We start from the raw sequence: 115,343 nt of genomic DNA on the forward strand, positions 1-115,343 counted from the left end.
CGCTAATCCGCGCGTAATAAGCGCAGCTTTGGCATTATCACCATAACCAAGTCCATCAGAAATACCGGCTGCCAATGCAATTACATTTTTAAGCGCAGCTCCGATTTCCACACCAACTATATCCGGATTTGTATAGACACGGAAATAATGGTTCATAAATAGGTCCTGAATCTTTTCTGCCGCTTCCAAATCGAATGATGCAGCCGTTACTGTCGTCGGATGACGCAGAACAACTTCTTCAGCATGACTTGGACCCGAGAGAACAACAATAGCCTTTGTTTTCGAGGAATCTAGCTCTTCTGAAATCATTTCTGAGATTCGTTTTAACGAATCTGGTTCAATACCTTTTGAAACATGGACAATTAATTTAGGGCTAATCGCCATTGCATTCAGTTCAGAACAGACATCACGAATCGCCTTGGTCGGAACAGCGATGATGACAGTATCACTATGCATCGCCGCCGCTTCCAAATCTGATGTTGCTTTCAAATTAATAGGTAAAGAAATACTTGGTAAATATGACTTATTTGTATGATTTTCGTTAATTTCAGCGGACTGGTCAGAACGCCTCGCCCAAAGTAAGCAATCATGACCATTTTCAGCAAGAACAAAAGCAATCGCCGTTCCCCAGCTTCCGGCTCCGATAACAGTTACTTTTTCCATTTCATACAGACATCCTTTCTCCCGTAACGTCGATCAGCTTCTTGCTCGAGTAATAATCCTGATCGGAGTTCCTTCGAAGCCAAATGACTCCCGAAGACGGTTTTGTAAAAAGCGTTCATAAGAGAAGTGCATGATTTCTACATCGTTCACAAAGACGACGAAAGTTGGCGGTTTAACAGCTACTTGCGTAGCATAATAAATACGCAATCTGCGTCCTTTATTATTAGGTGCAGGGTTTCTTGCAACAGCGTCTTCAATCACTTCGTTCAAGACACTTGACTGAATACGTAGTGCATGGTTCTCATTAATTAATTTAACTTTTTCAAACAACGTATTAACACGCTGTTTTGTTTTTGCTGAAACAAAAGCAATCGGTGCATAATCGAGGAATAGGAAATTATCACGGATATCCGCAATAAACTTGTTCATCGTCTTATCATCTTTTTCGACAGCATCCCACTTATTAACAACAAACATGACGCCTTTTCCAGCATCTTCTGCGTAGCCGGCGATGCGCTTGTCCATCTCACGTATGCCTTCTTCACCATTGATAACGATAAGAACGACATCAGAGCGATCAATCGCTTTTAGTGCACGAAGAACAGCATATTTCTCTACATTTTCATACACTTTCCCTTTTTTACGCATACCAGCAGTATCAATAATTTTATACTTCTGTCCATCATATTCATAAGCCGTATCGATAGCATCTATTGTTGTTCCAGGTATGTCACTAACTATGACCCGTTCCTCACCTAAAAATGCATTGACAAGTGATGATTTACCAACGTTAGGTCTCCCAATTAACGAAAACCGGATGACATCATCTTCAATTTCTTCAGCACCTGGTTCTGGGAAATCATTCGCTACTGCATCAAGCAAATCCCCTAAACCCAGTCCATGCGCACCAGAAATCGGATACGGTTCTCCGAATCCAAGGGAATAGAAATCATAAATCATGTCCCGCATGTCTGGATTATCAACTTTGTTTACAGCAAGTACAATAGGTTTTTTCGTTTTGTACAAGATCTTGGCAACTTGCTCATCAGCATCTGTTACCCCTTCACGACCATTCACAAGGAAAATGATAACGTCCGCTTCGTCTATTGCAATTTCCGCTTGTAATCGGATTTGCTCAAGAAAAGGCTCATCTCCAATATCGATTCCTCCTGTGTCAATAAGGTTGAACTCATGTGCGAGCCAATCTGCGGAGCTGTAAATACGGTCACGTGTAACACCCGCAACGTCTTCTACGATTGAAATTCGTTCACCAACGATTCGGTTAAATATTGTCGATTTCCCGACGTTCGGCCTACCGACGATCGCTACTGTTGGTTTATTCATAATCTAACATCCTTCCAGCTTATCTTCTGCATATTATACACAATAATCATTAACACGTCTAAACAGGCACATTTATAACTGTAAACACTGTCTTTGTCACACTACGACAGTATATCATTTTTACGTGAATTTAACTTACGCAAGGCTAAACTATTTGTATGTGGGGCTTTTTGAGAACTTTGAAAATGAAGTAAGTCCTACAATTCGTATTGATAATCGAAAGAGCGACTATCCCATTTCTGAGAAGTCGCTCTTTCTTATTATTACCAATTAATTTTCCGCATATCCACTTTCACTGCTACTGATTTTCGCACAGCGTAAATGAAACCTGCCGCGCTATACTTTGCGAATTTTAAATTTATTTCTTCTATTAATAGCGCAACACTTCATACTACAATCTGTAAACGTCTAACTGTTAGATCACGGATCTTTCTTTTATAATGATGGGAACAAGCGCCAACACGTTGTCGTTTGTAAACGTACGATTCGACTTACGCAGAAAACAGTATGCTCTGAACGATACCTCACCGACATCCAGCACCCTTATTCGCCTCTTACTAATTTGACCGTCATTTGCCTGGTACATCATATCTAATGACTCATTATACTTCATCGACTTGACCAATTGATTACGCACACTCATTCCCTCCCTTTCCACCAACATATGGAGCGAACGTTCTTATTATGACAAATAAGAAAAGCACAAGCGCTTGGTAGACCGGAAAAGCACTAGAGAGCCTTAAGATAAAGGAAGGCTAGGTGCTGGAATCTAGACACCGCTCCGCTGAAATCTTATACGTTCTTTTCTTTTGAAAATGACGACTGTCCTTGATGGATTTACCGCCTTTTGATCTTCCCTACCTTAATTACCTCATCTGCGCTGGTCAATAAAGACTTTTAGTGCGAGTGCATCATCTAGTGACAACTTACCTGCCCTAAAGTCCGTTAACCATTTGTCGGAAATTAAACCTTCTTTTACGGCATCCGACAAGTATTGTTCATAAGCAACTTTTAACGTTGCTGAGCTTGGATTAAACATGCGTGCATCCTCCTTTGGTAGCGTTGGGATATTCAATTCTGCCAGACGTTTAACTATGGCATTGCGAACGGTCGTCATACGCCCCTCATCTATGATACGGTGCGGACATTCTTTACCACTCCAATCCCGATGCCATTTAACACGATCTATACCCCAGCTGTATTGCTTAAGTATGCGTGCTATATAGTCGACGGCATTCGCTTCCGCATTAACATACTTTGGACCGCCTGATTGTGAGTAACAGATTTCAATCCCTATGGATTTCCGATTACCTGCCCCTTGACCATCCCCAGCGTGCCAACCGTTGCGTGTAAACGGGATAGCTTGCACTGCATGTTTATCATCGATTGCCACATGATACGACGTCGCAGTTGTGTTCCGCGTCATGAAAGCAATCTCGTTGATTGCCGTCGCATCATTGGCTGTATTGTGGATGGTGATGTATTCCGGCGTCATCGGATATGTTGCTTTCAGTGGATAAAGAGACGTCGGAATGTAGTTGTTGATTATTGTATATGGCATATTATTCACCTTCTTTTTTTACTAAAGCCCTGTCGGCGGAATAAAGGCCTCTTACTAATCCCCCACTTATCACGCCGACAAGAAAATACCTTGCTTACTATTATATGCAACTATTTAGACAACCCCTATGACAATTCCTACGTTATTAATTATCCCGGGATCGGGAATAGTATCATTTCCTATGCAACAAAAAAGATGATGATGCCCCTTATGGGCATCATCATCTTTTCAAATTCTCGTTCATTAAGTTCACAAATTAGTCACATCAAGTAAATTAAACAACATTTCTTAGTCAATCTTTAGTTGAAAAGTTCTTCAGCTGATCTCCGATGACATCACTCAATGAAAAACCTGATGCTTCTTCTGGCATCTCATAATTTCCATAAGAGTTATTGTCTTCTTTTTCAATAAGATCCTTAATGCTTAAAGATAGACGTTTATCGTCCGTATTGACTTCTAGTACTTTGACATTGATTTTTTGACCTTCTTTCAACACTTCATGCGGAGTACCGATGTGTTGGTGGGAAATACGCGAAATATGGACAAGGCCCTCGACGCCAGGGAACACTTCTACAAATGCACCATATGAGACGAGACGTTTCACAGTCCCCTCAAACTTAGATCCTTTAGGAGCCTTCTCTTCAATTCCTTCCCACGGACCAGCCAATGTATCCTTGATGGATAGTGAAATTCGTTCTGAATCACGGTCGATTGAAAGGATTTTCACATTCACTTTGTCGCCCTCTTTTAGAACGTCTGAAACTTTCTCGATATGATCATGAGAAAGTTGAGATATATGAACAAGTCCATCAATGCCACCGATATCAATAAAAGCACCGAATGTTGCAAGACGTTGAACAGTCCCCTCCAGTACTTCACCTTCTTTGAGATTATCCAAAACTTCACCTTTTTGTGATGCTTTTTCTTCTTGGATAACTGCACGATGAGAAAGGATTAAACGATTTTTTTCCTTATCCATTTCAACAATTTTAAATGTCATCATACGACCTTTATACTCTTCAAAAGTCTCGACGAAATAATCTTCGACAAGTGATGCCGGAATGAAACCACGTACACCAAGGTCAACAACTAGTCCGCCTTTAACAACGTCTTTTACTTCCGTTTCGATTGTTTCTTTATTATTGAATTTCTCTTCAAGAGAACCCCATGCATCTTCTGCATCGACTTTACGTTTTGAAAGGACATAATTATCTTCTTCCACTTTAGTGATAATCAGTTCAATTTCATCGCCTTCTGCAACTGCATCCTCAGCTTTTTCAATGTGAAGGCTCGATAGTTCGCTGATTGGAATAACACCATCAAAAGGTGCTCCCGCAATTTCAACTGTCACAGACTTTTCTTCGATTTTAGTCACTTTCCCAGTAACACGGTCACCTTCATTGTAGATGTTCGCTGCTTCTAAGTTCATGTCTTCAGTCATTATGTAGTCCTCCTTCATAAAGAATCCTACTTCTATATTATTCGAATCTATTCAAAATAACAAAAAATTACCCTTATCTTATTTATTTTGTTCGATAAGTTTTTGAATTTCACTCATGATGATCTCTGTCATGTCTTCAGCTGAAGTCCGACTTTCACGATAAGTTGTCAGATCTAACGGTTTACCATAGACAACTTTCAATCTTCTAAACACTTTGTAAGGCCCTATAATTGCACAAGGCATAACGACCGCATCGCCACCCTTCAGCGCGAAGAATCCTGCGCCTGCAAGCCCTTTACCAAGTTCCCCCGTCTTACTTCTCGTTCCTTCTGGAAACATCCCGACAACTTTTCCCGATTTAAGGATTTTCAATGTATTCCGGAATGCTTCCCTGTCACTCATACCCCGTTTCACAGGATATGCATTCACTTGCGGAAGAATACTTTTTAGCAATGGCATTTTGAATAACTCTTCTTTTGCCATGAAGTGAACAGGCCTAGGACAAGTACTACCGACAACCGGAGGATCGACATTATCGATGTGATTCGTGCAAAGCAGAACACCCCCTTCTTTCGGGAAGTTCTCCGCACCAATTACTTTAATGCGATATAACGGATAAAATATTGCACTGCAGAGCATTTTACCAAGTGGATATAAGTTCATAAGTTCATCCTCTTTTCTGCAAGTTCACTGATTTTTTCCGCCACATCTGTAATTGACATCGAAGTCGTATCGATAAGAACAGCATCTTCCGCTTGTCTGAGTGGAGACACTTCTCTTTCACTATCCGCGCGATCACGTTCAGCAATTTCAGCTTTCAATTGTTCAAGAGACGTTGTGAAGCCACGTTTTTCGTTTTCAATATGACGTCTCATCGCTCTCTCCTCAACAGAGGCTGTCATGAAAATCTTTAGTTCCGCATCCGGCAGGACAGCCGTCCCGATATCGCGCCCGTCCATTACAACACCTGCACCTATAGCTAGAATCCGCTGTTTATCAACCATCAGCTGACGGACACCCATATGAGTAGCGACAGAGGATACAGAAGCCGTCACTAATTGTGAACGGATGTCTTCTGTTACGTCTTTACCATCTACAATGACCGCTTGGCCGTTTATTGATGGCCTAAGAACTATCTCCGTCTCTTCCAATAACTTTTCAAGTTCTTGTCCATTCCTAGTATTTATGTTGTGAACTAACGCTTTATGCGTTAGTGCGCGGTACATAGCACCTGTGTCGATATACGTATAGCCCAATTTTTCAGCTGTGATTTTAGCAATTGTACTTTTTCCAGCCGCAGCCGGACCATCAATCGCGATTTTTATCTCTAATGCCATTTCATCTACCCCCGTAGTCAATTAGACAATATTGTATCATAAGAAGAGCGTAAGCGCCTTGGTAGACCCGAAAAGCGCTGGAGGGCCTTAAGATAAAGGCGCTTTTTGCCTTTAACTTAAGGACTGAAGCGACTCGAGGGTCTAGGCGCCTGGAGTCTAGACACCAAGAAGAGCGTAAGCGCCTTGGTTAACTGGCTGGAGTTTGGGCAATTAAAAAGGGAAAAGTCTCATTCACACAGACTCTCCCCAACTAAATTCTATTTTTCATTTCTCATTTGCAACTGCCGTTCAAAACAGAATCGGATAACGTATTGACGCTCAACTTGATTGATTGTCTCAAATTGTAATGAGGCAATTAGTCTGCCATCTTTCTCAAAAACCCTTATAACCCGTGCATCAGCTTTGACATATTTAATTTCACGGTTCATGAAAGGTAGCACGATGGTCAGCGATAACAGCTCGTCTTCTTTGAAAGTGTCGGGGTTAAGGAGAGTTAGCGCGACTCCGCCTGCGCTAAGGTCTGCCGCCACAAACTGGCTGAAGCGTCCATCTTTCTCAACAGCAATATCAATTGCTGATTCTACCCGTACAAATTCACGTCGTTGAATCTTGATAAGCTGTTCATCACCAGGATAGGATAATTTAATCATTGGAATTCCCTTATTAAGGCGGCCGCTCACTTCAGTCCGGAAAGCATAAGACATTTTCATACTATCTATGAATGTAACGTGCAACTGCGTGCCATCCATAAAAAATGCTGTCCGTCCCGTCTCAATATGGCTTGGGTAGTCAATCATTACGAAACCGTCTCCTATATCAACCACTTTACTTTTGAACTTTTCGCTATCTTTTGTAAAGTCTTTATCGATAACAATAATCGTCCCAACCGAAAGTAGCATATTAAAGCACCCGCCATCCCTATGTCATATGGTCTAGCTTCAGGCGCTATCGGCGCGTGTCGCTATTCATAGATACTATTATGTCATGACGGGATGGAAATTCCAATGACTATTTACACTTCATTTTACTGTAATTTCTCGGTTTTAATCACTTCAGAGGTCTCCGTATCGACGATTACTGCATATGTGCCTATTTGCCCATTCTCATTTATCGTAACTGTCAAATAGTGCGTTAGCCTTTGTTCTAACCGATCATTTTCAACATATGCATATTCTTCTTTGACAATTTCGACGCCCGAATGGAAAAATGTCTTCCAATTCTTCTTCGTGATCGGCTGTCGTTCAGTCTTCTCTTTCCGAATATACTCGGACGCATCCAGACCAACGATGCCCGCATTATCTTTTGCAATCTTTAAATGGATTACATCTGAAAATACTTTCGCTCCATATTCCGGTTCTACTCTGACAAATACCATATGCCAAGCCGTATTATTTTCCCTTGCTTCCTCGTAAACAAGGTCCTTATAACCTGCATCTTTTAAAAACGTCTCTGCTTTCTTTTTAAGTTCGTCAAACGGCTGAATCTCCTTGCCAAATGGCCTTTCTGTAAGGAATGAAAGGACATGCCCCCCTTTTTCCGTGATATCAATATAACCGACTGACTCAGCTTCGGCAAAACGAATGTGATAAAACGGATAAGGTGAGCCTGGTTGACTCATTTCTACACCGATAGTCTCATTAGATAGGTGTGGAAAAAGTTTTTTGAACTCAGCTATGGCCTCTTCACGAGTCACTTCAGGATCCGCAATATTTTTCAAATCTTTTTTCTTCATAGAATCCGACTCACTTGCTGTCAGTGGGAAATCACTCTCCGTATACTGTTTAACACTAGTACCCATAGCGGTCCAATCATGGCCTGAATCAGCAACATCCAATCTCTTTTTCCAACCGTCTATCGATAAATTCCCACTTACCATGCCCGCAGTTGCCACTTGCCACTCATCCGCCATTGAGCGAAGGTTCTTAGAAGCCAGCTCCATAACCCGGTGATATTCGACGTTATCGGCTACACGAGTTGCTTCCTTGGCATAATTACCAAGACGTCCAAGATAATTCAACCACGATGTTGAAAAGCTTGGATCCATCGGTAATGAAGAAACAGAGTTTTTAATATCGGATGACAGACGCCAAATGTCATCTCGCGCTTTTGAGGATCCATCCGCCTCATTAAATAATAAAGTCTTTTTCACCGCATTATCCAATTCTTCCAGTTTCTCCGATGCATCTGTCATTTTACTGGCGTATTGTCCACTTAGTGCGATAGATAATTGTTCATTTTCAGCTGCTTTACCGTAAGAAAAGATTGAAAGTGCTGCTATTGAGTACACTAATACAAAAATCATTTTTTTCATATTTCGGCAAAATATCGCCGGAAACTTTCGTTGTTTCCGGAAAATTCCGCCTCCCCTCCTTTATCACTAGTTTTCAATACTTTTCCGTATTGATTAATTGGCAAATATATGCAAACCAATTTTTTTAATTTGAGGTCGTGACCAAATCCACTTGCTCGTCGCTGTAATTGGATTGAAGTAGTAAATTGCATTTTCGGAAGGATCCCATCCATTAATAGCATCGAGAACGGCTTCTTTTGCCCGTTCGTTCGGTGTTAGCCAAATTTGCCCGTCAGCGACCGCTGTGAAAGCAAGCGGTTGAAAGATGACACCGCCAACTGTATCTGGAAAATCTGGATGTTCAACCCGGTTCAATATGACTGCAGCTACTGCAACTTGCCCTTCGTACGGTTCTCCTCTTGCCTCACCATAGACAGCATTCGCCATCAGCTTAAGATCCTGATCCGAATATTTTGCTGGCAATTGGATATTTTCCGTTTTACCCGCTCCTTGACCTACCTGAGATGCAAGCGGTTTACTTCCGTAATACGTGAACTTATTCCCTTTATTCAAATTATCTTTTACGAACTTCTCATCATACTGTGATGCATCCACCAATTTTTTCCGAGTCTTCAATCCTGCAATTCCGTCTACCGGAAGTCCATACTTCTCTTGGAAATTGCGCAATGCCCAATAGGTTCCATAGCCAAATGTTCCATCAATCGTCCCAGTGTAATAACCAATATACTGAAGTCTCGACTGCAGCTCGATTACATCATCTCCAAATGCGCCGCGTGCGACATTTTGGGAACTGAATGCTTTTATTTGGACAGGTGAGGTTGCATAAGCACATCCAAGGAGCAAGATGATTGTTATCATACGGATGACCAGTTTTTTCACTTTCATTCCTCCTTTTTCTATAGTTTGTCCAAAATCAGCAATATTATTAACAAATAAAAAATGATCCAGCAAAAGCTGAATCACTTTGTGTTTGTTCGTGCTTTGCGTCTGAATTGCTGCATTGCGAACGTATGTGCATATTTAACTCTAGTTAAGCCAAACCACCAAAGAAACAGCATGAAAGGTATAATCAGATAGAGCCAGAGATTATCTACAGCGAGGATGCCATTATAGATGAAGTGAAGACTATATGGGGCAAGGAATGCTAGAAACAAATACATATTGATGTTTGATTCTACTGCAAATTTTGCTCGGCCAAAATAATAGCCCATTACTACACCGAATAGTGCATGACTGGAAACCGGCAATAAAGCCCGAAGAAATGCGGTGTCCGCTCCAAATGTAAGTAGATAAATAATATTTTCAACCGTCGCAAAACCTAATGACACGCTGGCACCATATAAGATCCCATCGTATGCATCTTCAAATTCAACATGCCTATAAATGGCAAGCAACAGGATGAGCCATTTAAAGAACTCCTCAAGTCCACTTGTAAAAATAACATTCCGAATGAAAAAGTGGGAGAAGATGTTTTCCTCTTCAAATACGTGTTGGATAAACATTATCGGAAAAGTCATGATAGCGCCGTATATGAATGTATGAAATAATGTAAGTGATGGTTCTTTCGCAATCTGTTTTCTCAAATAAAAATAGCTAAAGAGCGCCAATCCCGGCGCAATCGCTACAGTGAACAATATGAACATCGGCCGGCCCCCATTTTGCTTTATTATACCATGATTTCCCTTAAACAGGAGGAACTACTATGAAGAAAAACATTCTGCTTGTTCATACAGGCGGTACGATCTCAATGGAACTGGATACCAAAACCGGCGGAGTAATGTTAAGTGCTGCAAATCCTCTCGCATTAGAAATAGACAACATCCAGCAATTCGCCAACATAACAGAAGTGGAAGCTTTTAATTTACCTTCTCCACATATTACACCAGCACGAATGCTTGAACTCGAAGAGCTGATCTCCCGTCTGACGGAGAATAATTCCTTTGATGGTATTGTCATTACACATGGCACAGACACGCTTGAAGAGACAGCGTATTTCCTTGAACTCTCAACAAATTTCAATATCCCAATTGTATTGACGGGTGCAATGCGTTCTTCCAATGAAATTGGATCGGACGGCGTCTATAACCTGATGTCAGCTGTCAGAGTTGCCGCAGCAGACGACGCAAACGATAAAGGGGTACTCGTCGTACTTAATGATGAAATCCACACAGCGACGAATGTGACGAAAACACATAGCAGCAGTGTCTCTACTTTTCAAAGTCCGCAATATGGACCCATCGGCATTGTAACGAAGTCAGCCATTCATTTCCACCATGCACCATTATCAAGAACCTATCTCCCTGTCGTGTCCATCAACAAAAAAGTAGCCATGTTTAAAATCTATGCGGGAATGGAATCCGACTTGCTTGTTTCGATATCTTCTCTTGGCTATGACGGTGTCGTACTTGAAGGACTAGGACAAGGGAACGTCCCACCTGATGTGGTCGGCGGAATCAGACGTCTACTTTCTGAAGGTCTTCCAGTCATCCTAGTTTCCCGATGCTTCAATGGGATTGCACAGGATATTTATGCGTATGAAGGCGGAGGTAAGATGCTGAAAGATATGGGTGTGCGCTTTGAACACGGGCTCAGTGGCCAGAAAGCACGCTTAAAACTATTACTCGAACTTTGTACGAAGTAAAATTGTTGTAGATGTAAATGTCAAAAAGCTGCCCTTCAACCTGTTTTCCTAGATTGAAGGGTAGCTTTTATTTTATACTATTTTGTTTTGCATCAATCGTACGCGCAATTATTTCACCATGAAACTTACCATTTTCGATGAAAATCTCATTGGCATTATTCCCCGCAGCAATAACACCTGCAATAAAGAGCCCTTCGACATTCGTTTCCATTGTTTCTTCGTCAAAAGAAGGGCGACCGCTTTCTTCTTCAATCGAAATACCAACCTTTTTTAGGAAAGTGTGATCGGGATGATAGCCAATCATTGCGAAGACATAATCATTTTCAATGTCAAACAATTCCCCTGCGATATCAATCGTGACGGAAACATCCGTGATTTTGACAACATCCGCATTAAAATGCATGGCAATTTCACCACTACGAACAAGGCTATCGAAACCAGGTAAAATCCAGGGCTTAACACTTGGTGAATAATCGGAACCGCGGTAAACAACTGAAACCAGTGCCCCAGCACGTTCCAATTCGAGAGCAGCATCGATGGAAGAGTTCTTTCCTCCAATTACAACCACTTTTTTTCTGAAGTAAGGATGTGCCTCTTCAAAATAGTGGAAGACATTCGGGAGGTCCTCCCCTTCAATACCGAGATGATTTGGATTGTCGTAGTAGCCAGTCGCGATTACCACATTAGTTGCTAAATACTCGTCTTTATCCGTCAAAACATGGAATCCCGTACTTATTTTCGCAACATCAACTACCTTTTCAAAACTATTGATAGGAATTTCTTTCAGTTCCGCAACTTTCCGGTAATAAACAAGTGCGTCATTCCGCTTTGGTCTATCTATAGCCGTTATAAATGGAATATCCCCTATAGACAACTTCATACTTGAACTGAAAAACGTCTGATGCGTCGGATAATGATAAATCGAATTGACTATATTGCCCTTTTCGATAACAAGAACATCCAGTCCCTGTTTTTGCAGTTCTATTGCTGCTGACAGGCCACATGGACCTCCCCCTACCACTATTACATCTTTTTGTATCATTTTATTTAATACACTCCTTTAGTACACTTCTCCATAATTTATGACGATGACGTGACATTCAGGCGCCGCACCAAGCCTCAGTGGCAACGTAGACGTGCCGTATCCATTACTGATTAGCTTCGCTCTACCCTTCTTCAATCGGAACGATCCTTTTTCCTGTAGACCGTATTTCCCGATTCGAATTTGTCCGCCATGTGTGTGCCCCGCAAGCATCAATCGAGGCTCATATAACTGCTCCACTTTCCTAAAAAGCGAAGGCGTATGCGTGACCAAAATAACATTGTCATACTGACTGACAACACGGAGGGTCGAGTCAATATCGACATTACGACTTGACGGATCGTCCGTTCCAGCTATACCCCAACGCGGATGTCCAGGAATAACACTACTTTCGTTGTCAAGGATTTTCCCGCCATAACGAGTAATAATCTCTCGCATTTCTTCTTCTCCAACTTCACGGTCATTATTACCCCAAACATAAAATAACGGTCCCAATTGCGCTAACTTACGGATATTTTCAGCTATCCGTACTAGTGGTACTCCTCTTTCAGCTAGATCACCGCCAATGATAACAATATCGATATCATGGGCAGATTGAACTTTCGCTAGCAATTTATCATCGATTTTACGCCGATGGATATCTGAAATGAAAAATACCGACATTTTTTTGTCAGCCTGACTATCAGACGCGACATTCATATTATGGTAAATAACATTCCGTCTTCTAGCACTCATAAACATATATATTAAAAATCCAATCATCAGCGAAACAGATGACCATATCATTTTATTAACCGTAATCATGCCCACCTTTCATATGATAAGCGCAAAGTGCCGTGTAGATGCGACAGGCACAGGGCGGACCGGCGAAGCGGCATTCTTTTGCCGATTTGCCGGGTTCACTTATGACCCGAACGTCTGGCGCTTGGAGCTTGACACAGTTCCGTGTCAAAAAACCCAGATTTCCCTATTATCATAAGAAAAAGGCAAAGAATCTATACTTCGCCTTTTTCATACTGCTATTCCTCAAGGAATGACAAGTCTCTGTCCAACCCCAATTTCATTCGATGTTAAGCCGTTTGCGCTTTTGATTTTTTCGACGCCTCCACCGTTACCATAATATTTCAAAGAAATACGATAAAGGTTTTCATTACTACCAACCGTATGCGTTTTTGCTACTGGTTTAGACTCCGGTTTTACTTCCGGTTTCTTCTCCGGCTTCGTTTCTACTTTTACTTCTGGTTTCTTTTCTGGTGTTGGATTGACATTCACTACTGGTTTAGATACTGGCTTCTCCTCAACTTTTGCTTCAGCTTCAGTTTTCACAGCACTCTTTTCGTCCTCATTACTAGTTGCTTTTTTTTCATCGTCTTTATCAGCATCAGCAGTTTTTTCAACTGGCTTTTCACTGTTCATTTCAAAGAGCGTGCCGGTTTCCCCACCTTTTGCTGACGTACGATCACCCGGAGTATAAAAATCGGAAATAATATACACTAAAATGAGTACCGGAATAAGTGTGAATAACCCAAGAATAACATTAATCATCGTATGGCTGGATTTCTTTTTAGGTTTACGACCTTTCCTATGCAATTCGCTACGCGATGGAAGCTTGCTAACCTCATGACCATCGTCTAGACCGATTTCCTTCCTGTGCTCTTCAAAGTCAGTCTTATAATCATCATTTTTCATCGCTACATTCTCCTATCACATCGTGCTATTCTTTCATTATGACGAATTTTGTCGTAAAAATCAAATACACCTTGCTGTATTTGCACCAACAGGATATTGGTTACTCAGAGGGGCGATTGAACTGCAACTTTCCTTGTTCCACGAGTCATCAGGCATAGTTCTTCAGAATGAAGTTAAATGGACAACGGATCTGTTATCCAAGAAGCCCCGTCAACCTTTCCTCCCAATCCACCATTCGTTTATCCAACACGATTGTTTTTTGTACATCAAGCTTTAGACCATCCGCTGTTCCACAAACCGAACAGCAAAACTTCGGTTTCATTCCACATGCCTCGCCGAAAAAACCTAAAATCTCTTCCCGAATACATCTTTCAGAATGAACTAATCGAAGCATCGTCTGTAGTTGCGCTTCTTTTTCACGTATCAATTCAGACATACGAATAATGACATCTTCAATCGGCATCCGTTCGATGTAGTAGTCTATGACACGTTTTCCTGTTTCGCTAATCCGTGCCAGTTCAGCTGCTTCAGCAGGCGGATAGTTCTCTACGAGAAGACTTTTATAGTGCTTGATTTCCCATTCTTGAGGGAGATCGTCTTGGATAATGAAACGCGTTCTTCCTTCGTCATCGGACGAAAAAAGTAACGTCGCTGCCGCTAAATCACCATCACGTCCCGCACGCCCCACTTCCTGAATGTAACTTGCGATAGCTTGAGGTACATGTTCATGGATCACTTGACGGATATCGTCTTTATGTATACCCATTCCAAACGCATTTGTAGCACATATCCAGCTAATTTCACCAGTGATAAATTGTTCCTGAATGAACGCTCGATCTTCTTGCTCTTTGCCGGCGTGATAAGATGCCACAGAAACACCCTCCAGCTGAAGAAGCTGAGATAGTTCATCAGCCCGCTTTCGCGATGCCACATAAATGATTCCAGGACCCGCCGTCGTTACTATACGATTCTTAATCCACTCCGTTTTCATCATCCCATTATCAACTTTGACAATTGAATAAGAAATATTAGGGCGGTCCAACGAATGTTGATGAATTGCAGGCATTTGAAGTTGCAGATACCTGCAAATATCAGCCTTTACTTTATCATCGGCCGTTGCGGTAAGAGCCAAAATACCTGGTCGATTCAATCCTTCAAAAAATTCTCCTAGCCGCAAATATTCTGGTCTAAAATCAAATCCCCATTGAGAAATACAATGAGCCTCATCAACAACAATTAACGACAACTGAATGTTACGAAAATGAGCAGTCACATTTTTTTGCAACAACATTTCAGGTGATATAAAAATGAATTTATAGCTGCCTAATTCCCCCATTATTCTGTTTTTCTCCGAATAAGAAAGAAATGAGTTTAACGCAACAACCCTTTTTTCACCGTTCCTTTTCATGATTGCCACCTGGTCTTCCATCAACGCAACGAGTGGTGAAACGATTAAGACAGTACCTTCAAGTACATAGGCAGGTAATTGGTAGCAAAGTGACTTCCCTATACCTGTAGGTAAAATTGCAATCGTGTCCTTGCCCGCAATCACATCTCGAATGACATCTTCTTGTCCTGCCCTGAATTGATCAAAACCGAATCTCTCTTTTAATAATTTGTGAATAGCCATTAGTTGCCCCCTCCCGTCCGCGCACCTAAGATGAGACGAAGTTGAAAATAGGAAAGCGTTTCGAATTCAGATTTCAGCAAGCGAAGTCTACGGGTTCCAATTTCCTTCACTTTTCCAGCTACTGCTTCTGCATCTTCCTCAGAAACAAACTGTGTTAGCGGAAATTCTGTATCATTAATAGACATTTCTACAAAATGATCTTCAATTGTACTCTGTTTCAAGTTGCGCGCCATCGCAATTTCTTCAAGAGAAAAGCCACGATCAAAAAGTTGCTTCGTTTTTACAGAGGAATCCGTCAAATATGTCGAAACCTTGACGCTTTCAGCTATTTTTCGCAAAAAAGGCAAATCAGGAGACAGAATAATGACAGCAAGCATCATATGTAGACCTTCTATAAATAGTAGACGGATATCGAATGGATTTAGTTTCAAATTATCTGCTAACTGATCCCATGTCCAGCCTGTCAGTCCGAAACCACTTAAGCGATGAGTGATAATTGTTTTTTGTCTTTCATCCATTTCACTTCGAGTAATACATAGCCGAATTTCTTCGCTGACGCCTTTAGCAAATACTGGATCACTGATTCGCTGATTATGTAGTAGCATTTTAACAAAAGTTTGAATATCACGGTCTTTTTGAGCGGGCATAAACGATTTTTCCTTTGCTTTGAAATTCGAAACCGTCTGCACAACAAGCGATAACCTTCCGAAAAAAATCATTTCCCTTCCTCTATAATCCCAGCCGTTAAATCGGTAGGACGGTAATTTGCCAACTTCCACGCGACCTTGCTCCGTCAGTTTGACGAAAGAATCATCCATTGTTGAGATGAAACCCCTATCACTTAACTGTTTAGCCGCCTCATCGAATCGTTCAGCTGTCAGTTTTGGTACAATACCAAAGAATTCCTTCAAACCATAATATTCAACATCTTGCAGTGTTTGTCCCGATCTTTTGCCGCGTAATAGGTGAAGTCCCGCATAGATTGTTCGTTCACCGTCTATTCTGCCTATGATGGTTAATAGTATTGAAGATAGTTTCATTTTGAATTCCTCCGATTAACAAATGTTTTTTGTTGAAAACTCTTGTCAACATCATTAGAATGAAAGGTGAAGTAAATTGTTTGTACGGAGAAAAGAGGAGAGAAAGACTATGCCTAAATATACAATCGTTGATCAGGATACATGTATAGCGTGTGGTGCGTGTGGAGCTGCTGCCCCGGATATATACGATTATGATGATGAAGGAATTGCTTATGTTATCCTCGATGATAACATGGGAACAGCTGAAGTTCCAGAAGAACTGATGGAAGACCTAGAAGACGCTTTCGATGGCTGCCCAACCGATTCTATCAAAACCGCCGACGCACCATTTGATGGCGATGCACTTAAATACGAAGATTAACTAGGCAATCGCTGTCGATAACAGAAGTCGCTTTAAAACTACGACAACTTGTCGTGCGGGCTTCCAGACAGACGTTACTCTACAATAGTGTTAAAGACTCGTGAGTGGCTCTACCAATTGGCTGAGAGACCACTGTCACGAAGCTAGATAAATCGAACGTGGAAAGGTCGTCCTGGAAAATCCCGGGACGACCTTTTTTTATATTATGAAGTTAATTGGGTACGCTGTTGTGCAATCCATTTTTTCATACTCTTGAAAAGCAGCATGGAAATAATCATTAGCATAATTCCCTTGATCAAGTTAAATGGTAGAACTCCTAAAACAATAAAAGTAGCTAACTCATTCCCTGCCATGGCTGGGAAATTCATGAAATACGTATACATTGGTAAAAACAGTAGGTAATTCAAGACACTCATGCCAATAGCCATCGAGACAGTTCCAGCAATGAGGCCTCCAGCTAGACCAATAGATGTTTTAAATTTATTAAAGATAAAATAAATCGGCATTATGAAAAGCACGCCTGTTGCAAAGTTTGCAATTTCACCAACAGGAACACCTGTCGGGCTACCTGACATGAACCAGTGCATTATATTTTTAAGCAGTTCGACCGTAATACCTGCTACAGGTCCCATCGTCATTATTGCCAAAACCGCTGGAATCTCACTGAAATCAATTTTCAGGAATCCAGGTAGTGCAGGTAATGGGAAGTTAAACTGCATCAAAACAGTTGCAATACTCCCTAACATCGCGATGAGAATCATCTTTCGCAACTTTTTGTTATTCATTTGTTCCTCTCTCCTTTTGCGATTCACTTCAAAAGAGGAAAGGCCGTTCCACCTTGTTTATGTCGACAAAAAATCCCAAAAGCAAATAAGCTCGAGGGATTTGAAAGGTATACTCAAATAGAGAGTAGAAAAGAGACTATTTCTTTCTCTTTTAACCCACATTTAAATAAGCACCTCTTTTTGTAGACAACACAAAAAGATGGCCGCACCTTCACCTTCTCCCATCCAGACTATACTGTCGGCTCCGGAATTACACCGGTATCAGCTGTTAAGCTCGCGGGCTTGGAAAGTGACTTTCCTTTACCGCCGGTCGGGAATTACACCCTGCCCCGAAGATGAATCAATATTTTGTTACAACCTTATTGTATACAAAAAAAAGACCTTTGTAAACAAGGCTGTTTACAAAGGTCTTTCTATTTACTTCAATATAAGTGGAAGTGGATTAGATCCAACCGGTACCGGTAAAGGCTGGCTGAAGTTAAAACCGTTCCATTCTTCTTGAACGACATTTTCGAATTGAAGCTGTTCACCAAAATCAGCTGCTGTCAGGAGCATGCCCTCAATCATTTGCATCGCTTTTTCCGGCTCCATCGCGTCCAAATCCAGTGGTTGTGTGAATTTGATGGTCGTCAATTTGTCATCTGCCTTTACTTCAAAATTTAAAGTACTTGGAATGACTGGCTTGAAAACATCATTCGGCTTCACTTTCATTTGCTGTAATGCCTCGTTCAACGATGGCTGCGGTTGGGAAAAGTTCGATGTAAGAAACTGCTGTCCATCTTGTTGTTCAAACATATAGTAATTCAAATGATTACGACCACTTTTCAAAATCAACGGTGTGCTCGGTTGACCTACTTCAGAGAACATGGTCGCAGTTCCATCCTCGTTCTCAAATCGGACCTCCTGATAACCGTAAAACGTATCTTGTAAAGAGTCGAGATAGACTTCCATCGATCCCGAACCTATGTCATAACCATGACCTTGCGGTAGCTGGTGGATAATTACATGATCCTCTGCGGCTATATTGCCTTTATAAGGATGGTACTCTTGAAAACCCAGTGCACTTTCATCGAGACGACTCGCATACTTTTTGTACAAATCATAACTCGTTGGCTCCAAGAAACCAATATCCTCATTGATTTGACTGTTCGGAATGATAAATGTAACGGCAATGCTTAAAGCTTGATCACCTGCAAGACCTAAATGGAATAGTGTACTATCGGTAACGTCTTCGGAGTAGACAGCAAAATGGTGTGTCCTCCCTGTTTCAGATGCCATCTTAGTAGAAAATCCATCCATTGTGCCCATTTCCGCTTCTTCATCCGTACTCGATTCATTTTCCAAACTCGCACCTCTTGCAGAAGGCTCGGCGTCCTCACTTTGCATCATTTTATTGTCGGTACTTTGATCCTTCATTGACAATTCATTTTCACCAAACATAGAAGGAACCAACAGGCCGATAACAAGCAAAGCAGCAACAGCGACAAGTGCTGGCATCCATTTCTTTGATTTTTTACGGTGAGGCGTATTCAGCCGTTCATCTTGCTTCAGCCGCGCCAGTATTTCCGACATTGGACGATTATCTGATATGTCAGGCACATCACCGAGGAGTTTTTCAATCTTGTTGTCGTTCCAATCTTTGTGGGTCATCTAGTTTCCCCCCTTCTGTCGGAAGAGCATTCAATTTCTTTTGTAATGCTTTGATCGCCCTATGTTGTGTTGTCTTCACTTTGCCTTCTGTCCAGCTAAGAATTTCGGCTGTTTCAGCTATGGAAAGATCTTGGAAATAGCGCATGATGATAACCATTTTCTGATCACCAGTACATGTATTAAGTGCTTGCAGCAGCTCTTGCATCTCTTCACTGAGTGTTACGATTTCTTCCGGCAGGATACCTGTCGATACGAGTTCGCTCTTTTCCCAGTCGAATTTATCGAACAGATGCTTTTTACGAACTGTAATTTTCCTGAAATGGTCGATTGCTACATTTTTAGCAATTGAAAAGAGCCATGTCTTCTCGGAACTTTTCCCCTCAAAACCGGCGTAGGCACGCAGTACCCTCACATAGACTTCATGCATGAGGTCCTCAGCATGGTCACGGTCTCTCGTCAAATAGATAAGAAACTTGAACACATCCTGATGGTACTGTTCGTAAAGCCGATGGAAAACGGAGTCGTCCATGAAATACCCCCGTTCTATCAATTAGTCGTATTTCAAGCTATTAAGTTACATCTTTTTTAAGGGCAATATGCAACTGAAAATCGTTCCTTCAGTGTCGCCTTTTGTTGCAGCGATCTTGCCACCATGTGAGTCGATAATGCTTTTCGCGATGGCGAGTCCAAGACCTGTTCCACCTTTTCCTCTAGTTCTCGCTTTATCTGCTTTGTAAAAACGTTCGAAGATATACGGTAAGTCCTCTTGCGGAATTCCAACACCTGTATCTGTCACTGTTATTTCAATCATATCAACTTGTTTTTGTATTCCAAGTCTAACACTTCCCCCATCAGGTGTATGGCGGATTGCATTGTCTATTAAATTCGTCAATACTTGCTCCATACGGTCTTCATCTACATTTGAAATGAGTACTGTATCTTCCAAGAATTCGAAAGTCAAATCGACATTTGCTTCACGCGCAACTTGCATGAATTTATTGACTATCCGGTCGAGAAAAGGAATCATCGATAGATCGTCTTTGTAAAGTCGCATATGTCCTGATTCCATCCTTGCAAGATCGAGAAGATCCGTCACAAGTCGGCCCATCCTTTTCGATTCATCGTGTATGATCTGTACCATTTCGTCGCGCTCTTCATCACTTGTTATAACTCCATCAATAATGGCTTCACTATACCCCTGCAACATAGATATCGGTGTCCGAAGTTCATGAGATACATTTGCTATGAAGTCGGATCTAAGTTTCTCAAGCTTATGCTGATCTGTCATATCACGTAAGACAGCAACTGCCCCACGAATACTATTTCCGCTATACAACGGGCTAATAGAGATTCCATAAAACTGTCCACCTAATTCTAATTCATCTTCAACTTCCTCAGCGAACGTAATAACATGTTCAAGCATATGAAAAATCGCCGGTGGGATATGATGGTTACCCTCTTGTGCGCCATTTTTAAAATACCAATTCTGCAATAACTGTTCAGCTTGTGGATTACTTAGCAGGATTGTATAATCTCGATTAAATGTAATGACAGCATCAGTCATCGATGTAAGGATGCTTGAAAGCTGCTCTTTATCCTGATTAATAAGTTCAACGTGATATTTAAGCTGTCTACCCATCTGATTGAATGCAGTTGCAAGCTGGCCAATTTCATCATTTTGCATTACAGGCAATCTTGTATCGAAATTCCCTTTCGATAATTCAAATGCCGCCTGCCTCAATCCACGTAAAGGGGAAGTAATTCTTGTTGACAGGAAAAAGGCGAAAAATGTTGTTAAAATAAAGGCAATAAATGCTGATAAGAATACGATACGTGTAGTACTTTCTGTTGTCCTATGGACGGCTTCAAGGCTTTGATAAATGATAACTGAGCTACCGAGTTGCTCTCCTTTTTCAAGTGGATAGGATAGAACAAGGTATTGTTCCATGACATTCTCTTCATTAATCGAAGGTAAGATCATCTCTTTTACAACTTGTTTATTATTCTTTTCAGCTGCATAAAACATGGATTCATAGAGCACTTTATTTTCTATTCTATCCTTGTTCAATCCTTTATGGAATGAATGCGTAACTTCCCCATTGGTATCGACAATCATCGCATTCGTTTCGTCGTCAAGAATGTCATCAATAATCAAGTTCATCGAAGTTTGACTTTCGTGATCATTAACAATTTTCCCGATCGTTGTTGCTTCCCTTCGCAATGATTCCTCAGCCTGTTGTGTATGGAAGTCATCTAGGAATTCAAGGAGCAAGGCCGTAACAATAAATAATACAAAAGAAACGAGAAGCAATATGGTTGCCCATAGCTTCCCGACAATTGAATTCCATATTCTATTCATTAGGAATCTCGAACTTGTAACCGACTCCCCAAACAGTAACAATCATTTTTGCTGCTTGTTCAGAAACGCGGCTTAGCTTTTCACGTAGCCGTTTGACATGCGTATCTACTGTACGGAGATCTCCGAAAAATTCATAATGCCACACTTCTTTTAACAGCTGCTCTCTGTCGAATACTTTGTCAGGCGACTTCGCAAGAAAATAGAGCAATTCGTACTCTTTCGGCGTCAGCCCAACTTCTTCTCCTTCAGCTGTAACCCGGTGTGCATCGTGATCTATCGTTAATTGAGGGAAGACGACCAAGTCCTTCGATGTAGAAGATGAAGCGGCACCTGGAAACGTAACAGACCTTCTAAGAATTGCTTTAACCCGCAGAACAACTTCACGCGGACTAAAAGGCTTCACTATGTAATCATCAGCACCAGACTCAAAACCAGTTACTCTGTCTGACTCTTCGCCTTTTGCCGTCAGCATCATGACAGGCGTCATAATTTTCTTTTCTCTTAGTTCTTCTAGCACTTCTAATCCATCTTTTTCAGGCATCATCAAATCGAGTAAAATACAATCATAGTTATTCACAAGCGCTTTTTCGAGTGCATCCGCGCCATCGACAGCCTCTTCGACTTCATACCCTTCACGAGTAAGATACATATTTAACAGACGACGGATTCTTTCCTCGTCGTCTACTACTAACAACGTCACTTTTTCTTCCATAAATGATTACCCCTTTCAACTAGCTACTATCCTCATTGTACAAGTCGTTGTGCAAAAAAGAAACAGAAAAGCCGTAGCGACGTTCTTAAGCGCAACTTCAAAATGGCGAACCGGTGTCTAGTAAGATCAAAAGTGAACACACAACCAAGCATATACTTTCGCCAACCGATCATAAACCCCACATGAACGAGCATATACCCTTGCAACCAATCATAAACGACACACAAACGAGCATAACCTTGCAACCGATCATAATCGGCGTACGAACGAGCATATAACCTTGCCAACCGATCATAATCGACACACACCCACCATATACCCTTACCAACCGATCATAAACGGCCCCAACCACTTGACTTGAAACCTCGAAGTTACAACACATTGACATTACCGAATCTTATAATCCCCCTTTATATATGTTGAGCCAATGTATAGCATAAACTAAGCACCGAAGTAGATTTGAAGGGGATTTTTATTTTCACTTATAAAACAAAAAAACTGCCTAGTAGTTAGATAACTACTAGGCAGTTCTCGCTTAAGCGTATGAATGCAACCCTGCGATGATCAAATTCACGGCAATCAGGTTAAACATAATGATGACGAAACCGATAACCGCAAGCCATGCCGATTTTTCGCCATCCCAACCGCGTGATAAACGCACGTGAAGGAATGCAGCATAGAATAACCATGTGATAAGGGCCCATACTTCTTTTGGATCCCATCCCCAGAACCTTGACCACGCTTCGTGAGCCCAGATCATTGCGAAAATGAGAGCACCTAGTGTAAAGATAGGGAAACCAATCATAACCGCACGGTATCCAATTTCATCCATTAGTTGCGAATTCGCTTTTTTAGCGAATGGCTGCAACAATGCCGCAATTGGACGACGGAAAATGAGTCTAAGAATCAAGTAGAGAATGATTCCGCTTGCGATTGACCAGACGAACGTCGTCAGCGTCTTCGCATTGACGATTGGTGGCATTTCAGCCCAAGGCGTCATCGCGTCCGGTGTTAGCGATTCATAGCCAGACATACCGAAAAGTGGTGGATAATTGTACTCAATTTTAGCAGCTTGTTCATTTTTATCAATATAAGTGAAATGTGCTTCATAGCCAGTCAATTTAAACGTTGACGAAGATAAAACGAAACCGACTACTAAGATAAGCGTGAAAATAACCGCCTCTAGCCAGAACCGCTGTTTCGACTTTTTCGTCAAATCGATATTCTTCAATAAATAGATTAACCCAGCTACGGCACTAATCGCGAGGATCGATTCACCAAGTGCAGCTGTAATTACATGAACTGTCAACCAGTAACTTTTCAGTGCTGGAATAAGTGGTGTAATTTCCTTCGGGAACATACTTGCATAGCCGATAATAATAATCGCAATCGGCAAAGCAAACAAGCCGAGTGATGGTGTTCTATATAAGTAATACAGAAGAATGAATGCCCCAACGAGCATCATCCCAAAGGCAGTCGTAAATTCGAACATATTACTTACTGGTGCGTGACCTGATGCAATCCAGCGTGTGATGAAGTAACCTACATGGGTAATGAATCCGATGACCGTGATGGTAATCGCAATTTTTCCCCAACGGTTATTTTTATAAGATGCTTCAGATTTAGCGCCTTTCACCGCGCCGCCAAAAAATAGCGTCGCGACGAGGTAAGCGATAAATGAAACTAACAGCAAGTTAGCGCTTAACGATGCAAGTCCCATTATACTTTGTCCACTTCCTTATCTCGCAAGATAGATTCCTTGTCCTGTCTGTCTTCATAGGACGGTAAATTAGCAACGTCTTTCACTTGATCTAACTCTTTTTTCAAGGAGAACCAGTTTTTATTCGTATGTCCTGCAACTAGTAGCTCTCCATTAGGTCCTTTTTGAATCCAGATTCGTCGATGATTCCAATAAGATCCTTGCGAAACACCAATCATAAAGATAATTCCTCCTAGTAAAAGGAGATATAATGTTTTATCTTTGCGTACTGTCAGCCCAGATATATCACGGGTTTCTGCACTAACGAATTTCACCTTATAATCGTTGACTTCCGTTTCAAGCGTTTGTTTGATGGCGACGAAACTCATCTCGCCGTCCGGCTTGGCTGGGGTCACCATTTTAAAGATGAATGCTGGATTATTCGGTACTGGAGATTTCGATTTCGGTTCTCCGTCTTCAATCCCGTCATAATCCGGATAATAATCGCTCAAAATAACGCGCGCGCCATTATCAAGTTCATATTCACGTTCCGGATTAGTAAGATCGACTGTAAACTCCCCAAGTGAAGATTCCGTAGCTTTTTCAGTTAATTGGAATGTCATCGATTTTAATTCATCTAAACGAAAATCCATTTGGAAAACGTTGAATCCATCAAATTTCAATGGCTTATTAACAATGATAGAGTATTCTTTAACGAAGTCCATTTCATCAGATCCTGGAAGACCGCCTTCAGGTGTCTGATATAGAGCGACATCCGTCTGATAGTTTTTCGCAATCATGCCGACACGTTCAAGCGCATCGCCGAATACCTCATCAGCTTCCTCTTTCGTGTAGTTTTCCATAATGAAATTTTTGCTTTCCAAATAATAACCTTCTGCACCTGGAATAGAGCGTGTTTCCCCTTCGCGAATCCACATTGTTTCATCAACATAAAACCCAGGGATACCGCGCAGTAGAATACCAAACAGAAAAATGATAAGTCCTAAATGATTGACGTACGGACCCCATCTTGAAAAACGGTTTTTCTCTGCAAGCAAAGCTCCGTCTTCGATTTTCACATTGTAACGAAGTTCCTTCAGTTTCCCCTCAGCTTTTATAAGTGCAGCTTCTGGGTCTTCCGACGGTCCTTCACCATAGACTCGTTGTTTTTTCATGAATGAAGGATGGCGTTTTGTGCGTTGCCTTTTCAATGATTTATAAAGCGGTATAACTCGGTCGACACTGGCAATAATGATGGAAGTTCCAAGCATCCCGACCAACGTGATGAACCACCAGCTATTATACATGTCATGAAAACCAAGTTTGTAATAAATCGTGCCTGCCAATCCATAAAGCCGTTCGTAGTAAGCTGCATACTCCGCCTCAGTTGACGCGGCTACATACAGTTTCTGTGGAAAAATAGTACCTATCGCAGCAGTTGCGAGAACGGCAACGATAATACTAATTCCAATTTTTACACTCGAAAAGAAATTCCATATTTTATCGATGATCGACCGTTTATATGTCTGCGATCTTCTTGCCGCACCTTCGTAACGCATGTCGACAAGTTTGCTTTCTTTCGCTTCTTCAGTCTGCGGTCTACCACATCGCTCACAAAGCACTGTGCCAAATGGATTATCATGACCGCACTGGCATTTGATTTTGCTCATTTTGGATTTACTCCTTATTAGGGTTGAATGCTTTCCATGAGTGAAATTATCTCATTTTCAGACATTTCCCTTGTTATAATTTGTTCGATTTTACCGTCTTTATTGATAAGGAAGGTCGTAGGAAGTGGCACTATATTATAGACTTCCTTAACGCTCTTATCTTTATCAATAGCGATTGGGAAAGACAGGCCATACTGGTCTCTGAACGTTTCAACCTTCAAATTAGACTCTGCGATATTGATGGCAAGAATATTGACACCTTTTTCTTCGAATGCTTTATGTTGATTTTCCATGTATGGCATTTCTTTTTTACATGGTCCGCACCAAGTTCCCCAAAAATTCAAGAAAACTCCCTCACCTTTATAATCAGAAAGTCGTTGTTTGTTACCTTCCAAATCGACAAGCTCAAAATCGGGTGCTTTATCTCCAACTGCTAATACCTTCACTTTATCTTTTGAAGCGATTGTATAGACAACTGCCGAGACGAGAAGTAACAGGACGATTGTCCTTATAATAAGACGTGTTTTCTTTTGATCCGCCTTAGCCATACGTAATGCCTCCTTACAATAAATAAGTTCTGCCTTTAATTATAACAAATAGACCTTTGTATAAACGCATCATAATTGAAGGGATTGTGAACAATTGCCGTAATCAGTAGAAGTCTCCTACTAGTTACGGCAAGCCCCAGGCGGATGTCACAAATTTTGACAGGAGTTTGGGAAGGCAACCTGAGTTCGCCGCGTCCTGCGGCTACAAGCGCAATTAAATCGAGGCGCAATTGACTCACAATCAGCCTATTTTACCTGTTTCCGCGAGTACACGTAGCTGTTTCACTTCATGTTTTGTTAATTCCCGAGCTTCTCCAGCATTCATTCCGTGAGTTGTTACGTTACCAAATGATTCCCTGCGAAGTTTTTGGACCGGACATCCAATTGCATCGAACATACGGCGTACTTGACGATTTCTTCCTTCATGTATTGTAATCTCAATAAGCGCAGTTTCAGTTTTTTTATCTACTGACTGCATTTTTATATGTGCAGGGGCAGTTTTACCGTCTTCTAGGTCAATTCCAGTCTCAAGTTTGCGCAACGCTTCACGACTAGGGATTCCTTTTACTTTTGCAATATACTTTTTCTTAATACCGAATTTCGGATGCGTCATTAAGTAAGAGAAATCGCCATCATTCGTCATGATAATAACACCGGATGTATCATAGTCTAGACGTCCAACCGGAAAAATCCGTTGTTCGATTTGCGGGAATAGGTCTAACACCGTCTTCCTGCCTTTCTCGTCATCCACTGTCGAAATGATTCCTCTTGGTTTATATAATAAGAAATAGACGTAAGTCTCTTTAACAAGCTGAACTCCTTCAACTTCTACACGATCCGAACTAGATACCTTTGTTCCAAGCTCTGTTACGACGACACCGTTCACTTTCACTTTTCCTGCAACAATTAGTGTTTCTGATTTTCTACGTGATGCCACGCCTGCTTGTGCCAACACTTTCTGTAATCTTTCCATTAAGTCACCCCATCTTCATTCTGTAAGAAAAGCGGAAGGCGCCCGCTAGACGCGATGGTCATAAGTCAATCCAGCGACGTGGCGCTCTTTGCCACATAGCTGGATTGCTTATGAGCCAAGCGGCTGGCGCCTGAAGTCTAGACACTGTTCCATGTCAAGAAACTTATACTTTCTTACCTTTGAAAAAATTATGTCACACTTTGTAGCAAATGAAAAGAAGACTGACCTATATGGCGTCAGTCTTCCCCAAACCGTCACAATTGCATATTTTCGATTAATATTCGCTTGAAGTTTGCTGTGTTTTTTGCCATTGGTAACAAGTTCATTGTTTTATAAGTACTTCCGTCGTAATAAGTGGCTCATTACTGAGTGACACGGTCCAATGCCCTGTACTTTTTTCATTTTTTCCACGAGGGATAATAATAACATTTGATAGTTTCGATTTCTCTCCTTTTTTCAATAACAAACGGATTGGCTTGGACAGTTCTGCTTCTACACCGGGTAGAATATCATATACCCCTTTTTTAGCGACAGTCACCAACTTGAATGAGGAAAACACGTTATTGGCCAAACTTTTATGTGTATTCCAGTCGTCACCATCGTTCAGAGTGACAACGATGATGTTTTTGCCATCTTTCTCGAAATAAGTTGCAAGCGTTCTGCCCGCGGCTTTTGTAAAACCAGTCTTTCCTGCAATCGCAGTCGATTCGGAATGTAGGAGGCGGTGTTTGTTACGCCAGCTATAGGCTTGATCCTTCCCCTGATAACTAAAATTCTTTGTGGTAGCAATAGTACGAAACTGGTCATTTTCCATAGCATAATGTAGCATGAGCGCTGTTTCGTATGCAGTAGACAAGTGACGTTCATCATGCAGACCTGACGGATTCGAAAAGACAGTATCATTCAATCCATACAACAGTGCCTTGTCGTTCATCAGGTCCACGAAGCCGTCCATTGAACCGCCCGCGTGTTCTGCTAACGCACGCGCTGCATCGTTGCCTGACCGTAGCATTAGACCAGTTAGCAGGGCATCTGCTTCAATCTTCATCCCTTGCGGTAAATAAAGGGACGAACCTTCGGCCGAAGCAGCTTGTGGCGAAATTATGACGTCTCCGGGCTCTGTAACACTTTCAAGGAACGTAAAAGCCGTCCAGATTTTTGTTAGACTGGCTATCGGCAGTCTAACGTTTTCATTATGACCTTCCAACAATCTGCCTGTATCAGCGTCAATAACGGCCCATGCTTGGCCGGACGCAGCGACTTCTTTCAAACCTCCGCCAACTAGTAACGTGAAAAATAGGACAACGATTATCGCCCGTTTCAAGAAATGCTTCCTCCTCCGTCATTTTCCATCGCAAACGCTTCTTGGAACTTTGTCATGAACAAGTCTGTTTCAACTGTCTCGCCTTCTTCTTCCTGCGAAAGGGGTGGCAATCCATTTAGTGATGCCAAACCGAAACGGTCCAGGAACAAGTCTGTTGTGCCAAAGAGAATCGCTCGTCCACTTCCTTCCGATCGACCTTTTTCCATTATGAGTCCCTTGGCAATTAGCGTATTGATAGGTCCCTCGGATTTAACACCCCGAAGATCGTCAATTTCAACACGTGTCACAGGTTGCCTATATGCGATAATTGCCAATACTTCAAGTGATGCCTGGGTCATGGATTTCGGAGATGGATTTTCCAACAACCGTTTTATATCTTCCGCGAAGTCAGCTTTCGTCACAAGACGATATGCCCCTCCAAACTGCTTCAGCATAATGCCGCTCTCTTTGCGCTCTTCATAACTCATACGTAGCCAGTCAATTGCCTCAGTAACCTCTGATTCTTTACGCTCAGCTAGAGATGTTAACTGTTTAATCGTTAACCCTTCATCCCCTACTATGAATAAAAAACTTTCGATCATCCCAGGCAAACGGTCTTTAAATTCCATTTCACTCATCCTCCCGTCGGTACGATACTGTCAAATCGTCAAAATTATCTTCCTGATTGACAATGATGTCCCGCCGTTTCATCAATTCAAGCAACGATAAAAAAGTTACGACAAGATCTGTTGTTTCGCCTTTGTCGAATAAGGAGTAGAAATCACATTTCCCGCCGCCCTTTTCTAGTATTGCCATAATTTCATCCATCTTTTCACTGATAGAAACTTCCGTCTTAGATATACTTGCTATCATAGGTGCCTTCAAACGTTTTCTGTTAAGCATCTTTTGAAACGCGCCAATTAAATCGAAAACGTTCAAACTTTCATCTGATTCATTCGCCACAATTTCACCAAACTCCGTAAGATCTTCGGGTGGTTTGGTAAAATGACCGGATCGCTCATCTGCAGACTCTTTCAGACTAATTGCTGCCTCTTTATATTTTTTGTATTCAATCAGGCGCGCAACTAACTCGTCACGTGGATCGTCTTCCATGTCAAAATCAAAGTCGTCATCAAACTCATCTCCTTCGTGGACTGGTAGAAGCATTTTGCTCTTAATTTCAATCAGCGTCGCAGCGAGGACGAGGTATTCACTTAACTCATCTAATTGCAGTACTCGCATCGCTTGGAGGTGTTCTATGTACTGCGCTGTCAGTTCCGCCATCGGGATATCATATATATCAATTTCAAGTCGGTTGATTAAATGCAATAATAGATCTAGTGGCCCTTCGAAAGCCTCTAATTTTACTTGATATGTCATTCGTGACACCTACCTATCTTTCAGACTATGGAAAGGGCTGATTACATGCATCCGTATCATCATCCGCTATTCGTAAATTTTATTGTTTATTTCAATGGCAATCAAGACTATTTTGAATGCCACGAAGTACTGGAGGAGTATTGGAAGTCTATTCCTGACAGCGATAAAGATCACCCGTTGACAGCCTATATCCTCCTTGCGACAGGAATGTATCATTGGCGTAGAGGCAATAAACCAGGAGCATCCCGTACACTTAACAAAGCAATGACAAAGTTTCCGACTTTCCTTGCTAACTATCCTAAATACACGGAAGAAATTGATTTTGACCAATTAGTTTACGATGTTACAAAAGCAGTCAACCGTTTGGAGCAAGATCTGCCATTCGAATCGTTCCCCATCACTATCCTATCAGCTAACGTTACTGACCTGGCTAGTAAGTTGGAACAATCTATGACACTTCTACCATTCGGCAGTGATGCTGTCATTCATAAACATATGCTCAGAGACCGTAGTGATATTCTTCGGGAACGCGAAGAAAAGAAGAAGGGCAGACGTTAATTAGTCTGAACCTTCTTCTTTAGGCTTACATTTCTGTATGAATAAATCAGTTTCTTCAGTTCCAATACATGTTTTATCAGGGAAGAGCGCTTGCAGCTTCATGACCATTTCTTGACCAATTCCTTCACCACGGAAAGATGGATTGACAGAGAGATGCTGTAAAGTGTAGTCTTCTTCCCCTAATTCGATGCCTATCAAACCGATGAAGTCCTCATCTTTTTTCAAAAGATATAGTTGCCAACTATCATCTGTTTCATATCGTTGAATCCATTCCTGCAATTTCTTGACGGTTTTATCGCCGGGCATATAAGAAAGCAGCCCCATCGCAATTTTTTCGTACGTTTTCTTATAACGCAAAAGTATCAATTGAATCCCTTCTTTTCTGAAAACACTTTGGTCATTGGATAGAACTAACTACGTTTTCCAATGATAAGCAGTTTCCTTTATCGCGCAGTAATGAGCAGTAAGAGCCCATTTAAGGCCTATATATATTGACATACAGAAATCCCATCGAATTCGCTGCGGCGCTAGGGGATTCCTTCCGCAATCAGTCAGGCAGCTGCGCAGCCATTCTTTTGGCTTCTGCTACCCCTTGAAAGGCCGCCTTCGCTCAGTTTATATAGGTATTCATTTGTTCAATATATATAGTGATTTAACACATTAAGTGGAGGACCCACTTCCGGAAAAGCCAGATCAATCGGAACATAATCCCTGTGGCCGCAACTAACAATCAGTGGAAGAAAAGCCCCCTACTGATTGAAGTTTCACTTTATCGCGGATCAATAATTGGCATGACGAACTTCCAGTATACCGCTCCCCACATAATAGCTGCAACTACAATGAAGATGAAAAGGAGGATGTTGCGTTTTCTCAAATCCTCTCCTCCCGTCTTACTAGTTGCAACGGAATGTCTAATCTGACAATGTCTTCATAAGTTTCCCTGCGGACGACAAGCTGATGTTGTCCATTTTCACTGAATACAACTGCCGGTTTTGGAAGACGGTTGTAATTACTAGCCATCGAATAGCCATAAGCACCTGTGCAGAAAACAGCGATGATGTCTCCTTCAGTTGGATCAGCGAGTTGAGCCTCTTCAATAAGCTTATCACCGGATTCACAACATTTCCCCGCTATCGTCACTTTATCGACGTGAGGTTCGTTCATACGATTTGCCGAAACGGCAGTATATTTTGCACCGTACAACGCCGGTCGAATATTATCCGACATTCCACCGTCAACTGCGACATATTTCCGAATACCAGGCACTTCTTTTGAGCTACCAGCAGTATACAAAGTTGTACCTGCATCTCCGACTAGCGATCTGCCGGGTTCAATCCAAATTTCTGGCAATGGGTAGTTATGGCTCCGCGTCATTGAAAGAACAACCGTCGCCATTTCTTCGACATATACTGACGGTTCAAGCGGTTTGTCTTCTTCAGTATAACGAATACCAAATCCGCCACCTAAGTTCAGAACTGTGCAGATGAATTCATAATTATCGCGCCAGGCAACCATCTTATTCATAAGCGCCTCTGCCGCTAAACGAAACGCATCTGTTTCGAATATTTGAGAACCAATATGGCAATGCATACCTAACAAATTGATGTAAGGATGATTGTACAACTGAAGGAAAGCCTCATCTGTCTGGCCATTTTTCAAATCAAAACCAAACTTCGAATCTTCCTGGCCAGTCGTAATATAATCATGTGTAGAAGCTTCCACTCCCGGTGTTACACGGATAAGTACGTTCATAGACTCTTTACGAGATTCCGCGATTTCCTTAACCAGTTCGATTTCAGAAAAATTGTCAATAACGATACATCCTATTTTTTCATCAAAAGCATATTGTAATTCGGTAAAGCTTTTATTGTTACCGTGGAAATGAATTCGATTACGCGGGAAGTTTGCAGACACCGCTGTAAACAATTCCCCTCCAGAAACAACATCTAGAGAAAGTCCTTGCTGTTCGGCGATTTCGTAGATAGCAATAGACGAAAATGCCTTACTCGCATAAGCGACTTGCGCACGGATGCCCATCGCTTCAAATGTTTTCTTAAAGGCGCTTGCCCGTTCACGGAACAAGGCAATATCATAGACGTTAAGTGGTGTTCCATAAGTATGTGCGAGATCAACCGTATCTGTGCCACCAATTGTCAGATGGCCACGTTCGTTGACTGATTGTGTTCCATATAAATGCATGTTGCCTGCCCCTCTCGAATTAGATAACTAAAATTTTATCATATAAAGAAGGGTTGAGGCAATGATCTAAGAGACACGGTCTCGATCAGGAGAATCCGTTATAAACGGTCTAGGTGCATCGGCAGTCATTGGAAACCTAATAAGAACACGTAACATTGCCTTTGGAAAAAATGGTACAGCGGGCCACAAATACGGTACCCCCATTGGCTTCAATGCACATAAGTAATAGAAAAGTACGGTTATGGACAAGAAAAATCCGGGTGCTCCTAATAATGCAGTCGACAACAGAATACAAATCCTAAAGATTTTTGTCGTAAGACTTAATTCGTAAGAAGGTATTGAGAATGTGAAAATTGCACTTACCGCCACATATAAAACAACTTCTGGGGTGAAAAGACCAACGTCTATCGCTACTTGTCCAATGACAATCGCTGCAACAAGCCCCATCGCGGTCGACATCGGTGTCGGTGTATGAATAGCCGCCATTCGAAGTATTTCGATTCCGCCATCTGCGATAAGAAGCTGAACAAGTAATGGGATTTCCCCGATATCTTTCGGTCCTATATAACTGAGGAAATCGGGTAAGTAGTGTTGGTTCGTTGCGAGCAAGTACCAAAATGGTAAAAGAACAAGACTCATGGTAGCTGCAAACAAACGCATAATCCTGACAAATGTTCCAATAAGCGGGGCTTGACGGTATTCTTCAGCATGTTGTAAATGATGAAATAGTGGAGCCGGAACAAGTATAACAGAAGGTGATGTATCCACGATGATAGCGACATGCCCTTCCAATAAATGCGCCGCGCATATATCAGGACGCTCTGTAAAACGAACGAAAGGCATTGGATGAAACCGCTGTTTGAACAAAAATTCTTCAAGCGACTTATCCGTCATTGTCAGCCCATCATGGTGAATAGCATCCAGCCTTTCACGAATATAATCAAGATGTTCTTTACTTGCTGCCCCTTGCATGTAGGTGATTGTAACATCTGTTTTCCCATTCATCGTCACTTTATGCATTTCAAATCGTAAATCCTCAGTACGAAGCCGCCTTCTAATTAGCGCGGTATTTTGAATAAGATTCTCCGTAAATCCGTCTCTCGATCCTCTGACGACTTTTTCATTGTCAGGCTCTTCAGGTTGCCTGCCTGGATAAGACCGAATATCAATGGTAAACACATAGCCATCAGGCGTGATGAAGGCTGCCTGTCCACTTAATATTGAAGTAAGTAATTCGTCCCTATCTTTCACATTGGAAACGGCGTGATACGGGAAAAAGGAGAGGAATCGTTCCCCTCCATCCTCCTGGTTTTCGTCCTCTTTTCCTCTAGCCCCTTGCATTTCAGTCAATAAAGTCGTGATTGTTTCACTGTCTATGAGTCCATTAATATAAAGCAACAGAGCAGGCATATCCCAAAGATGCAATGATCTGGCAGTAGCATCGAACGTCTTGTCTTTACCGAAACAGGTATAGAACCACTCTTCCCCTTCATTCACCGATTGGAATAGCTTTTCCATTAGTTCAATCCGTCCTCACATTTAGTATAATTTCTTCCGAATCAACGCCCATCCATAATTTCAATTGGGCTAAAATTTTCTTTTCAAGCCGTGACACCTGGACTTGTGATATGCCAATTCTTTCTGCAATATCACTTTGCGTGCAATCCAAATAGTAACGCATATAAATGATTGTTTGATCTCGTTTATTTAATTTAGAAATGACATCCCGAAGTGGGATATGGTCGAACACTCTTTCAGACCGATCATCTCGCAACTGATCCATCAGCGTTAAGCTATCCCCTTCGCTTTCATATAGCTGTTCATGAAGTGATGCAGGATCACGTAAAGCATCAGATGCGAGAACAATATCGTCGACGGATACCTCCAAGACTGCTGCAACCTCTGAAATCGATGGCGATTTTCCATGCAATTTAATATAATCATCAGTTGCATGCCGGATTTTGAAACTAAGTTCACGGATGGATCGACTCACTTTTACCATTCCATCATCCCTTAGAAAACGCTGAATTTCTCCGACAATCATAGGAACCGCATAAGTAGAAAATTTCACTTCATACGACAAATCGAATTTATCAATTGATTTCATAAGCCCAATACAACCAATTTGGAACAAATCCTCGGGATCTGCGCCACGGGAAGCAAACCGCTGGACAATAGACCAGACAAGCCGCGTATTTCCCTCCACCATCATTCTTCTCGCTTCTTTATCACCTTCTTGAGAAACTTTAATGAGTTCTCTCATCTTTTCTTGGGTCAACAATGCAGGTTTCACTTCAACGGATGCGTCCATGGGTCACCTCATTCTGCTTGCTTCCGGGACCGGAGAAAACGTTTTCTCGAACTTGACGATTGTTCCATTTCCCAATACTGATTCGACGGACAAACTGTCGGCAAAGCTTTCCATTATCGTAAATCCCATTCCTGAACGCTCCATGAAGGGGCGTGTCGTAAACATCGGTTCCATCGCCTGTTCTACGTCAAAAATACCCATTCCTTCATCGCGGACCGTCATTGTAACTTTGTTTTCTTCAATCACAGCGCGGACTGTGACAAGACTCTTCCCATCACATTCGTAGCCATGAATAATTGCATTCGTCACGGCTTCCGACACAATGGTCTTAAATTCTGAAATTTCTTCAATAGTCGGGTCCAACGGCGTTATAAAACAAGTCATTGCCATCCTTGCCAGTGCTTCGTTTTCCTCAATTGCGACGAATGATAACGTCATTTCATTGTTCATGTAATACCCCTCCGATTTCACCGATCGCTAAATCGACCGTACTATGTCTTATATTTGGTCCAAGACCGGAAAATGTGAATATCTTCTCCATTGTCGTGGACGGATTCAAAATGAGCGTTTCCCCTTCCACAGGTGCTAAATCGCGCATCCTTCCAAGAATGAGCCCGATTCCTGCGCTATCCATGAAACCAAGCCTCGACAAATCCCAAATAATCGCTCGGACTTGTCCGCTATAAATAGATGAAGAAATGTGGGACCGGATTCGATTTGCCTCATGATTGTCCAATTCCCCTTGCAGTGTTGCAATTAAAATCCCATTGTCAATAATTTCGATGTCAGCCATGCTGAACCCCCTCCTTCCTGCGAAATATTCCACATTTGGAGGCCGAAACCCTTTCGCCTGACAGAACTAGTCACAGTCAGCGTAAAGTTCTTATGTTTCGACATTGCCCACTACTGATGAAAGTATGTACGTCTTCCATACGATTTACACATCCGATAAAAAAAGAAATGTTTGGGGGCAGATATGCTCGGTTTGGCTGTGTGTATGATTGGGTGGGCTCGGATATGCTCGGTTGGTTGCGGGTGTGATCGGGTGGGGACGGATATGCTCGGTTGGCTGCAGGTATGATTGCGTGGGGACGGATATGCTCGGTTTGGCTGCGGGTATGACCGGGTGGGGACGGATATGATCGGTCGGCTGAGGGTATGATCGGGTGGGCTCGGATATGATCGGTTGGCTGTGTGTATGATTGGGTGGGCTCGAATATGCTCGGTTGGCTGCGGGTATGATTGGTTTGGGCTGGATATGCTCGGTTGGGTTGCGGGTATGATCGGATGGGGACGGATATGCTCGGTTGGCTGCAGGTTTGATCGGTTTGGGACGATTATGATCGGTTGGGCTGTGGGTATGATCGGTTGGCTCGGATATGCTCGGTTGGCTGCGGGTATGATCGGGTGGGGACGGATATGCTCGGTCGGGCTGAAGGTATGATCGGGTGGGCTCGGATATGCTCGGTTGGCTGCGGATATGATTGGTTTGGGCCGGATATGTTCGGTTGGGTTGCGGGTATGATCGGTCGGGCAGAGGGTATGATTGATTTAGCTCGAAAATGCTCGGTTGGCTGGGGGTATGATTGGGTGGGCCGGATATGATCGGTTGGCTCCGGGTATGATTAATTTCAAAAAGCTACCCTATCAACCAAACTCGGTTGATAGGGTAGCTTTTATTTTCAACTACTATTTAGCCTGTAATCATGTCGCCTATAAGGCGCGGGCTTTCCACAGCTTCTTTTCCAATCGTAATATGTTTCTGGATCAGTGTCATGGATTGTTCTACAGCTTCAGTATTCGAATGGATAATGGCAAGTGGTTCTCCCTTTTGCACAGCATCTCCGATTTTTTTAGTAAGCACAATACCTACCGCAAGATCGATTTCATCATCTTTTGTTGCTCTACCCGCGCCAAGAAGCATTGCGGCAACACCGATGTCATCCGCTTCCATCTTCGTTACATAACCCGATGAAAGTGCAGGTACTTCAATCTGATATTTCGCTGTCGGTAATAGAGATGTATCATGAATGATTGCCCCATTTCCGCCTTGCGCTTCAATCAGTTTACCAAACAGTTCAAGTGCTGAACCGTCAGTAATGACCGCTTTTAACATTTCCCTAGCTTCCTCAACTGAAGTAGCTTTTTCGCCTGCAACAATCATCTTGCTACCAAGAACTAGACATAGTTCCGTCAAGTCTTCAGGACCATTCCCTTTTAGCGTTTCAACCGCTTCAATCACTTCAAGCGAGTTCCCAATTGCAAACCCAAGCGGCTGGCTCATATCCGAAATAACCGCCATCGTATTTCTACCGACTTGTTTACCAATCGCCACCATCGAATGAGCCAGAGCTCTTGCGTCTGCCTCAGTCTTCATGAATGCACCGTCACCCGTTTTAACATCGAGGACAATCGCATCTGCACCTGCAGCAATTTTCTTACTCATAATTGAGCTGGCAATTAGCGGGATACTGTCAACAGTTGCTGTCACATCGCGCAATGAATAGAGTTTTTTATCAGCAGGTGTCAAGTTGCCACTTTGGCCGATGACCGCTAATTTTAAATCATTCACTTGCTTGACGAACTGCTCTTCTGTCAATTCGATATGGAACCCTTCTATGGCCTCTAGCTTGTCGAGTGTCCCGCCTGTATGACCAAGACCCCTACCACTCATTTTCGCGACAGGAACGCCACACGCCGCGACAAGAGGGACAAGGATTAACGTAGTCGTATCGCCAACTCCGCCCGTAGAATGCTTATCGACTTTAATCCCTTCGATTGCGGATAAGTCAATCTGATCTCCAGATTCGACCATCGCCATCGTCAAATATCCCTGTTCTTCTGCAGTCATCCCTTTAAAGTAAATTGCCATAAGGAATGCACTCGCTTGATAGTCCGGAATCGAACCAACTGTATAGCCGTTCACAAAAAAGGTGATTTCTTCTTTTGTAAGGACTTCACCGTTTCGTTTTTTCTCAATTACATCTACCATTCTGAACAATTTCATCACACCTTTTCTTTTAATAAACGCAAGAAACTCTTACCAAACTCAGGCATTTCCACCTCAAAGTTTTCCGCAATCGTAGCACCAATATCTGAGAAAGTCTCGTTCAGTGGCATTTCCTCACCAGTTTTTAATGAAGGCGAGTAGACCACGAGTGGGACATATTCACGGGTATGATCCGTTCCAGGATAAGTTGGATCATTACCGTGATCCGCTGTAATAATAAGTAGATCGTCATCACGCAGTGATTCTAAAATTTCTGGCAACCTGACATCAAATTCTTGTAGTGCATTGCCGTAACCAAGCGGATCTCTCCGATGTCCAAATAACGCATCAAAATCAACGAGATTCGTGAAACTGAGGCCCTTGAAATCTTTTTTCATAACATCAAGTAATTTGTCGACGCCGTCCATATTACTCACAGTGCGAACGGATTCGGTAATGCCTTCACCGTTAAAGATATCAGCAATTTTGCCAATCGCCATAACATCATAATCCGCAGACACCAATTCATTCATCACTGTACGATTAAATGGTTTAAGTGCATAATCATGTCGATTTGTTGTTCGTGTAAAGTTGCCCGGTTCTCCAATAAATGGACGTGCAATGACGCGACCAACTAAATATTCTGGTTCCAATGTCAACTCACGTGCGATTTCACAAATCCGGTATTGTTCTTCAATTGGAATAATCCCCTCGTGCGCCGCAATTTGTAGCACAGGATCTGCAGACGTATAGACAATAATTGCGCCCGTCTCCATATGTTCCTGGCCAAATTCATCAATGACTGCGGTGCCACTAGCCGGTTTATTGCCGATTACTTTACGTCCTATTCTTTGTTCAAGTTCCGCGATCAATTCCTGCGGAAAGCCGTTTGGATATACTTTAAATGGCGTGTCAATGTTAAGACCCATGATCTCCCAATGCCCCGTCATCGTATCTTTCCCTACAGATGCTTCCTGCATTTTACCGTAAAAAGCAAGTGGTTCTTCCGCAACGGAAATACCTTGAATTTCCCTAATATTAGAAAGACCTAGTTTGCCCATGTTCGGCATATGCAGGCCTCCCATTGCTTCCCCGATGTGTCCCAGCGTATCAGCACCTTCATCGCCGAATGCAGAAGCATCCGGTGATTCTCCGATGCCCACAGAGTCGAGCACGATTAGATGGATACGTTTGAATTGTTGTTTCCCCATAAGTTAGTCCTCCTTAAAAATAATCTTTCCTGTAGAATTCTATGCTCTTGGATGGAATTTCACATAGACCTCTTTCAACCTCGAACGGCTGACATGTGTATAAATTTGCGTAGTGGAAATATCGGCGTGTCCGAGCATTTCTTGTACTGCCCGCAGATCCGCCCCGTTTTCGATGAGGTGAGTAGCAAAAGTATGACGCAATATATGTGGCGTCAACTCTTTCTGTATACCCGCTTTTAGGGCATGTCCATTCAACAGTTTCCAACACCCCTGTCTAGTAAGTCTTGTTCCCCTCATGTTGACAAATAATGCATCGGCACCTTTTTGTTTTTCTATAAAAATTGGACGTGCTTCTTCGATATAACGCTTACACGCCGTAATTGATTTCCCCCCGAGAGGGATAATTCTTTCTTTCCCACCTTTACCGAATACACGGACAAACCCCATCGTGAGATGAATATCATCCATATTAAGTCCAATCAGTTCACTTACACGCATACCTGTCCCATACAAAATTTCGAGCAACGCAGTATCTCTGACACCCTGTGGCTTTGAACGATCTGGCGCCTTGATTAGTCTGTCTACTTCGTCCATTGACAAAACACGTGGTAATTTCTGCTCAAGTTTCGGCAGTTCCAAATGGACTGTTGGATCCTGGGTCGTGACCTTTTCCCGAAGAAGGAATTGATGAAATGAACGGATTGATGAAATATGTCTAGATATGGTCCTAGCCGATTTCCCGCCTTCTTTCAATCGATGTAAATGCCCCACTATAACAGGACGATCTACGTCATCCAATGATTCGTAACCTGCCTGTTCCATATAGTCTAGATATTCGGCAAGGTCACGCTTATATGAAATAATTGTATTTCCTGACAACTGCCGCTCCACTTGTAAAAAGTGCATGTAATCTTCAAGCGCAAAACGGATGTCTTTCATAACAAGCGGGAAACAGAAAAACCGTTTCCATTTGCCTTTAATTTGAACAAATCCCTTCCCCCCTTCGATTGTTACAGGTTTGAGTCCAAGACAAAAGTGCTGGAATCTGAACGTGGAATAGCTTTTCCTCAAGTTTTCTACAGACCTAAATTTTATAATTTCCTACCCAACGACAAAAGGGACAGCATTATGCCATCCCTCTTCTTACTTCTCACCTTCATCTACATCCGATTTACATCTTTTGCAAATACCGTGAAACGTTAACCAATGGTCCTTAATAGCGAATTCAAAGCGACTTTCAACAATCTTTTCGACATCTCCGAGAAGATCTTCTTGAATTTCATCCACTGTTCCACATTCGATACAAATAAGATGATGATGGAAATGGGCAGCACCTTCCTGCCGCAGATCATACCTCGATACACCGTCACCAAAATTGATTTTATCGACTACCTTAAGATCTGTCAGCAATTCCAACGTACGATACACGGTAGCAAGCCCGATTTCCGGTGCTTTCTCTTTGACTAGCAAAAATACATCTTCAGCACTCAGATGATCTTCCTCATGCTCAAGGAGGACCAAAACCGTCGCTTCGCGCTGAGGTGTCAGCTTGTAGCTGGCCCCATGCAATTGTTTTTTTATCCGATCGATTCGGCTCTCCATACGACGCCCCCCTCAAACTGTATCCATTATAACAAATGGGCTTTCCTTATGACAACAGAAAGGGAGCAGACAGATAATTAAAGACGAAAATATTCTACTTTAAAATGAATTGAAAGACGATAATTTCGATAGCAAGTATGGCAATCGACATGCCGACAATCATCGGTAATGCGCGTGTATTAGGGCCTTTCCCCATCGTTGAACGCATAAAGTAAGGTGGACTTAGGATTGCGCAATACACTAAAAACAGAAAACAAATAAGAAACTGAAACGGAAACCACCAAATTGAATAAGCCATTATTTTCGTGCCTGAAGCTAGTAAATAGGATGAAGACAATCCGAAAAGAACACATTTCACTGCTCCGAAAAGTAATACGGTGAATCTTGTTTTCCTAAACATCGCCAGTATAAACGCAATGATAAAAAATAGTGCTGCCATACCCACGGGTTTTATATAACCTGCATCATGCCCTAGAACGACCCGAGCATCATAAAATGTAACTACCCTCTCTACCGCAGTTGTAGGCATCTCGCGAAATAAGAGCGCTCCACCAATAAAGCCAATTGCAAGAATGACAAATAAGTGGATGAACGATAAAGAACGGACCAAAGCTTCACCTCCGCATAGTTTATCCTGCATTAACGGTGACGGACAAGCCGACTAGAAACACCACTTCCTGTGGCATCATCGGCATTAGTACGTCAAAAGAACCCCATTTAAGTTTTGGCGTAAGAATAAACGTAAATGGGGGTCAACTGTCCGTAAAGCCCGATTGGTTCGGGCCAACGAGGAGGAATTGCAGTTCATTCCTCCCTGTCGGTCACTCAGAAGGGAGGGATTGAAATTCATCCCTCCTTTTTGCCATAGAACACGGCGTAATAAGTCTGAGTCCTGCCTCAATCCGCGGGGGGATAAGACTTCCCCCATCGATTGAAGTGTCACCTTATACAACATATGCTTGTCCGTGCAAAATTAGGTCACTTTGTTAAAAGGTTTTTGGCATAAAGAACAGCGAACGCAGTTTTTGCATCGAAAATTTCTCCTGACACAACCATTTCTTGCGCTTCTACGAGTGTCACTTCTAGTAGTCCAATGAATTCATCTTCGTCTCCCGCTGCCGGGTTTTCGATTTTATATAGATCTTGTGCTAAATACATATGAATTACTTCATCTGCAAAACCAGGGGACGTTGCAAAGGACTGGATATAAGTAAATTCTTTCGCGCCGTATCCCGTTTCTTCTTCCAGTTCGCGGACCGCCGTCACTGCCGGTTCCTCTCCCGGATCAATTTTCCCCGCTGGAATTTCAATCAGCGTACGTTCCAGCGCTTTTCTATATTGTTCAACGAGTACAATTTTTCCATCAGCAGTAATCGGAATGATGGAAACTGCCCCCGGATGTTTGATCAATTCACGTGTCGCTTTCTTACCATCCGGAAGTTCCACTTCCTCAACACGCAGTGTGATAATTTTCCCTTCATAAAGTGTTTCACCTGAAATTGTTTTTTCTTCATATTTATTCATCGTTTCCGACTCCTTTTTATGGATAATAGTGTGACGTCATTGTACCATGAACAAAACAGGGGGTGCTTTCATGGAGAAAAGAGAATTGGGTAAAAGCGGTCTATACATTTCCGAAATCGGACTCGGTTGTATGTCTCTGCCAGATGATTTAACCGAATCGAAAAACATCGTCGACGCTGCGATTCACTCAGGCATCAATTACTTTGATACAGCCGATTTGTATAATAGCGGTAAAAATGAAGAACTCCTGGGGTCTTCGATAAAAGGAAGACGGAATGATATTATCCTTGCGACGAAAGCCGGCAATAAGATGAATCCGAGTGGTGAAGGATGGACATGGGATTCTTCAAAAGAGCATATTATGGAGGCAGTCAAACAGAGTCTATTGCGCCTCGACACAGATTATATCGATGTCTACCAGCTTCATGGCGGGACAATGGAAGACAATGTGGAGGAGACAATTGATGCATTTGAAAGCTTAAAAAAAGATGGACTTATTCGTCAATATGGCATTTCTTCGATTCGTCCGAATGTCATTAAGCGATTCTTGGATACTAGTTCAGCAGTCTCTGTAATGATGCAATATAACCTGCTTGACCGCAGACCAGAAGAATGGTTTCCAACGATCCACGAGGCCGGTGCCTCTGTTATTACGCGTGGGACCATAGCCAAAGGTTTTTTAACATCGGAAGGTTTATCAAGAGCTGCAAAAGCGAATGGATTTGTCGAATATAATGCGAGTGAATTAACACAAACAGTCCAAGCGCTGAGTGAACAATCAGAAGACCTGCACGCGGCGGCAATTGCTTTCGCCCTTCATGATAAAACAGTAGCGTCAGCCCTCGTTGGTGCGCGCACAACTGAGCAATTGCTCGATTCAATCATCGCTTACGAGAAAAAAACGACTGACGAAGAAATCACTCAGTTAGGGCATATCGCAAAAATACACAATTACAAAGAGCATCGCGTTTGATTCTCTTCTGAAGGAACAAACAAACAATTAACTAAATACATTACTGCACCTCAGATTCAAGGCATTTCTTGCTGGAAAAGCGACCGTCCATCTGGTTATGATCGGCATAGACACACTTATGACCGGCATGAGACCTGTTATGCTCGCCATGGCTCCGATTATGACTGGCATCTGCCGTATTATCACCGCCACGGGTTACCTACACAAAAAGGAGCTATAAACCGCTATGGTTTTAGCTCCTTTTTACTGTTCAATTAACATCTCTCATTTAATAGCATCAACAAACCTTTTTGTAATATCCATAGGTCTTGTTATTGCTGTTCCAACAACAGCAGAGTAAGCCCCTAGTTCGAACACGCGCTTAAGTTGATCTGGTGTCCAAATACCGCCTTCTGCGATAATCGGGATAGGAAAATCCTTCACTAGCCTCTCAATTAACTCCATATCCGGCAAACTTGTCCCTCGCGTATAGTCGGTATAGCCACTAAGTGTTGTTCCTAGGCAATCAAATCCTAATGCATAAGCTTCTTTCGCCTCTTCATACGTTGAGCAATCAGCCATGAATAGTTGATCACTATATTTTTCGCGAATAGTAGGGAAAACCTCGCTTATGAGTTTACCGTCCGGCCTGATTCTATTAGTTGCATCTAACGCAATAATGTTCACACCTTCTCGATAAAGTAAATCTATTTCTTTTAGAGTTGGTGTGATGAAAACATCAGATCCCTTGTAAACACTTTTAATGATGCCAATGATCGGCAATTCCACATTTTTTTTAATCTCTTTAATATCTTCAACGCTATTCGCTCTAATTCCTTTAGCCCCGCCCTTCATTGCGGAATATGCCATTTTCCCCATTATAAACGAACTGTGCATTGGTTCTTCTGGAAGTGCCTGACAAGAAACAATAAGTTCATGTTCTATAGCAGCAAAAATTTCCGCTTTAGTTTTCAGTTAAATACACCTCCATGTAGCCCTGCTTTCATTTAAAATATTCCTTAAATTCATTTGCAAAATTATGCCCCATCAGCTTATAGCCTTCTGCATTCGGATGAAGTTCGTCCGGTAGTAAGCCGGCGTAGTCTTCCCCCAGGATATCCAACCCGTTCACATAAAAAAGATGATCATCACCATTTCTTCTAAATATCTCTACAATTTCTTGTATTTGTTGTCTCATCTTAATAAGCGTAAAGCCGACTAGATTAGGGGTCCCCTCTCTAAATGCTCCATAAATAGGAGAACTTAAAACTATTGGAACTTTCGACTGTTTTTCACGAATAATTTTAATAAATCCAATGATAATCGCTTGAAATGTTCGTTCATTATAACTGTTTGCACCGTATATATTTATGCCCGCACAGAGGGAAATAAAGTCAACGGGCGTATCCCTAATCGTTCTAGCAATCATTGGTTCATACTGGCATTGCCCACTGAATCCCAGGCAAGTTAAATCCAAATCTAATTCGGCCGCGGTAATAACCGGCCATGTCTGTGAAGGGCTTTCTGCCGCCTGGCATTGAGTAATGGAACTCCCATAGGCCAGCCATTTCCTCCTTAAAGAAGGGTAAGCGTTCCAATTCGCTTCTTCAGCAATATAAACATTCCTTACGGCCATTTTTTGTCGTTGCGATAAATAAATTTCAACAACTTTATTACTTGCTAAAAGACCATCCACTGTAAAAGACGTATCCTTAGATCTAACTATTATCGTTTTCACTAATTCCCTATCAATCACGACATCGAATTCTACTTCAACTTCAGATGCTGCAAATTCCACTTTAATCGTTGGGGAGTTTGTTTCAAACGTTATTCGAACGCCGGCAGGTATCTCTGCTGTTCGGTTAAGTTGATTTGGCGTATAAAAATATTTATCTTCATGAAAAATTCTCCAAGGACTAATAAGCCCTCCACTTTTTTCAAGTGATATAGCGCCCAAAATCGTTTCTGAATTCAATACAATTGGTTTCATTTATCCACCGCCAACATTTTAATTTTGAGTCTGATAGTTCATTATTACTTCGTCAATCCTAGTCTTAATACCTTCAACTTTCTCAATATCGTCTCCAGATACCGGCTCTAATGGGCCTCTAACGCTACCAATATTTACGCCCTTTAGTTTATAGATTTCTTTAATAACGGAATACATTGAACCATTCAATGAACATAATGCCATAATGATATCATTAATGTCATGTTGAATTTTCCGCGCTTCTGAGAAATCCCCGGCTGATACAAACTCTTCCGCTTTTAGGAACAACTCTGGCATCACACCATAAGTTCCGCCAATCCCGCTATCCGCACCAATTAACCTTCCGGATACATATTGCTCATCTGGGCCATTAAAAACAATAAAGTCGTCATGTGCTGCCGCTTTAAATCTTTCAATATCCATGACTGGCATCGAAGAGTTTTTCACACCAATTAGCTTGTCGTTCTGTAATAACTTCTTGAGTAAGTTAATTGAAAGATTGTATCCGGTCGTTTGAGGGATGTTATAAATAATAAACGGCAGGTCCGTTGAATCCATAATTTCCGTCCAGTACTTTTCAATTGCACTTTCAGGCAGTTGAAAATAAATTGGCGGTATAGCAGACAACGCATCATACCCTAATTCTTCCGCGTACTTCGCTAATTCAACGCTTTCTTTTGTTGATGGTGCTCCAACATGGGCGATCAACGTAAGTTGCCCTTTCAGGCTTTCGGCAACATATTTCAATGTCGCCTTTCTCTCCTCAAGATTTTGATAAATACACTCCCCCGAACTGCCACCAACGTAGAGACCTTGTACTCCTTTTTCATAAAGATGAATCGCTAACGCTTTAATTCTCTCTGGTGATATTTCTCCTGCTTCATCATAACAAGCATAGAATGCTGGAATAATTCCTTTATACTTATCAAGTAACATATTCTTTTCTCCCCTCTTGACTATCTATGTAAACTGAGCGAAGGCGCTCTACAAGAGGCAGCCTTTCGCCGAGCGACGAAGCGGGTGTTTATTTGACTGAGCCCATCGTAATTCCTTGTGTAAAGGACTTTTGGAACAATGTGAATATGACAATCATCGGTACAGATGCAAGTGCTGCTCCAGCCATCATGACCCCATAATCAGTCTTATGCTCACCCTGCATCGTAGCAATACCTAGTGGTAGGGTCATCATTTCCGTCGAACGAGTGATAACAAGTTGACTGAAATAATCGTTCCAACTTAACATGAACGTAAAGATTGCTAAAGCACCTAGAGCTGGTTTAAGCATCGGAAGAACAATATGCCAAAACGTGCGAATTTCACCACAGCCATCTATTTTTGCAGCTTCCAACAGTTCATTGGGTATCGTTTGAGAAAACTGTTTCATAAGGAATACACCGAATGGCCAGCCGATTGCCGGAATGATTAATCCTTTATATGTATCTACCCAACCGAAATCCGCTAGCATTGTGAACAATGGAACAAGAATAACTTGTTTAGGTAGTGCCATTGCAGCAATTAGTACAATAAAGATCAGCTTGCGCCCAGGAAATACTTTTTTGGCAAGAACAAAGCCCGCTGTAGCGCTTACAAAACAGACAGCAATCATTTCACTACTTGCAATAAAGAAACTATTAAATGTCCAGCGCCAAACCGGATTACTAAATAGTGTTACCCAATTATCCAATATTGGTTTTAGTGGAAACCATTCTGGTGGTATCGTTATCGCAACAACTTGAGCTTTGAATGCCCCCGTGATAATCCAATAAAACGGAAAAATAAAGAATAGTGCAGAGAGAATCAGTAATAGTGTAGCTATTATTTTGAATGCGCTTAATTCACGAAACCATTTTTTATTACTAGATCGATTAAACTTTTTCTTCATGTTTAACTGGGATTGTGCTTTCACGACGTTTCCCTCCCCCTAATACTCAACATCATTGCCTAAGTATTTAAATTGAATGATAGAAATCACTCCAATGACTAAAGCTAAAATGACCCCCATTGCAGAAGCTAAGCCAAAATTACCAAGTAGGAATGCTTGTTGATATACGCCATACATCACGGTCGATGTACTATAAATTGGACCTCCAGAGGTTAGCAATTGGATGAGAGCGAAACACTGAAACGAATTAATTGTCGTAATGACAATCACATATAAACTTGTCGGCATCAATAATGGCCATATAATTTTCCGGAAAATTTGCCACGGTGTAGCTCGATCAATCTGGGCTGCTTCAATATACGTAGTCGGAATGTTACCGAGTGAAGCAACGTACAGAATAATTGGCTGTCCAACGGAAGTCGTGATTAATATAACTGTAATCGCCATCAAAGCTGTTTTAGGATCTCCCAGCCAGGAGACCGGCTCTATTCCAAAAAAACTAGTAATATAATTAAGAATTCCAAAGTTAGGATGATAGATCCAACCCCATACGACAGTAACACTCACCACTGAGGTTACAGCAGGTAGATAGAATATCCCCCTACAAAATGATCTTATAAATTCACTTTTCTTATAGATGGACATCGCTACAAAAATAGAAAAACCAATAACGATAGGAACAGCAACTGCAACAAGTACAATTGTATTAATCATAGATTTATGGAACGTTTTATCATGATAAAGAGTTACATAATTATCCCATCCAATAAATTCAAAACTCGTAATGTTGTAATCGAAAAAACTCATGTATATTCCTCGCAGCATGGGATACACAACGAAAATGAGGAAAAATGTTAACGCAGGTAATAAAAACAAATAACTCATCATCCAATCACGTAATTTGTTTTTGTTTGGTTTACGAATGGTAGCTAACAATTGTTTCACCCCAATCTAATTCTTTATGGAAAGGAGCAGCGAATAAATAATGCTGCTCCTCTTCACTTTATTTATTCGCTGCTTTCGCTTTCTCAATCGCGGCATTGGACTTCTCCGCAAATTCATCTAACGCTTCTTTAGCTGATTTCGTTTCAAGGATTGCTTCTTGCAGTGCTGGGAACCAGAAAGTACGCACTTCTGCATAGCCGTCTGCAATCGTTGGTGGATCTGTTATGAATTTACGTGCCAGCTCTGAATACTCATACTCAGACCCTTCATATAGGCCTGTAACTGAGTTCCGCGCTGACAAACCTCCTGTTTGAATCAAGTTTTTCTCGCCCCATTCAGGATCGTTCACGATGAAGTCAACTAATTTTTTTGCTGCTTCAGCTTTTTTATCGTCATCATTATTAAAGACTGCTAGACCACCAAGAAATGGTTCAAGCTTCGGATCGGATCCATCCGGTGTTGGATAAGGAAGTAAAACATCCTCAAAGTCCTCTGTTTTATTTGGAGCAAAAAGTGATTTAAGTACAGCAGAATAGTTAATAGCAAATGCCATTTTACCTTGCAAGAATAAATCATTATGATCCCCAGCATCTAATGAAGCAGCGCCCGGTGCCACCAGTCCATCTCTTGAAGCTTGAACAACCCATTCAAGCCCTTTAATCCCGCTTTCTGAGTTAATCGCAACAGCGCTATAATCTTCATTCAAAAACCGACTAGTTCCTAGATTAGTAATATATCCTCGTGTCCCTTGGTCTCCCGCAACGCTTTTTGCATAGAAACCAGATGGAATGATACCCGGAGCCTTTTCTTTAACTGCATGTAACGCTTTCTCATACTCCGCTACAGTCCATGTCCGATCTGGTCGATCTAATGGTAGCAAATCAAGTTCGCCAATGTCCTCAAATAAAGTCTTGTTGACAGCCATCATGAATGGCCCTGTATTGAATGGATACATATAAACCTGATCTCCAACCATCGATTGTTTCATTAACGCTGGAGATATATCATTTTTCACATCATCTGGCATCATGTCATTTAGTGGTGCAAGTAACCCTTTCTTACCCCAATCAATGATCCGCCCTGGAGCGTCGTAGATCATATCTGGTGCTGTGTTCGTAGCGATTGCTACATTCAGCTTTTCAGGTCCACCTTCAAAAGTAAGCATCTCTAACTTCACTTTAATGTCTGGATTTTTTTCATTGAAAGCGGCAATAATTTCTTTCTCATACTTACCCACTTCTCCATCTAAGGCTTGGAAGTTCGGGAAATTCCACCACGTTATTTCCACCTGTTTTTCGTTACTTGGATTTTTGTCTGTGTCTTTGCCACCTTCGCTTTCCTTTGCTGTGTCTTGACTACAAGCGGTCAAAAATAGTGATAATACAAGAGCCATTACAACTAACAAGACAGAACCCTTTTTCGAACCTCGCATAATATCTCCCCCTCCTTGTATTTCCGGAAATAGTGGTGAAGCGCTTTCATTTCCTGTTTTAAGCATAAAGTCAATAACCAGACATGACAATCCCATGAACTTTACATTCATAGCCCTATTCTGACATAAATGCTCCAAACCCCTTTAAATTATTTAATAATTCCAACTTCAATACGCCGCCATTAAAGATTAACCTCCACAACATGTTTGAATCTTCTACCAATTTATTGTTGGGGAAACTTTTTTTATCGTGTACACTTAAAATAGATTCACAAAATGGCTGTTTAAGTAAGTAATAGAAATTTAGAGGTCATTAAACACATTCCTAAAAACAACAACTACTATCAAATTATTTTTGGGGGAATACGATGTATAAATTGATGATTGTTGAGGATGAACCTCTCATACGTTCTGGATTAAAACAGTACTTCGATTGGAAAGAGTTAGGGGTCCATACAATTATTGAGGCGGAAAACGGGAAAGACGGAGTGGATAGAGCTTTAATCGAGCTCCCCCACTTGGTGATTACAGACATTCGTATGCCTGTAATGGATGGACTTGAAATGATTGGACAGCTCCGATCAAAACTGCCCGATACCCTTTTTATTATTTTGACTGGCCACAATGAATTCGAGTACGCGCAAAAAGCCATTCATTATGGCGGTGTATATGATTATTTACTAAAACCATTGCAATACGAAAAAAGTTTTTCAGTTATTGTAAATTGCTTAGAAAAAATACGCCTAAAGCAACTTATGCCACAATCTTTCGAACGGCTGACAGATCCAGGTACAATTCAAGGGGTTGGAATTGCGCCTGAAGAAGGCCTTCAACTTTTCGAAAAAATAGAGTCCTATATCAAACTGCATTTGGATCAAGAATTAACACTCAATATGGTTGCCGAACATTTCTTTTATCATCCTTCTTATTTAAGTCGGCTATTCAAAACAAAATTAAATAAAAACTACATGACTTTTGTAAGCGAAATAAGGATTAATTATGCGCTACAATGCCTGAAGGTGTCGCAACATTCCATCGCCGACGTGGCAAGTTTATGTGGGTATAAAAGTTATAAACATTTCGTAAAAGTATTTAAAAGTGTTACCCAAATGACACCAACAGAATATAGAAAACAGTTAAGGCTATGATATTATGAACCAATTGAAGCGCTTCTTACCATTTTTCCAATTTAAACATGTGAATCATCAAATTTTTGTCCTTATGATTTTGACGATTACCATCCCGCTGCTGATTTTATCCGTAATGATTTACATGTTTTCAATTCAATCAGCTAAAAAAGAGTATCAAAATAGTTCGAATCTCATTCTTAATAATCTATCTTTTAATTTCGATCAATATTTGCAGAGCATCGAGATGGGGGCGCTTACTGCACAGATGGACAGTAAACTACAAAATGCGCTTGAAAATTGGCAAGGAGATGACTCAGAACGAGACTATGTTCAAATTTTAGAATACGAAAATGCAATTGAACATTTTATCAGTACAATTGAAATAACTATCGAGAATGTCGATAGCGTCCAAATTTATATAGGTGACCATGTCTTTTATTCGACACTTAAAAAATCTGTTTACGATGTGAGTAACTTAACAAACGAAGAATGGTATAAACAAACCATTGAGCAAAAAGGTAGAATCGTCTTATTTGGTACCCACCAACCATTTAATAGGGTAAATTCCAATGAATCAGTGATATCAATCGCAAGGGTAATTAATAAAAATGGAAGCAGACAACCGTTAGGTGTTTTGCTTATTGATATCCGTTTAGATTCATTACGTAACATTCTAAATTTATCAGAAAATCATAATCGGAATTTCGTTATTTTGGATCCTCTTGGCAGTGTTATTTACGCTTCTGACCTAGATCAAATCGACTCCAATATGACATTTAAACCCGCTATCCAGCCTTTCCTTTCCGATTCAAATAAGGAATCCGGGAATTTTTACGCACCGGTAGACGGGGTTAATTCATTTTTCAATTTTGTCACTTCTCCCTACTCAGACTGGACAGTTATTCAATATATAGAAGAACAGGAAATGACTAAGCATGCGGAAATGCTTCGCAAAGTTATTTTAGGGTTAGCTTTCTTTTCGATTGGTATGGCTATGTTATTTATGGTGATCTTATACATACGTGTAACTGAACCAATTATCTTTTTAAGTAGGCAAGTGAAAATAATCGGTCGCGGAAAATTCGATGTTAACTTGACTAGCAAACGTCAGGATGAATTTGGCGGACTTTATCAGGGAATTAGCAAAATGGTCACGGACATACAAGATTACATTGAACGGTCCTCTGTGTTAAAAGCTCAACAAAAGCTAGCACATTACCGCGCGCTAAAAAGTCAAATCAATCCGCACTTTTTAGCTAACGCACTTGAATCGATTCAAATGAAAGCGGTGTTAAACAAACAACGGGATATTGCTGAAATGATTGGGGTACTCGGACAGTTATTTCGAATTAATATCCAAAGTGGGAAAGAAACAATCACATTGGAAGAAGAATTGACCCACATTCGCCTGTATATCCAAGTACAACAAATGCGATTCGGAGATAAAATTCAGTACGTCGAAAACTTAGCTCCAACTAGTGAATCTATACGACTTTTGCATTTCTCCCTTCAGCCCCTTGTAGAAAATGGTATTGTCCATGGGTTAGAGCGTAAATATGGAGCTGGAATACTTGAAGTTTCATCTGTTTTTTCCGGCCAGGATATGCTAATAACGGTGAGTGACAATGGGGTCGGTATTGATGAAGAACAACTACAATACTTGAAAAATCGCCTTGCACAATCCTCCAGTACATTAACCGAAGAACATATCGGGCTTAAAAATGTCCATGATCAAATTCGGTACTATTTTGGTGATCAATATGGCATTGAGATTGATAGCTTGCTCGGAGTAGGCACGACGGTAACCATACGAATTCCAGCAAGACCATGAAGTTACTAGTTAGGAAACAGGACTCTAATTACTATGCTTCTTTCATCTATCTGAAAAATCTAAATGATTCACACGATAAAATGTGGGTATTACAAGAACATGCACCATTCATCTTAGACATACTCTTGGAGGAGATTTAAATGGATTTAAAACTTAAAGGCGAAAAGAAATGGTTAAAGCTAGGAGCAGCAACATTGCTCTCAGTCGGAATGCTTGCTGCATGTGGCGATGGGGATGACGACGATGTTGACGTGGATGTTAACGAACCTGTAGAAGATGTCAATCCTCAGGATGGAACAAATACGGATGTAGATTTAGATACTGATGATGAAACAGATAAAGATGTTGAGGTTGATGACGATGGCGTCGTTGATGATAAGAAAGATGACGACCATATCGAAGATGGCAGCGACGGTTAATTAGATAATCTGCTGTAGCACTTAAACCAAAAAGGACTGGATGGCATCGTAGCCGTCCAGTCCTTTTTGGAATTCAAATTTTCATTTTCAAATGAACATCCCTGCAATAGCGGCACTCAATAACGAGGCTAACATCCCAGCTGCCACCGCACGAACACCCAGTCTTGCAATGTCAGGACGTCGACTTGGTGCAAGAGAACCTAATCCGCCAAGAAGAATTGCCAGTGAACTTAAGTTCGCAAAGCCACAAAGTGCAAAGCTCACGACGATGACTGTTTTAGGGCTGAGTGATGCAATTTCAGGTGCGAATGATGCATACGCGACAAACTCATTCAACACAAGTTTTTGACCAATGAATCCACCTGCTGTTACTGCCTCTGACCAAGGAACACCGATGGCGAATGCCAGCGGTGCAAATAGAATGCCGAGAATCCCCTCAACGGTCAACGATTCAAAGCCAAACACCCATTTACCGATTCCGCCTAACATGCCATTCATCATAGCGATAAGCGCAATGAACGCCAATAGCATGGCACCGACATTCAAGGCAAGTTTTAATCCATCTCCTGCCCCACGTGCTGCTGCATCAATAACGTTCACAGATTCCTGATCCTTACCCATCTCAAAATCTTCAACTTCTGACTTCTCCGTTTCCGGTATAAATATTTTCGCCATAATCAATCCTGCAGGTGCAGCCATGAAGCTTGCTGCAATTAAATACTCAAGTGGAACACCCAGGAGTGCATAACCCGCGAGAACAGAACCAGCAATAGATGCAAGTCCTCCTGTCATGACTGCAAAAAGCTCTGACTTCGTCATGTTTGCCAAAAAAGGTCGGATGACAAGTGGAGCTTCCGTCTGTCCGACGAATATATTCGCGGCCGCAGAAACCGATTCTGCTTTACTCGTGCCAAGCAGTTTCGATAATGCGCCTCCGATCAGTTTGATAACCACCTGCATAATTCCAAGATAATATAGCACGGAAATCAAGGAAGAAAAGAAAATGATGATCGTCAACACTTGGAATGCAAAGACGAAACCGAATCCTTCAACGTCCGCTACCGGACCGAAAAGAAATGCAACCCCTTCGCCAGCGTAGTCAATGACATTTTGCACGAGTCCAGAAAACCATATTAATCCAGCTCTCCCCGCCTCCCATTTCAAGACGACGAATGCAAATGTCACTTGGATGATTAAACCAACAACGATAGTCCGGTAATTAATCGATTTCTTTCCATTAGATAAAAGAAATGCAATTCCTAATACCACAACTATCCCTAAAAGCCCCCACAATAAATTCAACTAGTACACCTCTTCATATGGAAGTTTTCCATTTATAATTTTGTTACTAATACGCCAATTCGCACTATGGAAAGCTCATTTTCGTTGTCTGACGTCATACAACTAAATGAGTTTAGCAAACGAAATGACATAAGTAAATAAATTGTGCGGAAAATAGGAAAAACTATGTTTTCCAAATGATTCAGCAGTTAGTATTCCACATTTATCCGAAATTACTCGTCGTTTTTTGAATACGCTCACATTTTAAGACAACAAAAAAAGACTACCCTTTAAGTCAATACAGCTGACCTATAAGAAAGTCTTAGTACAATCATCTTCTATATCCTGTTACCAATGTCTATTTTTACGAAGAAAAGAAATAACTGTAATCAAAAAAATGGATTAAACGATGGTAAGCAGTTGGTCTTAGAATGACTTTCAAAAAATTACCCATCCTATAAAAAAGGAGATGTCATCAATTATGAGAAAAACATTTATTGCACTTGGAATTATTATTACAGTTAATTCAGCACCAACATATATCCCAACCATTGCTCATACACCACCAGAAATTCCAGCTTACGCTAAGTGGGGTAAACTCGCTATAAAAGAAACACAATCAAAATATCCCAATGCAACTATTATTGACTACCTTCATGAAGGAAGCGAATCTAGAAAGGATTCAACAATTGAAAAGTTTAAGCTATGGTTAAAAGATGGTGACCACGAATTCGGCGTTTTTGTAAGAATTGAGTATACTACCGAAACTGAAAAAGTAGTTACTATTGAATTTGAAGAAACTTCTAGGTAAAACTTCACAGTCGTGGCCATTTTTTTCGGAATTTGATAATCCCCATTTTTCAAGGGTTATTATTTTTAAATCCAAATAATCAAGAGGCTTAATTAAATGGAAAAACTATGCCCTTACCTAAATTACTGAGACAATATAAAACACCTACGTAATTGACACACTTATTAAAAGTGCATCTATCGTAGGCATTTTTTCATTAAGTAGCCCTATTCAACTATTTTCAACACCAAAGGAAGTTCTCACCATCATTCTATCATTGCTCCCAAAGGCTCTAAAACAAATTTTTCGATTGCATGGAGCACTCCTTCTTCATTGTTCGTCAGTGAGATATAATCCGCAAGGTCTTTCAATTCCTGGACCCCGTTACCCATCGCGATACCTAAACCAGCCGTCTTAATCAGTTCAATATCATTGTGATTGTCGCCTATAGCGATAATTTCTGTACGATCGATACCAAGATTACTCGCTAGGTGCAATAAAGCACTTCCTTTGTTAGCTTCCGGATGCGTCACTTCAAGATAGTTTACTAAAGACTTGGCGATATGTGCACTCCCTCCAAACAATGCCCGCAATTCATCCTGTAAGGTTGCAAGGTAGGCAGGCTCTTCGATAAAGAGTGCTTTCGTAAATCCTAGTTTCGCAAGTTTGCCAAGATCCGGTTCTATTTTATACGGGACCTTCGATTTTTTGGAGTACTCAATAATCTTGTCAATTTCTGATGCAGCATAAAGAATATCATCTTGATAAACTTGCAAATGTATTTTTTTATCACGAGCAATCTCAACTAGTTTTTGTGCCATGTTAGGAGGAATAAGTCGTTCATACATCACTTCATCGTCATCAATGCTTTTAATGATTGCACCCTGATACGTAATAACTGGTACATTGATGCCCAGTTGCTGTGCAAATAATTTCGCAGATGGAAACATACGCCCTGTCGCAATCGTGACAACTGTTCCTAATTCCACCGCTTTTTGAATAGCCTCGATTGTTCTTGGCGTAATCAGTAATTCATCCGTAAGTAATGTCCCATCAAGGTCAATCGCAATTAGTTTATACATGGAATTCCCCCTTTACTTAATGCTATCTAGTTATCGTCGCATGTTGTGACTTACACTGTCTAGTGAAGATACTTTTCATCTCGAAATAATTGCATGTTAAAATCGAGAGGTGGAAAATAAAATAGTTATGTCACTAACTTACAGGCGTTTTTTTGTGGCTACCTCGAGTCACGATACGTCAACATTATTTCATTGAAATTCTCTAATTGATGTTCGTTGATGTTTTACTATCCCCACTCCATTCACCAACAGTGCCTGTTGCGTGATTGTATTCTCCCCTATAATTCTAGTATTCTTAATAGATGTAATTTATCAGCTTAGCATCCCCTTGGCTTTCACTTGAAGTAACCAGTCTGGAAACTCTGTAAGCAACTTATCATACAGCTCTTCATCGGAAACCTTTGCAATATTACTGATTTTAAAGAAATCTGCATTGTCTACATACCTGTCTTTAAGGTCGTCTAACTTTTGCAAGAAAGCAAATTTTTCTTTACCAATCCCAACAAACTGCCAGAAAATAGGTTGATTTGCGCTTTCACGCACAATCCGTGTTGCCTCACTTTTATCAGAGTTATTCCCATCCGTTATAAAGAGTACAAAAGTAGGATGTTCAGGCTTAATAGGAATTTCTTTTGCTTTCTTACTGAATAAACCACCAAACAAACTTTTCTTAGCAGGTTCTTGATTCCCACTCAGTGCAGTTCCATATTTACTCACTATCAATTCCATAACTGGAGCATATTTCGTTCCACCACTTACAGTCATTTTAGTGTCCTTTACAAATGTTGCATGGTTCGCTTCTGTTGCTGTACCAACAAAATTTGCACCGTTATTGAACTGAAATACATCAATTTCTTTATTAGCATCCATGTTCATACCAATGGCTAGTAAACGCTCTACAATCTGCTGTACAGTCCCATTCTTATATAGTGAACTCATTGAGCCCGATTGATCGATTGCTAATATGATTTCTGCTTCAACACCAGTTAGTTTCTTCTTCTCTAATACAATACCTGCTTTTTTAGTTAAATCTATTAAGTTTGTCATTTAATCATGCTCCTTATCGTTTTTTAATAGTTAATTTATGCCACACAAAATTATTATTTTCTCATTAAAAAATCTGAAGTCGTAAAAAGTACCAACATCTAAATATTCTCATTAATCCATCAACAATTACAACTGATTGTACCATAAGTTTATGGATAGCAAGATGGTGTCGCTGATTAACTTCCGCTTTTCAAGAAATAAATGTAGTTGTTTGTTTTTCTTATTAACTTCTCTCAGATGCATTATTTTTCACACAAAAAATGTCGCTCCTTAATCTAAATGATTAAGGAGCGACATACATCATAGTCCATATCAAAACATGTGGACTATTTTATTCAGTTTTAAATTTCTTCTTACGTGAAGGCAACATATTAAAGAGTATATTCAACACAATCGCAGTGACACTTCCCGCGACAATACCGTTACTAGTCAAAATTTTAAGACCTTTAGGGAATTGTGCGAAAAGTTCAGGTACGACAGTCACGCCAAGGCCAATTCCGATTGCGCAAGCAATGATCATAGAATTCTCTTGAGAATCACTAATGATTTTGCTCAACATTTTAATTCCTTGGGAAACGACCATTCCGAACATTGCGATCATCGCGCCGCCTAAAACTGCATTTGGAATGATTGTTGTGAAAGCTGCGATTTTTGGAACAAAACCGAGCGTAATCAACATAATACCCGCGATTAAAATGATTTTTCGTGATCTGACACCCGACATTTGAATTAAACCGACATTTTGTGAAAACGTCGTATACGGAAATGCATTGAAAATACCGCCTAGTAAAACGGCAATACCTTCCGCACGATACCCTTTTTCAAGATCTTTTTTCTTTATATCACGCTCACAAATATCACCTAGCGCAAAGTAAACGCCTGTTGATTCAACAAGGGATACCATTGCAACAAGTATCATTGTCGCGATAGCAGGCCATTCGAAAGTCGGCATACCGAAGTAGAAAGGCTCAACCATATGGAAATAGGCTGCATCCCGAACGGCCGAGAAGTCAACTTTCCCCATAAACGTAGCAACAACAGTCCCGACAACCAAGCCGAGTAAGATGGAAATAGCCCGCATAAAACCAGTGGAAAACTTGAAGACTAGGAGGATAAAAAGCAACGTTCCGAAAGACAATGCTATATTTGACAATGAACCGAAATCACTTGCACCTTGTCCCCCACCCATATTGTTAATAGCTACGGGTATCAACGTAATACCGATAATCGTAACGACAGAACCTGTTACAACTGGAGGGAAAAATCGTACAAGCATACCGAAGAAACGGCTAATAACAATGACGAAAAGTCCCGATACGATAATTGCCCCATAAATAGCGGGAATTCCAGACTCGGTGCCAATCGCAATCATCGGGGCTACCGCTGTAAACGAACAGCCTAATACAACGGGCAATCCGATTCCGAAGAAACGGTTATTCATAATTTGTAAAATCGTTGCAATCCCACACATTAAAATGTCGATGGAAACAAGATAAGTCAGTTGTGTAGAAGTTAGGCCCAGTGCATTACCGACGATTAATGGTACGAGGACCGCCCCCGCATACATCGCCAAAACATGTTGGAGCCCTAAAGCAGTTGACTTAAGTGGATTGCTCACTTGGAAGTTTCCTCCTCAATAAATGTCACTTGCCCATTTTCGAGTGAAGCAATATTCGCAAGTGACTCTACACGGATGCCGCGTTCACGGATGAGCGCCCCACCAGGTTGGAAACCTTTTTCGATAACAATACCAACGCCTGCCAACTTTGCTCCAGCTTGCTCAATGATATCTAGCAACCCAAGTACAGCTTGTCCGTTTGCAAGGAAGTCATCGATGAGTAAGACTGTATCTTGTGCTGTAATGAAATCTTTTGAAACGGAAATATCATTTGTTTCTTTTTTTGTGAATGAATGGACACTCGCCGTATACAAATGGTCCACTAACGTTAATGATTTCCTTTTACGTGCAAAAATTACCGGTACCCCTAGTATCAAGCCCGCCATCATTGATGGAGCAATACCCGACGATTCAATCGTTAGAATTTTTGTTATTCCCGCATCTTTAAATCGTGTTGCAAATTCTTCCCCAACCGCCTGCATAAGAGGTGGATCGATTTGATGATTCAAAAATGAATCTACTTTTAGCACCTGATTCGATAATACTTTACCGTCTTTTACAATTTTATCTTTTAACAATTTCATTTTATTTTTCCTCCTTCTTGTTTTCACAATCAAGAGCCACAAAAATAAGCCCTATGACCATGCATCCAATCAAACCATGAGAGGAGCAATGTCATTCAGGCTTATTTGCTGAATGGAAAAGAAAGAGACATACCCAATTAAATGAGTACGACTTTTTCAATTCGTTGCTTCTCATAGTCGATTTATTTACGGTAAATCGGTAGATACTTGCGGGCCATATTCCCGCTATTATATGAGCGAATGCTATTAGAATGTTATTAGTATAGCACGGGAATTTCAGATTTCAACATCCTCAAAAGTTAAATAATGATTCATTCAATTCAATGAACGTACTATGTGCGGTGAATGTGTTATTGTAGATGAAATAAGCAGACTTTGGGGGCATTATCTTGACCAATCCACATTCCATGAATACAAATAAAAAATTAAAATTCACACGAAATACATGGTTTCTTCTTATCGGAATCATTTTCATCGCGTCCACACTTCGGTCGCCTTTAACATCTGTCGGACCATTAATCTCTTCCATTAGAGACAGTTTGGCCATTTCAAATGTATTAGCGGGATTCCTAACGACCATTCCTCTGCTCGCTTTTGCACTTATTTCACCGTTCGCTCCGAAAATTGCACGTCGCTTCGGAATGGAACTGACATTATTTGTATCACTCATTTTATTGACAGCAGGTATTATTACTCGTTCTCTAGGCACAACACCTAATTTGCTCATTGGCACTTTCCTAATAGGACTTGCCATTGCATTTGGAAATGTCTTATTACCAGGTCTAATAAAACTCAACTTTCCACTGCATATGGGTCTCATTACCGGTATTTATTCGGTCTCTATGAATTTATCCGCAGCCATCGCGGTTGGCGTCAGTGCACCACTTTCTCATAATACACAGTTTGGATGGAGAGGCGCATTAGGAGTTTGGGCGTTGCTAGCATTTATCGCTCTACTCGTCTGGCTCCCGCAACTTAAAAACAAGAAATCACCAAATTCATTGGATGTTCATTTGGAAAAGGCCAAATCACCCTCTTTATGGCGTTCTCAATTGGCTTGGAGTGTTACCTTCTTTATGGGGTTCCAATCTTTGATATTTTATACAACTTCCGCATGGATGCCTGAGGTGTTAAAAACGCAAGGAATAAGTCCAGATAGTGCTGGATGGATGGTTTCCCTCTTGCAATTTGCGCAATTACCAATGACATTCATCGTTCCGATTCTAGCAGGAAAAGTAAAAGATCAGCGCTGGATTGTAGCGGGTGTCGCACTATTATACCTCTTGGGCTATGGCGGTATCATGGCAGGCACAACTGCACTTGTTCCACTCTTTATGATTTTGATTGGAATTGCAGGTGGCGCAGCATTTGGACTTTCAATGATGTTCTTCTCATTACGCACACGGACACCACATGAAGCTGCAGATCTATCAGGTATGGCACAGTCCTTCGGCTATTTACTTGCGGCGGTTGGACCAGTACTCTTCGGATTATTACACGATTTCACATCAGGTTGGACAGTGCCGATGCTGATTATTATCATTGCATCTTTAATTGTCCTCCTATCAGGCTTGAAAGCAGGGAAAAACACCTTCGTTACTCCAGAGTAGGTGCTTAGAAATCTTCTACTACCAAAAAAGTGCTGTAAACCAATATTGGTTTACAGCCTTTTTCAAGTTATCATTTTTTTACTCGGCTACAACATCCGTTTTGACCTTCTCCTCTTTATTCTACTGGGCTATCAAAAGAACCTCTCTATCAAAATAGCAGTTAATACTAACCCAACTATAAATCAAATACAGACAACTCCCCTAGAGTTCTTGCCGTTTTTACGAGGCAAATTGATAAAGTTCTCTTTCATTCTTTTCATTTTTGCATCAGTTGCTACTAATCAAATGGGTTCAACAGGTAATCGTTAACGTGAATTCAATATGCTTCAGCAGCAAATTGCGGATAGGTTTTATTATTTGAAAGCTGGGTATTTTAAAGACTAGCACTAACACTATAAAAATCTTAGGAGGCAATTTGAAATGGCTGACAAAAAGTTTGTAGGTACATTCCATAATGAAACCCAAGTCTTGAATAAGATTGATGAGTTAAAAGCGCAAGGTTATACTGAAAACGATATTTATATTGTGACGAATGATGCAGATACATTATCGATTATCCGAGGAGAAACTGATGTGGATCTCCGATCGCCTGAAGGTAACTGGATGGACAAGTTCATCGCTTTCCTGAGCGGAGATGAACCCGTCAAAGGTGCATTCACTAACATGGGCTTCACCGACGAAGAATCCAACCGTTATTTCAATGAAGTCAAAGCTGGCGGAATTCTTCTATACGTGGACCAGGAATACGGTAATCTCTATGGAAATCAAGGAACGGAATATCAAGCAGGTTATACAGATCCTAATATCGGCTCAAATCTTGTTGTTGATGATTATGATAATCCCAATCTAGCAATGAACAGCCAAGGGTTAGGGTTAGGAACAGATGCAGAACAGGAAGAACATCTAAGATTGCACGAAGAGAAGCTCAATGTCGACAAAGAACGCTATCAGGCGGGTGAAGTGAACGTCAGTAAGCACATTGTCGAAGAGACACAAACGGTAGAAGTGCCCGTCACACGTGAAGAAGTGTACATTGAACGACGCGCAGTAACTGAAGAGACTGCTGCCGGAGAAGTGTTTGATGATGGTGAAAATATTCATATACCTGTTATGGAAGAGCGGGTTGAAGTGACAAAACGTCCTGTCGTTAGTGAAGAAATCGTCGTTGGCAAACGTGAAGTTCATGATACAGAAACGGTTAACGAAACCGTGCGCCGTGAAGAAGCGGATATCGACCGGACCGATGCAGTACTAGATGAACGTGATGGGACGGCCATACATTCATTGGATACAAATCCATTTGAGCGGAATGAATTAAATAATGATTCTTTAATCGACCGGAAACGATTTTAATAATTAAGAAAACCGTAAGGCGCCTGGAGTCTAGACACTGCTCCAGATTGAAAAACAGATATTTTCTTATTCCTTTAAAAAGGAGCTTGCTTAAGTAGATGATCTACTTAAGCAAGCTCCTTTTCGTTTTCCGGATTGACTTCCATCACTTTTTTGGTTAGTTCAATTGACAGGTGACGCCGAATTTATCCCCTACCCAACCAAACTTGTCACTGACCGGCGTTTCAGAAAGCAGCATCAGGACTCGTCCATCCTGTGATAGCTGTTCAAAAAGCCGACCAATTTCCGCTGCCGTGTCACATGCCACAAACAATGAAGTGGAAGGAGTGAATGTGAATTCTTGGTTGATAGAACTGTCGATGCACATGAACGCCTGTCCTTTTATTGTGATTGTGGCGTGCATGATCATGTCGTTTTCTTGATGGACTACATTTAGAATTTCCGATTCATCAAAATAGCTGTGTAAAAATTCATGGCATTTTGTGCATTTCCTTCAATCATAAGCAAAGATAAGCAACGTCGTTATTTTTGGTCGGTAGTCCCTATAAGTTATTTCCCCTAACATCTTTATTTATAAATCAAGTTCTAAAACAATCGGACAATGGTCGCTGCCGAGTATATGTGGATGGATGGTAGCATCTTTCAATAGAGATTCCAATTGTTTGGAGGCTATGAAATAATCAATCCGCCATCCAATATTCCGCTCCCTAACCTTACTCATGTACGACCACCAAGTATATGCTCCTTCTAGATTTGGATTGAAATACCGATACGTATCGATGAATCCTTCCCCTAATAGCTCCGTCATCTTTCCGCGTTCCTCACTGGTGAAGCCCGAATTACCGATGTTCGATTTCACATTTCGTACATCTATTTCCTGATGCGCGACATTCAAATCACCACATAGAATGACTGGTTTCATATCATTCAGTTTCTTTAAGTAGTCACGCATGTCGTTTTCCCATTCCAAGCGAAATGGCAATCGTGCCAAATCCCGCTGCGAGTTTGGCGTATAGACGTTTACTAAATAAAACTGCGCGAACTCAAGCGTAAGAATCCGTCCCTCTTCTTGAGCATCTAAATCGCCTACACCGTATTTCACAGTCAATGGTTTTTCTTTCGTGAATACAGCCGTACCTGAATAGCCCTTTTTTAGTGCGTAATTCCAATATTGATGATAACCATCCAACTGTAAATCAATTTGACCTTCTTGCAGTTTTATCTCTTGTACACAGAAGATGTCTGCATCCACCGTTTCAAAGTATTCTAAGAAACCTTTACTAACACATGCCCTTAATCCGTTGACGTTCCATGATACTAATTTCATATAGATTGACTCCTTTGATTAACCTCTGCGAATTCTCTTTCCATTCTTACTATAGCACAAAAGAACATACGTTCAATTTTCCACTTATTAAAAACGAAAATTCTGCTACAGCTAGCCTAGTTGGTTCATTCATCGCCAAAAAATTCCGATTAGAACGATTGCTCCTAATAGAAATTTGCCAATCTGCCCGATTTGTTCCGAGGTGATAAATGGTTTTGGCACAAGAAATTCCATTTCCTTGATTTCATTCTCCAAATGATCTATTTTGGCTTTCAGCGCTATCATTTCTTTGTCCAGATTGGTTTCCCATTCATCTTGTCCGTTCATATGTATTCCTCCCATTTTTTGATTTAACTTACTATACGTTACTTACTCAAATTGGTTTCATTTTTTCATTAATAAACAAATCTCAACGGCTTTGTTCGGGATCTATAAACCTCGTTTATTGAACTCCCCTATGTTCTCTAGTATCTCGCTATGGACACTAATATTCCATGTTATAAAGAAGATAAGACATACTACATATCACGTCTGTTGATTAACCAAAGTAACCAGTGAATAACATGATTAACTACTAGGCGCTACGTGTAAAGTTGACTTTGGATTGCTTTGGATATAAAGACTTCTATACGATTATCGAGATGTCTAGAAATGTAGTGATGCGACTTTGTCGCATCACTACATTTCTTTCCCGATAATCGTATGGTGGTCCTTCATCCATCGCGCTCCAAATGCATAAGTATACGAAGTGCTAAAACTTTTTGAGACGAAAGAATAGAGGGGCATCTACCTGGATAAAAGCCGCCAAAGATGCAATTTTGGCGGCTGATGCATTCTATATGGTTTTTTCTTTTTTAAGTAAAGAAGTGTCACTTTCTATAAGGTATCACATGATTAGGAGCATACTCTTTGCTAAAAGTAAGCAAGGAACGCATTTTACAACGTACTAGAGTGCCCGAAATTGCATCTTCGGGCACCTACATCCCCTATAGAAAGTCATCTATTCTTTTCTTTCCAAGCAACTGCATTATTCACTTAAATATTGTAGGAACGCGACAGGCAACTATTCGCAACAGGATTAACGAAAATAGTGTGGCTAGAAGTGACGGAGTCACTTCTAGCCACACATGCCTCTCGATAAATGTGTCGTGAATATTTCGCCGAAAGCGGACCGGAAATGATCCCGTGAAAATGGATTTCCCCAACCCCTACTCACCATTATTTTTTGTAAATAAATGGATAACAAAAAGACATGCCTACATATAATTGTACGAACCAGTTAAAGGTTTTTCTTTGTCTTGCAGCTGATTGAAATATGTATGCAAATAATCCGATAAATAACGAGATTATAATCAAATCGGATTGCCATATACGCTCTGCTGAATTAACAGGAATCATTACCTCTTGTAAGATTTGTATAGTGTTATCATCATTAATTTGTATATTATATTTTTCTTTGTTGAAAAAACCTTCTTCAATCGTTATGAAAGATGCACTTTCATCTAAATTATAATGATAGCCAATCAAATTAAAATTAGTTAGTATTGTGAACGCTAACAATAGCATCATCACAGGTATAAAAATGAACCCAAGCGGCATCTTTTCAAAAGGCTCTAACATAATTATTCCTCCCGTAATTATCGTTTGTTATTCTATTTTATTCACAATAGTTGTGGGAATACCTCTTTAATTTGGAAAATAATTCGCAATACGAAAAATGCCTGTACTGAACACAACTTCAAATTGTGTTTAGCACAGGCAAGGAAGCATTAATTTAAAGAGAAGAATGTTTACATTTTTCTCTTGGAGCGGTGTCTTGACTTCAGCACTATTCTTACTTCATCTGGTCTGTTACAGTATCAACAAGTAACAAAGGATCTACCGTATATACCTCGTAAACTACTTCCTCTTCCTGCCACATAAAGCTATTCGCAGCTGCCCCCTCACTATTCATATCAAACATCGCAGCCCCGATCTTTTGTGGCGCTGGTAATAGTTGGTCTTCCAACTTTGCGACAATCTCTTTTGCCAAATCGTTCATTTTCGCACTTCCTGCTTCGCTATTCCGATTACGCATCGAAAATGACCAGCGCCCCTCATGCCATGTAAGGAAAATACTCCCTGCACCCGCATCTTGGTATCCCGTAATGCCATTTCCCAAATCAACTTTTTGAGCGCCATCATTAATGGGTTGGTAATTGATTTTCGCTTTAGCACTAGCCGCTGAATCATACCTTGTCCCATTAACAATCATATAAGGGTGTGCATCGTGCAAGGTAGGATCATTTACAGGAATCGGTACATTTGTGACATAAAAATTTACTTCGTAATTATTTTTGCTCGATGCAGTAGTCGCCGTCAGATAACCTTTCCCTACAAAAATATCCTCTGGCAACATCAATTTCACATCAGTTTCTATAGCAGATGTTACCTGCGCTAAGATTTCTTCATGTGTTTGCTCAGGATTAGTTTCGGGGCTTTCTATTTGTTTTTCGGGTGTATCCGTTTCGGTAATATCTGGTGTCTCTACAACTTGATCTGCGCTTGATGAACATCCACCCAGTATGAATAAAGCGCTAATGACAATTACGCTAACTCTTTTTGATTTCATATAGTTCTCTCCTTATATAAACCACAAAAAATACTCGATTTTATTCGTATTCCCCTTTTTCTTACTTGTTAATCCTTTTTATAAGCACGATGCGAGAAATAAACAGGTTTAACTGTCCATTAGCGAGAACTTGAAGTGTAATTCCGAAAATAGTTTATTCATCAAAAAAACTCATCATTCATTGGAAGAATGATGAGCCTTTTATTGAATAGACAGTTGAAACGGATAGCTTAATGGGCGTCAGGAAATACTCGCTTCATCGCATCTGAAAACTCTTCAAAGAATCCTTCCACTGGTTTGTCTTCTCTAATCTTAGTTCCATATTCGTCCATTTGCTTTACAAAATCGGGATTCATCGATACATAAACATTTTTAAAGTTAGCATCAGTCGACCTGACCTCATCCGCAATCTTATTCTCAGTCACCTCTGAACCATCTGCTCCTTCTTTTAGCACGACTGCCACATAAGCATTTGTGTCAGTTACGATGACATTGGCGCTTTCCACTTCTTCCATTTCCACTATTTTATCAGCAACATCATCAGCGACCGTCAGCTCTTGATTACCTTCACTATTTGGATTGGTATCCGTTGCCGAGTCGTTTGTAGTACCGTTGGTGGTAGTATCGTTTACATCCGTTTCTGTTTCTGTACCCACTGCATTGTCCTTCACTTCTTCATTTTTCTTCGTTCCACAACCCATCAAAGAAAAAATGACGAGCAAAGTGGCCAAAACACGCAACATCTTAGTCATTGATAATCCTCCTTCAAATTTGTCAGTAACGATAGCATGGTCTGTTTGTCTTTTTTTATGTAGTCGTTTTAAAATTTTATGCCAAAAAAATTCTCAAGCTGAAAAACGGCTTGAGAATGAAGTAAATTATAGTAATACATTCAGGCGACTGTTACTCAGCTTTGATTGCACTTACAACTTTATACAACTCAAGGTCTATGTCAACCGGTTCATTCATTGCTAATTTTGCTAGTTGTTTTCCTAAGAAAGGTCCGACAGTTAGTCCTGAAGCACCCAATCCATTCGCTAGTAAAATTCCTTTTGCTCCAGGAACTTCTCCTATAATCGGGAGGAAACCTGGGGTAAACGGACGGTAACCTACACGTACCTCGGTAAAAGCGCTGTCTGCTAATCCTGGCGCGACTGCTAGAGCCTTACCTAATACCTCATGCAAGCCTCCAGCAGTAACGCGCATATCAAACTGTTTATCATCTTCATGCGTTGCTCCAATGACTACTTTTCCATCATCAAATGCAAGAATGTATTGGTCAGTTGGTGGCATGACGACTGGCCATTCGGTGGTTTGTGTTTTTTCAAGTTGTAGATGGACGATTTGTGCTTTTTGAGCACTCACTTGTAGATGAATGCCTAACGGCTCAATTAATTCTGCCGCCCATGCACCGGCAGTGACTATGACTTTATCCGCTAAAAACTGTTGATTTTCTACTTGAACTCCCGTGACAACTTTGTCTGTAGCAATAAGTGCTGCAGACCCATTTACGAACACTGCACCATGTTTTTTTGCGGCACTGACCAACGCATTTCGTAAAGCTCGCCCGTTTACACGAGCCGCTCCACTAATTTGAATAGATTCATATTCCCCAGAAAGCGGCGGAAATAAAGCCGATGTTTCACTTGCATTCAATTGACGGATATCGCCAATTTCAGGTGCATCTTCTCGTCTTTTTACCGCACGTTCTTTCATTTTCTCGAGTTTGACAGCATCCGTGTGCAAGCTGACCGCACCAACGCGTCGGTACCCCGTTTCCGTTTCTCCGTCTTCTTCAAGCTGTTGGATGAGTGACGTATAATATGCCGCCCCGCCTTTCGCAAGGGCGTACCAAGCTTTATTTCTCCGTTGGGATAGCCATGGACAGATAATGCCCGCTGCCGCATCCGTCGCCTGCCCCGCGTCCTGACGATCTATAACTGTCACTTTAACTCCAGATTTGGCTAAATGATACGCTGTCGACGCTCCTAAAATTCCTGAGCCTATGATGATAAATTTCTTCATTATAAAACACCTTTTCCACTTTGAGTTTATTCTAATCATACCAGTTCTTATACTGAATTTTGACCGATTAACATGGTTTTGTCGAATTTACCCGCAACTCCATAAAAAACACCACAACCATGTCGAGTTGTGGTGTTTTATCCTTATTCACTTCACACAGATAACAACGCGGCATCACTGTTTAACTTTTCACCGCGAATGCGTTGGAATTCGGCCATTAACTTTTCGATCGTCAACTGCTTCTTTTCCTCAGCTTCAACTTCCAAAATGATTTGCCCTTTGTCCATCATAATGAGCCTATTGCCTAAATCCATTGCTTGCTGCATATTATGTGTGACCATCAGCGTTGTCAATTGATCCTTTTCTACAAGTTGTTTCGTTAGATTCGTGATCAATTCCGCCCTTGATGGGTCAAGGGCCGCTGTATGTTCATCAAGAAGCAAAATGGACGGTTGTGTAAAAGTAGCCATTAACAAAGAGAGTGCTTGACGCTCCCCACCTGATAGCATACCTACCTTGGCATTCAATCGATCCTCTAGGTTCAAATGAAGTGTTTCTAGTGATTCCCGGAATAGTTCACGACGTTTCTTGTGAACACCTTTACGTAATCCGCGTGTTTTATTGCGCGAGTACGCCATTGCTAGGTTTTCTTCAATTGTCATAGAAGGAGCGGTTCCTGCCATTGGATCTTGGAATACTCTGCCGATCATTACCGAACGTTTATATTCAGGCAGTTTCACAACATTTTTACCCGCGATTTCAATGACACCGAAATCAGGCGTAAGTGCTCCTGAAATCATATTCATCATTGTTGATTTCCCCGCACCATTACTGCCGATGACAGTTACAAAATCTCCTTTTTTCAAATGTAAGTTGATTTGATCAAGTGCGATTTTTTCATCGGGAGTCGCTTCGTTAAATACTTTATTTATCTGTTGGAGTTTCAGCAATTGCATTCCCTCCCTTGTTTAATACTTGATCATAAGTTGTTAATCGTTCGGCATGACGTTTCGCTTTCCTCTTATTTTCCCGTCTTTTATCAATGTATTGCGGTAAAATAAGTGCAGCTATAACAATAACGGCGGTGATTAACTTCATGTCTCCTGTATCGAGAAATTCTACTCGAAGTGCAAGACCCAATACGATTCTATAAATAATAGCACCTGCAATCACTGCAAGTGTTGTTCGCATAATTGTTTTTGTACCAAAGATTGCTTCACCAATAATAACAGAAGCTAGTCCGATAATAATCATACCGATTCCCATACCGATATCGGAAAACTTCGAGTACTGAGCAATCAATGCACCAGAAAAAGCGACAAGCCCATTAGATAGGCCTAACCCTAGGATTACAAGAGTATCTGTATTCGCTGAAAAGCTGCGAATCATTTTCTTATTATCACCAGTTGCCCGTATTGCAAGCCCGATTTCTGTTTGTAAAAACCAATCTACAACGACTTTAATAAGCAATGTAGCTATAATCATTAAAAATAACGTTCCCCATGTAGAAGGTAAGTATGTAACGCCTAGCATGCTGAAGAATTGATTGATTGACTCATCAATGCCAAGCGTACTCCAAAATACATAGAATTTACTAAACAACGTCTCTGCATTTAACAAAGGAATATTGGGACGTCCAACAGAACTATCCGACGTCATCCCCATAATCCTTAAATTGATAGAGTACAAGGCAATCATCATCAAGATACCCGCAAGTAATGGATTAATCTTTCCTTTCGTATGTAAAAGACCCGTAATACAACCGGCAATAAATCCAATAACAATGGCGACTCCAGTTGCGAATAACGGATGATACCCAAAGACAATCATCGTGGCTGCAACCGCTGCCCCTGTTACAAAACTTCCGTCAACCGTTAGATCGGGAAAATCTAGCACCCGGAATGTGATGTACACACCGAGTGCCATGATTGCATAGATGATTCCTTGCTCCACAGAGCCGAATATAGCACTAAACATACAGAATCATCTCCTAATTTATTCGCTTAATTCAGCTTTCCATTCGTCCTTGATATCAAGACCAAGTGTATCAGCTGTAGCTTTATTTATAACAAATTTTAAGTTCTGAGGAATTTGAACGGGCAAGTCAGCCGGTTTACTTTCGCCTTTTAAGATCTTAACAGCCATTTGACCTGCTTCAAAACCTATATCGTAAAATTCAAATCCATATGCGCCTAAACCACCGCGTTTTACGGAGTCGAACTCACCGACTAACAACGGAATCTTATTGGCATTCGCAACATCTATCACCGATTCAAGTGCTGACACAACCGTATTATCTGTAATAATGTAGAAAGCATCTACTTTACCAATCAATGATTCAGTAGCTTGCTTCACATCCGCGGATGTTGCAACTGGCGCTTCCTTTACAGTCATATCCATATCTTTTAATATTTCTTTAACCGCATCAACTTGTGAACGTGAGTTTTGCTCTCCAGCGTTAAAGACCATTCCAACATTTTTAACGCCTAATTCTTCTTTCATGAACTTCATCGTTGATGGAATTGCTTCAGGATGATTATCAATTGTCCCAGTCACATTGCCACCTGGACTTTCCATTGAAGCAACTAGTTCAGCACTAACAGCATCTGTTACCGATGTAAATACAATTGGAATTTCTTGTGTCGCTACTGCGACTGCTTGTGCACTAGGCGTCGAGTTCGCAAAAATTAAATCAACGCCGGAACTGACTAAGTTATTAGCTATCGTTGTATTAGAGCTATTATCATTCTGAGCATTTTGCTCAACGTATTCCACGTCAAGACCTGCATCAGCCAATGCTTTTTTAAATCCGTCTGCCGCAGCATTCAAAGATGGATGCTCGACAATTTGAGTCATACCAATTTTATATTTCTTCGTTTCTTCATTAGTTCCTTGCTCTTTTTCATCATTTGATGGCTTGGATGCATTCTCTGCTTTGTTTTCTCCACATGCCGCAAGGATGAAAATAACGCTAAATAATGCCACTGCATACTTTAACCAATTTGTTTTCATTTTTGTTCCCCCTTTTTCATTATCGCCTTCTTAAATAGACTTGTCTTTACGACGATAATTATTCGTAACAATACACTGTTTGCAAATGTTAGTCAATGGAATTTTAAGTATTCTAAACATTGAAGCGCTTACATTTTCTAAATAGTGTTTTTTGTTTTTTAATTATTAACGATTCATTTTAATGTATAAAAACTCAACGAATTACTTGGTTCATTTTTACGTACAAAAAAACGACCAATACCCGCCGAAGGAGTTTTGACCGTTTTTCTACACAATTAGGGATAATCCGCATTTGAGCTGAGTAATTACTTCATTTATTACGATACTTTTTCTTGATATCTATTAATTAACTCATCCAATTCTTGACTACACGCGACAACAAGGGGATGCGTATATCCGAAAGTTTTTGCTTTTCTATACATGACTTTTCTCTTAATCCCAATTTGAAACAACAACGCCTTTTCATTCAGTAGCCTTTTCACAAATCTTCCTCCATATAATATATTCGGCTTCAAATTATGCGCTCTTTATCTAGTAGGTTCGGAAGCAACTAGTTCATCGTACAACATCATGTTTAAAAAAAATGTCGTATTAAGTCAAGATTACATTAATTCATAAATTTGTCACAAGTCATAGGAATATAAGTCGTATTAGTTGATTCTTAACGCTTTAAACATGTTTTCATTTGTAAATTGGTTGTATTTTTAACTATTTCACTTAAAATGGTTTACATCATATTCAGCTGGGTATAGATAGATTACAAGGTGAAACAACCTGAAGAAGCTATTCGTAGACGAGTAACCTACAAGTAACTTCTAAGGATGAAATGCACAGCCTTGGCGGAAAATTTGCTTTACTGGCGACTAGTTACATTCGATGAGAACCACCTGATTTAGAGTTAAGTTGTGTAACACTTAGCTATTCATCCGCAGTATGGATGAATAATTAAGGCTTTAACTAAGTAATACAGGTTAATCACGAAGTTTTAGACCAAGCAGTAAGCGTTACTTTTTTTGTTTAAGTGCAATTTGAATACTGACAGCTTTGCCAAAAGTGGCGGCGCACGTCAGGCTTATCAAGCTGAAAGACGAGTATTAAATAATCGTCAGTAAAAACAGTTTGTATCATGGAAAAAACAAATTTTCCGAGTGCACCCCTTTCATAGGGGAATGAAAAAGCATGGTCCTTCATGGATCATGCTTTTTTCGTCTCAATAAATTTCTTCACAGCTAATACGAATTGAAATCGGTTTTGAAGCCATATTAACGTAGAATACACTTATTGAAATGGAGGGTTTATTATGACAAAAGATAATCCAAAAGGAACTACCAACAAATCAACCCCATCGAAACATCAAAAATTAAAATCGAATACAATGAAAGAAGAAATTTCGCTTGAGTTAGCCGAACTCGGAAACTTAAATCCGAAGCATGAACCGATGACACAAAACGACAGACAAAAGAGTGAATCGGAAAAGACTTATAAATAATAGAAAATATTTACTGAAAACCACTAGGAGTAACCAACCCTAGTGGTTATTTTTTCGAAGTACCCTACGGCAAAAACAAAACAGTTGAGGAAATTCCATCAATATGTTCCTTATCCGCCCATAATATAAAGTAATTATAAGATATTCCATCAATCATTATCGGACTCGGATAATTTGCGATAAAGGCTGCCTGCCCCTTCATTTCAGCTGGTTGATCGGCAGAAGGTAAAATAGTGCATGACTGTTCATATGGGTTTTGTGATTTTATTATTCGAGGCGCCGAGCCATAGGGCATTAGTTTTTGAAAAGCTTCGTCATGGCATACCTTGTCGATCGAATCGGATCCCAAAAGAGCTGAAATCTGAAAAAAGCCATCATCGCCTTCGTATCTTTCATTGTTTACCCTATGCCAACTTGCGGGATATTGAAAGTTAACGTCAAAAGTCTCGTTCGTAAATTCCGCTTTTGACAAATCCATAATCGGTGTTGGCGACCATTGCACTGACGTGATAGTCACGTCTTCAATGAGCCTAATTGGGACAGGATGGGTTAGATCAAGCACCCACAGCTCATTGGCAAATTCCTGCTCTTTACACCCAGAAAGGTATGCAATTTTTCTTCCGTCAGGCGACCAAGTAACTGGTGTCGAAAAGCAATTCGAAATCGCCCATATCCGATCATCATTCCCAAGTCGCTCCACAGTTCTTATTTGCGTAAAATAGCCTCTATCATCAGATGCGGTCGCACTATACGCGATTCGTAAAGAATCAGGTGACCATTCCGGGAAATAGTTTTTCCCATCTGGTCCCCCTTTCACTTCATGCACAACACCTGTAGCAAGCTCCACAGTGTAAATAATTGAAACACTTGCACCTGGTGTTGTATAGAGAGCAAAGCTACCATCGGGTGATAGACGCGCATCATGAAGAGGACCGTTCGTATTTCTAGTAATTTGCTTTTTAGCCATTCCATTTGTATCACTGCTGAATAGCTGACTTATACCTGATGCATCCAGAGCTTGAAACATTAATTCCGTGCCACTCGGAAACCAGCTCACTTCTGATGCACCAGGTTGCCTGATCGTCTTCGCTGCATGCAACGTGGCGTTATACAGTATAATCATTCCTCGGGTCGCATAAGCTAAACTTGAACTGTCTGGAGACCAACCCAGACTGAAATCTCCCCCTTCTTCCAACTGATCAATACCAGCGATTAAACCCGTTGCTGTATAAATAACATAGATAATCCTATCCTTCCCAACAAATGCGATTCGGCCGCTATCCGGCGACCAAATTGGTTGCGAGCGTGCATCGCCTAAACCACTTGTAAGTTGTCTATTTTTCCCGGTCCGCGGATTATACACCCATATATCATACTGCCCTCCGCGATCAGATGTATAAGCAAGAAATCCTCGATCAGCGGTAGGCGCGAAAGGAATACTTAATTTCATTCCAGGAGTTAGAGCTGTGGATGGCAGTTCGTTGGTCGTCTGTAAATACTTAGGATTGCTTTGACCACCTGTCGTCACGTTGAAACGCTTGGCAATCTGAACCAATGTGTCCCGAGGTTGAACGACGTAATAAGCTACACCAGGTGGGATTTCAAGTAACTGACCTACCTGTAAGGCATATGGTGGCCTTAGCCTATTTGTTTCGACAATCAAAGAAACAGGAACACCATACATTTGAGAAATCCGGTACACGGAATCTCCCGACTTAACGCGGTATTTATTGACGCCAGGTGGAATTGACAACTGTTGCCCGATAGTGATTCTATATGGTTGCGTTAAATTATTTGCGGCAATAAGGGATTTCACTGGAAGTTCCCACCGCTTAGCTATGTTATTTAATGTGTCGCCAGTCCTAACTACATAAAAAAGTTGCATCGCTAACACATCCTTCCATTTTGACAACCTCGTAATTTCCCAAGTTAAATGTGAACAGAATTCAATTGCTCTACCCACACCTAGGTTATTCGTCTAGCGGGCGGTATGTTCTAACTATGACATTCATTCAAAGTAGAAAGCACAAAAAAACGAACGGCTCTTTTTATAAAAGAGCCATTCGTTTTTCCAATTTCGCATATTTACTTTTCAAAGACTTGGTGAAGCACATCAGCCGGTTTGCTATTATTCAAGTTTTTATAGATGCAGCTTGCTGGTTTTTCTCGCAACGTTTCGGCGAAAGCGTTTGCTAAATCAGCTTCACCCGACACATGTATTTCTTGCCAGCCGCGTTCCTTTTTCAATTTCCCAACAATTTCACCCATTCCTTTATAGAACCGCTGAAGGTTTTCTCTCAAACGTGGTTCTAAGGCGTCGTCACGAGTAGCCCCGGTTAGTGTTTCGTTAGGATCTTTTTTCTGACTTTTTCCCCATCCTTCCAAATTCGCGTCGAATACATAGGTGGCTTCATCAATAACGGCCCCCATTGCTGTATCTAAAATGCGTACTTCCCCAAAGCTCGGCAAGATAATCCCCGCTTCCGGATATGCTTTGTACATATATTCCATCTCTTCAGTGACTGGGTGGTTTTCCCAGTGGAAGCTTGTTTTCACCGGGACTTGAACATAATGAACTGCCCATAATTCTGGGTTTAATGATGCAAAAATCACGACGCCTTTGCTTAGATCATTCTTATTATCCTCGACTTCTTTTTCAATTTTCTTTCTAAGTTCAGTAAAATCATTCAATTCCTTTTCATCATTGGAAGCTTTAATATATTCGTCAATCCGCTTCAATCCACTCTTCAAATGAATTCTCCATGCCCCGTTTAGTTGATCAGGATCACCGGGATTAGTGTTTAAATAGACACTCAATACACAACGGTCATCACAGTGAAAGTCTTTTAAGGTTTTAAGTTCTTTGCTTAATGACATAATTACATTAACCTCCTTAATTTTCGATTCACTATTAGCATACCCTCACGTGCTTAGTCTAAAACGAATTGTGAGTACACTTACATTTACAAGTTAATAATGGATTAGAAAAAGCTGTTTTCAAAATCCTCTGCACATGGACTTTGAAGACAGCTTTTCATTTCATTAAATAAATAAGCTAAGTAGTAATACAACACCAAGACCAACAATCGAGTTCGTGAATAAAAGAAGGCCCCATGTTTTGAATGTGTCTTTAATGGATAAGTTAAAATACTCTTTAAACAACCAAAACGATGCGTCATTTACATGAGTAATCGTGTTACTTCCTGCGGCTGTTGCTAAAACCATTAATACAGGATTCACATCAAACGTATGAATAAGCGGACCTACGATTCCAGCAGCGGTTATCGCAGAAACAACGCCTGTCCCTGTTGCAATACGAAGCATTGCCGTGATGACCCATGCCATAATTAACGGAGATACACTTGTATTTTCCATCATTCCAGCGATAAAGTCACCAATTCCTGTATCTAAAATGATTTGTTTGAATGCACCACCGGCACCAACAATGAATACAATCATCGCAATACCCTCGATTGCCCCGGAAAAAGAAGTCATGATTTCCGGCATTGTTCGACCTCTTCGTGTACCGAATACGTAAATGGCAACTAATACCGCAAGTAACATACTAATTTCGGCACTGCCAAGGAAATTAATAATTTGGTAGAACATCGTTCCTTTTTCAATAAATAGATCCATCACAGTAGCTGTTGTTATAATGATTGCTGGCAACAATGGAACAATTATACTGATTGCAAAACCAGGCATTTCATCTTCTGTGAATTCTTTCGACTTTTTCAACAATGGTGGCACAGGACGATCTAAATTACGTAGCATTCTAGGTAAAATAATACCCGCGGCAATAACAGATGGGATGACAACAACCAATCCCAATATATATACCATACCCATGTCCGCACCGTATGCCTGAACAAGTGCAGTTGGACCCGGTTGTGGAGGGAATATACTATGCGCCATTGTCGCGGAGGCAACCATAGTAATCCCTAAACGTAAATAAGGAATTTTTGCTTCTACAGCAATACTAATTACTAGTGGAGCCAAAATGATGAAAGCAACTTCGTAAAAAACCGAAATACCGAAAATTGCTCCAACAATTAATATTGCCCACTCAACATTTTTCACTCCAAATTTGTTTAATAAGGTAGAAGCTACGCGTTGAGCAGCCCCGGAGTCAACCATCAATTTACCAAGTACAGCACCCATTCCGATAATGATTGCCAAACTTCCAAGCGTGCCGCCAAAACCTGTTTTGATCGACAGGACAACTGCATCTAGTGTTAAACCATTTAAAATACCTACCAGTATCGCGACGATCAAAAGAGCAAGTACACTGTTTAGTTTTACAACAATGTTCAAATAAAGTAGTAAAGCCACTCCAAGAGCTACCCAAATAATAGGCAAATAATTTATAATCCATTCCATATTCATTTCCCCCAAGCCTATTTTCTTCCCCAATATGTATATTTTTTAATTATTCGTATTCTATTTACGCAATGATTGTATATCTGGAGCTGTATAGGTTAGCTTAAAAGCCGCCTTCAATAGCAGTTTTTGTCGATTGGATAATTTCTTCTGCATCATTTTCCCGGATAACGGCAACTTCTTTAGTTTCTGTGAGTTGAGTAAGAAGCGAGTATTTCGATATCTTCATTTGTCCTCCTTTTGTTATGATTTGGGATAGTTTACTGGCTTAATTTCAAATTCCCCACTCAATGTATACGCTTTCAATAACATTTTCAAATTAAAATATCTTGCCGGGACCCTCCCCACGAATTTCTTTATCAGCGAAAGTTCTCGGGTAACCATCTACAAAACGCACATCGGCCATGTCGATACTTTTGCTACGAGAAAAGTTTAAAATAACACATTCGAATTCGTGATAAATTTGACATAAAAAGCGTAAGGCTCCCACCCTAGAAGGATTAAACGTAATCAGAGCTTCGCCTTGCGTAAAAATACTAGATAAATATATGGCAACACAAACTCCCCTTTCCGATAGTAAATATCCTATTTTTTAATAGTAGTTTAAATAAATCGGTTTAGTAAACCGATTTAGTATTCTCATTATATAGTGAAAGCGCATTCAAAATCAATCATTAATTCTGAATAGCAGATTTCCTCTTCGTGATTCCCCACTTTTGCCCTTCCAACATCTAGCTTCGAGACGCTTTTTACTTAATAGGAATTTCCCTAGAACTGGATCAATACTGCCTAGTATTATTTTAGAATGGCCTTTCAATTTAAGAAATCACTATATTTTAAAGGTAAGAGAATTATAGTGAGACTTCTTAAAGCACCCTGCTGTTATTAAATTATCCGCCGTTTTTTCTACAAAATAAAACCGATTGCACTATATGCAATCGGCTTCATTTTATATCGCTAATAAGCAAATTTGAACCTAGAACTAAATAACAACTGAAAATATGAAAAATAACCAACTATCTATTCACTAAGTTCAGCTTTCCACTCTTCTTTAATCTCAAGACCAATTTTAGATGCGCTATCTTCATTAACAACAAATTTTAATTTTTTCGGAACTTGAACGGGTAATTCAGAGGGCTTGCTTTCTCCTTTTAAAATCTTCACAGCCATTTGGCCTGTTTCATAACCGAGATCATGATAACTAAAGCCGTATGCTGCTAAACCGCCTCGTTTTACGGAGTCTAGTTCCCCGACCATCATGGGTAGTTTATTGTCGAACGCAACTGAAGTGACAGTTTCAAGCGCCGAAACAACCGTGTTATCTTTAATGATATACAAAGAATCGACTTTACCAATCAATGAGTCGACCGCTTGTTTTACATCCGCTGATGTGGCAACAGGTGCTTCAACAATAGTCAAATCCATATCTTTTACTACTTCATGAATCTTATCCACTTGAACGCGTGCATTTTGCTCCCCCGCGTTATAAATAATGCCTACATTTTTCGCACCTAATTGTTCTTGTAGGAACTTCAATGTTTGAGGAATGACATCAGGATGTAAATCAATCGTGCCCGTTACATTACCTCCCGGACTTTCCAATGACTCTACTAATTCAGCACCAACAGCATCTGTAACTGATGTGAAAACGATTGGAATTTCTTGAGTCGCACTTGCTACAGCTTGTGCACTGGGTGTCGAATTTGCAAAGATTAAGTCTACACCCGAATTAACAAGATTTGTAGCAATTGTTGTGTTAGCACTATTGTCATTTTGTGCATTCTGAACTACATATTCCACGTCAAGCCCTGCATCTTCCAATGCCTTTTTAAAGCCATCATAAGCGGCATTCAATGAGGGATGTTCTACAATTTGCGTGACACCTATTTTATATTTCTTTGTTTCCCCATTAGCACTCGACTCTTTTTTCTCTCCTTCTCCACATGCCCCAAGTAGTAATGCAGCACCGAAAATGACAACCGCCATTTTCTTCAAATAAATCTTCATTCTTTTTCCTCCTTTAATTAAACCTGCATATTTTGTAAAAATTTGATTCTAACAGTTAATTTTTCATAATGCTACACTGCCTGTGATTGATAGTCAATAAGGTTCCAAACATTATGAATATTTAAGCGCTTACATTAGATTTATTCGCATTGGCCAGTTCCCAGCATGTTCAAATCGAATCCAGTTGAAGCTATAATTTAATTTGTAGGTCTTCTTATTGTTTCGTAATCGCTAGTTCATTCCAATACAAAAAACACCCACGAAAAAGTTAACAGGTACATTTTCGTAGGTGTTTCATATTGTTCTATAGGTTAGTTCAGTACTTAAGCCATAATTTTTGGTTGTCTTTGTGCTAATAATGGTTCTTGACACTCTATTTCTTCACCCGTTTCAATATCAATGAACGTACTTGTTTCATTAAACCAACAATCCGGTGCTTTGTGACCCCAGAATGTTTGGCGAAGTGGATCATTTAAATCCCAGCGTTTCGGCTTTAAATCTGGGTCGCTTGTTAAATAATCGCCCGTATAAAGTTCAATGCGGTGGCCATCTGGATCTCTTAAATAGAGGAAGAAGGCGTTGGATAATCCATGGCGGCCGGGTCCCCGTTCAATTGAATCTGCATAGCCCATACTCGCTAAAATATCACAACAATCGAGCACGCTAAGTCGATCTGTTAATGAGTAAGCAAAGTGATGCAATTTTGGTCCAGGACCGCTCATGAATGCTTGATCATGAACAGTCGGCTTTCGATAAAGCCATGCTGCCCATAAGTCCCCATCCTCAGTATCCGTATACTCTGAACACGAGAATCCTAGGTGATCAACATAAAAATCAAAGGCTTTTTGAACATCTGGTACTGCACAGTTTACGTGGTCAATCCTTTGAATTTTCGCTCCTCGATAAAGATCATAACGCTGCAACATCCGGTCAACGATAGTCATTTCCGCAAAAAACTCTAATGGAATTCCTGAGATATCATGCACTCGAAGGGTTCTTCCAAGTGCATGTTGTACCCCTTTCGCTACCCATTTTGTTTTCAGACCCAGTGAGATGAAAAGCTTTTCAATTTCATCGAGATCCTGTTCTTTTTCCACTTTGTAACTAAGTACCTCAACAACGGCTTTGTCTGCTTTTTTCAATAGTAAACTGTGATGCGAATGTTCTTCTAAACCTCTTAAGTAAATATGATTTTCATCACTTTCTGTTTCAATCATGCCTAATCCCTCAACATAGAACTTACGAGACGCCTGCAAATCTACTACATGAAGAACCGTTCTCGCGATCCGTATGATTGAAAAATCCATCGTGTTCACCATACCTTCCACTATTTTTTCCCGAACTGCTGAATACGATGATCAGCAATTGAAACATGAATAATTTTCTGTTCAGTATAAAAATTGAAGCCGTAATGGCCGCCTTCACGACCGATACCAGAAGATTTCGAACCTCCAAAAGGTGTTCTTAAGTCACGAACGTTCTGAGCATTCACCCAAAGCATTCCTGCTTCAACTTTTTGCGCAACACGGTGACCTCGTTTAATATCGTTCGTCCAAACATAACCCGCAAGTCCGTAATCAATACTGTTTGCCAACCTAATGACTTCTTCTTCATCTTTAAATGTCATCACGGTTAGTACTGGACCAAAAATTTCTTCTTGTGCAACGCGCATATGATTTTCAGCATTTAGTATAAGTGTCGGTGCCACAAAGTTTCCTTTAGCTAATTCAATTGGGATATCTCCATTAATCACTTCGGTACCTTCTTCTTTTGCAATTTCCAAATAGCTATTGACCTTATTATAATGCCCTTTATCGATTAGTGGTCCCACCTCCGTATATGCGTCGAGGGGGTCACCAACTTTAATATTCGCAACACGTATCTTTAAAGCGTCGATAAATTTGTCTTTAATCTCTTCTTGCACAAATAAGCGTGAGTTCGCCGTACATCGTTCACCGTTAAAAGAGTATATTCCCCAGACACAAGCATCTAAAGCACGATCGAAATCAGCATCTTCAAAGACGATAATTGGTGATTTCCCACCAAGTTCCATCGAGCAACTTTTCAGTGTATCGGCACTATTTTTTATGATTGTTGTACCCGTCGTTGTTTCGCCAGTAAATGAAATAAGCTGGACATCAGGATGCTTGACTAGCGCATCCCCCGCTGTCTCGCCGTAGCCATGAACAACGTTGAAAACACCTTTTGGAAGATCCGCTTTATGAATCACTTCAGCCAATAGATTTGCCGAAAGTGGCGAAAGTTCTGCTGGTTTTAAAACAACTGTATTTCCTGTCGCAAGTGCTGGTGCAACTTTCCATGTCTCCAACATGAAGGGGGCATTCCATGGCGTGATTAATCCTGCAACTCCTACAGGCGCATGAATCGTGTAGTTGATAAATTCATCATCTACTTGATAGGCATCTCCAACAAGACGGCTTTCTACCATACGTGCATAAAACCGAAAGTTTTCTGAAGCACGGCTTACCATATTTCGAGTTTGACTAATTGGAAGTCCCGTATCAAGTGATTCCAAATAAGCGATTTTCTCTATATCTTCGTCAATCAAATCTGCAATTCGATAAATATAGGCCATTCTTTTTTTTAGCTTCATCGTTTTCCATGGACCATGATCAAAGGCTTCCCGCGCAGCTGCCACTGCTTTATTAATATCATCAGATTGTCCTTCAGCAACTTCATTGATTTGTTCATTAGTAAACGGATTCATATTTTTGATCGTCGTCCCACTTAAAGCGGGAGTGAACTCTCCATTTATATAGAGTGAAATATTCTGTTGTGTTTCATGTTTATAAGAAACTACCCCATGGGTTGACACCATACTTATCACCTATTTCCTTCTTATATATGTTGAAATAAGGAATCCCATCTAATTCGCTTTGGCCTGCAGGATGCAGGTCATGCAGTCGTTGCGACATGACGTTGCGAACTTAGACTGCCTTCCTTTGATCCCCCTTGTAATGCGCCTTCACTCAGTTTATATAGGCATTCATTTGTTCAACATATATATTATTTTTTTAGTCAGTTTGCAGTAACTTCCTTAGATAAAATAGCAAGTTCAATTAGTGATTCACGAACTTCTTGTTGGATTGCAGCTGTTGGTAATCCTAGAGGTAAGCGAAGCTTCGGCGTAATTTTCCCCATCATACCAAGTGCTACTTTAACGGGGGCTGGATTGGTATCTTTGAAGAGTGCATCATTTAATGGCATTAATTCGAAGTGAAGATCTTGTGCTCTCGCAACGTCTCCAGCAACCCAAGCATTGTAAAGTTCGGCTACTTTAGTTGGCTCAACATTTGATGTGGCACTAATAAATCCAGCCCCGCCAATTGCCAGCATTGGATAGCAAAGCAGTTCGATTCCTGAGAATAATAGGAAGTCTCTTCCACAATTTAGAAGTACACGATTTACATGTTCAAAGTCTTTGTTTGCTTCTTTTACACCAATAATGTTGGGACAGTCCTCAACTAAGCGTTTCATCGTGCTAACTTCCATATTGACGGCGGATCGACCTGGGATATTGTAAATAATGATTGGCGTTGTAACTGAATCAGCAACCGTTTTAAAGTGCTGATAAAGTGCTTCCTGGTTCGGTCTATTGTAGTAAGGCACAATAACCATTGCAGCATCTGCACCTAGTTCTTCTGCATATTTCGTTAACTCCATTGTTTCATCATGATTGGTAGACCCTGTACCAGGTGCAAAAAATACACGTCCAGCAATTGTTTCTTTTGCTAATTCCATAACTCTTTTTCTTTCAGCAATTGTTAAAGAACTTGGTTCACCACTCGTTCCTGTAACAGAAATCCCATGACTTCCACTGTCAATTTGCCAATTAATCAACTCAACAAATGCTTTTTCATCGATTGCACCACTGTCAGTAAAAGGTGTTACTACAGGGCAAATTGAACCTCTTAACTTCTTTTTGGCTTCATCGTATATCAAAAGAATCCACTCCTTCAAAGTTATTAAATATCTGTTTCAAGAAAAGTATTCCAGCTGTATAGCTCGCCTACTCGACTCTCTTTCACACCACGAATAAGGTAAACTGGCACACTCATTATTCTTCGAGTTCTTTTAGTTCACGGTACTTTCCTTGACTAAATAGTAATGGTTCTTTTTGTTCAAGTTTAACGCCAGTAACATGACCAATAAAAACCGTATGATCTCCTACTACGTATTCGCTATACAGTTTGCATGTAACAACGGCTAACGCATCTTCTAGAATTGGCAATCCTTTATAGGTGGCAAATGTAATTTCAGATTCTCCATTAAGCTGACCCGAAAATTGTTTTGACACATTTTGTTGGTCAGATGATAATATGTTAATCGCGAATTGATTAGCATCTTTGATATGCTGATGCATTCTTGCATTTTCTCCAATACTAATTGCCACCAGCTTCGGTTTGAGAGATATGGACATAAAAGCATTCGCTGTCATGCCATGTACCTCTTCAGCAACTTCCGTTGTAATAACCGTCACACCCGTTGCAAAACTGCCCATAGCATTTCTGAATAAACGATCATCAATCTCGTGATCTACTTGCTGCATAATATATTCTCCTTTCCACTTTCAATTCACCTGTTTAATTATTTCGAGATAAGAAAGTATAAGTTATTCGACACGGTACAGTGTCTAAGCTTTAGGCGGCCATACGTTTTTCTATTCAAAATACTATTCCAGCTTCTTTTTTAGTTTTATTTAAAAAGTTTGTAACCATGTCTTTATAAGGTTGCTTATCAAATCCATCATAATAGGCATTCGACATTCTCACTGGATCTCCAAAGAAATAATATTCATAGAGAGCTTGTCGGTTACCGAACGCACTAATAGAAATATCCCATGCTAAACGGAATAGCTGTACTTTTTCTTCGCCGTTAATGTTCGCACCTTGTGTATATCGATGAACTAACGGTCCAACATCCGTATTGCTAAAGTCTGCTTCAGTTGGAAGCGCCATTAATCCGGAAGCGCCTAGAATTTTAATAATTTCATTCATACGCTGATACATTTTCGGGAACCAATTACGTGCTGCATTTAGTGGTTCAAAGTCCGGCGTCATATTACCGTATTGATCGATTTTTGCATTGTGCTCCGATTTGAATAAGTGGGAACGCATCACTTCTAAAATAACCATGATTTCACTCGCTTTTTCTTTAACATGCATGAATTTATCAATACCGATTGCTTCCATCATACTGATGACAACACCAAGGATGAACTCTGTTTTGACAACGTTTTTTGCAATCACTTGATGCGTCATATGTATAACCGCATTTGTCTCGGTATACGTACGATTACATATATCTGTACTTTCACTTACAAAAACTCTTTCCCATGGAACAAATACATCTTCAAATGAAATGATTGCATCACTCTCATCAAACCTAGCACCTAATGGATGATCCCATTTGCTTTTACCATAGTCGAATGATTCACGGGATAGGAATTTTAAACCTTTTGTATTATTTGGGATCGCAAATGCAAATGCGAAGGGGTCATCTGTAGTACCTGGCGTTCTGTTTATAGTGGAAGGAAATACGACGAGCTCATCAGTGATACCGCCTAATGTTGCCAAGAGACGACAACCGTTCACAATAATTCCGTCTGAAGTCTTTTTCGTAATACGTGCGGAGAGAAATGGATCTTTTTGCTCTGCTTGCGTTAGCATCGACCTGTTTACCTGTGGATGAATTAATGTGTGTGTTAAACTAATGTCATTTTCACGTGCATATTCATAGTAATTTGCTGCATTTTTGGCGAATTGATCACTACCACCACCTTCCTGCGCAAAGAATTGACTGGCTGTACCGAATGCCATAATGCTAGTGTTCAGATAGTCTGGGGAACGTCCCATCATGCCGCCGGAAAAAGTTGCCCACTCCGTATGCATTTCACGTCTTTTGAACAAATCTTCTTTCGTTTTAGGAGCGATAAAAGAAAGTCCAACTTTTTTCCCAGATGTCGGTGATGTATAAAGCATTTTTTCAGGCTTCTCATGTTGTAAATCATAAAGACCTGCAACGCTCTCCACCACATTTTTAAATGCTGGATGTATGGTAACGTCATTTACTTTCTCACCATGTATCCATACTTCCGTGTTCCGTTCTTTAATACCTTCAATATATTCTTTCCCCGTTCGTGCGCCCATTCTATTTCCTCCTTATTTTTGGATAAAGTGAAATTTCAATATGACAAGCGACATTTAACAGTTCATACTATTTAGATTTAAATATAGAATTCCGTTGAATCCGCTGCGGCGCTTGGGGATGCCTCTCGCCCTAAGCCAAGCAGCTTCGCCGCCAGTCTTAGGGCTTCGGCTACCCCTTTAAGGCGCCTACGCTAAATTTACATAGGTAAGGAAATTACTAGTACAATGAAGAAAAATGTATTTTTCCAGTTACTGACACTGCACACTGAGTAGAAAAGGCCACACCAAACAATCTCCAAGAGCGTAAGGACATAAAAAATTCAGATGTGCAGTCCATATATATATTCGGCACTACTTATTTAGAATTAACTAGGTGGTCACCCGTATAACGAACAATTCTAGCGAAGGAGCGACAAAGCGGTGTTGGAAGAACAGTCTATTTGTTAAGTGCCGACTATATAGTCATCTCTCACTTCTTTTTAAATCTAGCATGAATATTATTTTGTTTATAAGTACCCGCTTCACTAAATTCGATTACTTCCATTGACAATGCTAAATAGCGCTTGGACATTACTTGCGAGAAATGTTCTTTCATGACTTCAAATAGCGCATCACAAACTTCTTTTATTATTTCTTCTGAGCGTCCAGCCCCTATTTTCAACTTGGCATGGACAAAAGCGTCATCCTCAGCACCATCTGCCACCCAATACTCCTTTAATTCAATCGCTCTTGAGCGGATTCCCCCTATCGGAAAAATCGAATCTCGTGCAATCAAGACTTTATGAATCTCTTCAAATAGCTTTGCAATATTCGCTTCATCTTTAATATTGTCCGTGTACTCTACAATAAAATGTGGCAAGCAGATTCTTCTCCTCTTTACACTATCGATAGATGAAAGATTCATCTCCGATAATGGTATTTACTAACCGTCCGATTCCCTCAACTTCCGTGACGACAACATCTCCGACGGCAGTATTGACAGAACCTTTAGGAGTTCCTGTAAGAATGACGTCATTTTCACTCAATGTCATGAAACTACTTAAGTACTCAATAAGCGTGGGAATATCGAAGATCATATCCGCTGTAGTTCCTTCTTGTACGAGTTTGTTATTGACATGCGTCGTCAATTTTAAATTCATTGGGTCCGCAACATCTGCCGCCTCAACAATCCACGGACCGAATGGTGTCCCAGTATCACGATTCTTCACGCGCAAGTTGGGACGGTAATAATTTTCCAAATAATCTCTAATCGCATAATCATTAGCGACACTATAGCCTTTAACATAGTTATAGGCGTCTTCTTTTTTGACGTTTCGAGCAGTATCACCGATGATGACGGCCAATTCACACTCATAGTGCATATAAGTAACGTCTGAGGGACGACGAGTATATGCTTGGTGCCCGATAAATGTATTCGGTCCTTTTAAAAAGACAAGTGGTTCAGATGGAGCGGCAAATGCAAGTTCTGCTGCATGATCCGCATAGTTAAGCCCTAACGCAAATACCGTACGTGGCTCTATCGGCGTAAGCCAAGTTACTTTGCTCTCCTCTACTAGTCGACCATCATTTAATTTGAGTTGCCCTTCCCATTCAATTGCTTCATGGATGGCACCCCCATATGCTATTCGTGCTTTTTTCATATCGTCCCCCTCCATTTGGATTCTTTTTCGTCAACTATGAAATTTTCTAAACTGCCAATACCCGCTATTTCGATTCGAACTTTATCGCCTATCTTGGCTTGCGGTGCTTCTTCGGGGACCCCTACGAGTAGCACATCTCCTCGATTCAACGTCATGAACTCGGTTACATCGGCGAGTAACCGAGAGACCGAACGAATCAAATTTGATGTTGAATTTTCCTGCTGGAGTTTATCATTGATGAATACGCGGATAGTTAAATCATCTGGGGTATCCACTTCTTGACGGTCGATAATCCATGGCCCGATAGGACAAAATCCATCACGTGCTTTGTGCCGGACAGCTGGACGATATACGCTATCATGTGGCACGCTGACATCATTGATAATCGTATAGCCCGCCACATAAGCCAGCGCATTTTCTTCATCCACAGCAACGGCTTGCTTTCCTATGACCAATCCGAGGGCCGCACCCATTTCCAGCCTTGAAAGCCCAGCCGGCATAGGGATTTCTGCACCGTAACGGTTGAAAGTATTTGCCGGTTTAATATAAAGAACTGGGGCAATTGGTGGTGCACTATATGGTTTGTCATTTACAGCATCAGCAAGTCTTTCAAGTGCCCCTTTATAGTTCAGCAGTGTACCAAAAACCGTTCCTGTTATCGGGATGTCGAGTTGTATTTCATTAGCATTTACCGCGCAGTCCTCTATCGTGATTGTACTCGTAACTATATTCACATCGACTGAAACTAATTCATTTTCCCCAAACACTTTAATCCTTGCTCTACTCATCCATTCCACTCCTTTGCAACAAACAAAGAAAACAAATTACTATACTGATAACAATGCTTTATCGCTCGTTAACTTTTCACCGCGAATGCGTTGGAATTCATCCATCAGTTTAGGAATGGTTAATTTCCTCTTCTCATCGGCCTCTATTTCCAAAATGATTTGCCCTTTATCCATCATAATAAGCCTGTTCCCTAGGTCGAGTGCTTGCTGCATATTATGAGTGATCATCAGCGTTGTGAGCTGATCTTTTTCAACAAGTTGCTTTGTTAATTTTGTAATTAATTCGGCTCGTGCTGGATCTAGTGCAGCAGTGTGTTCATCAAGTAGCAAAATAGATGGTTGTGTAAAGGTAGCCATCAACAGTGAAAGTGCTTGCCTCTCCCCACCAGAAAGCATTCCTACTTTTGCATTCAATCGGTTTTCAAGGTTTAAATGAAGGGCTTCAAGAGATACGCGGAATAATTCACGCCGTTTCTTATCAACAGCCTTTTTTAATACACGTTTTTTGTTTCGTGAATAGGCCATTGCGAGGTTTTCCTCAATCGTCATTGTAGGAGCTGTTCCCGCCATCGGATCTTGAAATACCCTTCCAATCATTTGTGAGCGCTTGTATTCAGGCATTTTTGTAACATCATTAGAAGCAATTTCAATAACACCAAAATCAGGAGAAAGAGCACCTGAAATCATATTTAACATCGTCGATTTTCCGGCACCGTTGCTTCCAATCACAGTCATAAAATCTCCTGGATTTAATGTTAGATTAATTTGATCCAAAGCTACTTTTTCATCAGGTGTTGCTTCATTAAATAATTTATTAATCTGACTGAGCTTTAGCAACGGGATTTCCCTCCCTCATCAGCAACTGTTCATGCTCTACTAGCCTCTCAGCATGGCGTTTAGCTTTCCTGCTTTTTTCTCGCTTTTTTTCAAAGAACTGCGGTAATATCAACGCACCAATTACAATAACTGCTGTAATTAATTTCATATCACCCGTATCGAGAAAGTCCACTCTAAGTGCAAGTCCAAGTACAATTCTATAAATAATGGCTCCTGCAATTACAGCAAACGTCGTTCGCATAATCGTTTTCGTACCGAAAATTGCTTCACCAATAATAACGGAAGCTAGCCCGATGATAATCATTCCGATTCCCATTCCGATGTCAGCAAACTTTGAATACTGAGCGATCAATGCTCCCGAAAAGGCAACGAGTGCATTTGAAAAGCCAAGACCTACAATAACGAGTGTGTCTGTATTAGCTGATAAACTACGAATCATTTTCTTATTATCACCAGTAGCCCTTATCGCAAGCCCGACTTCGGTTTTCAAAAACCAATCGACGACCAATTTGATTAGCAAAACGATAATAATCATGATGAACAATGTACCCCAGGTTGAAGGCAAGTGTTGGAATCCTAGCATACTAAAAAAATTACTAATCGCTGTGTCGATACCTAAAGGGCTCCAAAATGTTTTGAACTGAACAAACAAAGTTTCGGCATTTAGCAATGGGATATTCGGACGACCAATCGAATTCTCAGATGTCAGTCCCATTATGCGTAAATTTATCGAATACAAGGCAATCATCATTAATATTCCAGATAGAAGTGCATTGATTTTCCCTTTTGTGTGCAGAAGGCCGGTTACACATCCTGCAAGAAAACCGATAACAATAGCTACTGCTGTAGCCGCCACCGGATGGTATCCGAAGATAATCATCGTGGCGGCAACTCCAGCTCCTGTAACAAAACTTCCGTCAACCGTTAAGTCTGGAAAATCCAAAACTCGGAATGAAATATACACGCCAAGTGCCATAATTGCATAGATGATTCCTTGCTCTACAGAGCCAAATACAGCTGAAAACATGTAGAATCACCCTCCTATCTATTCACTAAATTCAGCTTTCCATTCGTCTTTAATGTCGAGTCCTAGAGTAGATGCGGTGTCTTTATTCATAATCAATTTCAACTTTTGTGGAATTTGAACTGGTAAGTCAGCTGGTTTACTTTCACCTTTTAAGATTTTCACAGCCATTTGTCCTGCTTCATAACCGATGTCAAAGTATTCAAATCCATATGCTGCTAAGCCGCCTCGTTTTACAGAGTCGAATTCGCCAACCATCATCGGAATTTTATTGTCATTGGCGACTGAAATTACAGATTCAAGCGCCGAAACAACCGTGTTATCTGTGATGATGTACATAGAATCTACTTTGCCAAGCAACGATTCAGTCGCTTGTTTCACATCTGCGGATGTAGCAACAGACGCTTCGACAACAGTCATATCCATATCTTTCAGCATTTCTTTAACTGCATCTACTTGAGCACGAGAGTTTTGCTCTCCAGAGTTAAACACCATTCCAACATTTTTTGCTCCCAATTCTTCTTTAAGGAACTTCATTGTATTGGTAATTGCATCAGGATGCGCATCAATTGTTCCTGTAACGTTGCCTCCAGGGCTTTCCATTGAGTCAACGAGTTCCGCCCCAACCGCATCTGTTACCGATGTGAAAATGATTGGAATTTCCGTTGTAGCGCTAGCAGCTGCCTGAGCACTAGGAGTTGAGTTCGCGAATATTAGATCGACATCTGCGCTGACAAGATTTGTCGCTATCGTTGTGTTTACACTGTTATCGCCTTGAGCAATTTGAACATCATATTCCACATCAATCCCTGCATCTTCTAAAGCCTTTTTAAAGCCGTCATAAGCTGCATTGAGGGATGGATGTTCAACAATTTGACTGACACCTATTTTATATTTCTTCGAAGAAGTTTTCTTATCCTTAACTTCCCCGCTATTCCCACATGCTGCAAGTAGTAATACTGCGCTGAAAATAATAGCCAACATTTTTTTCGAACCGTTCTTCATTACAATGCCCCCTTTTTATGCTAGTATATTTACTATTTATTTGAATCCTAGGAATCAGTGTGGGATGCGTTTGGTTTGCCTAGTTGAATTGATGAACTAAGCGCCAAAACGGGTTGAATGAGATTTTTATTTCCTTTACTCCTTTTTAGATGCGTTAGATCGTCAACATGTCTTTTCTTTTTATCGGCGCAGCATGAATCGCTTGTCCGATTAGCCCCTCAACCGCTTCAAGTAGTCCTTCATTGAACCCTGGATGTGCATAGTGCGGGAATTTAATATCTTCTTCTTTCGCAGCCATTTCAAGCAACTGCACAAACGAACCTGACATTTCAACGGCCCCTTCACCAATCATGTGAATGCCTTGAATGATTTCAGTTGTTGCATCAGAAATAACTTTAATAAACCCATCCTTTTTACCAGTAATTGTTGCATAGCCATTGCCACCAAGTGCAAATTGACTGACCCGAATAGCCAATCCAAAATCGCGCACACTTTGTTCTGTAAGCCCTACAGAAACGATTGGTGGAATTGTATGTGCCACAACCGGCATAAATGTCAGATTGACTTCAGTTTGTTCTCCTGCAATTGATGCTACGGCAGCTTTTCCTTGTTTAATTGCTTTCACAGCCGATAGGGGACCTTCTGTTACATCACCAATTGCATATATAGAAGGTATCGATGATTGCATATTTCCATCTACTTTTATGAAACCCTCGGCTGTTTGTACAATTCCGAAGCGGCTTATGCCGAGAGCCTCCAAATTGGGTCTCCTAGTTCCAGAAACGAATAGATATGATCCCCTAATTGTCTCTTCTACGTTTTTATCCGTTTGAAATGTTAGCGTAATTCCGTCTTCCGTTTCATGTGTTGATATGAGTTCAAGTTCTTTATAGACTTTCATTTTTCGCTTTTTAAATAAACGATTTAATTCCTTATTAATAGATTCGTCAAATGGAAAACCTGCTTGATCGTCAATTACAATACTTACTTGCGCTCCTAATGCTGCAAAACTTGAAGCTGCTTCGAGTGCAATGGTATCTTGACCTCTAACAATAAGATGCTTAGGTATCTCTTCCAGTTTAAATAGTTCATGAGGCAATAAAATCCTTTCCCCTTTTTCTTGAATTGTTGGTGGCATAGTTGGGGAACTTCCTGTTGCGATAATGACTTGCTCAAATTCAAAAATGTCGAATTGATGGCCATTTTCTACACCGATTTTGTCTACTGCGAGGAAAGTAACTTTGCCACGGATTATTTCAATTTTGTTTTCATTACATAGACTTTCTACGCCAGACCTGAGCTGTTTGATAACTTTGTCTTTATAGGTAACCAGCTTTTTGATATCAACTAGCTTTTCCATATTCCCAATTCCAAGTTCTTGAAAATGTGCTGTTTCTGAACGTTTACCTGCTGCGTGTGTAAAAATTTTAGAAGGGATACATCCTTCATTCAAACAAACACCGCCCATTTCGGACTGTTCAATTAGCGTCACTGAGAGACCAAGCTGTGCACCACGTATAGCAGCAGAGTAGCCGCCCGGTCCCCCTCCTATGATAATGAGATTTCTTTCCTGACTGATTTCTCCAACAACCATTTTAAATCATCTCCATCATCAGCTTGTGAGGCTGTTCAATTAGGCTTGCAAAACGATTCGTGAATGCAATGGCTGTCGCACCATCAGCGACACGATGGTCAAACGCCATTGACAGTGTCATGATATGACCGATAACAATTTCATCATACTCATTGACAATCGGTTGTTTTTTCGTTTTGTGGAAAGCAATAAGAGCTGTTTCAGGGTAGTTGATAATGGGTGTGGCACCCATACCACCCAGGGGCCCAACGTTACTCACTGTAAATGTGCTGTTTTTCATTTCAAACGGTTGTAATTTGCCGGCGATTGCTTTTGCTGTCAAACTTCTGACATTTGCATTAATCTCTTTGATGGATTGTTTATCAACATCATGTAAAACAGGAACAATTAGACCGCTATCGGTATTTGTTGCGATACCGATATGATAGTTTTTCTTGAGTAGTATCCGGCTATTTTCTTCATCAAGTTCAGCATTGAATATCGGGAAATCCTTCAACGAAATAACGAGTGCCTTTATAAGAAATGCTGATACACTAACTGATTCACCATCAGCTTTCAATTGCTCTCTCATTTTAAATAAGTTCGTCATATTGACCTCGTCAAAATGAGTAACATGCGGAATTGTGAAGAGTGATTTCGTCATTTTTTCTGCGATTTTTCTTCGGATTCCTCTAAAAGGAATTTCATCAGGAATCCCATGACCGACCTCTGCATGCTTACTATCCTTCTTTCGTTCCGTGTCGGTTTGTTGTCCTTTTAAGAATCGTAAAACATCTTCTTCGCTTATTCTTCCAGAGGGATCACTAGCATGGACATCTTCAATATTTATATTGTTATCCCGTGCAATCTTGCGTGTGTATGGTGCAGCTAGTATTCGATTAAAAGGCATATGAGGGGATTTCTCTTCTAGTTTAATTGTCGGGATTGCTTGCTCCTCAGCAATTGACTTCGTTTCTACGTATGATTTTTGTACAGCTCGAACAGCTTCATCAATTTCAATATAAAGTAGACTTGTTCCGACCTGAACGATTTCCCCTGCTTCAATACGTATTTCTTTCACAATACCTGAGCAGGGTGAAGTAAGTTCAGCGACCATTTTGTCTGTTTGTACCTCAACAAGCGGTTGATCTGTTATAACTGAATCCCCAACTTTGACTAAATAATGGAGCACTTCCCCTTCGGTCATTCCTTCCCCGACATCATGTAACTTTACTTCGAGCATTCCATTTCCTCCTTAAAAATGAAGCACTTTTTCTATTCCTTCAACGACACGTGCCGTAGTTGGAAGATAATGTTCTTCTAATGTAAAGAATGGAACCGGTACGTCGAATCCCGTCACGCGTTCAATTGGAGCTCGTAGATAAAGGAAAGCGGTATCGTTTATAATCGAAACAATATCATTGCCGAGCCCTCCGGTATTATGCGCCTCATGAATGATGACCGCTCTCGTTGTCTTCTGCACAGATTGAGTAATGATGTCCCGATCGATTGGATACAATGTTCGCAGATCGATAATTTCGCAACTAATCCCCTTTTCCCCGGCCAGTTCGGCTGCTTTTTCTGCGATTGAAATCATTGCTCCCCAAGCAATAAGTGTGACATCCGAACCTTCACGCACGATCTTCCCTTTACCAATTTCCACAGTATACTTTCCAACAGGTACTACTTCTCTCTTCGAACGGTAGTTTTTCATAGGCTCCAAAACTAGAACAGGGTCAGGATCTTCCATCGCCGCAATCAATAACCCTTTAGCATCGTATGGATTAGACGGACAGACTACCTTGATGCCAGGCATATGTGTGAATAAAATTTCTGTACTATCAGAATGTATTTCGGGCGCACGAATTCCTGCCCCGTATGGTGCTCGAATGACTATAGGCACAGTAAAACGAGACATCGACCGCATTCTAATCCTTGAAACATGTGTCATAATCTGTTCGTACGCAGGATAGATAAAACCAAGGAATTGGATTTCTGCAACCGGTCGAAAACCGTTTACTGCAAGACCTATTGATGTGCCAATAATTCCTGCCTCTGAAAGCGGAGTATCGACTACCCGGTCATCCCCAAACTGCTCCTGAAGTCCTTCTGTCGCACGGAACACTCCACCGTTTTTACCGATATCTTCACCGAGTATGATGGTTCGATCATCCTCGTCTAGCATCAAACGCATGCCATCATTAATCGCTTGGATTAGTGTCATTTGTTTTGTCGTTTCGTTTTTTGGATCCGACTCTTTCAGTTGTGTCATCAACTATTGCCTCCCTAAATGTGCAAGGTACGCTTCTTTTTGTTCAGCGAGTTGTGCTGGCATTTCAGCGTATACATGATCGAAAACGTCAGCTACATTCGGCGGCGGAAACTTTTCCATTTCTTCTACTGCTGCTTCAACTTCACTAGTCGTTTCTTCTTTAGTCGCTTGGATCCACTCATCATTCCAGTAGCCGTAATTCTTCATGAATAATTCTAATCGGATAAGAGGGTCAACAAAATTTTCTCCTTGTTTTTCAGGACGATATTTAGACGGATCATCAGCAGTCGTATGAGCTCCTTTTCGCCAAGTAACCGCTTCTATCAATGTCGGGCCATATCCACACCGGGCATAGTCAAAGGCCTTTTTCGTTTCAAAATAAACTGCAAAACAATCATTACCATCAATTCGATACCCTGGCATACTATAGGCAACTGATTTTTGAGCGATTGTTGCAGAATTCATCTGTTTTTCAATCGGAACCGAAATCGCATACCCATTATTTTGATTAAAAAAGACGACTGGTACTTTGAATACGCTTGCAAAATTCAATCCTTCATGAAAATCCCCTTCCGAGGTAGCACCGTCGCCGAAATAGGCAATTGCAACATTTTGTGTTCCCCTTCTCTTTTCAGCCCATGCAGCACCTGCGGCATGGGGGAGTTGAGTCGCAATTGGAACAGCTGGCGGGAATATATTCCTATCCGCTGGAGCTACACAACCTTCTACTCTCCCATTCCAATACAAAAATGTTCTGGCCATACTTTTCCCGAACGTTATCGTCGCACCATGATCACGATACGTCGGGAACACCCAGTCGTCGGCATTTAGTGCGAGTGCGCTACCAACTTGAGCAGCTTCCTGTCCTTCAAAAGGCGCATAAGTACCTAGACGTCCCTGTCGTTGCAAATTAATTGCTTTTCTATCAAATGTACGAACTCGTAACATGTGATAGTACAAATTTTTAACCAATTGCTCATCTATCTGCTTTTCAAAGCTTGTATCAACAAGAAAGCCTTTATTATCTACTATTCTTTTTATAGGATAGTTATGTTCCACTTAACTTGCCTCCAATCAGGAATGATTGCGAAACGACCGCTTTGGTTTAGCTGGTGCTGAGTAAAAGCTATTCCTTCTTCCTCGATCCGCTATTCTTTTCTCGCACATTGCATTAGCGGATTCCTCTGTTGTTTTTCCACTATTCGCAGCTTCCTCGTAAACTTCCAAAATTGCATCGTATATATGTTTCGTTTTCACAAGTACCCGCTCATGGTTAATGCCATACAATTCATCTGCCACTTGAATAAGCCCACCAGAATTGACGATATAATCCGGTGCATATAATATCCCTTTATCTCGTAATAATTTACCGTGTCTATCATCTAATAACTGATTATTAGCCGAACCTACAATCGCTCTTACTTTAAACTGAGGAATTGTAGCGTCGTTAATAATTCCACCAAATGCACACGGAACAAATATATCCGCTTCCTGCGAATAAATAGCTTCATTTGCAACAATTTGTACGTTACCAGTAGTTTTTGTTGCAACTTCTTCAATTGCCCGCAGACTCTCTTCATTAATATCCGTTACGAAAATGCGAGCTCCTGCTTCAAGCAATCCACTTGCAACTTTGAATCCAACTTTTCCAAGACCTTGAATCGCGTATATATGTTGGCCTAAATCGTCATTTCCATAGAGCATCTGATTGGTCGCTTTTATACCGTACAAAACACCTGCAGCTGTTGGAATTGATGAGTCTCCGCCGCCCCCATATACCTCAGGGAGACCATTGACGAAATTGGTTTCTTTCATTGCGTGAACGAAATCATCCATTGTCGTTCCCATATCCGTTCCCGTATAAAAACGGCCGCCCAGTGAATTCACAAATTGACCGAACGCACGAAATAATTCCGGTGATTTATCTGTTTTCGGATCACCGATAATAACTGCTTTCCCACCCCCGAAATCGACATCGGCTGCCGCACATTTATAGGTCATTCCTTTTGAAAGGCGAAGAACATCTTCTAACGCTTCTTCCACACTGCTATAAGGTTGCATGCGACATCCGCCGAGTGCTGGTCCAAGCGTTGTGTCATGAATTGCAATAATCGCACGCAAACCTGTTGAAGAGTCATTACAAAAAACGACTTGCTCATGCTCACTCATTCGATCGAAGAGTTCAAATTCCTTTGTCATTGACGTTCTTTCAGCTAGCATTACTCGATTCTCCCCTTTAAGATTGGTCATGAAAACCTCTTTTTTCAGGATGAAGCTTCATTCAGCTTTTCCGCAATTTTTTCCTTTAACAATATAACTTGCATCACTTCACCTTTTCCGATAAGCCCTAAATGATTTTCTGCAGTGACTTTTGTCACAACCCTATTGTCACGAAACTCGATTAAATTGGCTGTCAAGGTAACTCTAGATCCAAGTGGAGACGCAGCAAGATGCTTTAGTTGGACTGATGCACCCATTCCCTCTTCATGCTCTTCCAAAAATGGAAGAATAATTTTTCGAGAAACCCACTCCATATGATATGTCATTGCTACTGTTGAATAGACGGGATGTACAACTTTCCCCTCAAAAGAAGCAAACATATCCTCTGTCACAATTATTTCGATCGTCTCTTCTCTACCAATGTTTAACCCACACTTCATCCGCTATCCCTACTTAAGTTATAGTTTAAATTACTCATTTTTCCTTATGTCCTTAATTTCTTCTATCGATTTATTCAGTTGATTTTCTGCTTCTTCCATCATGCTATCAAGTAGAATCTTCACAGTCGGGATGTTTTCAATTAATCCTGCAATCTGGCCGCTATTGACAAAACCATTTTCCATATCGCCTTCGATTGCACCCAAGACATGTTGTTGTTCCGAAGTCATTTCACTATATTGTTCCAATGTCATTCCTGCTTTTTCTAAGTCTTTTAGTTTCATTGCGTATGGCGTTTTTAATATCCGTCTCAGCCGCCCTACACTGCGTCCAATAAGTAACGTTTCGGTATCACTTGCATTCACAAGGTTGTGCTTGTACGTGTCATGAAATGGAGCTTCCTTTGTCGCTATTAAACGGGTACCCATTTGCACACCACTCGCCCCTAACGTCAGCGCAGCTGCCAAACCTTTACCGTCACCGATTCCACCCGCAGCAATTACCGGCACGTTAACATTCTTCACTATTTGAGGTAGTAGCGTAAATGTCGTCAGTTCCAAGTTAGAGTTGACGCCAGCTGCTTCAAACCCTTCTGCCACGAGAATATCTGCCCCCGCTTCCTCAGCTTTAAGTGCGTGTTTTACTGAGGCTACAAGCGCAATGACTGTCACGCCTTGTTCATGTAGTAGGGGAATATAAGGTACTGGATTTCCTGCTGATAGCGAAACAACTGATATATTATGTTTAATGACAAGATTAATCAGCTCTGTTACGTATGGTGAAATACTGATTGCGATGTTGATTGCGATATTCTTGTTTGTCAGTTTTTTCGTTTCAACTATTATTTTTTCTACTTCATCTGGAGTCATTGTTCCGCATCCAATTGTGCCGAGTCCCCCTGCCTCTGAAACAGCCGCTGTCAGTTTTGCGTTACTGATATTCCCCATTCCACCTTGTATAATTGGAAGAGTGATTTGAAGCACTTTACAAACGTATATCATTTTTCTTCCACCCCTGTGCAATTATGTTATGCTAAGAAGAGTTAAAAGATAATTAAGATTAGTAAACTAATTTGAGGGGGAATAGTTTTGTTAATCACATTTAAAGGAAAAAGCCCTGTTCTTGATCCTTCGGTTTTCGTCGCTCCGGGTGCAAAAATTATTGGAGAAGTTCAAGTTGGGGCAGAATCTACTATTTGGTTTAACACGGTCTTGCGGGGAGATGAAGGGCCGATTACAATCGGTAATAAATGCAGTATCCAGGATAATTCAACAATTCACTTATATGAAGATGCTCCAGTCGTTATAGAAGATGAAGTTACCGTTGGGCATAACGTTATCCTGCATGGCTGCAAAGTCGGAAAGCGATCGATTATTGGAATGGGTTCTACAATTCTTGACCACGCAGAAATTGGTGAAGAATGTATTATTGGCGCCAACACATTAATCCCACCAGGCAAGAAAATCCCCCCTCGTTCATTGGTTGTCGGTTCTCCAGGAAAAGTAGTAAGGGAATTGAACGACAAAGACTTCGAGATCATTCAATTATCGATCGATTCATATGTTCAAAAAGGCTATGACTATCGGGAGATTTTTAAAAACGAAGGACAATAATTGAGTTTCCTATATAAGATTTTCTCTCTAGAGAAACTCTTATATTGAATATTACATGGGGCTACAAACCACAATGGTTTGTAGCTCCTTCCTTTTGTGGATAAACCAATGTTTCGATATCTAAACGGATTAGCGAGGAATACATTAACTAATTGGTTCACCTATTGACACGCTATTATCCTTCATAGTGTAAGTTGCAGTAAAATCGAAAGAAAAGTTTATTCTAGAGTGACACTTATTTGTATACGACAAAAAAACGTTGAACTATTCAGGTTCAACGTTTTGGATGCATTTCAATATCACCGGCTTAGAAACTGGTGGTTCTTAATTCGCTTGACACTTTCTCTGGCAGTCCGCACTTTTAGGCCCCTAGCCCTTTTTCATCATAGAACTCGGCTTAATCTTCAGCATTTCCACCTTGTACTCTCAGCCCAGGAACTAAAAATATGGAATGTGGTAACAATTCTCTGACCTTTTTTGCATCAGATGGATAGGTTGCTCCGACGACTGCAAATTTACAACAAATAAGCATAACAATTAGCTATGCTTTTAAAAATTATTAATGTCATCTATTACACTTTTTAAAACCTCAATTGATTCGACTGTGTTATTTTCATATTCCAAGCTATGATTGACATTAGGAATGAGTCTCGCAACTATTTTTGGGTTGTTTGCCAATTGATTAAACCTTTCCTCGGTATAACAATGATCATTATCTCCGATGAAACATAACCCACTATTAGTAATGCTAACCATTGCATCGAAAACATCATCCCTTTGAATCAACGGAGTTAACCATACTGCTTTAGCTTCTTCGAAGATATCCCTCCTTAACTCTGAGCTCATAGCAATTGTTCCAAGAGATTTGCCGATTATATAAAAGTTTTCATACGAAGTTTCCTTTAAAACAGTATCAATTACTGTTCTCACATCGTATTTAATTGCTTCGCTTAATTCTTCCATACTAAATTCTGCATAGACTCTGTCATTGTATTGATAATTAACTTGTAATACATCAAAGCCTTTATTTAAGAATATATCTGTTGAGTAATGAAAAAGAGGACTCCGAATGGTATATCCTGCACCCGGAAGAAAGATGCTCAAATTTCCCGCGTTTTCTTCAGATCTTAACAACGTATAAGAAATATTCATTCCTTTATATCCCTTAACGCTTTCTGTATTTGTTTTCAACATTGATATCTCCCCCGTTCCTTATCAATTATACATATTGTCCCAAACTAAATATATAAATATTTCAATTTATTAGTTTTTTGTGTCCGCGTTTTTTTATTCAATTCAACTGCCTTTCAACAATCGAACTACGACACCTTAGAAAATGCAAAAACAAAAATGCACACCATTAAGTAACAGCCTTTGAGAAAATAGCCAAAAAGAAAAGCACCGCTAAATGCGATGCTAATTGATACTCTAAAAGGGTGCTGATGAGGATACCGTTTAATTTGTTTAATGACCTTTTATAACCCCAACAGAACCCGTGACTTTGGGCAGCCAGTTACTTTTTAGTTTGTTAAGTAGTCAATAATAAGTGGGTGGTCATCTGCGTCATACGTTTTATCTTTCCTTCGCATGTCGTTGTCTTCTTGGAATACTCCTTCGAAAAAACGGCTTGCTGATTGTGCCAGCAATTTATAATATTGCTCAAATAACAGAGTGGCGTGATTACCACTCCACACTTCAGGCAGCAGCTCTTTTGGGAGACCTGGATCTGTAAAGAGAAACTTTCGGTATTCGTGCACAAGGTTGGTGCGCTCCACGAAACACTCTGCATCCGTCATTTTACCTTCGTTTATTATACTTTGGTGGACAATGTATTTTTTGCTGTACGTCGCAATGAATTCTTGATATTTCCCTTCAATTTCTTGAAGTGGCCAGCTTTTTTCAACAAGCAACTTGTCCGCTTGCGGTCCTTTGTAGTCACATACAAAGAAATCTACGTAAAACTGAATATCATATTTTTCAATAAGAAGGTTCACTTCTTTTTCGAGATCAATTGGCGAAATCCAGCATCCATTTGAAAAACTTCCGAATCCGCTCCATAATAACTCTTTTCGAAGTTCATCACGAATTTGTCTTTTTTCTTCCGGAATCGTATACATAAGCATGCGCCATTTTCCGTCCCACTCAGTTGGGTTTAATTTGAAAATACGAATTGCCGCTTCTTCAATCCGTGCTTCCCCTCGCACCGTCAAGAAATAATAACTTTTGTTGCCTTGTTTTTCGGATTGAATCCATCCTTGTTTCATCATTCTTGAGACAGCTACTCGAACCGATTGTTCATTATGACCAAATTCCTTCAATAACCGAATCAAGCTGCCAATCCATACTTTGTTGCCGTAATGACGGATATAATCACCGTAGATTGTAAAAATCATTGATTGTGTATTTGCCATGATATTCACTCTTTCTTTTTTCGTTCCTTATCGATGTATCACGATTCGACAGTTCTTTTATTATTCCGAGACATTCTCAATAATTGCCGCAATTCCTTGGCCTACCCCGATACACATTGTTGCGAGTCCATATTGAACATTCCGTCTTTTCATTTCATATAAGAGTGTCGTTAAAATTCGGGCACCGCTCGCGCCTAAAGGGTGTCCAAAAGCGATTGCTCCACCATTGACGTTTACTTTTTCAGCGTCCAACTCTAACTGTCTAATGCACTCGAGTGATTGGGAAGCGAAGGCTTCATTCACTTCGACGAGTCCTATATCATTCATCGTCAATCCCGCACGTACTAGCGCTTTTTTTGAAGCAATAATCGGACCAAGCCCCATGACAGCCGGTTCAAGTCCCGCCGTTGCCCCCGCAACATATTTTGCTAAAGGTTTAAGATTTAGTTCCTTCGCCTTTTCGGCACTCATAAGAAGCAATGCACACGCGCCATCATTAACACCTGATGCGTTGCCTGCTGTAACTGTACCGCCCTCAAATAATGGTTTTAATTGTGCCAGTTTCTCAAGCGTAATGTCCGGCCGCGGATGTTCATCTTGATCTACAGTGATTTCATTTCCTTTTCTATCCGTATAAACAACCGGAACAATTTCTTTGGAAAATCTGTTAGCTTCTATTGCTGCCTTTGCACGTTGTTGGCTTTCATATGCAAACAAATCCTGATTTTCTCGCGTTATCGTGTAACGTTGCGCGACGTTTTCAGCGGTACGCGGCATCGAATCCGCTCCGTACATTTCTTGTAGTTTTTTATTCGTAAAGCGCCAGCCAATTGTTGTATCTTGCAGTTCCATATTACCTCGTGGATTTGCCTTATCCGGCTTTGCCATAACAAGCGGGGCACGCGTCATACTTTCCGTTCCGCCTGCAATGTAAATATCACCATCCCCAACTGCAATTGCTCTTGCAGCGTAAATAACAGCGTCAAGACCTGAACCACAAAGACGGTTAATCGTCGTGCCCCCCACCTCGACTGGAAGACCCGCCAACAATCCTGCCATACGTGCAACATTGCGGTTATCTTCTCCAGCCTGATTGGCGTTTCCAAGAACGACCTCTTCGATCTGCTCTGCGGGAAGATTTGGATTTCGATCAATAAGTGCCTTAATGACGATTGCACCTAAATCATCTGGACGTACGTCTTTTAACGCGCCATCGTACCTGCCAATAGGTGTACGAACAGCGTCTACTATGACTACTTCTCTCATTTCGTAATCAACTCTTCTCCATGTGTATAATCGTAGACACCTTTTCCGCTTTTCCGTCCAAGACGCCCCGCTTTTACGTATTGTTCTAGGAGAGGCGCTGGACGGTACTTTTCTCCAAGCTTGTCATATAAATAGTTCAAGTTGTTCAAACGTGTGTCAAGACCCACTAAATCCACGAGCTCGAATGGACCCATAGGGTAATTTAAGCCAAGCTTAATTGCTTTATCAATTTCTTCTGCTGTTCCAAGTCCCTCTTGCAGCATATAAAATGCTTCATTGCCGACAAGCGCACTAATCCGGCTTGTTACAAACCCAGGAAATTCATTAATAACAACCGTTTCTTTTCCCATATTGACAGCAACTTGTTTAATCGTCTCTACCGTTTCATCACTCGTTTCCAAGCCCCGGACAATTTCAACAAGAGTCATTTTATGTACGGGATTGAAAAAGTGCATGGCGATTGTTTTTTCTGGGCGTTTACCGAAAGAAGCAATTTCTGTCGGACTCATCGTCGATGTATTCGTTGCAAAATAACAATGTGCTGGTGCATATTCTTCAATCGTTTCAAATACTTGCTTTTTAATGGCAGCCTTTTCAGGAACAGCTTCAATGATTAAATCCGCATTCTCTGCGGCTTTTGCCAAGTCACTTTCATAATTTAAATTACTATGCGCTTGTTCAGCCTGATTTGCTGATATCTTTCCGCGTGCGAGACCTTTTTCAAAGATACTATCAATTTCTTGTTTCGCATTTTCCAATGCGGATCCATTGATGTCGACAATTGTAACTTTATATCCGCCAATCGCTCCGACATAGGCTATTCCTCTGCCCATCACACCGGAACCGACAACAACTATTCGATTAATCATAAGTGATCCTCCTTTTTATGATGAAAGAATACGGACAGGAGATCATACATCCCTGTCCGTCGTTTTTAAAAAGATAAGAAAACATTAGTTTTTCAATTTGGAGCAGTGTCTAGCTCCACGCGCCACCCCCTTGGTCATAAGCAATCCAGCTATGTGGCAAAGAGCGCCACGTCACTAGATCGTCTTATGCCTGTCGCGTCTTGCGGGCGCCTTTCGCTTTTCTTTATAGTCCAAATGGATTTACTGGCCGACTGCCAAAGTACGACATAATGCTTTTTGTTTCAGTGTAAAGATCAAGCGATCCGATTGCTAGCTCACGGCCAAATCCAGATTGTTTATAGCCACCGAATGGTGTACCTGGGAATGCAGAGAATGGCGTGTTGATCATAACGATTCCCGCTTGAATTTGGTTCGCAACACGTGTTGTAGTTGCAGTATTTGTTGACCAAATAGAAGAAGCTAGCCCAAAATCTGAGTCATTTGCTAATGCAATTGCCTCTTTTTCGTTTTTAAACTTCGATACGACGACAACTGGTCCAAAGATTTCTTCACGAACAACTTTCATGTCTTGTGTTACGTTTCCGATTATTGTCGGCGCATACCAAAATCCGTTTTCAAAGCCTTCTGGTTTTAATTCTTTACCACCAGTAAGGATTTCAGCACCTTCATCAATTGCAGATTGAACATACATTTTCACTGTGTCCAACTGGCACTGATCAATAACTGCGCCCATATGTGTTCCTTTATCAAATGGATCCCCAATTACAAGTTTTTCTGTTTTAGCAATAAATTTTTCAACGAACTCATCGTACACATTTTCATGAATATAGATGCGTGTACGCGCATCACACGATTGACCTGTATTATTGAAAGCTCCGTAGAGTGAACCATCAACGGCTGCTTCAATATCTGCATCTTCAAAAACAAGGCTTGGGGATTTTCCACCAAGTTCTAGTGTTACGCGTTTTACTGTTCCTGCTGCTTTTGCCATAATGTCTTTTCCAATTGGTGTAGAACCCGTGAATGCAACTTTATTCACTAGTTCATGTTCTACCAAGTAATTACCGATTTCAGATCCAGATCCTGGCAAAATGTTAACGACGCCTGCTGGAACCCCTGCTTCGTAGCAAATTTCTCCAAGAATAATAGCTGTAAGTGGCGTGAGAGACGCTGGCTTAATAACGACGGAGCACCCTGCTGCAATAGCTGGAGCAATCTTCCAAGCAGCCATCATAAGTGGATAGTTCCACGGAATAATTTGCGCGCATACACCAAGTGGTTCTTTTTCTGTGTAATTATGGAATTGACCAGGTACATTATTCACAGAACCCCCATGTCCAACAATAGCGCCCGCATAAAATTCAAAGTCTTCAATGGCTTGTGAAATCTGCCCTTTAGCAGCTGCAAGTGATTTACCTGTATTCAAAATTTCTAGTTCTACCAGCTCATTAAAGCGGGAGCCCATAATTGCTGCAATTTTGTTTAGTACACGTGCACGCCGTCCTGCAGGAGTTATTTTCCATTTTCCATTATCAAATGAATCCCTGGCAGCTTGAACAGCTTTTTCAGCGTCTTCTTTCGTCGCTTTCGCTACTTCAGCAAGTAGTTCACCCGTCGCCGGATTATAAATCTTTGTGCGCTCGCCACTGCTACTTTCGACTTGTTCACCGTTGATAAAAAGTTTGTAGAAATCACGCTTCATCGTTTCTTGTTCGATTTCGATTTCGATTTCATGGGTTTTTGTCATATGGTTTACTTCCCCCTATTGGCCTGTAAAAACAGGTTTTCTTTTTTTCATAAATGCATTGATGCCTTCGCGATGATCTTTTGTTAAACCAGCTATTCGCTGTCCTTGGGCTTCATGTTCAAGATATTCTTCAAAAGAAAGTTCTGATATCGTCATCAATGAGCCTTTGATTAATCCGATTGCTTTTGTTGGTAAAGCGGCAAGTCGTGTTGCAAATGCAGATACATCCTCTTCCCATGTTTCTGATGGAATCAGTCGGTTTGCAAGACCCATTGCAACCGCCTCTGTAGCTGGCACTTTTTCTCCTAAAATGGCTAATTCTGCAGCTTTAGATTGTCCGACTAATTGTGTTAAATAATAAAGATTACCTGAATCCGGAATAAGCCCCACATGGATGAATGCATTTAATAAACTGGCACGCTCAGACATTAGTCTAAAGTCACAAGCAAGCGCAAGGCTAAACCCCGCCCCTGCTGCTACACCATTTACTGCTGCAATAATCGGTTTTTCACATTTTCTGATTTGCTGGATCATCGGTCCATAATGATCTCTTAACACTTGACCATGATCCATATAATCATCAACTTCTGATAAATCTTGTCCGGAACAAAATGCCCGGCCTTCACCCGTAATGACAACACAGCGCACTTGTTCATCATATGATGCCGCTTTGATTGCATCTTTTACTTCACGATTCATCTGCGAGATAAAAGCATTCAGTTTGTCAGGTCTATTTAAAATGAGCCACGCAATTCCATCTTTGACATCGTAACGAATTGTCTCAAACATTTAGCACACTCCTTACTTTCCTTGATAATCCGGCCTTCTTTTCTCAACAAATGCGCTCATACCTTCTTTTTGATCCTGTGATGCGAAAAGAAGGTAGAAATTTTTCCGTTCATACTGCATTCCTTCATACAAGGGATAATCCACTGCTTTATTAACCGAATCTTTAATAAGGCGCAGTGAGAGCGGTGGTTGTTTGGCTAGTCGATTTGCAAACTTCAGAGTTTCTTCCATTAATAGTTCAGGAGCAACAACTTTGTTAATGACTCCATGTTTGAGTGCTGTTTCCGCGGAAATACGCTCTCCTGTCCAAAGCCATTCGAGCGCTTTCGTACGTCCGACAAGTTTCGTCAACCGCTGTGTCCCTCCTGCACCCGGCATGACGCCGAGGCCTGCTTCCGGGAATGAAAATTCTGTACCGCTTGCTGCAATTAAAATATCACAGCACAATGCAAGCTCAAATCCCCCTCCTAAAACAAAGCCTTTTACTGCACCAATGATTGGCTTTTTAATAAGTGTAAAACGGTCCCAATCAGCAAATTGGTTCAAGAGTTCAAGGCTGACTGGGTCATCTCCAGTCATTTCATCAATATCAGCCCCAGCTGAAAATGAACGGCCTTTTCCAGTAAGGACGATAATGCGAACTTCTTCTTCTCGATCAAACATTTCCATTGCAGTAACGATTTCACAAACCATTTTCCGATTCAACGAATTTAACTGGCGAGGACGATTCAGTTCAATCACCGCGATGTTTCCCTTTACTGTCATTTCAATGAATTCAAAACTATACACTAGGCATCCTCACCAATCATTAATGTGACAAGATCACCCGCAAACCCCATCAAGTCTTTGCCTGATGCCTTTCCTTCAGCTGTGCGCAAACCTGCCTGTAACGCCTCTAGATTGTCATACTTCATCTCACATGTGAGGTAATATTTCCCTTCACCTCCCATTGGAGATCCCGATATTTTTGTTATCTTCATTTCACGGAGACCTGGAATTTTTGCTGTTAGTGGTGAATGTACATTGAAATAATGATCATCAAAAGCCTCTTTGTTTTCTGGGTGTTTGTACAAAGCAATTAGTTTAGCCATTTTTTCTTCTCCTCACTTTACATTAATGTAGACACAGGTTTCATTGCCTCAAATACGTTTTTACAGCTCTTACAATACAAAATACTTCTGCAAGCCGTTGGTCCAAAAATATTTTCCATTGATACATAGCCAGATCCGCAATAGGCACAATCCACATGCCATGATCCATCTTCCTCAAAATAGCGGGGCGGGGGAGCAATCCCAAACTTTTTCAGATTCACATGACCTTGTTCCGTTATACGGTCTGATGTCCATGGCGGATGAAAGACGAATTCTACTTCAATCGTTTCAACTTCCGGTAGTTTTTTCACAGCATTTACTGTATTCGTTTTAATAAATTCGAGTGCAGGACATCCCAAAAAAGTCGGTAGAAGTGTGATTTTCACGTTATTTCCTTCGGTTGTGACTTCGCCTACCATTCCAAGATCAATAATACTCACCGAATCAATTTCCGGATCTTTCACATTCATAAGTACTTCAAAAATACGCTCAGTTGAAACATCTACAGAAGCAGTCATATTATTCACCTCTTTCCTGGTACCGTTTACCAGACAGCTGCCGGGTCAAGCTTGTAAACTTCGGAAAGCGTGCCGAGTGCTTCATCCAAGTCTTTTGTGTGCTCACCGTTTCGTCCGTTCATCACGGGATGTTTCGGTATCAACGGTACTTCCATTTGGAGGGTTTCGAACACTGGATTGATGATAGCTTGCCATTGTTTCTTCATTTTTTCCTCACTGTCTATTAAGTTACTGCTTTCAATCTTTTGTTTCTGATTTCCAAAAGAAAATACATCTCCAAAATCATTCAAAACAAGCGTAATTGCATCATTCATTTTCTTTTTTGCCACATCCGTAGAACTCATTAACTGCTTAAACCACGTTTCCCAGTGCAACTTGTGATAATAAAGTTCCATTTTCACTTTTATCGCCACTTCAGCAATAGGTTTGTATGAGCTTTCACATAACGAATCCATTTTCACCTTTTTCGCTTGTATATAAAAATAACTCCTTACGACTTGATAGGCCCAGTCATAATTGGGTGTTTCCATATAATAACCTTCGCCGTTCACCCGTTCCGTCAAAATGCTGTTCTTTCTTTCATCTGTCGGACGTAAATGGGCCAAGTCATCCGCTTTTCCAGCTCCAAGCTCTTCAAGTAATTTGTAGTACATCGCCGCATGCCCCATACTGTCTTGGCTAATGGATGAGGAAGCTACGTCTTCTTCAATGTGAGGAGCGAGTCCGAGCCATTCAGATCCGCGGAATGCGTACAGAAAATCATCATCTGCTAATTGGAACAACAAACTAGTGATTGCTTCTTTATATTCCATGCTCATGCCATTGTCTGTTATGCTCATTTCCGCTCCCCTCCCCATGACAAAATTTCTTTTTCATCAAGCACTTGCTGTTCATATTGACGCCATTTTTTCTTTAAGTAACCATAGCCTTTTGTCGTCCTGTACTCTTTATTGTCTAGCCTGGTGAGCGTCATCTTCTCTTCGGCATTCATTTTCCTAACATTCTTTCGATTTATAATCCAAATGTCTGCAACTGGTTCACGGCGCATGAAATTTTCCTGTGCCAAAATAAGTGCCATATCTTCATTTGGAGCCAGTAAGCTGAATTGGTGTTGGAATGCCGAGCTCGGTGTCCGCTTACTGAACACTTCATATTCTTGATAAAATGTTTTTTCTCCAGTCATTTTACTGACTCCTTCCATTAATTAACGACTGCACTTAAAGCATCTCGCACCCATGTATTATTTTCATAAGATGTACGACGCAGGTTCAGGCGTGCCTGAGAACGAGGTCCTTCATTTCTAATAATTTTCTTGAATTCATTCCAATCCGGTTGTTTGTACGTCCATATTTTGCTTTCAGCATCGAATTTTATGGTCGGATCTGGGATTGTTAGACCAAGAGATAAAATACGCGGGATATATTTATCAAAAAAGATTTGCCTGAACTCTTCGTTTGTTTTTGTCCGGATTTTATATTTAATAGTCAAATCTTGTTTCGAAGAACCTGTTGTTTCTTTACTCGCAGGTCCGAAGAACATTAACAGAGATTCCCACCAATAATTGATTGATTCCTGAATCATCGATTTTTGATCATTTGTACCTTCCGCAAGTGCCATAATAATAGATTCACCATGCTGTGCATGAAACACTTCTTCAGCGCAAATACGCTGTAACGCTCTCCCGTAAGGCCCATAAGAAGCCCCAAGCATATTTGTTTGTGTAATAATTGCAGCCCCATCAACGAGCCAACCGATTATTCCAGCATCTGCCCATGTAGTTGTTTTCATGTGAAATACATTATGAAATTTCAAGTCTCCATTGAATAAGTCCTGCATTAAATCTCCGCGATTCTTGCCATATGGTTTAAGTAAATCTTCAGTTACGCGAAGAAGCAGTTGACCGTGGCCCATTTCGTCTTGCACCTTGGCCATAATGCCTAACTTACGAGAAAGGGATGGGGCTTTTGGTACCCATTCTTTCTCTGGGAGAGCCCCCATTATTTCGCTCATTCCATGCATGGAAATCAATTTAATCAATGTCAGCCTATATTCTTCAGGCATCCAATCATCGGCTTCAATTTTGTCACCTGCTTCAATCCTCTGCATAAAGTGAGCTAACTTTTCTACTTCCGAATTGTATAAACCCGTCATTTCACAGCCCCCTAGTTTAAGGTATGTGTTTCCGACTAAACATATAACACTTACATAACGTTAATCTAAAACTCAGTTATATTTATAGACATACCAATCCGATAATACCGTGTGCCTTTTCCATAAACAGTCGCTTACTTAATACTTGGTCGCCCACTTTAATAGAATCTGTCGGACATCCGACTTATGCATCTTCTAAATCTTCAAGAAGATGTTCAGGTACTTCTGCTGTTCCTTCATTTCTATACTTTGAATACCTTCTGGGACAATTCCCAAAAACAAAAAAACACCGGCAAAATTCTGCCGATGTCCATTTTTAATACGTAAATCAATTGCTCATGCTATTTTTCTCGATGCTTTCAATGTCTTGAATGACCTCACCATTTTCCACTTTTTCTCCATTCTCCATGTTTATAAACAACTTGCCTTCCGCCATTTTACGCGCTTCGTTTTTGAAGTTGTCAATAACTTTTGCTTCAATACGCGCTCCGTCAGCAGTGACACCAAACGGTACTGTCCAGTAACCTACATAGTGACCTGGTGATGTCTCACTAAATGGAAGTTCGGTGGCATTTGTCACTTCGTTGCCTACATTTGTCAGTGGCATGTGGATTACAAAACTAGCTTTTAGTCCTGGGGCACTGTCAAATTCTATTTTTACACTTTTGCCTGTTGTTAAGTAGACATCATTAGTTGGTGTTAAATTTTCGATTGATGGTGCATTATATTGAGCTGTAACTACCACCGTCTTCGAAGTTTGGTTATTCGCTTTATCACTTGCAACAACCGTTATTTCGTTTTCACCATTATCAAGCAAAATACGTTTGGAATAGTTTCCATTTACGACTTCCGCATTTTGGCCGTTTACTTTTACCCAATCAAGGTTAGCATCAGAAACCGTCCCTTCAACCATAACCGTTTCACGATTCGATTTATCACCGTTTTTCGGGTTATCGATTGTCAGTTCAGGGTTTTCAGTATCTAATGTCACTGTAACTGGAGCAGATTCGCCTGTCACTTTGCCATTAAGCGTGGAAACTGCCTTGAACTCATTTACTCCTTCTGCAAGCTCATTTTTGATTGTAAATTTGCCGTCTTCTCCAACCACTGCCGTACCTGCATCTTCTCCGTTGTTTTTCAGCTGGATTGTTGTCGTCGGAGATGCTGTCCCTTCGATCGTAATACTTGATTCATTTGTCGTGAAGTTCTCTGCAGGTGAAGTAATAATTGGTGCATGGACTTCATAGCTGACACGTGCACGAATCATGTAATTCCCTTCCGCCGCAGGTGCTGCTGACCACGCGCCCGATACATATTGATAACTTCTTCCCGCGTTCGTTCCAGTTTCATCTGTCGCGAGACCAGGTGAATTTGGACTTGGATCTTTCTGGATGTAAACCATGTAAAAGTCACCGCTGACAACTATGTTGTGCTCAGTTAAATCTACAACTGTCCACTCTCCGTTACGCAGAGCCTGTGCATCGATTGGTCCTGCAAGTTTCTTGCCAGGAGTTCCGTCAGCACCCGTTGCATCCCATACTTCTACTGCAAAAGCCGTCCCTCCTGGAACTGGCCATTCCGTATCCCAGAAGCGGAGTACGCCGTCTGTGACAATTCCGGATTCTTTACCTTCTGGAAGAGACATTTTCACTCCCCAGCCATTACCTGCATCGTAGAATGCACGCGCATTCTCGCCTGTGCCGTCGTCATACCCAATTTCGCCGCCTGGATATGTGTAAAATGGTTCTAGTGCGAAATCTTTTTCAGTCGTGCCGTCGCCAATTGTGATAGCCGCTTCTTGACTATGGTAGCCACGTGCAATCACCTTCAACGTGTAGTCGCCTTCATAAGCGGTGATGGAATAATTCCCATTTCCATCTGTTTCGACAGGTGTAATGTTTGCATCTTCGATTAGCAGCAATGTTGCTCCACCAATTGCTTCACCTGTTGACTGATCAGTAATTGTACCGCTTACCGTGGATTGTGTAATTTCATTTAGCGTGAAATTAACTTTCGTTGAACTGTCTGCTTCGATTGTTACGGATTGCTCTTCAGATTGGAATCCGTATGCTTCTGCTTTCGCCGTAAATGTTCCTGCTCCATGCGTCAGTGAATATTTTCCATCAGCAGGGTTCGAATAGACCGAACGCCCTGTTTCAAGCACACTGACTTGTGCACTTAAAGGAAGCAGTGTAGGGTTTGCCTTTTCGTCTTGGACTGGCGGTTGTTCTTTCTTAGGAACTACCGGGTGAATTTTTGTCGGATCGATAGGTTCTTTGAATGCATCTTTTTCTTTTTCTTTAATAATACCGAGGTCTTTACCAGATTCGGTTTTAATAGCTTCAAGATTTTTACCGCTATTTTTCTCATTGCTTCCGTTACTATCTTGTGTAGTTCCTTTTTGCATTTTGCCCGTTTTTGAAGTAGTTGTCAGTGCTACATCATCAATATACCAGCCATCTTTTACAACGCTAGCGTCGGAAAATGCATTGAAACCGATGTAAACACGTTGACCGCTATATTCCGACAAGTCAACTTCACCGTCAATCCAACCGTCCGATTGACCTTGAACCATGAGTAGTTGGGTCCATTCCACCTGATCTATGGAAATGAATACATGACCGTAATCCCATGCTCTGCCGGATGTAGATTGCTCGAAGTTATGCCATTGTTTAAATTGCAAGAAGGAATCCCCTTCTGGCAAGTCAACTGGAGGCATGACAAGTGTTGCGTTCATATTGGTTTCATATGTGCCTGTAAGATTTGTCGCATATACTTTTTCACCTGAAGAGGCGCTATTTGGGCCAGATGTTGGTACGCCCCACTCCCAGCTGTTCTTCTCGCCAAATGAAGTCCAACCAATCGGCGTTGTTTCAAAGTCTTCTGAGAAGCCGATTGTGATGCCCGGCTTCACTTGAATCGTGTATTCTTCACTTGTCACTTCATTATTCCCAAAATCATTGATTGTCCATTTGTAAGTGAATGTATTGCCTGCGATACTTTCGCCCGCAATCGTTGCTCCAAATTCACCTGACTGGTAATTACCCGACTTACGGCTAGCTTCCACCGCTTGCCACTTGTTAGCTGCGTCCTTATAGTTCAATGTGACAGACGCGATACTAATATTATCTGTCGCTTGAACCCTCAAATCTAAATCCATTCCCGCGTATGTTTCTGCAGGCGCATCATGCTTGTATGTTGGTGCTTCATGATCGTCACCTTGTTTTGAAACTTGACCTTCCATTTTCCCAAGGCCACTAGCGATTGATGAAACAGCTTCGTAAGCATCGACAAGTCCATATCCATAGCCGTGGTTCGGAGACTGTGGATATACTGCGTCAGTCAACGGTGTCGCTGTATCAAGTAAAATCTGTTCCATTTCATCGACTGTTAAGTTGGCGTTTACTTGGCGAAGTAGCGCTGCCACGCCCGATACAGCCGGTCCTGCCATTGATGTTCCATTCCAACCGCCTTCATAACCGCTGCCTGGAACGGATGAACGAATATTCACACCCGGTGCAGAAATGTCGGGTTTAATTTCTGCATATGGAGATGGACCACGTAGAGAAAAGCTGCCTACTTTGTTATTAATGTCCGTTGCGCCAGTTGCAAAAGATTCAGGGTAATTCGATGGAGCTGCAACTGATCCGGGTCCGCCTGGATTAGATAGCGTCGTGTTTCCTGCAGAAAACTCTGGGAAAATTTCTGCTGCTCGCCAGTTTTTGACAACATCACGATACCATTCATCAAGTCCTGGTCCACCTCCCCATGAATTATTCACGACATCTGGCGCTAGATCGACGCGTACATTACCGTTGGCGTCTGTCGGCGCCAAAATCCATTGAGCTGCAGCCAGTAAATCTCTATCTGACCCACCAGCCGTAGTGAATGCTTTAACAGCGATCCACTTAGCACCTGGAGCAACACCGATTTGGTTAGATCCATTCGGTTCGCTACCGACCATTGTGCCAGTAACATGTGTTCCATGACCGACATCATCATATGGTGTAGCTTGTCCTACAGTTGCGTCAAACCAATTGAAGTCATGGTTCACATCACCTGATGCCGCATTATACCCTCGATATTGTTCTTTCAATGCGGGATGGTTCCATTGAACACCTGTATCGATGCTCGCAACAACCGTACCGGAACCGTCAATGCCCATGTCCCAAACTTGCGGTGCATTGACACGCTCAACGTTCCATTCTACATTTGCAATTTTAGATTCAGGAGCAACTGCATTTTCAGTTTTTGTTGCAAAAAGTTCGCGCGTTTCATTGGGTAGCACTTTTTCAACCTCTGCGAATGTCGCTACCTTTTGCGCGACTTCCTTCGTGGCCGTAACAGCCATACCGTTTACGATAAAGTAAGAGGTGATGTCTTTAGCGTTTCCTGCTTTAACTTGCTGTTCAAGATACTGTTTAACATTTTGTTGTGTTTCGATAGATGTTGTTTTCAGCTCGGATACGACAGCCGATCGTTGCATAAGTTCCACTTTTTGTGCCGATAAATTTGCATTAATTGCATGTTTTTTTGCTTCACTCGCTACTTTTTCCGTATCCGTTTTTTCTTTAAATTTTATCAAAAAAGTGACGGTGTCAGCTTTTCCGAAGCTTTCCAGCAAGCGATCACTTACTTTGTCCTTTGAAATTACATTAGATTTATTTAAAGATTCGTGGAGTTTTTGATTCGGCTCTGCGTTCGCAACTCCAGGTGTGACCAGGGAAAACACCATGAGTAACGATGCAATAATGCTGAACACTCTTATTCGACTACGCTTCTTCAAATTCATTCCTCCCTCCGATTTTTACAACGATTGAACTGCATTTTTTAAATCAATAAAAAACACCCCTTGCCCCCTTCCTAAAAGTTAGTGTAGGTATCCGACGGTGTCGCTTGTGAAAATCTAGTTGATACTACTAAACATACACGGATACTAAATCTCTTTTTGTCGAATATTGACAGAACTTTACCAATTGATAGTTTTTATCTACTCTAACCCTATTTATTCCAGTAGAAAAGTTCTATGGAAATAATTAGCACTTCAACAAATGATTGTGCTACACCCTTGGTATCATTGCGTTTTCTTGATGACTTGAATTGAAGATAGATTACCATTTTTTTGCATCATAATTAATAAATACATAGATATGACTAGGTATGATAAATTAATGCCAATTTCCAATTATACAGATAGGAATAAATAGGTATTTATAACTTGTACAAATTTAAACACAGTATGCATAAAGTACTAATACGATCATATTTCATCGATTTAATTCCTATTCTCAGTAATGTAGATGCCCTGACTTGAATTTTCATTTTAGATGGGGCTTTTACCACTGAAAGGATTTGAAGTTCTGGAGAACGATAAAAAAGTAGTAATGGAGAATTATTTATTGACTATAAAAGCACAAAAAAACCGGGTTCTAGAATGATCCCGGCATAACTTTTTACTCGGTTATAAAATAGTTTAAACCCATTTTATTACCTAGCGCCCTTCACTTTTTCATCAACGAAAATCTCACTAACAATGTCGTGGCACAAAGCAACAACAATCCGAAGATCCCAACCGCAATACCCGTGTTTTG

General features: G+C 40.9%; 113 protein-coding genes and 2 riboswitches (2 of these 115 only partly in view). Of the genes, 14 read left to right on the forward strand and 99 right to left on the reverse strand.

Annotated features, from left to right (window positions below; all coding sequences use genetic code 11):
- From ACP8HG_RS08145 to prsW, 11 genes are all read right to left on the reverse strand, one after another.
- Positions 1–663 carry the 5' portion of an NAD(P)H-dependent glycerol-3-phosphate dehydrogenase gene (locus tag ACP8HG_RS08145; protein ID WP_338656350.1) on the reverse strand. It extends 360 nt beyond the left edge of the window, so only the first 663 of its 1,023 coding nucleotides appear in the window; its start codon is at positions 661–663; the stop codon falls past the left edge of the window.
- A gap of 33 nt (positions 664–696) precedes the next feature.
- Positions 697–2,007 carry a ribosome biogenesis GTPase Der gene (gene der, locus ACP8HG_RS08150; protein ID WP_067210395.1) on the reverse strand — a complete coding sequence of 437 codons (1,311 nt, stop codon included), beginning with the start codon at positions 2,005–2,007 and terminating at the stop codon, positions 697–699.
- Positions 2,008–2,422: 415 nt separating this feature from the next.
- Positions 2,423–2,644 (reverse strand): transcriptional regulator, encoded by a 222-nt coding sequence (locus ACP8HG_RS08155; protein ID WP_067213972.1) that lies wholly within the window; start codon positions 2,642–2,644, stop codon positions 2,423–2,425.
- 234 nt (positions 2,645–2,878) lie between these two features.
- Entirely contained in the window at positions 2,879–3,568 is a 690-nt protein-coding gene (locus ACP8HG_RS08160; RefSeq protein ID WP_187045136.1) for a peptidoglycan recognition protein family protein, read from the reverse strand.
- A 292-nt stretch (positions 3,569–3,860) separates the two neighbouring features.
- Positions 3,861–5,009: a 30S ribosomal protein S1 gene (gene rpsA / locus ACP8HG_RS08165; protein WP_187045137.1), complete on the reverse strand. Its 1,149-nt coding sequence runs from the start codon at positions 5,007–5,009 to the stop codon at positions 3,861–3,863.
- A 78-nt stretch (positions 5,010–5,087) separates the two neighbouring features.
- Complete coding sequence (locus ACP8HG_RS08170) at positions 5,088–5,672, reverse strand: lysophospholipid acyltransferase family protein (protein WP_067210403.1); 585 nt, start codon at positions 5,670–5,672, stop codon at positions 5,088–5,090.
- Positions 5,669–6,346, reverse strand: a complete 678-nt coding sequence (cmk, locus tag ACP8HG_RS08175; RefSeq protein ID WP_067210405.1) for a (d)CMP kinase — start codon at positions 6,344–6,346, stop codon at positions 5,669–5,671. The genes ACP8HG_RS08170 and cmk overlap by 4 nt, the downstream gene beginning before the upstream one ends.
- Positions 6,347–6,603: 257 nt before the next feature.
- A complete protein-coding gene (locus ACP8HG_RS08180; RefSeq protein WP_067210408.1) occupies positions 6,604–7,245 on the reverse strand; it encodes a flagellar brake protein in 642 nt (213 codons plus the stop codon).
- Between the two features lie 125 nt (positions 7,246–7,370).
- Positions 7,371–8,657, reverse strand: coding sequence for a PepSY1/2 domain-containing protein (locus ACP8HG_RS08185; RefSeq protein ID WP_067210410.1), 1,287 nt, complete (start codon positions 8,655–8,657; stop codon positions 7,371–7,373).
- A 93-nt stretch (positions 8,658–8,750) separates the two neighbouring features.
- On the reverse strand, positions 8,751–9,515 hold the full coding sequence (sleB, locus tag ACP8HG_RS08190) for a spore cortex-lytic enzyme (RefSeq protein ID WP_370570005.1): 765 nt from the start codon (positions 9,513–9,515) through the stop codon (positions 8,751–8,753).
- 101 nt (positions 9,516–9,616) lie between these two features.
- Positions 9,617–10,300 carry a glutamic-type intramembrane protease PrsW gene (gene prsW / locus ACP8HG_RS08195; RefSeq protein ID WP_067210413.1) on the reverse strand — a complete coding sequence of 228 codons (684 nt, stop codon included), beginning with the start codon at positions 10,298–10,300 and terminating at the stop codon, positions 9,617–9,619.
- A 59-nt stretch (positions 10,301–10,359) separates the two neighbouring features.
- On the opposite strand from prsW, the gene ACP8HG_RS08200 reads away from it, so the two are divergent.
- Complete coding sequence (locus ACP8HG_RS08200; protein ID WP_340742323.1) at positions 10,360–11,298, forward strand: asparaginase; 939 nt, start codon at positions 10,360–10,362, stop codon at positions 11,296–11,298.
- 67 nt (positions 11,299–11,365) lie between these two features.
- On the opposite strand, the gene ACP8HG_RS08205 is transcribed toward ACP8HG_RS08200, so the two are convergent.
- From ACP8HG_RS08205 to ACP8HG_RS08225, 5 genes are all read right to left on the reverse strand, one after another.
- Positions 11,366–12,340 carry a YpdA family putative bacillithiol disulfide reductase gene (locus ACP8HG_RS08205; protein WP_067210418.1) on the reverse strand — a complete coding sequence of 325 codons (975 nt, stop codon included), beginning with the start codon at positions 12,338–12,340 and terminating at the stop codon, positions 11,366–11,368.
- A gap of 18 nt (positions 12,341–12,358) precedes the next feature.
- Entirely contained in the window at positions 12,359–13,126 is a 768-nt protein-coding gene (locus ACP8HG_RS08210; protein ID WP_438298471.1) for a metallophosphoesterase, read from the reverse strand.
- Between the two features lie 240 nt (positions 13,127–13,366).
- Positions 13,367–14,029 (reverse strand): LysM peptidoglycan-binding domain-containing protein, encoded by a 663-nt coding sequence (locus tag ACP8HG_RS08215; RefSeq protein WP_067210423.1) that lies wholly within the window; start codon positions 14,027–14,029, stop codon positions 13,367–13,369.
- A 193-nt stretch (positions 14,030–14,222) separates the two neighbouring features.
- Entirely contained in the window at positions 14,223–15,659 is a 1,437-nt protein-coding gene (locus ACP8HG_RS08220; protein ID WP_067210425.1) for a RecQ family ATP-dependent DNA helicase, read from the reverse strand.
- The gene (locus ACP8HG_RS08225; protein WP_067210428.1) at positions 15,659–16,699 is read right to left on the reverse strand and encodes a helix-turn-helix domain-containing protein; all 1,041 of its coding nucleotides are present in this window, start codon (positions 16,697–16,699) and stop codon (positions 15,659–15,661) included. The genes ACP8HG_RS08220 and ACP8HG_RS08225 overlap by 1 nt, the downstream gene beginning before the upstream one ends.
- Before the next feature lie 109 nt (positions 16,700–16,808).
- Between ACP8HG_RS08225 and ACP8HG_RS08230 the strand changes: the two genes are divergently transcribed.
- Entirely contained in the window at positions 16,809–17,060 is a 252-nt protein-coding gene (locus ACP8HG_RS08230; RefSeq protein WP_067210431.1) for a ferredoxin, read from the forward strand.
- Positions 17,061–17,263: 203 nt separating this feature from the next.
- Here the strand turns inward: ACP8HG_RS08230 and ACP8HG_RS08235 are convergent, their stop codons facing one another.
- From ACP8HG_RS08235 to ACP8HG_RS08290, 12 genes are all read right to left on the reverse strand, one after another.
- On the reverse strand, positions 17,264–17,845 hold the full coding sequence (locus tag ACP8HG_RS08235) for an ECF transporter S component (RefSeq protein ID WP_187045144.1): 582 nt from the start codon (positions 17,843–17,845) through the stop codon (positions 17,264–17,266).
- A 209-nt stretch (positions 17,846–18,054) separates the two neighbouring features.
- A riboswitch (FMN riboswitch) is annotated at positions 18,055–18,186 on the reverse strand.
- A gap of 76 nt (positions 18,187–18,262) precedes the next feature.
- A complete protein-coding gene (locus ACP8HG_RS08240) occupies positions 18,263–19,495 on the reverse strand; it encodes a hypothetical protein (protein WP_187045145.1) in 1,233 nt (410 codons plus the stop codon).
- Positions 19,461–20,024: an RNA polymerase sigma factor SigX gene (gene sigX / locus ACP8HG_RS08245; protein WP_187045146.1), complete on the reverse strand. Its 564-nt coding sequence runs from the start codon at positions 20,022–20,024 to the stop codon at positions 19,461–19,463. The genes ACP8HG_RS08240 and sigX overlap by 35 nt, the downstream gene beginning before the upstream one ends.
- 45 nt (positions 20,025–20,069) lie before the next feature.
- Positions 20,070–21,854, reverse strand: coding sequence for an ATP-binding protein (locus tag ACP8HG_RS08250; protein WP_187045147.1), 1,785 nt, complete (start codon positions 21,852–21,854; stop codon positions 20,070–20,072).
- Positions 21,847–22,566 carry a response regulator transcription factor gene (locus ACP8HG_RS08255; protein WP_067210448.1) on the reverse strand — a complete coding sequence of 240 codons (720 nt, stop codon included), beginning with the start codon at positions 22,564–22,566 and terminating at the stop codon, positions 21,847–21,849. Before ACP8HG_RS08255 ends, ACP8HG_RS08250 begins: the two co-directional genes overlap by 8 nt.
- Positions 22,567–23,101: 535 nt before the next feature.
- The gene (gene ccsB, locus ACP8HG_RS08260) at positions 23,102–24,286 is read right to left on the reverse strand and encodes a c-type cytochrome biogenesis protein CcsB (protein ID WP_067210451.1); all 1,185 of its coding nucleotides are present in this window, start codon (positions 24,284–24,286) and stop codon (positions 23,102–23,104) included.
- Positions 24,286–25,935: a cytochrome c biogenesis protein ResB gene (gene resB, locus ACP8HG_RS08265; protein WP_067210454.1), complete on the reverse strand. Its 1,650-nt coding sequence runs from the start codon at positions 25,933–25,935 to the stop codon at positions 24,286–24,288. Before resB ends, ccsB begins: the two co-directional genes overlap by 1 nt.
- A gap of 17 nt (positions 25,936–25,952) precedes the next feature.
- Complete coding sequence (gene resA / locus ACP8HG_RS08270; RefSeq protein WP_067210457.1) at positions 25,953–26,483, reverse strand: thiol-disulfide oxidoreductase ResA; 531 nt, start codon at positions 26,481–26,483, stop codon at positions 25,953–25,955.
- Positions 26,484–26,724: 241 nt separating this feature from the next.
- Positions 26,725–27,456 carry a pseudouridine synthase gene (locus tag ACP8HG_RS08275; RefSeq protein WP_067210459.1) on the reverse strand — a complete coding sequence of 244 codons (732 nt, stop codon included), beginning with the start codon at positions 27,454–27,456 and terminating at the stop codon, positions 26,725–26,727.
- 322 nt (positions 27,457–27,778) lie between these two features.
- Complete coding sequence (locus ACP8HG_RS08280; RefSeq protein WP_187045149.1) at positions 27,779–28,780, reverse strand: D-alanyl-D-alanine carboxypeptidase family protein; 1,002 nt, start codon at positions 28,778–28,780, stop codon at positions 27,779–27,781.
- The gene (gene scpB, locus ACP8HG_RS08285) at positions 28,777–29,388 is read right to left on the reverse strand and encodes an SMC-Scp complex subunit ScpB (protein ID WP_067210465.1); all 612 of its coding nucleotides are present in this window, start codon (positions 29,386–29,388) and stop codon (positions 28,777–28,779) included. The genes ACP8HG_RS08280 and scpB overlap by 4 nt, the downstream gene beginning before the upstream one ends.
- Before the next feature lies 1 nt (position 29,389).
- Positions 29,390–30,139 (reverse strand): segregation/condensation protein A, encoded by a 750-nt coding sequence (locus ACP8HG_RS08290; RefSeq protein ID WP_438298472.1) that lies wholly within the window; start codon positions 30,137–30,139, stop codon positions 29,390–29,392.
- A 27-nt stretch (positions 30,140–30,166) separates the two neighbouring features.
- On the opposite strand from ACP8HG_RS08290, the gene ACP8HG_RS08295 reads away from it, so the two are divergent.
- Complete coding sequence (locus ACP8HG_RS08295; RefSeq protein WP_438298473.1) at positions 30,167–30,697, forward strand: DUF309 domain-containing protein; 531 nt, start codon at positions 30,167–30,169, stop codon at positions 30,695–30,697.
- Here the strand turns inward: ACP8HG_RS08295 and ACP8HG_RS08300 are convergent, their stop codons facing one another.
- From ACP8HG_RS08300 to ACP8HG_RS08325, 6 genes are all read right to left on the reverse strand, one after another.
- On the reverse strand, positions 30,698–31,063 hold the full coding sequence (locus ACP8HG_RS08300) for a GNAT family N-acetyltransferase (protein ID WP_335339500.1): 366 nt from the start codon (positions 31,061–31,063) through the stop codon (positions 30,698–30,700).
- A 504-nt stretch (positions 31,064–31,567) separates the two neighbouring features.
- Positions 31,568–32,896 (reverse strand): diaminopimelate decarboxylase, encoded by a 1,329-nt coding sequence (gene lysA, locus ACP8HG_RS08305; RefSeq protein WP_438298474.1) that lies wholly within the window; start codon positions 32,894–32,896, stop codon positions 31,568–31,570.
- Between the two features lie 66 nt (positions 32,897–32,962).
- Positions 32,963–34,414, reverse strand: coding sequence for a spore germination protein (locus ACP8HG_RS08310; protein ID WP_067210476.1), 1,452 nt, complete (start codon positions 34,412–34,414; stop codon positions 32,963–32,965).
- 4 nt (positions 34,415–34,418) lie between these two features.
- Positions 34,419–35,207 carry a SigF/SigG family RNA polymerase sporulation sigma factor gene (locus tag ACP8HG_RS08315; protein WP_067210478.1) on the reverse strand — a complete coding sequence of 263 codons (789 nt, stop codon included), beginning with the start codon at positions 35,205–35,207 and terminating at the stop codon, positions 34,419–34,421.
- Between the two features lie 3 nt (positions 35,208–35,210).
- Positions 35,211–35,657, reverse strand: coding sequence for an anti-sigma F factor (gene spoIIAB, locus ACP8HG_RS08320; RefSeq protein WP_067210481.1), 447 nt, complete (start codon positions 35,655–35,657; stop codon positions 35,211–35,213).
- Complete coding sequence (locus tag ACP8HG_RS08325; RefSeq protein WP_067210483.1) at positions 35,647–36,000, reverse strand: anti-sigma factor antagonist; 354 nt, start codon at positions 35,998–36,000, stop codon at positions 35,647–35,649. Before ACP8HG_RS08325 ends, spoIIAB begins: the two co-directional genes overlap by 11 nt.
- 405 nt (positions 36,001–36,405) lie before the next feature.
- Between ACP8HG_RS08325 and ACP8HG_RS08330 the strand changes: the two genes are divergently transcribed.
- On the forward strand, positions 36,406–36,651 hold the full coding sequence (locus ACP8HG_RS08330) for a hypothetical protein (protein WP_438298475.1): 246 nt from the start codon (positions 36,406–36,408) through the stop codon (positions 36,649–36,651).
- Positions 36,648–36,812 carry a hypothetical protein gene (locus ACP8HG_RS08335; RefSeq protein WP_438298476.1) on the forward strand — a complete coding sequence of 55 codons (165 nt, stop codon included), beginning with the start codon at positions 36,648–36,650 and terminating at the stop codon, positions 36,810–36,812. Before ACP8HG_RS08330 ends, ACP8HG_RS08335 begins: the two co-directional genes overlap by 4 nt.
- 88 nt (positions 36,813–36,900) lie before the next feature.
- On the opposite strand, the gene ACP8HG_RS08340 is transcribed toward ACP8HG_RS08335, so the two are convergent.
- The 6 genes from ACP8HG_RS08340 to ACP8HG_RS08365 form a co-directional block, all read right to left on the reverse strand.
- Positions 36,901–38,199, reverse strand: a complete 1,299-nt coding sequence (locus ACP8HG_RS08340) for a pyrimidine-nucleoside phosphorylase (RefSeq protein WP_438298636.1) — start codon at positions 38,197–38,199, stop codon at positions 36,901–36,903.
- 14 nt (positions 38,200–38,213) lie between these two features.
- Entirely contained in the window at positions 38,214–39,407 is a 1,194-nt protein-coding gene (gene deoB / locus ACP8HG_RS08345) for a phosphopentomutase (RefSeq protein ID WP_067210491.1), read from the reverse strand.
- A 39-nt stretch (positions 39,408–39,446) separates the two neighbouring features.
- Entirely contained in the window at positions 39,447–40,346 is a 900-nt protein-coding gene (gene xerD, locus ACP8HG_RS08350; RefSeq protein ID WP_342539796.1) for a site-specific tyrosine recombinase XerD, read from the reverse strand.
- Positions 40,347–40,550: 204 nt separating this feature from the next.
- Positions 40,551–41,009 carry a ferric iron uptake transcriptional regulator gene (fur, locus tag ACP8HG_RS08355; RefSeq protein ID WP_067210494.1) on the reverse strand — a complete coding sequence of 153 codons (459 nt, stop codon included), beginning with the start codon at positions 41,007–41,009 and terminating at the stop codon, positions 40,551–40,553.
- Between the two features lie 94 nt (positions 41,010–41,103).
- Complete coding sequence (locus ACP8HG_RS08360; RefSeq protein ID WP_156476057.1) at positions 41,104–41,649, reverse strand: hypothetical protein; 546 nt, start codon at positions 41,647–41,649, stop codon at positions 41,104–41,106.
- A gap of 338 nt (positions 41,650–41,987) precedes the next feature.
- On the reverse strand, positions 41,988–42,533 hold the full coding sequence (locus ACP8HG_RS08365; protein WP_067210499.1) for an NUDIX domain-containing protein: 546 nt from the start codon (positions 42,531–42,533) through the stop codon (positions 41,988–41,990).
- 70 nt (positions 42,534–42,603) lie between these two features.
- Between ACP8HG_RS08365 and ACP8HG_RS08370 the strand changes: the two genes are divergently transcribed.
- A complete protein-coding gene (locus ACP8HG_RS08370) occupies positions 42,604–43,506 on the forward strand; it encodes an aldo/keto reductase (RefSeq protein WP_438298477.1) in 903 nt (300 codons plus the stop codon).
- 264 nt (positions 43,507–43,770) lie between these two features.
- On the opposite strand, the gene ACP8HG_RS08375 is transcribed toward ACP8HG_RS08370, so the two are convergent.
- The 6 genes from ACP8HG_RS08375 to ACP8HG_RS08400 form a co-directional block, all read right to left on the reverse strand.
- Positions 43,771–44,460, reverse strand: a complete 690-nt coding sequence (locus tag ACP8HG_RS08375; RefSeq protein ID WP_438298637.1) for an N-acetylmannosamine-6-phosphate 2-epimerase — start codon at positions 44,458–44,460, stop codon at positions 43,771–43,773.
- 28 nt (positions 44,461–44,488) lie between these two features.
- Entirely contained in the window at positions 44,489–45,475 is a 987-nt protein-coding gene (locus ACP8HG_RS08380) for an SGNH/GDSL hydrolase family protein (RefSeq protein ID WP_438298478.1), read from the reverse strand.
- 18 nt (positions 45,476–45,493) lie between these two features.
- The gene (locus ACP8HG_RS08385; protein WP_187045155.1) at positions 45,494–46,411 is read right to left on the reverse strand and encodes a dihydrodipicolinate synthase family protein; all 918 of its coding nucleotides are present in this window, start codon (positions 46,409–46,411) and stop codon (positions 45,494–45,496) included.
- A gap of 88 nt (positions 46,412–46,499) precedes the next feature.
- Positions 46,500–47,381 carry a carbohydrate ABC transporter permease gene (locus ACP8HG_RS08390; RefSeq protein WP_231885677.1) on the reverse strand — a complete coding sequence of 294 codons (882 nt, stop codon included), beginning with the start codon at positions 47,379–47,381 and terminating at the stop codon, positions 46,500–46,502.
- A 15-nt stretch (positions 47,382–47,396) separates the two neighbouring features.
- Positions 47,397–48,164, reverse strand: a complete 768-nt coding sequence (locus ACP8HG_RS08395; protein ID WP_435531884.1) for a carbohydrate ABC transporter permease — start codon at positions 48,162–48,164, stop codon at positions 47,397–47,399.
- Positions 48,165–48,360: 196 nt separating this feature from the next.
- The gene (locus ACP8HG_RS08400; protein ID WP_340742336.1) at positions 48,361–49,734 is read right to left on the reverse strand and encodes an ABC transporter substrate-binding protein; all 1,374 of its coding nucleotides are present in this window, start codon (positions 49,732–49,734) and stop codon (positions 48,361–48,363) included.
- A 368-nt stretch (positions 49,735–50,102) separates the two neighbouring features.
- Here ACP8HG_RS08400 and ACP8HG_RS08405 point away from each other — a divergent pair, with 368 nt between their 5' ends.
- From ACP8HG_RS08405 to ACP8HG_RS08415, 3 genes are all read left to right on the forward strand, one after another.
- A complete protein-coding gene (locus ACP8HG_RS08405; protein ID WP_342538553.1) occupies positions 50,103–50,882 on the forward strand; it encodes a response regulator transcription factor in 780 nt (259 codons plus the stop codon).
- Between the two features lie 4 nt (positions 50,883–50,886).
- Positions 50,887–52,695: a cache domain-containing sensor histidine kinase gene (locus ACP8HG_RS08410; RefSeq protein ID WP_438298479.1), complete on the forward strand. Its 1,809-nt coding sequence runs from the start codon at positions 50,887–50,889 to the stop codon at positions 52,693–52,695.
- Positions 52,696–52,835: 140 nt separating this feature from the next.
- Positions 52,836–53,114 (forward strand): DNA primase, encoded by a 279-nt coding sequence (locus ACP8HG_RS08415; protein WP_438298480.1) that lies wholly within the window; start codon positions 52,836–52,838, stop codon positions 53,112–53,114.
- 87 nt (positions 53,115–53,201) lie between these two features.
- Here ACP8HG_RS08415 and ACP8HG_RS08420 read toward each other — a convergent pair whose 3' ends face one another.
- Positions 53,202–54,416 (reverse strand): NupC/NupG family nucleoside CNT transporter, encoded by a 1,215-nt coding sequence (locus ACP8HG_RS08420; protein ID WP_187045160.1) that lies wholly within the window; start codon positions 54,414–54,416, stop codon positions 53,202–53,204.
- 460 nt (positions 54,417–54,876) lie between these two features.
- On the opposite strand from ACP8HG_RS08420, the gene ACP8HG_RS08425 reads away from it, so the two are divergent.
- Complete coding sequence (locus ACP8HG_RS08425; RefSeq protein ID WP_067210521.1) at positions 54,877–55,206, forward strand: DUF3889 domain-containing protein; 330 nt, start codon at positions 54,877–54,879, stop codon at positions 55,204–55,206.
- A 245-nt stretch (positions 55,207–55,451) separates the two neighbouring features.
- Here the strand turns inward: ACP8HG_RS08425 and ACP8HG_RS08430 are convergent, their stop codons facing one another.
- The 4 genes from ACP8HG_RS08430 to ACP8HG_RS08445 form a co-directional block, all read right to left on the reverse strand.
- Complete coding sequence (locus ACP8HG_RS08430) at positions 55,452–56,267, reverse strand: Cof-type HAD-IIB family hydrolase (protein ID WP_438298481.1); 816 nt, start codon at positions 56,265–56,267, stop codon at positions 55,452–55,454.
- Positions 56,268–56,579: 312 nt separating this feature from the next.
- Entirely contained in the window at positions 56,580–57,314 is a 735-nt protein-coding gene (locus ACP8HG_RS08435) for a VWA domain-containing protein (RefSeq protein ID WP_338656297.1), read from the reverse strand.
- Between the two features lie 331 nt (positions 57,315–57,645).
- Positions 57,646–58,932, reverse strand: a complete 1,287-nt coding sequence (locus tag ACP8HG_RS08440) for a nucleobase:cation symporter-2 family protein (RefSeq protein ID WP_340742342.1) — start codon at positions 58,930–58,932, stop codon at positions 57,646–57,648.
- Positions 58,929–59,516: a xanthine phosphoribosyltransferase gene (locus tag ACP8HG_RS08445; protein ID WP_338656266.1), complete on the reverse strand. Its 588-nt coding sequence runs from the start codon at positions 59,514–59,516 to the stop codon at positions 58,929–58,931. The genes ACP8HG_RS08440 and ACP8HG_RS08445 overlap by 4 nt, the downstream gene beginning before the upstream one ends.
- A 154-nt stretch (positions 59,517–59,670) precedes the next feature.
- Positions 59,671–59,772, reverse strand: a riboswitch (purine riboswitch).
- Between the two features lie 151 nt (positions 59,773–59,923).
- On the opposite strand from ACP8HG_RS08445, the gene ACP8HG_RS08450 reads away from it, so the two are divergent.
- Positions 59,924–61,126 carry a CynX/NimT family MFS transporter gene (locus tag ACP8HG_RS08450; RefSeq protein WP_342539798.1) on the forward strand — a complete coding sequence of 401 codons (1,203 nt, stop codon included), beginning with the start codon at positions 59,924–59,926 and terminating at the stop codon, positions 61,124–61,126.
- A 420-nt stretch (positions 61,127–61,546) separates the two neighbouring features.
- The gene (locus ACP8HG_RS08455; protein ID WP_338656264.1) at positions 61,547–62,479 is read left to right on the forward strand and encodes a YsnF/AvaK domain-containing protein; all 933 of its coding nucleotides are present in this window, start codon (positions 61,547–61,549) and stop codon (positions 62,477–62,479) included.
- 157 nt (positions 62,480–62,636) lie between these two features.
- Here ACP8HG_RS08455 and ACP8HG_RS08460 read toward each other — a convergent pair whose 3' ends face one another.
- The 11 genes from ACP8HG_RS08460 to ACP8HG_RS08510 all read right to left on the reverse strand — a co-directional run bounded on the left by ACP8HG_RS08460 (position 62,637) and on the right by ACP8HG_RS08510 (position 71,936).
- Complete coding sequence (locus ACP8HG_RS08460) at positions 62,637–62,918, reverse strand: VOC family protein (protein ID WP_338656828.1); 282 nt, start codon at positions 62,916–62,918, stop codon at positions 62,637–62,639.
- Positions 62,919–63,050: 132 nt separating this feature from the next.
- Positions 63,051–63,806, reverse strand: coding sequence for an exodeoxyribonuclease III (locus ACP8HG_RS08465; protein WP_438298482.1), 756 nt, complete (start codon positions 63,804–63,806; stop codon positions 63,051–63,053).
- Positions 63,807–63,935: 129 nt separating this feature from the next.
- On the reverse strand, positions 63,936–64,133 hold the full coding sequence (locus ACP8HG_RS08470; RefSeq protein WP_067210533.1) for a hypothetical protein: 198 nt from the start codon (positions 64,131–64,133) through the stop codon (positions 63,936–63,938).
- A gap of 891 nt (positions 64,134–65,024) precedes the next feature.
- Positions 65,025–65,426, reverse strand: a complete 402-nt coding sequence (locus tag ACP8HG_RS08475) for a hypothetical protein (RefSeq protein ID WP_438298483.1) — start codon at positions 65,424–65,426, stop codon at positions 65,025–65,027.
- Between the two features lie 214 nt (positions 65,427–65,640).
- A complete protein-coding gene (locus tag ACP8HG_RS08480; protein ID WP_438298484.1) occupies positions 65,641–66,417 on the reverse strand; it encodes a hypothetical protein in 777 nt (258 codons plus the stop codon).
- A gap of 230 nt (positions 66,418–66,647) precedes the next feature.
- Positions 66,648–67,169 carry a YhcN/YlaJ family sporulation lipoprotein gene (locus ACP8HG_RS08485; RefSeq protein WP_067210541.1) on the reverse strand — a complete coding sequence of 174 codons (522 nt, stop codon included), beginning with the start codon at positions 67,167–67,169 and terminating at the stop codon, positions 66,648–66,650.
- 151 nt (positions 67,170–67,320) lie between these two features.
- Complete coding sequence (locus tag ACP8HG_RS08490) at positions 67,321–68,442, reverse strand: NAD(P)/FAD-dependent oxidoreductase (RefSeq protein WP_438298485.1); 1,122 nt, start codon at positions 68,440–68,442, stop codon at positions 67,321–67,323.
- A gap of 152 nt (positions 68,443–68,594) precedes the next feature.
- On the reverse strand, positions 68,595–69,392 hold the full coding sequence (locus ACP8HG_RS08495; RefSeq protein WP_067210546.1) for an ABC transporter ATP-binding protein: 798 nt from the start codon (positions 69,390–69,392) through the stop codon (positions 68,595–68,597).
- On the reverse strand, positions 69,367–70,419 hold the full coding sequence (locus ACP8HG_RS08500; protein ID WP_340742346.1) for an ABC transporter permease: 1,053 nt from the start codon (positions 70,417–70,419) through the stop codon (positions 69,367–69,369). Before ACP8HG_RS08500 ends, ACP8HG_RS08495 begins: the two co-directional genes overlap by 26 nt.
- Positions 70,420–70,437: 18 nt before the next feature.
- Complete coding sequence (locus ACP8HG_RS08505; RefSeq protein WP_187045167.1) at positions 70,438–71,454, reverse strand: ABC transporter substrate-binding protein; 1,017 nt, start codon at positions 71,452–71,454, stop codon at positions 70,438–70,440.
- Between the two features lie 317 nt (positions 71,455–71,771).
- Entirely contained in the window at positions 71,772–71,936 is a 165-nt protein-coding gene (locus ACP8HG_RS08510) for an aspartyl-phosphate phosphatase Spo0E family protein (protein ID WP_067210553.1), read from the reverse strand.
- An 818-nt stretch (positions 71,937–72,754) separates the two neighbouring features.
- On the opposite strand from ACP8HG_RS08510, the gene ACP8HG_RS08515 reads away from it, so the two are divergent.
- Positions 72,755–72,943: a hypothetical protein gene (locus ACP8HG_RS08515; protein WP_187045168.1), complete on the forward strand. Its 189-nt coding sequence runs from the start codon at positions 72,755–72,757 to the stop codon at positions 72,941–72,943.
- Between the two features lie 64 nt (positions 72,944–73,007).
- Here ACP8HG_RS08515 and ACP8HG_RS08520 read toward each other — a convergent pair whose 3' ends face one another.
- The 23 genes from ACP8HG_RS08520 to ACP8HG_RS08630 form a co-directional block, all read right to left on the reverse strand.
- Positions 73,008–74,828, reverse strand: a complete 1,821-nt coding sequence (locus ACP8HG_RS08520; protein ID WP_342538586.1) for a LysM peptidoglycan-binding domain-containing protein — start codon at positions 74,826–74,828, stop codon at positions 73,008–73,010.
- Between the two features lie 200 nt (positions 74,829–75,028).
- On the reverse strand, positions 75,029–75,820 hold the full coding sequence (locus tag ACP8HG_RS08525) for a VLRF1 family aeRF1-type release factor (RefSeq protein ID WP_438298486.1): 792 nt from the start codon (positions 75,818–75,820) through the stop codon (positions 75,029–75,031).
- Positions 75,821–75,985: 165 nt separating this feature from the next.
- Positions 75,986–77,323, reverse strand: a complete 1,338-nt coding sequence (locus tag ACP8HG_RS08530) for a gluconate:H+ symporter (RefSeq protein ID WP_067210563.1) — start codon at positions 77,321–77,323, stop codon at positions 75,986–75,988.
- Positions 77,324–77,426: 103 nt separating this feature from the next.
- Positions 77,427–77,552 carry a hypothetical protein gene (locus ACP8HG_RS08535; RefSeq protein WP_338656246.1) on the reverse strand — a complete coding sequence of 42 codons (126 nt, stop codon included), beginning with the start codon at positions 77,550–77,552 and terminating at the stop codon, positions 77,427–77,429.
- Between the two features lie 791 nt (positions 77,553–78,343).
- Entirely contained in the window at positions 78,344–79,330 is a 987-nt protein-coding gene (locus tag ACP8HG_RS08540) for an ABC transporter substrate-binding protein (protein ID WP_399632858.1), read from the reverse strand.
- Between the two features lie 323 nt (positions 79,331–79,653).
- Positions 79,654–80,637, reverse strand: a complete 984-nt coding sequence (hpaD, locus tag ACP8HG_RS08545; RefSeq protein WP_342539799.1) for a 3,4-dihydroxyphenylacetate 2,3-dioxygenase — start codon at positions 80,635–80,637, stop codon at positions 79,654–79,656.
- Positions 80,638–80,657: 20 nt separating this feature from the next.
- Complete coding sequence (hpaE, locus tag ACP8HG_RS08550; protein WP_438298638.1) at positions 80,658–82,169, reverse strand: 5-carboxymethyl-2-hydroxymuconate semialdehyde dehydrogenase; 1,512 nt, start codon at positions 82,167–82,169, stop codon at positions 80,658–80,660.
- 200 nt (positions 82,170–82,369) lie between these two features.
- Positions 82,370–83,293 (reverse strand): 2,4-dihydroxyhept-2-ene-1,7-dioic acid aldolase, encoded by a 924-nt coding sequence (gene hpaI / locus ACP8HG_RS08555; RefSeq protein WP_438298487.1) that lies wholly within the window; start codon positions 83,291–83,293, stop codon positions 82,370–82,372.
- Between the two features lie 115 nt (positions 83,294–83,408).
- Positions 83,409–83,900 (reverse strand): flavin reductase family protein, encoded by a 492-nt coding sequence (locus ACP8HG_RS08560; protein WP_067210571.1) that lies wholly within the window; start codon positions 83,898–83,900, stop codon positions 83,409–83,411.
- Between the two features lie 115 nt (positions 83,901–84,015).
- The gene (gene hpaB / locus ACP8HG_RS08565; protein ID WP_421101064.1) at positions 84,016–85,500 is read right to left on the reverse strand and encodes a 4-hydroxyphenylacetate 3-monooxygenase, oxygenase component; all 1,485 of its coding nucleotides are present in this window, start codon (positions 85,498–85,500) and stop codon (positions 84,016–84,018) included.
- Between the two features lie 469 nt (positions 85,501–85,969).
- Positions 85,970–86,359 (reverse strand): 5-carboxymethyl-2-hydroxymuconate Delta-isomerase, encoded by a 390-nt coding sequence (locus ACP8HG_RS08570; RefSeq protein WP_067210575.1) that lies wholly within the window; start codon positions 86,357–86,359, stop codon positions 85,970–85,972.
- A gap of 22 nt (positions 86,360–86,381) precedes the next feature.
- Positions 86,382–87,140: a fumarylacetoacetate hydrolase family protein gene (locus ACP8HG_RS08575; protein ID WP_067210577.1), complete on the reverse strand. Its 759-nt coding sequence runs from the start codon at positions 87,138–87,140 to the stop codon at positions 86,382–86,384.
- The gene (locus ACP8HG_RS08580; RefSeq protein WP_421101066.1) at positions 87,137–87,928 is read right to left on the reverse strand and encodes a fumarylacetoacetate hydrolase family protein; all 792 of its coding nucleotides are present in this window, start codon (positions 87,926–87,928) and stop codon (positions 87,137–87,139) included. Before ACP8HG_RS08580 ends, ACP8HG_RS08575 begins: the two co-directional genes overlap by 4 nt.
- A gap of 39 nt (positions 87,929–87,967) precedes the next feature.
- Complete coding sequence (locus tag ACP8HG_RS08585; RefSeq protein WP_067210581.1) at positions 87,968–88,765, reverse strand: ABC transporter ATP-binding protein; 798 nt, start codon at positions 88,763–88,765, stop codon at positions 87,968–87,970.
- Positions 88,743–89,792 (reverse strand): ABC transporter permease, encoded by a 1,050-nt coding sequence (locus tag ACP8HG_RS08590; RefSeq protein ID WP_438298488.1) that lies wholly within the window; start codon positions 89,790–89,792, stop codon positions 88,743–88,745. Before ACP8HG_RS08590 ends, ACP8HG_RS08585 begins: the two co-directional genes overlap by 23 nt.
- A gap of 18 nt (positions 89,793–89,810) precedes the next feature.
- A complete protein-coding gene (locus ACP8HG_RS08595) occupies positions 89,811–90,794 on the reverse strand; it encodes an ABC transporter substrate-binding protein (RefSeq protein ID WP_340763823.1) in 984 nt (327 codons plus the stop codon).
- Between the two features lie 154 nt (positions 90,795–90,948).
- The gene (locus tag ACP8HG_RS08600) at positions 90,949–92,388 is read right to left on the reverse strand and encodes a dihydrolipoyl dehydrogenase family protein (RefSeq protein WP_438298489.1); all 1,440 of its coding nucleotides are present in this window, start codon (positions 92,386–92,388) and stop codon (positions 90,949–90,951) included.
- A 1-nt stretch (position 92,389) separates the two neighbouring features.
- On the reverse strand, positions 92,390–93,610 hold the full coding sequence (locus tag ACP8HG_RS08605) for a dihydrolipoamide acetyltransferase family protein (RefSeq protein ID WP_438298490.1): 1,221 nt from the start codon (positions 93,608–93,610) through the stop codon (positions 92,390–92,392).
- 12 nt (positions 93,611–93,622) lie between these two features.
- A complete protein-coding gene (locus ACP8HG_RS08610) occupies positions 93,623–94,639 on the reverse strand; it encodes an alpha-ketoacid dehydrogenase subunit beta (protein ID WP_438298491.1) in 1,017 nt (338 codons plus the stop codon).
- 3 nt (positions 94,640–94,642) lie between these two features.
- The gene (gene pdhA / locus ACP8HG_RS08615; RefSeq protein WP_438298492.1) at positions 94,643–95,698 is read right to left on the reverse strand and encodes a pyruvate dehydrogenase (acetyl-transferring) E1 component subunit alpha; all 1,056 of its coding nucleotides are present in this window, start codon (positions 95,696–95,698) and stop codon (positions 94,643–94,645) included.
- Positions 95,699–95,713: 15 nt separating this feature from the next.
- Positions 95,714–96,859 (reverse strand): Leu/Phe/Val dehydrogenase, encoded by a 1,146-nt coding sequence (locus ACP8HG_RS08620; protein WP_187047916.1) that lies wholly within the window; start codon positions 96,857–96,859, stop codon positions 95,714–95,716.
- Positions 96,860–96,903: 44 nt separating this feature from the next.
- Positions 96,904–97,299, reverse strand: a complete 396-nt coding sequence (locus ACP8HG_RS08625; RefSeq protein ID WP_067210598.1) for a thioesterase family protein — start codon at positions 97,297–97,299, stop codon at positions 96,904–96,906.
- Between the two features lie 30 nt (positions 97,300–97,329).
- The gene (locus ACP8HG_RS08630; RefSeq protein ID WP_438298493.1) at positions 97,330–98,298 is read right to left on the reverse strand and encodes an NAD(P)H-dependent flavin oxidoreductase; all 969 of its coding nucleotides are present in this window, start codon (positions 98,296–98,298) and stop codon (positions 97,330–97,332) included.
- A gap of 87 nt (positions 98,299–98,385) precedes the next feature.
- On the opposite strand from ACP8HG_RS08630, the gene ACP8HG_RS08635 reads away from it, so the two are divergent.
- Positions 98,386–98,910, forward strand: coding sequence for a gamma carbonic anhydrase family protein (locus ACP8HG_RS08635; protein WP_340742362.1), 525 nt, complete (start codon positions 98,386–98,388; stop codon positions 98,908–98,910).
- A gap of 549 nt (positions 98,911–99,459) precedes the next feature.
- Here ACP8HG_RS08635 and ACP8HG_RS08640 read toward each other — a convergent pair.
- From ACP8HG_RS08640 to ACP8HG_RS08705, 14 genes are all read right to left on the reverse strand, one after another.
- On the reverse strand, positions 99,460–100,104 hold the full coding sequence (locus tag ACP8HG_RS08640; RefSeq protein ID WP_421101075.1) for an alpha/beta family hydrolase: 645 nt from the start codon (positions 100,102–100,104) through the stop codon (positions 99,460–99,462).
- 326 nt (positions 100,105–100,430) lie between these two features.
- The gene (gene paaX / locus ACP8HG_RS08645) at positions 100,431–101,321 is read right to left on the reverse strand and encodes a phenylacetic acid degradation operon negative regulatory protein PaaX (protein WP_438298494.1); all 891 of its coding nucleotides are present in this window, start codon (positions 101,319–101,321) and stop codon (positions 100,431–100,433) included.
- 60 nt (positions 101,322–101,381) lie between these two features.
- The gene (locus ACP8HG_RS08650) at positions 101,382–102,587 is read right to left on the reverse strand and encodes a thiolase family protein (RefSeq protein ID WP_438298495.1); all 1,206 of its coding nucleotides are present in this window, start codon (positions 102,585–102,587) and stop codon (positions 101,382–101,384) included.
- Entirely contained in the window at positions 102,584–103,456 is an 873-nt protein-coding gene (locus ACP8HG_RS08655; protein WP_067210620.1) for a 3-hydroxyacyl-CoA dehydrogenase, read from the reverse strand. The genes ACP8HG_RS08650 and ACP8HG_RS08655 overlap by 4 nt, the downstream gene beginning before the upstream one ends.
- Positions 103,457–103,679: 223 nt before the next feature.
- On the reverse strand, positions 103,680–105,203 hold the full coding sequence (locus tag ACP8HG_RS08660; protein WP_438298496.1) for an aldehyde dehydrogenase family protein: 1,524 nt from the start codon (positions 105,201–105,203) through the stop codon (positions 103,680–103,682).
- 15 nt (positions 105,204–105,218) lie between these two features.
- A complete protein-coding gene (locus tag ACP8HG_RS08665; RefSeq protein ID WP_187045189.1) occupies positions 105,219–105,992 on the reverse strand; it encodes an enoyl-CoA hydratase-related protein in 774 nt (257 codons plus the stop codon).
- Positions 105,993–106,004: 12 nt separating this feature from the next.
- The gene (locus tag ACP8HG_RS08670; protein WP_342539803.1) at positions 106,005–106,757 is read right to left on the reverse strand and encodes an enoyl-CoA hydratase/isomerase family protein; all 753 of its coding nucleotides are present in this window, start codon (positions 106,755–106,757) and stop codon (positions 106,005–106,007) included.
- Between the two features lie 23 nt (positions 106,758–106,780).
- Positions 106,781–107,083 (reverse strand): EthD family reductase, encoded by a 303-nt coding sequence (locus ACP8HG_RS08675; RefSeq protein ID WP_354312691.1) that lies wholly within the window; start codon positions 107,081–107,083, stop codon positions 106,781–106,783.
- 17 nt (positions 107,084–107,100) lie between these two features.
- Positions 107,101–107,601 carry a 1,2-phenylacetyl-CoA epoxidase subunit PaaD gene (paaD, locus tag ACP8HG_RS08680; RefSeq protein WP_067210631.1) on the reverse strand — a complete coding sequence of 167 codons (501 nt, stop codon included), beginning with the start codon at positions 107,599–107,601 and terminating at the stop codon, positions 107,101–107,103.
- Between the two features lie 26 nt (positions 107,602–107,627).
- Positions 107,628–108,440 carry a 1,2-phenylacetyl-CoA epoxidase subunit PaaC gene (paaC, locus tag ACP8HG_RS08685; protein WP_187045191.1) on the reverse strand — a complete coding sequence of 271 codons (813 nt, stop codon included), beginning with the start codon at positions 108,438–108,440 and terminating at the stop codon, positions 107,628–107,630.
- Positions 108,437–108,784 carry a 1,2-phenylacetyl-CoA epoxidase subunit PaaB gene (paaB, locus tag ACP8HG_RS08690; protein ID WP_067210636.1) on the reverse strand — a complete coding sequence of 116 codons (348 nt, stop codon included), beginning with the start codon at positions 108,782–108,784 and terminating at the stop codon, positions 108,437–108,439. Before paaB ends, paaC begins: the two co-directional genes overlap by 4 nt.
- 17 nt (positions 108,785–108,801) lie before the next feature.
- Positions 108,802–109,752, reverse strand: a complete 951-nt coding sequence (gene paaA, locus ACP8HG_RS08695) for a 1,2-phenylacetyl-CoA epoxidase subunit PaaA (RefSeq protein WP_187045192.1) — start codon at positions 109,750–109,752, stop codon at positions 108,802–108,804.
- A gap of 328 nt (positions 109,753–110,080) precedes the next feature.
- Positions 110,081–114,544, reverse strand: a complete 4,464-nt coding sequence (locus tag ACP8HG_RS08700; RefSeq protein ID WP_438298497.1) for a S8 family serine peptidase — start codon at positions 114,542–114,544, stop codon at positions 110,081–110,083.
- Positions 114,545–115,253: 709 nt separating this feature from the next.
- Positions 115,254–115,343 carry the end of a hypothetical protein gene (locus tag ACP8HG_RS08705; protein ID WP_338656207.1) on the reverse strand. It continues 375 nt past the right edge of the window, so 90 of the gene's 465 nt are visible here — the last part of the coding sequence; its start codon lies off the right edge, out of view; it ends in the stop codon at positions 115,254–115,256.

The sequence above is a fragment of the Sporosarcina sp. FA15 genome (genome assembly GCF_051550195.1).
GTDB lineage: Bacteria > Bacillota > Bacilli > Bacillales_A > Planococcaceae > Sporosarcina > Sporosarcina psychrophila.

Excerpts from the sequence above, each read along its gene's own strand:
- ACP8HG_RS08435 (WP_338656297.1), bottom strand. The coding sequence starts at position 57,314 with ATGACAAACTTAATAGATTTAACTAAAAAAGCAGGTATTGTATTAGAG.
- ACP8HG_RS08340 (WP_438298636.1), bottom strand. The coding sequence starts at position 38,199 with ATGGTAGATGTAATTGAGAAAAAACGAAACGGTGAAGTCCTTACAAAA.
- ACP8HG_RS08505 (WP_187045167.1), bottom strand. The coding sequence starts at position 71,454 with ATGAAAACAAATTGGTTAAAGTATGCAGTGGCATTATTTAGCGTTATT.
- ACP8HG_RS08220 (WP_067210425.1), bottom strand. The coding sequence starts at position 15,659 with ATGGCTATTCACAAATTATTAAAAGAGAGATTCGGTTTTGATCAATTC.
- ACP8HG_RS08620 (WP_187047916.1), bottom strand. The coding sequence starts at position 96,859 with ATGCTAGCTGAAAGAACGTCAATGACAAAGGAATTTGAACTCTTCGAT.
- ACP8HG_RS08230 (WP_067210431.1), top strand. The coding sequence starts at position 16,809 with ATGCCTAAATATACAATCGTTGATCAGGATACATGTATAGCGTGTGGT.
- deoB (WP_067210491.1), bottom strand. The coding sequence starts at position 39,407 with ATGGGGAAACAACAATTCAAACGTATCCATCTAATCGTGCTCGACTCT.
- ACP8HG_RS08215 (WP_067210423.1), bottom strand. The coding sequence starts at position 14,029 with ATGAAAAATGATGATTATAAGACTGACTTTGAAGAGCACAGGAAGGAA.
- ACP8HG_RS08200 (WP_340742323.1), top strand. The coding sequence starts at position 10,360 with ATGAAGAAAAACATTCTGCTTGTTCATACAGGCGGTACGATCTCAATG.
- resA (WP_067210457.1), bottom strand. The coding sequence starts at position 26,483 with ATGGCTAAGGCGGATCAAAAGAAAACACGTCTTATTATAAGGACAATC.
- spoIIAB (WP_067210481.1), bottom strand. The coding sequence starts at position 35,657 with ATGAACAATGAAATGACGTTATCATTCGTCGCAATTGAGGAAAACGAA.
- sigX (WP_187045146.1), bottom strand. The coding sequence starts at position 20,024 with ATGGACGACTCCGTTTTCCATCGGCTTTACGAACAGTACCATCAGGAT.
- ACP8HG_RS08410 (WP_438298479.1), top strand. The coding sequence starts at position 50,887 with ATGAACCAATTGAAGCGCTTCTTACCATTTTTCCAATTTAAACATGTG.
- ACP8HG_RS08595 (WP_340763823.1), bottom strand. The coding sequence starts at position 90,794 with ATGAAGAACGGTTCGAAAAAAATGTTGGCTATTATTTTCAGCGCAGTA.
- ACP8HG_RS08455 (WP_338656264.1), top strand. The coding sequence starts at position 61,547 with ATGGCTGACAAAAAGTTTGTAGGTACATTCCATAATGAAACCCAAGTC.
- ACP8HG_RS08395 (WP_435531884.1), bottom strand. The coding sequence starts at position 48,164 with ATGAGTTTTTTCGATTACAACATTACGAGTTTTGAATTTATTGGATGG.
- rpsA (WP_187045137.1), bottom strand. The coding sequence starts at position 5,009 with ATGACTGAAGACATGAACTTAGAAGCAGCGAACATCTACAATGAAGGT.
- paaC (WP_187045191.1), bottom strand. The coding sequence starts at position 108,440 with ATGAGCATAACAGACAATGGCATGAGCATGGAATATAAAGAAGCAATC.
- ACP8HG_RS08630 (WP_438298493.1), bottom strand. The coding sequence starts at position 98,298 with ATGATATACGTTTGTAAAGTGCTTCAAATCACTCTTCCAATTATACAA.
- ACP8HG_RS08370 (WP_438298477.1), top strand. The coding sequence starts at position 42,604 with ATGGAGAAAAGAGAATTGGGTAAAAGCGGTCTATACATTTCCGAAATC.
- ACP8HG_RS08485 (WP_067210541.1), bottom strand. The coding sequence starts at position 67,169 with ATGACTAAGATGTTGCGTGTTTTGGCCACTTTGCTCGTCATTTTTTCT.
- ACP8HG_RS08625 (WP_067210598.1), bottom strand. The coding sequence starts at position 97,299 with ATGAAGTGTGGGTTAAACATTGGTAGAGAAGAGACGATCGAAATAATT.
- lysA (WP_438298474.1), bottom strand. The coding sequence starts at position 32,896 with ATGCATTTATATGGAACACAATCAGTCAACGAACGTGGCCATCTGACA.
- ACP8HG_RS08315 (WP_067210478.1), bottom strand. The coding sequence starts at position 35,207 with ATGGACGCATCCGTTGAAGTGAAACCTGCATTGTTGACCCAAGAAAAG.
- ACP8HG_RS08520 (WP_342538586.1), bottom strand. The coding sequence starts at position 74,828 with ATGCAACTTTTTTATGTAGTTAGGACTGGCGACACATTAAATAACATA.
- ACP8HG_RS08535 (WP_338656246.1), bottom strand. The coding sequence starts at position 77,552 with ATGAAGATATCGAAATACTCGCTTCTTACTCAACTCACAGAAACTAAA.
- ACP8HG_RS08380 (WP_438298478.1), bottom strand. The coding sequence starts at position 45,475 with ATGAAACCAATTGTATTGAATTCAGAAACGATTTTGGGCGCTATATCA.
- ACP8HG_RS08400 (WP_340742336.1), bottom strand. The coding sequence starts at position 49,734 with ATGCGAGGTTCGAAAAAGGGTTCTGTCTTGTTAGTTGTAATGGCTCTT.
- paaB (WP_067210636.1), bottom strand. The coding sequence starts at position 108,784 with ATGACTGGAGAAAAAACATTTTATCAAGAATATGAAGTGTTCAGTAAG.
- ACP8HG_RS08605 (WP_438298490.1), bottom strand. The coding sequence starts at position 93,610 with ATGCTCGAAGTAAAGTTACATGATGTCGGGGAAGGAATGACCGAAGGG.
- ACP8HG_RS08335 (WP_438298476.1), top strand. The coding sequence starts at position 36,648 with ATGATCGGGTGGGCTCGGATATGCTCGGTTGGCTGCGGATATGATTGG.
- ACP8HG_RS08295 (WP_438298473.1), top strand. The coding sequence starts at position 30,167 with ATGGAAAGGGCTGATTACATGCATCCGTATCATCATCCGCTATTCGTA.
- ACP8HG_RS08530 (WP_067210563.1), bottom strand. The coding sequence starts at position 77,323 with ATGGAATGGATTATAAATTATTTGCCTATTATTTGGGTAGCTCTTGGA.
- prsW (WP_067210413.1), bottom strand. The coding sequence starts at position 10,300 with ATGTTCATATTGTTCACTGTAGCGATTGCGCCGGGATTGGCGCTCTTT.
- ACP8HG_RS08655 (WP_067210620.1), bottom strand. The coding sequence starts at position 103,456 with ATGATTAATCGAATAGTTGTTGTCGGTTCCGGTGTGATGGGCAGAGGA.
- ACP8HG_RS08235 (WP_187045144.1), bottom strand. The coding sequence starts at position 17,845 with ATGAATAACAAAAAGTTGCGAAAGATGATTCTCATCGCGATGTTAGGG.
- ACP8HG_RS08500 (WP_340742346.1), bottom strand. The coding sequence starts at position 70,419 with ATGTTTAGTGCTATATTCGGCTCTGTGGAGCAAGGAATCATCTATGCA.
- ACP8HG_RS08480 (WP_438298484.1), bottom strand. The coding sequence starts at position 66,417 with ATGAAATCAAAAAGAGTTAGCGTAATTGTCATTAGCGCTTTATTCATA.
- ACP8HG_RS08490 (WP_438298485.1), bottom strand. The coding sequence starts at position 68,442 with ATGAAGAAATTTATCATCATAGGCTCAGGAATTTTAGGAGCGTCGACA.
- ACP8HG_RS08445 (WP_338656266.1), bottom strand. The coding sequence starts at position 59,516 with ATGAAATTGTTAAAAGATAAAATTGTAAAAGACGGTAAAGTATTATCG.
- ACP8HG_RS08650 (WP_438298495.1), bottom strand. The coding sequence starts at position 102,587 with ATGAGAGAAGTAGTCATAGTAGACGCTGTTCGTACACCTATTGGCAGG.
- ACP8HG_RS08475 (WP_438298483.1), bottom strand. The coding sequence starts at position 65,426 with ATGTTAGAGCCTTTTGAAAAGATGCCGCTTGGGTTCATTTTTATACCT.
- ACP8HG_RS08675 (WP_354312691.1), bottom strand. The coding sequence starts at position 107,083 with ATGGCTAAACTAATTGCTTTGTACAAACACCCAGAAAACAAAGAGGCT.
- ACP8HG_RS08465 (WP_438298482.1), bottom strand. The coding sequence starts at position 63,806 with ATGAAATTAGTATCATGGAACGTCAACGGATTAAGGGCATGTGTTAGT.
- ACP8HG_RS08665 (WP_187045189.1), bottom strand. The coding sequence starts at position 105,992 with ATGTTTGAGACAATTCGTTACGATGTCAAAGATGGAATTGCGTGGCTC.
- ACP8HG_RS08365 (WP_067210499.1), bottom strand. The coding sequence starts at position 42,533 with ATGAATAAATATGAAGAAAAAACAATTTCAGGTGAAACACTTTATGAA.
- ACP8HG_RS08590 (WP_438298488.1), bottom strand. The coding sequence starts at position 89,792 with ATGTTTTCAGCTGTATTTGGCTCTGTAGAGCAAGGAATCATCTATGCA.
- ACP8HG_RS08425 (WP_067210521.1), top strand. The coding sequence starts at position 54,877 with ATGAGAAAAACATTTATTGCACTTGGAATTATTATTACAGTTAATTCA.
- ACP8HG_RS08160 (WP_187045136.1), bottom strand. The coding sequence starts at position 3,568 with ATGCCATATACAATAATCAACAACTACATTCCGACGTCTCTTTATCCA.
- ACP8HG_RS08250 (WP_187045147.1), bottom strand. The coding sequence starts at position 21,854 with ATGAATAGAATATGGAATTCAATTGTCGGGAAGCTATGGGCAACCATA.
- ACP8HG_RS08600 (WP_438298489.1), bottom strand. The coding sequence starts at position 92,388 with ATGGTTGTTGGAGAAATCAGTCAGGAAAGAAATCTCATTATCATAGGA.
- ACP8HG_RS08640 (WP_421101075.1), bottom strand. The coding sequence starts at position 100,104 with ATGTTGAAAACAAATACAGAAAGCGTTAAGGGATATAAAGGAATGAAT.
- ACP8HG_RS08660 (WP_438298496.1), bottom strand. The coding sequence starts at position 105,203 with ATGACAAAAACCCATGAAATCGAAATCGAAATCGAACAAGAAACGATG.
- ACP8HG_RS08525 (WP_438298486.1), bottom strand. The coding sequence starts at position 75,820 with ATGTCATTAAGCAAAGAACTTAAAACCTTAAAAGACTTTCACTGTGAT.
- ACP8HG_RS08405 (WP_342538553.1), top strand. The coding sequence starts at position 50,103 with ATGTATAAATTGATGATTGTTGAGGATGAACCTCTCATACGTTCTGGA.
- ACP8HG_RS08185 (WP_067210410.1), bottom strand. The coding sequence starts at position 8,657 with ATGAAAAAAATGATTTTTGTATTAGTGTACTCAATAGCAGCACTTTCA.
- hpaB (WP_421101064.1), bottom strand. The coding sequence starts at position 85,500 with ATGGGCGCACGAACGGGGAAAGAATATATTGAAGGTATTAAAGAACGG.
- ACP8HG_RS08415 (WP_438298480.1), top strand. The coding sequence starts at position 52,836 with ATGGATTTAAAACTTAAAGGCGAAAAGAAATGGTTAAAGCTAGGAGCA.
- ACP8HG_RS08575 (WP_067210577.1), bottom strand. The coding sequence starts at position 87,140 with ATGAAAAAAGCACGAATAGCATATGGGGGTGCCATCCATGAAGCAATT.
- ACP8HG_RS08275 (WP_067210459.1), bottom strand. The coding sequence starts at position 27,456 with ATGGAAAGATTACAGAAAGTGTTGGCACAAGCAGGCGTGGCATCACGT.
- cmk (WP_067210405.1), bottom strand. The coding sequence starts at position 6,346 with ATGGCATTAGAGATAAAAATCGCGATTGATGGTCCGGCTGCGGCTGGA.
- ACP8HG_RS08385 (WP_187045155.1), bottom strand. The coding sequence starts at position 46,411 with ATGTTACTTGATAAGTATAAAGGAATTATTCCAGCATTCTATGCTTGT.
- ACP8HG_RS08700 (WP_438298497.1), bottom strand. The coding sequence starts at position 114,544 with ATGAATTTGAAGAAGCGTAGTCGAATAAGAGTGTTCAGCATTATTGCA.
- ccsB (WP_067210451.1), bottom strand. The coding sequence starts at position 24,286 with ATGGGACTTGCATCGTTAAGCGCTAACTTGCTGTTAGTTTCATTTATC.
- ACP8HG_RS08330 (WP_438298475.1), top strand. The coding sequence starts at position 36,406 with ATGATTGGGTGGGCTCGAATATGCTCGGTTGGCTGCGGGTATGATTGG.
- xerD (WP_342539796.1), bottom strand. The coding sequence starts at position 40,346 with ATGAAAGACATCCGTTTTGCGCTTGAAGATTACATGCACTTTTTACAA.
- der (WP_067210395.1), bottom strand. The coding sequence starts at position 2,007 with ATGAATAAACCAACAGTAGCGATCGTCGGTAGGCCGAACGTCGGGAAA.
- ACP8HG_RS08540 (WP_399632858.1), bottom strand. The coding sequence starts at position 79,330 with ATGAAGATTTATTTGAAGAAAATGGCGGTTGTCATTTTCGGTGCTGCA.
- ACP8HG_RS08670 (WP_342539803.1), bottom strand. The coding sequence starts at position 106,757 with ATGACAGTAAAGGGAAACATCGCGGTGATTGAACTGAATCGTCCTCGC.
- ACP8HG_RS08515 (WP_187045168.1), top strand. The coding sequence starts at position 72,755 with ATGACAAAAGATAATCCAAAAGGAACTACCAACAAATCAACCCCATCG.
- scpB (WP_067210465.1), bottom strand. The coding sequence starts at position 29,388 with ATGGAATTTAAAGACCGTTTGCCTGGGATGATCGAAAGTTTTTTATTC.
- ACP8HG_RS08610 (WP_438298491.1), bottom strand. The coding sequence starts at position 94,639 with ATGACACAACTGAAAGAGTCGGATCCAAAAAACGAAACGACAAAACAA.
- ACP8HG_RS08180 (WP_067210408.1), bottom strand. The coding sequence starts at position 7,245 with ATGCTACTTTCGGTTGGGACGATTATTGTTATCGATAAAGACTTTACA.
- ACP8HG_RS08580 (WP_421101066.1), bottom strand. The coding sequence starts at position 87,928 with ATGAGTAGAGCAAGGATTAAAGTGTTTGGGGAAAATGAATTAGTTTCA.
- sleB (WP_370570005.1), bottom strand. The coding sequence starts at position 9,515 with ATGATAACAATCATCTTGCTCCTTGGATGTGCTTATGCAACCTCACCT.
- ACP8HG_RS08290 (WP_438298472.1), bottom strand. The coding sequence starts at position 30,139 with ATGACATATCAAGTAAAATTAGAGGCTTTCGAAGGGCCACTAGATCTA.
- ACP8HG_RS08310 (WP_067210476.1), bottom strand. The coding sequence starts at position 34,414 with ATGGAAAAGCTATTCCAATCGGTGAATGAAGGGGAAGAGTGGTTCTAT.
- paaX (WP_438298494.1), bottom strand. The coding sequence starts at position 101,321 with ATGGCAAATACACAATCAATGATTTTTACAATCTACGGTGATTATATC.
- ACP8HG_RS08255 (WP_067210448.1), bottom strand. The coding sequence starts at position 22,566 with ATGGAAGAAAAAGTGACGTTGTTAGTAGTAGACGACGAGGAAAGAATC.
- ACP8HG_RS08470 (WP_067210533.1), bottom strand. The coding sequence starts at position 64,133 with ATGAACGGACAAGATGAATGGGAAACCAATCTGGACAAAGAAATGATA.
- ACP8HG_RS08560 (WP_067210571.1), bottom strand. The coding sequence starts at position 83,900 with ATGCAGCAAGTAGATCACGAGATTGATGATCGTTTATTCAGAAATGCT.
- resB (WP_067210454.1), bottom strand. The coding sequence starts at position 25,935 with ATGAGCAAAATCAAATGCCAGTGCGGTCATGATAATCCATTTGGCACA.
- fur (WP_067210494.1), bottom strand. The coding sequence starts at position 41,009 with ATGGAGAGCCGAATCGATCGGATAAAAAAACAATTGCATGGGGCCAGC.
- ACP8HG_RS08225 (WP_067210428.1), bottom strand. The coding sequence starts at position 16,699 with ATGAAACTATCTTCAATACTATTAACCATCATAGGCAGAATAGACGGT.
- hpaE (WP_438298638.1), bottom strand. The coding sequence starts at position 82,169 with ATGGTGTCAACCCATGGGGTAGTTTCTTATAAACATGAAACACAACAG.
- ACP8HG_RS08450 (WP_342539798.1), top strand. The coding sequence starts at position 59,924 with ATGAATACAAATAAAAAATTAAAATTCACACGAAATACATGGTTTCTT.
- ACP8HG_RS08210 (WP_438298471.1), bottom strand. The coding sequence starts at position 13,126 with ATGATATGGTCATCTGTTTCGCTGATGATTGGATTTTTAATATATATG.
- paaD (WP_067210631.1), bottom strand. The coding sequence starts at position 107,601 with ATGACTGCTTCTGTAGATGTTTCAACTGAGCGTATTTTTGAAGTACTT.
- ACP8HG_RS08325 (WP_067210483.1), bottom strand. The coding sequence starts at position 36,000 with ATGGCTGACATCGAAATTATTGACAATGGGATTTTAATTGCAACACTG.
- ACP8HG_RS08170 (WP_067210403.1), bottom strand. The coding sequence starts at position 5,672 with ATGAACTTATATCCACTTGGTAAAATGCTCTGCAGTGCAATATTTTAT.
- ACP8HG_RS08240 (WP_187045145.1), bottom strand. The coding sequence starts at position 19,495 with ATGACCCACAAAGATTGGAACGACAACAAGATTGAAAAACTCCTCGGT.
- hpaD (WP_342539799.1), bottom strand. The coding sequence starts at position 80,637 with ATGGATTTTTCAATCATACGGATCGCGAGAACGGTTCTTCATGTAGTA.
- ACP8HG_RS08360 (WP_156476057.1), bottom strand. The coding sequence starts at position 41,649 with ATGCAGGATAAACTATGCGGAGGTGAAGCTTTGGTCCGTTCTTTATCG.
- paaA (WP_187045192.1), bottom strand. The coding sequence starts at position 109,752 with ATGACGGGTTTATACAATTCGGAAGTAGAAAAGTTAGCTCACTTTATG.
- ACP8HG_RS08205 (WP_067210418.1), bottom strand. The coding sequence starts at position 12,340 with ATGATACAAAAAGATGTAATAGTGGTAGGGGGAGGTCCATGTGGCCTG.
- ACP8HG_RS08430 (WP_438298481.1), bottom strand. The coding sequence starts at position 56,267 with ATGTATAAACTAATTGCGATTGACCTTGATGGGACATTACTTACGGAT.